The organism is Pseudomonas rhizosphaerae (genome assembly GCF_000761155.1).
Lineage (GTDB): Bacteria > Pseudomonadota > Gammaproteobacteria > Pseudomonadales > Pseudomonadaceae > Aquipseudomonas > Aquipseudomonas rhizosphaerae.
The window spans coordinates 57,672-169,036 of the sequence record NZ_CP009533.1; the positions used below are offsets into that span (position 1 = coordinate 57,672).

The following is a 111,365-nucleotide window of genomic DNA, read 5'->3' on the forward strand; positions in this document are numbered from 1 at the left end:
CTGCGCCGTAACGCGCAGTTGTGCGATCCGCTGAGCACCGCGTGGGATTTCGCCGCCAGTCTCGATGAACGGCACGTTCAAGGGTATGCCGATGCCATCGACGACCAGCGTGCAGCGCCGTGGAACGAGCCGGGACGTCCTGCCGATACGGTCTGGATGGCTGCAACCGATGCCCAGGGCCGGACGGCCTGCCTCATCCAGAGCCTGTTTCACGACTTCGGCTCGGGCTGTATTCTGGGCGACACCGGGGTGCTGTGGCAGAACCGTGCTGCGGGTTTCAACGCCAGCCCCGAACACGTCAATGGCTGGGCCCCCGGCAAGCGTCCCGCGCACACGCTCAACCCATCCTGTTACCTGGCCGACGATGGCCGCCGCTGGTTCTTCGGCACTCAGGGAGGCGATGGTCAACCGCAGACGCAGATGGTCCTGGCGACGCAGCTCATCGACTATCAGCAGCCTATCGATCAGGCCTTGGGCTTCCCCCGCTTTTTGCTGGGCCGCAGTTTTTTCGACAGCACCGACAACCTCAAACTCGAAGGCGACATGAGCGCCGCGAGCATCGAAGGCCTGGCGGCGCTGGGTCATGGGGTGGAAATCATACCGGCGCAGAGCCCGATGACGGGCCATGCCGGTATCATCGCCATTGATGCCCAGGGGCGGCGCAGTGCCATGCATGATCCGCGAGGCGAGGGTACGGCACTTGGTCAGGCAGACTAAAGGTTGAACGGGTATTTGCCGGATACTAGCCATCTCGTGTATAGGCATGAGGCTTTCTAGACAACAGAGGAAACGATGGGGTTGAGTACCGTCACTGCCAAACAGCTTGAGGTGCAGCGTATCGTCGATGCGCTGTTCAAGGCTATTGCCCACCATCGCCTGCCGCCCGGCACTCGGTTGGTCGAAGCCCACATCGTCGAAACCCTGCAGGCCAACCGCAACCATGTGCAAGTCGCCCTGCAGCGGTTGGCGATGCAGAAAGTAGTGACCATCGAAGCCAATCGGGGCGCCATGGTGGCCCAGCCCACAGCCAAGGAGGCGCGGGATATCTTCAGCGCCCGTCGCGCCATCGAACGGGCGATCGTCGAGGCCATTACCCCGGCCGTGATGCGTAAGCACCGCCAGCGCATTGCCAGCCATATGAACAACGAGCGCAAAGCCACCAGCGATACCGATCGACGCGCCATCGTTCGCGAGCTGAGCGAATTCCATCTCATGCTCGGCGAAATCAGTGGAAACGTCGTGCTCAGCGATATTCTGGGCAATCTGATGGTGCGCAGCTCATTGATCGTGGCGCTTTACCAGCGTAACGATGTGCCTTCATGCGCGTCGGACGAACATCAGCAGATCATCACCGCGCTAGAGCAGGGCGATAACGCAGGGGCCGTACGGGTCATGCTGGAACACCTGGACGAACTTGAAGGGCAGTTGGCCCTGGAAGAGCGAGCCTTGGAGGAGTTCAACCTCAAGCAGGCGCTGAATGGCTGACGAGCAGGCTTGCCCGTTCAATCATGGCCTCAGCAACGTGCCGACCGGTCGACTGAATGTTTGCCTGCCACCCTTGAAGCCCATCACCGGGGCGCTTATCTCGGCAATCACTGCTGCTGGCGACGGCGCGTCGAAGACGATGAAGTCGGCGCGGCAGCCCGGTAGCAGGCCGTAATCTTTCAGCCTGAGCAGGCGTGCCGATTCGCTGGATACCCAAGCCAGGCATTGCAGCAGCTGCGGCACCGTACCCATCTGGCTGACGTTGGCGAACAGATTGGCCTGACGCACCAGCGAGGCATCGCCATAGGGCGTAAAGGGGTTGCCGACATTGTTGGTGGACACCGAACACGTCACGCCGCAGGCGTGCAGATGCGCCAGCGGTGCCAGCCCCCGAGGTTTGTTGTGGAACACGTCGCGACCCATCAGGAACAGGTCGGTGCTGGGCAGGCAGGTCACCTGAACGCCCGCTTCGGCCAGCTCCAGTGCGAGCACCGTCAGTGATTCCTGGGGCAAGGCGGACAGCTTGGTCACATGGCCGATGGTCACACGTCCGCCCCACCCATGCAGCCGAGTGCAGCGCGCGACTTCCATGACGGTCAGGCCTTCGGGGTTCAAATCGAAATCCAGATGCAGGTCCAGGTCGCAGTCGTAGCGTGTGGCCAGTTCGAACAGCCGCTGGATCTGCCCCAGCGGGTCGCTGTCCATGTACGGACACCCACCCAGGACCGTTGCACCGCTTTCCAGCGCCTGGCACAACAGGGCCTCGGTCCCTGGGTTGTTGAGCATTCCTTCCTGCGGAAACACACACAGTTCCAAGGTTATTGCCCATGCATAGTCGGCCTGCAAACGGCGAATGGCATGGAAGCCGGTCAAGCCGATCTGTGGATCCAGCTCCACATGGGTGCGCATGTGCGTGGTGCCTTGCACGATGGCCTTGTCCAGCACCTGCGCGCCGCGCCGATACACATCATCTTCGGTAAATCCGGCCTTGGCCGCTCGGGTTTGGGCCACCGCTTCCGCCAACGTGCCTTCCTGTAGATGGCATCGCTGCATGATGCAGGCTTTGTCCAGGTGAATGTGGGTTTCGATCAGGCCGGGCATCACGAGCTGGCCCCGCAAATCGAGGGTTTCCCACGGGCCTGCGTCAGCGCTCAAGGCTTCGACGAAATAGCCGTTTTCGACCTGCAGTTCGGTCAGGTGGTTATCGGCGCCAAGCCGCACATTGATGATCTTCATCGCCTTCATGCACTGACACCTTCGCCCAGGTAGGCCGCAGCCAAGTCTTTGTCTTCGCGCAATTGAGCGGCGCTGCCGGTTTTCACGATGGTCCCGGTTTCCAGCACATACGCACGATCAGCCACCTGCAGCGCCAGGTTGGCCATCTGGTCCACCAGCAGAATGGTCACGCCCTCGTCACGCAGGGCAGCCAGCGCGTCGTAGAGCTCGCCGATCATGGCGGGCGACAGGCCCAGGGAGGGTTCGTCGAGCAACAGGATTTTCGGCTTCGCCATCAGGCCGCGACCCACGGCAACCATTTGCTGTTCACCACCGGACAGCAGGCCGGCCGGGTTGTCGATGCGATCGCGCAGGCGAGGGAAGCGCTTGAGGATGGCCTCGATTTCAGCCTCGGTATCGAAGGCTTCGCGGCGTGAGTAACCGCCCAGTAGCAAATTGTCGCGCACGCTCAGGTAAGGAAAGACCTGACGGCCTTCGGGCACCAGCGCCAGGCCCTGCGCGGCAATCAGGCTGGCGCTGGTCTGCTCGATATTTTCGTTGTCGAGCAGGATGCTGCCGCTGCTGGCGCGATGCAGGCCGGCCAGGCATTGCAGAATGCTCGATTTGCCAGCGCCGTTCGCGCCGAGAATGGCCACCAGCTCGCCGGGATTGACCAGCAGATTGACCTTGTTGACCACGGCGGACGCGCCGTAATCAATGACCAGATCCTTGACGTACAGGCGCGCATCGCGGCTACCGGCCCAGGGTTGGGCACGCGCGGTGGCCTGATAGTCGGTGCCGCCCAGATAGGCCGCGATCACTTGCGGATTCTGGCGGATTTCAGACGGCGGTCCCGAGGCGATCGGCTTGCCAGCGTCAAGCACCAGTAAATGCTCGGACACCGACATGACCAGCGTCATGTCGTGCTCGACCAGAATGACCGTGAGGCCGAAGTCCGCCAGCTTGCGCAGCAGTGTCGCCAGGTCGTCGGTGTCGCGACGACTGAGGCCCGCCGCAGGTTCATCCAGCAGCAATACCGCCGGTGCGGTCGCCAGCGCCCGGGCTATTTCCACCAGGCGACGGTCTACGTGAGGCAAATCTTCGGCGGGAATATTCACCTCGCCGCGGTAGCCCACCAATGCCAGCAGATCCAGCGCCAGGCTGCGTTGTGTTTCCAGGGCGCGGCTGAATGGCAGGCCCAGGCGTCCCTTCTGCATCGCCACCAACAGGTTGTCGAGTACGGACATTTCGCCGAACAGCAAGGTGGTCTGGTAAGTACGAGCGATGCCGGCCCTGGCGGTTTTCCAGGCCGGTAGGCCGGCCAGCGGTTGCTGCAATTCGATCTGGCCGCTGTCCGGTGCGTAGAATCCGCTGATCATATTCAGAACGGTGGTTTTGCCCGCGCCGTTGGGGCCGATGATGCTGGTGATACTGCCAGCGGGTGCCTGCAGGCTGACGTGTTGCGCGGCCTGCACACCACCGAAGCGAATGCCGATATCGGAAACCCGCAACCCTGAGGACGGGCCCCGGCTGCGCAGATGCGCGGCCATGCGTGCTTGATCGATGGACGTCGGCGGCAGCAAGCGCATCGGTTTGATCAGGCGTCGCGCAAGGGCACCCAGCAGTCCGTTGGGCGCGATCCACAATACGATGAGCAGGAGCAGGGAGAAGATCAGCAGCCGGTATTCGGCGAAATCCGAGAGCAGTTCCGGTACCAGCACGATCAACACTGCGCCGATCAGCGGCCCGAACAGCATGCCACTGCCGCCCACGATCACGGCCAGAACGAACAGGATGGATTGGGAGAAGGGAAAGGATTCCGGGTTGATGAACATCAGCAATGGCGCGAGCAAACCGCCTGCCAGCCCGGTCAGCGCTGCGGACAATGCGAACGCCAGGGTCTTGCTGATCACCGGATTGAAGCCCAGCGAGCGTGCCGCGATTTCCGAGGTTTTCACCGCACGCATGGCCTTGCCCCAGCCGCTCTGGCTCAGGCGCCGATAGAACAGCAGCGCGCCGATCATCAGCGCGCCGGCCAGCAGGGCGAGCAGGATCGCCGGATCCAGGCCGGCGAACTCCGGTAGCGGGATACCCATCAAGCCGTTGGAGCCTCCGGTCACGTCCCGCCATTCGATCAAGCCGTGATGCACCACGAACGCAAAGGCGATGGTGATCATCGCCAGGTAAGGGCCGCTGACCCGAAGCGCGGGAATCGCCAGCAGCGCGCCAATCAGACCCGCCACCGCACCGGCCATTGGCAGGGCCAGCCACAGCGTCCATCCGGCCATGCTCAAGAGTGCCGATACATAGGCGCCTATCGCGTAGAACGCGATATGCCCGAAGGAAATCTGTCCGCTCAGGCCGATCAGGATATTGAGGCCGACGCCGACCACCGCCGCCAGGGCGCAGAGGGTGAAAACCAGTAACGAATAGCTGTCGAGCGTGAACGCCATGACGCCGCAGACCACAGCGAGCAAGGCGATGAACGCTGGGGCGACCAGGGTTTTGAGGTTGTTCATACTTTCACCAATACCCGGCTGCCGAACAGGCCGTTAGGACGAATCGCCAGCGCCAGAATGACCAGCGCAAACGTGAATATCTGGGTGAATGCAGAGCCGAAGTACAGGGTGATCAACGCCTCAGCCAAGCCGAACAGCAATCCGGCGGCGAACACACCGCCCGCGCTGCCGATGCCTCCGAGAATCGCCACCGCAAAGGCTTTCAATCCGAACAACATGCCCATTTCCGCATTGACGCTGAACAGTGGCGCAATCAACAGGCCCGCCACCGCCGCGAAGACGGTCGACAACGCAAAGGCGATGGCGACCACACGATTGACGTTGATGCCCATCAGCATCGCGGCGCGCGGATTTTGCACGCAGGCTTCCAGTACCTTGCCCAGTCGGGTGTAACGCCGCACCAGATACAGCGCCAGGGCGACGGCCGCGCCTGCCAGTGGAATCAACAACTGCAGGGCGCTGATGTGGCTGCCGAACAGCTCGACATTCAGGTTCACCAAGTGGCTCTCGAACTGCCGAGGTTCCTTGCCGAAGGTAAACAGCGCAAGATTGTCCACCAGAATCCCGCCCGCCACCGTTGCCATCAGCCAGGCCTGCGAACCACGGCTGTGGAAGGGCCGCACCAGGTAGCGCTCGATCGCCAAGCCATACACGGCACAGAGGATCAGTGTCAGTGGCACGCCCAGCCACAGTGGCCAGCCCCAATTGATGCAAAACAGGTAGCCGAGCACCGCACCGACCATCATGGCGCTGCCCTGGGCAAAGTTGACGGTGCGCGATACGACGTAGGTGAGGTGAAAACCCAATGCCAGCAAGGCGTACATGCTGCCCAGGCCGAGCCCGGTGATAACGGCGGCGGTGAACATCGCTTACTCCTGAGGCTTGAGCGGCACGATCTGGTCGTTGACGAAATGGGTGAAGATATAGTCGTCAGGGCCCAGGGCATCATGCTTGGATGGGCTGAACGGCTGCTTGTAGTGCTTGATCAAGCCGTCATAGTCCGTGACCGCATAGAAACCGTCGCGCACGGCGGGGCCTTGCGTAGTGCCGGCCTTTTCGATGGCTTGAGCGGCGAGATGCAGCGCGTCGTACGCATTGGCGATGCCGACTGCCGGGGTGACGTCGGCCACGGTCTTGATCTGCGGGTAGGCCGTTTTCAATGCGGCCAGCAATGCATCGCCCTTGGCACCGTTGTGTTCCGTGAACACGTAGGTCTGAATGAAATGGACCTTGGACGCATTCGGCCCCGCCAGTTCGCCGAAACGACCACCCGCCGGCCCCCAGTGAGAAACCACAGGCACGTCCCAACCCATGCGGTCCAAGGATTTGACCACCTGAGCCGAAGGACCCACGTTGCCCACCATCAGCAGAGTGTCCGCACCGGCGTTTTTCAAGCGAGTCAGTTGCGGAACCACATCCAGATCGCTGTCCTGAATGCGCTCGACACCGGCATTGGCCAGGCTGCGTTTTTCCAAGGCGCGTTTGAAACCTGCCTCGTTGGATTCGCCCCAGGGATTATTGATGAGGATCATGCCCGGCTTTTTCATGCCGTTGTCGACCCCGTATTGCACCAGGGCCTCGTCCACCAGCTCATCGACGGCAGAGACCCGGAACACGTAGTTGTCTGTCGCACCGTTTTCGGTGATTTTCGTACCCGCGGCCCAGATGCCCATGAACGGTACTTTCAGCTGATTGGCCAGCGGAACGATAGCCAGGGAAACTGGCGTGTCCAGGCCGCCGAACAGCACGGTGACCTTCTCGCGCTGGACCAGCTCGCGCGCGGCGAGCATCCCCTTGGACGGGTTGCTTTCATCATCTCGACGCACCAGCTCCAACTGACGGCCAAGCACGCCGCCGCTGGCATTGACCTCATTGATGGCCATGGTCAGGCCGCGGGTCAAGGCTTCCCCGGATTTGGCCGATTGGCCCGAAAGGGCGGCTACCAAACCGACTTTGATCGGCGGTTCGACCGCTTGCGCGCCATGGATCATCGCCAGGTTGAGCGTGGCTGCCGCAGCCACGGGGAACAGCAGACGTTGCAGGTTTGGAAGCCAGGTGGCCATGGTTTACTCTCCTGATTGCTAGCATTTGCATATTTATTGCTAGCAAGTAGGATGCCAGTCGTTAGATCCACAAAAATGGCTGATATGTCCCTAAATACCGCAGTCTGCGCGCCAAAATAAAGCGTTTCGCACCAAGCGGATGCATCCGCCATCAGCGGGCTTCCCACGATTCAGGAGTTATGACGATGATCGACATGAACAAAGACGTACAGATTGTTAGCAGTTTCCTCGAAGCCTCGATGGCCCCGGATCCGGTCCGCGCCGCGACGTTCATGAGCGAGGATGTGCAGATCACCTTTACCGGCGGACGGGTGATGCCCGATCCCCAGGCAATCACTGCGTTCAACGGTTCACGTTATGCGTGGGTCAAGAAGGCCCTGGGTGATTTCGACTGGATGGATCGTGGCGATCACACCGTGGTGTATTCAAACGGAACGCTTTATGGCGAATGGGCTGATGGCCGCAGTTTCTCGGGCAACCGTTATCTGGATCGGTTCGAGGTGCGTAATGGCAAGATAGTCCGTATGGACGTCTGGAATGACAGTGCCGAATGGCTGCTGACGCCAGAAATTGCCAAGGCCTGAAAAACGACCTGGCAAACTTCCGGCCCGGGTTTCAGCCACCCGTACCTGCGTGCAAAGCGAGCCGTTGCGTTCCGGCTCGCTAACCCGTTCTTTTGCCAAAAAAACGCGCAGCAGAAACCCTGTAAGAAAAATCTGAAATTCCCTCCTTCACCTATCATCCCACCCCACCCCCTGCCAATCTCCCGTATCCCCCTTACCAAACCCCCAAGCCGGAGAGCCGCATGGACGTCGCCTTGTGCACCATCAACAACACCGTTTACGACATCGCCGGATTCGAGGCGCTGAGCCCCAAGTGCATTGGCGTCATGCGGCGCAATCTGTTGTGTCCGCGCTGCATGGGGCCGGGGTTCTATCGCAAGGCGGCGCGCAGTGGCCAGGCTTCGTGTTTCGGTGCGCGGCCCCATGCCGAATTCTGCGACATGGGCGGCCCGCAGAGTGCGACGAATCGAGGGGACACCCTGGATCAGGATGATGTGGTCAACCGGGGCGAGCGCATCGAGGTGGACTTCGCCTTTGGTGCGCCGCTGCATCATCACGCAGTGGAGGAGGGCGCAGGGGCTGCCTATGGCGTAGGTCGGCAGAGTGGCGGGCAAGCCGCACAAAGAACGCAGACCCGTCATCGTCGCCTTAGCACGTTGTTGAAGAACTTGATCCTGAGTGAGGACTTCCGCCGCTCCGAGCAACTGATCTCAGTGGAAAGCGGGCTGTTCAAGGTCCGCGATTTCTTCGTGCCGTTCGCCCAGGCCGAGGTCGATGAGCTGGAGCGCATGCGCGGTTATTGGGGCTTGATCTCCGATGCGGCGCAGTCGGGCGACCAGCCGCCGAGCCTGTGGCTCAACACCGGTGGGCGGCAGGACCTGAGCGTGGTGGTCGACAGTTCGCTGGTCGATGATTTTACCCAGCGCTTTCCCATCCATGAGCTCGAGGACCTGGCCGGCGCCTACGTTTTGGTGTTCGGATGCGTGCGTGTGTCGAAGAATGCCAAGAAGTACATCGCGGTCCACGATATCTCGCGTATAACGCTCAACAAGACGCCTTGATATCGCGCCGGGGCTTAACGCCCGGCGCAGTGGGTTCGATTGTGAAGGAGTGATGCATGTTGTTGGAGTACGGCGCTATCACCGTGATGTTTCCCATCGCGCTGGTGATTGCGGGTTGGTTGTGGCTGAGCGGCGCTCGCGCCGCGTGTGCGATGTGGTTGCTCACGGTGCTGTGCACTTACGCCCTGGTAGGCGCCAGCAAGATTCTGTTCAAGGGGTGGGGCATCGGCTTGCCGTCGTTGAACATTGCGGTGTTCAGTGGCCACGCGATGAATGCGTGTCTGATGGTGCCGGTGCTTGCCAGCGTGCTGGCGCGACAGATACATCCTTACCTGCGCTGGCCGGCGGCGTTGGCGGGCCTGGGCTTTGGCGTGTGGTTTGCGGCGACGCTGGTGGGCAACGTGATCCATCCGATGGCCGAGGCGGTCATGGGCGCGCTGATTGGCGGGAGTGCCTCGCTGGCTTTTCTTCTGGTGTTGGAGCGTTGGAACCTGCGGCGTCTCGGGCCGACTGCCCTGGTGTCGGGCCTGATGCTGATCACGCTCGCGGGGACTGCGCCTAAATTCACTGCCGAGCATTGGCTCGATCAAGTCGCCACGTCATTGTCCGGGGCGACCAAGCCGTTTCGCCATGCGGATTTGAAGCGCGAATCGTCGACGCTGTGAATCGCGTCGGGTAATGAGGCAGGAAGCGGCGCGCGTGCGCCGCTTGCCATGGTCAATCTAGCCCAACTGCTGGACGATCTTGTCCTTGATCAGCAGGCGTTTTTCCTTGAGTTTCTTGACCTCGTCGTCCGCCGCGGCGCGGTCTTCGGCCTTGACCACGTCGGCGTCGCTGACATGGTATTCAGTGAGTAGCTGGCTGAGTCGATCGTCGCTCTTGGCGCGGTTTTCGACCTCTTCCTTGCTCAGTTTCAGGTCAGCGAACAAATTGTGCTTTACCGGCATCTCGACACCTTTGGGTAGGGTGGACAGAATGGCGGGCCATCGAAAACGACCCCATGCCTAGGTTCGACCCACAGCAAGGGGCGGATCGTTCAATGCGTGTGCCTGCACTGGGTGCTCTCCGGATTAACGACCGCAGGCATGGATGGATGTCCCCGTGGAAGCAGGGCCGATATATACTGCGCGCCATTCTTCGTGGGAGAGCCTTGTGGCCATCGATATTCACTGGATTCGCGACGATGCCAGCCTAGCTGAGCATTGCGCCCACTGGCAGCGCCTGCCGTACGTCGCCCTCGACACCGAATTCATGCGGGTCGACACCTTCTACCCGATTGCCGGGCTGTTGCAGATCGGTGACGGCGCCAGCGCCTTTCTGATCGACCCTTTGTCGATCACCCAATGGCAACCGCTGACGCAGTTGCTGGAAAACCCTGCGGTGATCAAGGTGCTGCACGCCTGCAGCGAAGATCTGGAAGTGTTGCTCCGGCTGACCGGCAGCCTGCCGGCGCCGCTGTTCGACACTCAACTGGCGGCGGCGTACCTCAACCTGGGGTTCTCCATGGGTTACTCGCGTCTGGTGCAGGAAGTGCTGGGCATCGAGTTGCCCAAGGGCGAGACCCGTTCGGACTGGCTGCAGCGCCCGTTGTCCGAGACCCAGGTCAGCTATGCCGCCGAAGATGCCGTGCACCTGGCCGAAGTGTTCGAAAAGCTGCGCCCGCAGTTGTCGGAAGACAAGTATGCGTGGGTGCTGGAAGACGGCGCCGAATTGGTTGCCCAGCTGCGCCGAGAAGTGAACCCGGACGAGTTGTACCGCGACGCCAAGCTGGCCTGGAAGCTGTCCCGCGCGCAATTGGCGGTGATGCGCGAGTTGTGCGCCTGGCGCGAGCGAGAGGCGCGTGCGCGCGACCTGCCACGCAACCGCATCGTGCGTGAGCAGTCGCTGTGGCCGCTGGCCAAGCTGCAGCCGGACAACCTGCAGACCCTGGCCAAGATCGAAGACATGCATCCACGCACCGTTCGCCAGGATGGCGAGCAGATTCTGGAGTTGATCAAGACCGGCGCCAGCGTCCCGCCCGAGCAGTGGCCGGCGGCGCTGCCCGAGCCTCTGCCCATTGAAAGCTCGGCGGTGCTCAAGCAGTTGCGCGCCATCGGCCAGCGTGAGGCCGAGCGCCTGAACATGGCGCCTGAGCTGATGCTGCGCAAGAAAACCCTCGAAGCGTTGCTCAAGACCGGCTACCCCGATGGCCCCTATCAATTGCCCGATTCGCTGCGTGGATGGCGACGCGAGCGCATGGGGCAGGCCTTGCTCGACAGCCTGGCCACCGCTGGAGACCAGCCATGAAACGTATCTGCTCGATCTATCGCAGCCCGCGCAAGAGCGGGATGTACCTCTATGTGCTCAAGAGCGATGCGCTGGAACGCGTGCCCGAAGGCCTTCTGGGTGTGTTCGGCAAGCCTGTGCACGCTTTCGACCTGGTGCTCAGCCCGGAGCGCGCGCTGGCGCAGGAAGACATCCATCAGGTGCTGGAGCATCTGGATACCCAGGGCTACCATCTGCAGATGCCACCCGCCGAAGACGAGTACATCGAGCATCTTCCCGAAGAGCTGCTGCGCCGCAACGACCCCATCTGATCACCCGTATCCGCTGCCACCCTGCTGATACAGGGTCGGCCAGCTGTCTTGACCAAGGCCTCGCAATGACCCGCGTTCTGATCGCCGAACACGATTACGCCGTTTACGCCAAGTTGCTCGGCGCAGCTGCTCCTCATTTGAATGTACAGACCAGCGGCGATCCGGCCGAGCTGGCGCGGTTGGCGGCAGATTGCCCGGTGTGGCTCGGCCAGCCGGACCTTTTCGTCAACCTGTTGCGCACCGGCGCGACGCCGCAATGGGCACAGTCGACCTGGGCGGGCATAAAACCCCTGTTGAATGACAGTTTGCCTCAAAGCTATCGTCTGACCCGGGCCGTGGGCATCTTCGGTCAGGTCATGGCCGAGTACATGCTGACCTACATGCTGGGCCACGAGCGCGAAGTGCTGGCACGGCTGGTCAGCCAGGTCGAGCGCAAATGGGATCCGCGTCCCGGCTGTAGCCTCGCCGGGCGTAGCGTGCTGATTGTCGGCGTAGGCGAGATTGGCCAGGCGGTGGCGAAGTTCCTGCAACCCTTCGGTGTCACCCTCAATGGGGTGGCGAGCAGTGCAAGAACGCTGGCGCCTTTCACCGAAGTGGCACCGCTCGCTGAGCTCGGTCGCCTGGTGGAGCAGGCCGATTATGTCATCAACTTGCTGCCCGACACCCCACAGACCCACGATCTGTTCGACGCGGCGATGTTCAAGCGTTTCAAGCCCGAGGCGCTGTTCATCAACGCCGGACGCGGCGTGGCGGTGGTGGACGCCGATCTGGTGGAAGCGCTCAAGGAAGGGCACCTGGCCGGTGCGGTCATCGACGTCTGTCGGCAGGAGCCGCTGCCGGTCAGGCATCCCTTCTGGACCGCCTGGGGCTTGCTGCTCACCGGCCACAGCGCAGCGCCGACCTCGCCAGCGGCCATGGTCGAGCTGTTCGTCGAGAACCTGCAAGCGTGGCAGGACGGCACGCCACTGCGCGGTGAAGTGGATTTCGCTCGCGGCTATTGAGTGACGGTGATTGAGGCAAAGGTCGGCGGCGGATGGCGCGCCGACCCTTCGGCTTACAGCGTGAAATCGCCTTCGGCAACCAGCTGGCTCAGGGGCAGGCGCGGGCTGGGCAGCTCGCGGCCTTGCAGGTACTCGGCCAGGGTAGCCTTGTCGCCCAGCTTGCCGATGGCCACGGCCGCGTGCAGCGCGTATTCAGCCGGGACTTTCAGCTCTTCGCGGGTCTTGTCCTGGTCGAAGCCGGCCATGCCATGGGTGTGCCAGCCGCTGATGCTGGCTTGCAGCGCCAGGTGAGCCCAGGCCGAGCCGGTGTCGAAGGTGTGCCACAGTGCAGGCGACTCTTCAGTCGCGCCGGGCGCGGTGAAGGTGGTTTTCGAGGCGATGATCACGATCGCCGACGAATGCTGTGCCCAGGAGCGGTTGAATTCATTGAGCAGGCCCAGGTAACGCTCCCAGTTCGGCGTGCCACGACGCGCGTAGAGAAAGCGCCAAGGTTGCGAATTGTAGGCCGAGGCGGCCCAGCGTGCGGCTTCGAAGAAGCTGAGCAGGGTGTCCTGTTCGATCTCGACCGGTTCGAACGCGCGTGGCGACCAACGATTGATGAATTGCTCGTGGATGGCATAGTCGGCGATACGGGGATTGGCGCTCATGGCATTCCTGAATAAGAGAGTGATGGGTGACAGAGGCAAAACCTACTGCGAATCGATCGCGCCTGACAAGTGAAGCTTACCGGTAGTCGCCAAGGCTTGGCCCGTGGGTTACAGCGCACTAGACTGTCGGCCCTTTCAGGTACTGCCCCTACCTGAGCCGTCAATTTCGTACAGGACACTCGGTAACATGGCCGCCATCGTCGAACCCTTCTGGATGCGCAAGACGCTCGAGCAACTCGATCCGCTCGAGTGGGAGTCCTTGTGCGACGGGTGCGGCTTGTGCTGCCTGCAGAAGCTCGAGGACGAGGATGACGAGAGCGTCTACTACACCCGCGTGGCGTGCAAGATGCTGGACCTCAAGACCTGCCAGTGCAGTGATTACCCACGGCGCAAGCTCGAAGTGCCCGACTGCATCCAGCTGACGCCGGGCCAGGCTGACCAGTTCAAGTGGCTGCCGCCCACCTGCGGCTACCGCCTGGTCAGCCAGGGGCAGGACTTGCCGCTGTGGCATCATCTGGTCTGCGGTGATCGCGAACAGGTGCACAAACAGCGTATTTCGCAGTCTGGAAAAATGGTCAGCGAGAAGGATGTGAACGAAGACGACTGGGAAGACTATCTGATCTTTCGGGCGGGCTGATCGAGCGCAGGGCTCATTTTGCGAAGGTCGATTCACACGGGTGAAGCGCATCCCCGCAGCGTGCAGGGGTGCGCCTGATACCGGACGCTTAGACCTTGGGGGTCACAGCTGGATCTTCACCGGTCACGGTCGCAGTGTCAGTGGCCGAATCGGCATTCTTCTTCAGGTTCAGCAGATCTTCGCCGGCGCGTTCGATCTTGTTGCGGATCTCTTCCAGATCGCTGCGACCTTTTTCGGCCAGCGACTTGGCCGCGCAGTGACCGCTCCAACCGCGAGCCAGGGCAGCGCCGCCGATGGCGAACTGGATCAGGCCGAAAATACCGCCGCGGCGCAGACCCTTGCCGATGGTGACGACGCCTACCAGCAACGAGCCGGCGCGTTCCCAGCCCTTGACGTTATGGTAGTCGGGCTGGGTAACGGATTTGATGACGTCCACGGTTTTGCTGTCGCTCATGGTGAATCTCCTGATAGGGCAGTGATAACAAGCTGACTGCCAAATCGTCACGCTGTTCCATCGGCTTATTTGAATTTGGGCCCAGAACGTGTGTTGTTGCCCTTGGCAAGTCGATCGTAGAGCACGACGTTGACCGTGGCCGCCAGGTTCATGCAGCCGGTGGTGGGGATGTAGATGGTGTCTTCGCACCAGTCGCGCACGCTCTGGTCGAGGCTGCCGTCTTCGGGCCCGAAAATGTAGATGGCGCGGTCCGGGTGAGTGTACTCGGGCAGCGGGCGTGCGCCGTCGACCAGTTCCACGGCCACTGGCGTGCAGCCCAGGGGGATGATCTTCTGCAGGTCGTCGATGCCGATGAGCGGGATGTCGTAGTGAACCCGCTTGGTGTCGGTGACGAAATCACGCGCACGCTGGTAGCGCTTGCCGGTGTAGAACACCGAATTGACCCCGTAGCAACCGGCGGCGCGCATCACCGAGCCGACGTTTTCCGGGGATTTGGGGTTGAACAACCCGATGCAGCTGTACCGTTTGTTGGCCACGTGCTCGCTCAATCTTTTTTCATCAATCCGGCCAGGGCCGCGAAGGGGTTGTGGGTCGCCTTGGCGATGGTCGGGCTGCTGGTCGAACCTTCGGCGTAGTACTGCTGGTCGGTGTAGCGCGAATGTTCGTTGTCGTGGCAGTACAGGCACAGCAATTCCCAGTTGGAGCCGTCCTGGGGGTTGTTGTCGTGGTTGTGGTCGCGGTGGTGCACGGTCAGCTCGCTCAGGCGCTTGCCGGCGAACTCGCGGGCGCAGCGGCCGCACACGTGGGGGTACATGCGCAGGGCCTTGTCGCGGTAGCCGCTTTCGCGTTCGCGCTGGGCATCGGCCAGAATGCGATCGAGCTTGGCGGTATGGGGTGTGGACGAACTCATGGGGTTCACCTCGGATAATGACGGTCAGGCGCTATATTAACGGTTTCCCTCGTCCGTAGGAGCGGTCCGTGGCCGCGAAAAGCTCGGCGCATCCCATGACCGCCCCTGTATCAGGCTGTGATGTATACTGCGCGCCGGTTTTTTGAGGTGCCGCCCCATGAGTACAGAAGATCCCCGTTTCGCCGGTATCGCCCGCCTGTATGGCCTGCAGGGCATGCAGCGCCTGCGTGATGCGCACGTGGCCATCGTGGGTGTGGGCGGCGTCGGGTCCTGGGCGGCGGAAGCGATTGCCCGCACCGGGGTGGGGGAAATCTCGCTGTTCGACCTGGACGATGTCTGCGTCAGTAACGCCAACCGTCAGCTGCATGCACTGGACAGCACCGTGGGCAAGCCCAAGGTCGAGGTGATGGCCGAGCGGCTGCGCGGCATCAACCCGGACTGCACCGTGCACGCGGTGGCTGATTTTGTCACCCGCGACACCATGGCTGAATACATCACGCCGAACCTCGATTGCGTGATCGACTGCATCGACAGCGTGAATGCCAAGGCCGCGCTGATCGCCTGGTGCAAGCGGCGCAAGATCCAGATCATCACCACTGGCGGCGCCGGCGGACAGATCGATCCGACCCTGATTCAAGTGTGCGACCTGAACCGTACGTTCAACGACCCGCTGGCGTCCAAGGTGCGCTCGACACTGCGTCGCGACTATGGCTTTTCGCGCACGGTCACCCGTCACTACAGCGTGCCCTGCGTGTTCTCCACCGAGCAGCTGCGCTACCCCAAGCCCGATGGCAGCATTTGTCTGCAGAAGAGTTTTGTCGGTGACGGGGTGAAGCTGGACTGCGCGGGGGGCTTTGGCGCGGTGATGATGGTGACGGCGACTTTTGGCATGGTGGCGGCGACCAAGGCGGTCGACAAGATCGTCGCCGGGGTGCGGCGGCCGGCGGATCGGGTCAAGGCGGGCGCCTGAGGGGGTAGGGCAGGTGTAGCGCAGCGGTTTTTTCGCGGCCGCTGACCGCTCCTGCGTGGGAGCGGTCAGCGGCCGCGAAAAATCCTACCTGACCCTTAGGTTCACGCCAGCTCGCCCATCCGCTTCAACACTGCATTCAGCCCATTGCTGCGCGAGGGAGACAGCTGGCGGCCCAGGCCCAGTTGCTCGAACCAAGCGTTAAGATCCAGCTCCCGCAGCGCCTGCGACTCCAGCCCCTCGACCCGCACCAGCAGCAGCGCCAGCAAGCCGCGGATCATCCGCGCATCACTGGCTGCCTTGAAATGCCAGCGCTCGCCCTGCCGTTCGGCCACCAGCCACACCACACTTTCGCAACCGTGCACGCGATTGGCCTCCACTTTCTGCTCATCGGCAAGCGGCTCGAGGCGTTCGCCCCACTGCATCAGCAACCGCGCGCGCTGCTCCCAACCGGCAGCCTGGGTGAAAACTTCCAATGCTTCTTGAGCCTGTGGACTCAACGTCATACGAGTATCTCCAGCGCCTTGTCCAAGCCCTCGAAAAACCGCTGCAGATCGCCCGAATCGTTGTACAGGCCAAGGGACACACGGATGCAGCCGGACAAACCCAAGTGCTTCATCAGCGGCATGGCGCAATGATGACCAGCGCGCACGGCGATACCCTGATCGGTCAGCAGGTGCGCCAGGTCGGCGTTGTGCACGCCCTCCACGACAAAGCTGGCCAACGCGACCTGCGGTGCGCCGAGCAGCTGAACGCCACTGCGCGCCCGCAACCCTGCCAGCAGTTGTGCATGCAGGCCTGCCTCGTGTTCTGCGACTGCCTGCGTATCCAGGCCGCTCAGGTAATCCAGAGTCGCGCCCAGGCCGATGACGCTGGCAATAGGCGGGGTACCTGCCTCATGGCCCAAAGGCGCGGGATGGAAGCTGGCGCTCTGATAATCAGCCTGGTGCACCATCTCGCCGCCGAACTGCCAGTGCGCCAGCTTCAGCAACGCTTCGCGGCGCCCATACAACACGCCGACGCCGTCCGGGCCGTACAGCTTGTGGCTGGAAAACACATAGAAGTCGCACTGCATGTGTTCCACATCATGGCGTCCGTGCACCACACCCTGGGCGCCATCCACCACCGTGGTCGCACCCTGAGCCCGAGCCAGCGCCAGCAGGGGCGAGAGCGGTTGCCACGCACCGAACACATTGGACAACTGACTCACTGCCAATACCCGAGTACGCGGTCCGATGATCTGCGCGGCCGCTTGCAGATCGACCACGCCGCTGGCTTCCAGTGGCAGAACCCGCAACGACAGGCCGCGACGCTTGGCCAATTGTTGCCAGGGCAGCAGGTTGGCGTGGTGCTCGGCGGCGCTGATCACCAATTCATCGCCTGGCTGAAACTGCTCGGCCAGGCCATAGGCCAGCAGGTTCAGGGCACTGGTTGCACCGTGGGTGAAAACGATCTGCTCCGCACTGCTTGCATTGAGCCACTGCGCGACCTTCTCGCGGCTGGCTTCGAACGCACGCGTGGCCAAGGAGCCAGGCAGATGCTGCGCGCGATGCACGTTGGCCGCACCCTGGGCGTAGTACTGGCCGATGGCGTCGATCAGGGCGTGTGGTTTCTGCGTGGTGGCAGCGCTGTCCAGGTAGGTCTGCTGCTGGTGTTGCAAGGCGGCGATGGCTGGGAAGTCAGAGCGCCAGGGGGAGGCGTGGAACATGGTCGAAGACCCCGGGCAAGAGGCCCGGCAGAGATGCCGGGCCCGATATCGCCACTTAGTTGTGAGCGTGCAGCGCTTCGTTGAGTTCGATGGCCGACTTGTGGCTCTTGCACTCCACGGCGCCGGTGACCGAATTGCGACGGAACAGCAGGTCGGGCTGGCCCGCCAGGTCGCGCGCCTTCAAGGTCTTGACCAGTTGGTTCTGCTCGTCGAGCAGGGCCACCTTGGTGCCCGCCGTGATGTACAGGCCGGCTTCGACGGTGTTGCGGTCGCCCAACGGGATGCCGATACCGGCATTGGCGCCGATCAGGCAGCCTTCACCGACCTTGATCACGATGTTGCCACCACCGGACAGGGTGCCCATGGTCGAGCAGCCGCCGCCCAGGTCCGAGCCCTTGCCGACGAACACACCAGCCGAAACCCGGCCTTCGATCATGCCCGGGCCTTGGGTGCCGGCGTTGAAGTTGACGAAGCCCTCGTGCATGACGGTGGTGCCTTCGCCAATGTAGGCGCCTAGGCGGACACGGGCACTGTCGGCGATGCGCACACCGGCCGGTACGACGTAGTCGGTCATCTTCGGGAATTTGTCCACCGAGAACACTTCCAGCAACTCGCCCTTCAGGCGCGCTTCCAGCTGACGCTCACCCAGTTCGGCGAGGTCGACCGCGCCTTGGCTGGTCCAGGCGACGTTGGGCAGCAATGGGAAGATACCGGCCAGGTTCAGACCGTGCGGTTGGGCCAGACGGTGCGACAGCAGGTGCAGCTTCAGGTACGCCTCGGGCGTGGAGGTCAGCGCGGCGTCTTCGGCCAGCAGGGTTGCGACCAGTGGCTTGTGGCTTTCGGCCAGGCGAGTGAGCAGGGCAGCCTGCGCCGGATCGACGTGCTTGAGTGCTTCGGCCAGTTGCGAAGCCTGGGTGTTGCTGAAGGTGATGGCCTGGTTGCCGCCGGTGTAGCTCAGCAGCGGGGCAATGGCATCGACCAGCGCGGCGGACGGGTTGGTCAGGGGCTGGGCGTAGAACACTTCCAGCCAGGTGCCTTGACGGTTTTGCGTGCCGACGCCGAAGGCCAGGCTGAACAGAGAATTGGACATGGAATTACCTCGTGCAGAATGAGTGCGGGCCCGTGTCAGGCAAGGGCCGCTGCGTAGATGTCGGGCTTGAAGCCGATCACGGTCTTGTCGCCAAGCTGCAACACCGGGCGCTTGATCATCGAGGGCTGGGCGAGCATCAGCTCGATGGCCTTGGCCTGATCGATGTCGGCCTTCTGTTCGTCGGCAAGCTTGCGGAACGTGGTACCGGCCTTGTTCAGCACCACCTGCCAGCCGTGCTCGTCGCACCAGCGGGACAGGTGCTCGCGGTCGATGCCGACCGTCTTGTAGTCATGGAAGGCGTATTGCACCTGATGCTCGTCGAGCCAGGTGCGGGCCTTCTTCATCGTGTCGCAAGCCTTGATGCCATAAAGAATGTGCGTCATTGATCTAGGAGGGGCTACGAATGCGCCCCACTGCCTCCCGAAAACGAATCGGGGAATTATGCGGCATCGACTGTGACAGCGCCATGCTTGCGTGGCGGGGGGCTGGCGAGTGCTCGGTCGAGCGTTCGATAGGGTGCGACACTTCGGTTGCGCGCGAACATGTTGCAAACCGTTACCATGGCCACTGTCTGTCGATCCAAAGGAAGTCCTGCCCCATGCAAACCGCCTACACCGTGCTGATTCTGTTGATGCTGGTCGGCGTTTCGCGGTTGCTCGCCCGCGTCATTCCCCTGCCATTGCCCTTGCTGCAGATCGCGGCCGGGGCCATTCTCGCCTGGCCGACACTAGGTCTGCACGTGGCGCTCGAGCCTGAACTGTTCCTGTTTCTGTTCCTGCCGCCACTGCTGTTTTCCGATGGTTGGCGCATCCCCAAGCGTGACCTGTGGCATTACCGCGGCCCCGTATTGATGCTGGCGGTGGGCCTGGTGCTGTTCACGGTGCTGGGGGCGGGGTACTTCATTCACTGGTTGCTGCCCGACATCCCGCTGCCGGTGGCCTTTGCCCTGGCTGCCGTGCTGTCACCGACCGATGCGGTGGCGGTGTCGGCCATCGCCCAGGACCGCTTGCCAACGCCACTGATGCGTATCCTTCAGGGCGAAGCGCTGATGAACGATGCCTCGGGCCTGGTGACCTTCAAGTTTGCCCTGGCGGCAGCGATCACCGGCGTGTTCTCCCTGGCCGATGCCAGTGTCACGTTCGTCCTGGTGGCGGTCGGCGGCCTGGCATTGGGCGTGCTGCTGAGCTGGGTGGTGGGGCGCCTGCGTGTCTGGATGATCGCGCGCGGCTGGGACGATCCGGCCACCCATGTGGTGTTCATGCTGTTGCTGCCGTTTGCCGCCTATGTGCTGGCCGAGCGCCTGGGTGCCTCGGGCATCCTCAGCGCGGTGGCCGCCGGCATGATGCAGAGCTGGCTGGACCTGCTGCCCCGGCAGACCCGCACGCGCATTCTCAACCGCAGCGTCTGGGCGCTGCTGGAGTTCGCCTTCAACGGTTTGATCTTTCTGCTGCTCGGCTTGCAGTTGCCAGACATCGTCAAGGCGGTGCTCAGCCACGAACCGACGCTATGGCCGGCGCTGTCGTGGCGCTGCCTGGAGGTACTGGCGATCTTCGGGGTCTTGCTGGCGCTGCGCTTCGTCTGGGTCCAGAGCACCTGGCGGGCGATGACGTGGATACGCCGCCTGCGCGGCAAGGCCACCATCACCCGGCTGCCCGACGCCCGCTCGTGCGCCTTGCTGACCCTGGGGGGTGTGCGCGGCGCGGTGACCCTGGCCGGTGTCATGTCGGTGCCTCTGTTGATGGCACCCGGTCAGGACTTCCCCCAGCGTGACCTGCTCATCTTCATCGCCGCCGGCGTCATCCTGCTGTCGCTGGTAGTGGCCTGCATCGCCTTGCCTCTGTTGCTGCGTGGCATGGCCGCCAGCGATGACCAGGGCGCACGCCAGGAGGTGCGAGATGCCTGGCGCTACACCGCCGAATCGGCCATTCGCTCGCTGGAAGAGGAAGACCCGGCGCAGAAGGCCAACGAACAGGATGCCAGCCAGGCGGCACTGGCGACCGAGCTCAAGGCGCGGATCATGTCCGAGTACCGGCAGCAACTGGAGGTGTTCGAGGACTCCGCCGAAGCCCAGGCACTGGCCCGGCAGATGGATCAACTCGAACGCCACCTGCGGATCAAGGCGCTGCGCGCGCAACGCCTGGCGCTCTATGAAATGCGCCGCGAACGCCGGATCGGCGACGATGCCGTGCGCGAGGTGCTGGCCGAGCTGGACCTGAACGAAGCCAACCTCGGCCACGGACGCTGAGCGGTGGCAGACAATCTGTGGCTAGCGCAGCGAGCCTGGAAGGTTCTGGATATCACTGGCGCCGGTAGGAATCTCGATGGCAAACACGGTGCCCGCTTCCGCACTCGAAGTGACGTCTATGCGCCCCTGATGTGCGCTCACGATTTCGGAAGCGATGAACAACCCCAGACCCAGGCTGGCATGCGGCCCTTTTTCGGCCATTGCGTCGGGTGAGTACCTGCCCAGCGGATTGAAGATGGACTCAAGGACGTGTTCGGGGATGACAGCACCGGTGTTGTGAACCGTTAAGCGGAGTTTAGCGCCGCTGGAGTCCAGCGCCACATTAACGGGCGCGCTGGGATCTCCGTGTTGCAGAGCGTTGCCGATGAGGTTGGAAAACACCTGTTCCAGGCGCGCTGCGTCGTACAGGCCGACAGCACTGCTGGGGCTCTCCACGACTATTGTCGCGGTCGGGTTGACCATGCGCAGCTCTTCGACGACGCGGTCAAGCGCAGGCGCCGCATCGCTCATCGTCTTCGACACCGGCAGACCAGGGCCCAGTTGGGATCGAGTGAAATCCAGCAGGTCGCCGACAATGCGCGAGGCGCGCTTCACGCTGGTGTAGATCCGCGAGGTGATCTTGGTGGCGCGGGTACTCAGATCATCCGTTCGCAGCAGCGCGTCCGCGCCCAGCATGATCGCACCCAGCGGCGTACGCAGATCATGTCCCAATATGCCCAGAAAGACGTTTCGCGAGGCTTGTACGGCCTGAGTGTAGCTGGCCACGGATTCGGCCAGGGCCTGGTCGATCGCCTCGTTGAACCGAATCATGTCCTCGACATCGATTTCGGCGTTTTCGCTGGCGTTGCTCAACCACTGCTTGATGACGCTGGCGCGCAGTGCGCGAAATTCGGCGACGACCTGCTCGATGGTGAATCCGGAAAGCAGCCTGGCGATGGCATGTGTACGGGCGGCGGTGTCATCGTCCTGTTCGCCGTGTCCCTGGGACTTCTCGGTCTGCTCCTGGCTCGACTGCTGGGTGCGCAGATCCTCGGCAATGGTCTGCAGCATCAAGTACGCGTGATCCCTGAGGTCTTCACGATTGAGCGGCGTGCCTGGGGTTTCCAGGGTTCGGGCAAAATCTTCCCAGGTTTGCAGGATGGGTTCGATATTCTTGAGGATGAAGTCTGACAGGCGCATGAAGACGGATTCCTTGTCATGAAGCCCCAGATGGCACCTCGGTCCAAGGATTAAACCATCAAGGGCCGGCTCGCGCTCGGATAACCTAGGGATTGATCACACGCCTTTGCTTGGGTTACTGTATATGCATACAGTAACCCACGTGAGGTCTTGCCCCATGCTCAGATTATCCAAACTGTGGACGGCCATCGGTAGCGCCATACCCGTTACCGTTGGTTCTGCCCTCGGTGGGCTGGGATTGGTCGATTTCAACACGATGCTGGCGATTGCGCTCATGCCGCAGGTGGTTTTCCTGGTCATCGGGCAGTGGCCCGATTTCCAGCAGACCAGCGACGAGCAGGTGTGGGACGAATACGAATTCGAGCACCTGCCCCGATATGTAGTGCGCCCCGTGGTGCGCCGACAGCGCCGGATGGGCGGTCAGGCGATGAACGAAGCGCTGGCCGGCTTCGACATGAACGACGCCCACCTCGGTCACGGACGTTAGGCGATAACCTTGGGGTAGATGCGCCGGGCGAACGCGCGGTCGCGGCGACTCAAGGTGTGGTTGATGCCCACTTCCCAATCACCGACCGTCTGCTCCTGCAGCACCGCGTAATGCATGATCGAGGTCCGGTCGTAGGCCGTGCCCTTGGCCAGTGCCTTGTCGGTCTTGTCCAGCAGGTTGAGGTCGACGGTCTGTCGATCGATGCCCTTGGCTGCGAAGTAGGCATACAGTTCAGGGATGTCCCACGGGATGTTCGCCTTGGGGTGTTGGTGCTCGTGCAGCAACCCCAACACATGACCGAATTCGTGCAGCACCGTGCGCCCGAACAATGGATCGTCCGGTTTGGTGCTCAAGGCCATGGTTGCATCCATCGGACTGACCAGCAGCGCATCGGTGCCGACATGACTGTGGTTGTCATCGCCGCCGGTATAGATGCGGATGTCGGCAAAAGCGCCGTCGACGAAATCGAACTTCAGGTTGGCCGAGCGTAGCCACTGCCGGGCCACTTTCTCGATGGCGGCCTTGTGTTCGGTGGGCGTGTCGTTGAAAAAGCCGATGGTCAGCGTACGACCGGGTGCCCAGAACTTCGAGAACTGGCCCACGGCGCGTTTGGAGCGTCCGCCCGCGGAAACGTGCAGCGCATTGTCTGGGCGTTCGGCCAGCGCAATACGGTGTGACGCTTCGAAATCAATGGCAGGAAGGGGCTTGCAGAACAGTAGATCGCACATCATCGATGACTCCGTGAAAAGAGCCACCCATGATGTCGATCAAACGCCCGGCAAAGGCGTAGCTATGTGTTATCGACGCTCGAGAAAGCGGCGAATACGCTGGGCGGCTTCGACACACTCGCTCAACGGTGCGACCAGCGCCATGCGCACGCGGCCTGCCCCTGGGTTGAGCCCGTCGACATCGCGCGACAGATAAGAGCCAGGCACCACCGTGACGTGTTCCTGTTCGAACAGTTCGCGGCAGAACTGAGCATCGTCCATAGGCACCTTGGCCCACAGGTAAAAGCTGCCATCGGGGCGTTTGACGTCCAGCACCGGCGTCAGGATGTCCAGCACGGCATCGAATTTTTCCCGGTACAGGTCGCGGTTGGCCAGTACGTGGGCCTCGTCTTGCCAGGCAGCGATGCTGGCCAGTTGGGTTTGCACGGGCATCGCGCAGCCATGGTAGGTGCGGTATAGCAGGAACGCCTTGAGGATATCCGCATCGCCCGCCACGAATCCCGAGCGCAAACCTGGCAGGTTGGAACGCTTGGACAGGCTGTGGAACACCACGCAACGCTTGAAGTCACTGCGGCCCAACTCGGCACAGGCCGTCAGCAAACCGGGCGGTGGTGCGTCTTCGTCGAAGTACAGCTCGCTGTAGCACTCGTCGGCAGCGATCACGAAGTCGTATTCGTCGGCCAAGGCGATGAGTTTTTTCAGGGTCGGCATCGGCACCAGAGCGCCGGTCGGGTTGCCGGGCGAACACAGGAACAGGATCTGGCAGCGCTGCCAGACATCGGCCGAGACCGCGTCGAAATCCGGGTTGAAACCGTTCTGGTCCAGGCACGGCAGGTAGTGCGGCTTGGTGCCCGCCAGCAGCGCTGCGCCCTCGTAGATCTGATAGAACGGATTGGGGCTGACCACCAGCCCGTCGACGTCGCGCTGGGCAACGGTCTGGGTGAAGGCGAACAACGCCTCACGGGTGCCGTTGACCGGCAGTACGTGGCGTGCCGGATCGAGCCAACCCGCCGGAACCTGGAAGCGCCGCTCGCACCACTGCGCGATGGCTTCGCGCAGGGCCGGGATGCCCTGGGTCGTCGGGTACACGGCCATCTGGTCGAGGTTGTCGGCCAGTGCCTGTTTCACGAAGGCTGGCGAGCTGTGCTTGGGTTCGCCGATGGACAGGGCAATCGGACGCTTGTCGGCCGCGGCCGTGACGCCACTGAGCAAGGCGCGCAGTTTCTCGAAAGGGTAGGGCTGCAACTGGTTCAACGCATGGTTCATATCAAATGCTCAAACGGGACAGCTCGACGCCGGGCGCCTGGCTGACACTGAGTTGGTCGACGATGGTGGCCTGCAGCCGACTGCACAGTTGCGGGTCGGACAGTGGCAGATTGTGCGCATCGGTGATGAAGAACACGTCTTCCACGCGTTCGCCCAGGGTAGAGACCTTGGCGTTTTGCAACGACAGGTCGAACTCCAGGAAAATCTTGCCGATGCGTGCCAGCAGGCCAGGCCTGTCGGGCGCGCTCAGCTCCAGGATGGTGACTGGCCGCTGGGCGTCGTTCTGGATGGTGACCTGCGGCGGGAAGGCGAAATGCTTGAGCTGGCGCGGCACGCGGCGATGAATGATGTTGGGGTAGTCATCGGGGTTGCGCAGCGCATCGCTCAGACCCTGGCGAATCTGCGCGACCCGGCGCGGATCGTTGCCGATCGAGCCGCCGTCGTTGTCCAGCACGATGTAGGTATCGAGCGTGAACTGGCTGCTGGAGGTAATGATGCGCGCGTCATGGATGTTCAGGTTGAGCTGGTCCATCGCCGCGACCGTCACCGCGAAGAAGTCGTGCTGGTCGGGCGCATAGATGAAGATCTGCGTGCCGCCTTCGAATTCGCGCTGGGTGGTTTCCTTGATCAGCACCAACGGATCGCCATTGGCAGGCTGCTGGAGGATGGCGTCGGTGTGCCAGGCCACGTCGCCGGCGTTGTGGCGCAGGAAGTAGTCGTCGCCCAGCTGCGACCAGAGCTGCTCGATGTCGTCCTGATCGGTCCCGCCGCGTACCAGTATCTCTAGGGCGGCGCTCTGCGTGCGACGAATCTGCTCCTCACGGTCCAGCGGATTCTCCAGACCGCGACGCAGCGCGCGCTTGGTCTCGGTATACAGCTGGCGCAACAGGCTGGCGCGCCAGGAATTCCACAGGCTGGGGTTGGTCGCGTTGATGTCGGCCACGGTCAGCACGTAGAGATAGTCCAGGTGCACTTCGTCGCCGACCTGCTGGGCGAAGTCGTGGATCACCTGGGGGTCGGACAGGTCCTTGCGCTGCGCCGTGGTCGACATGACCAGATGGTTCTGCACCAGCCAGACGATCAGCCGGCTGTCCCAGGCGGGCAACTGGTGACGCTGGCAGAAGTGCTCGGCATCCACTGCGCCCAGTTCGGAATGGTCGCCGTTACGCCCCTTGCCGATGTCATGGTACAAGCCGGCCAGGTAGATGAGCTCAGGCTTGGGCAAGCGCTCCATGACCTTGCTGGCGAGCGGGAATTTCTCCGAAACCTGCGTGTATTGCAGCTTGCGCAGGTGTTTGATCAGGTTGAGCGTGTGCGCATCGACCGTATAGATGTGGAACAGGTCGTGTTGCATCTGGCCGATGATACGGCCGAACTCGGGCAGGTAGCGGCCCAGGATGCCGTAGCGGTTCATGCGGCGCAGGTTGCGGTGGATGCCCACCTCGCACTTGAACAGCTCGATGAACAGGCTGGTGTTGCGAATATCGGTGCGAAACGCGTCGTCGATCAGGTGGCGATGCTCGCGCAGCAGGCGAATCGTGTCGGCGCGCACACCTTTGATCTCAGGGTTCTGCGCCATCAGCACGAAGATTTCCAGCATCGCGAACGGCGTGCGCTTGAACACTTGGGTGTGGGTCGCCTCGATGTAGCCATCATGCAGCTGGAAGCGCGAATTGATCGGTACCGTCGAACCGGCATCGGGGTCGCCGAGAATCACTTCCTCGAAATGCTGGATGATCAGGTCGCTGAGCTCGGCGATGCTCATCACCACACGGTAGTATTTCTGCATGAACCGCTCGATCGCCAGTTTCGCGTCGCTGTCCTTGTAGCCCAGCAGGCCGGCGATGGAACGCTGGTGGTCGAACAGCAGGCGATCTTCCGAGCGCCCGGCCAGCATGTGCAGGGCGTAGCGCACCTTCCACAGAAACTCCTGGGAAGAGGCCAGCAGATTGTTCTCGCTTTCCACCAGGAAACCTTCCCCGGCCAGTGCGTGCAGGTTCAGCGTGCCGAACTGGCGGCGTGCCACCCACAGCAACGTCTGGATGTCGCGCAGGCCACCGGGCGAGCCCTTGACGTTGGGCTCCAGGTTGTACTCGGTGTCGTTGTACTTGTGATGACGGGCGTTCTGCTCGGCCCGCTTGGCCAGGAAGAACTCGCGGCTGGGCCACATCTTCTCGGTGCTGGTGACCTCGAGCATGCGCTTGCGCAGCCGTTCGGGCCCGGCGATGGTGCGGCTTTCCATCAGATTGGTGATGACAGTGACGTCGGCGCGCGCCTGCTCCGCGCATTCCTCCACCGAGCGCACGCTCTGGCCCACTTCCAGGCCGATGTCCCACAGCAGCGTGAGAAAACGCTCGATCGAATCGCGAAAGACTTCGTAGTCAGGGCTTTCGAGCAGGATCAACAGGTCGATGTCGGAGTAGGGATGCAGCTCGCCACGGCCATAGCCGCCCACGGCGACCAGGGCGATGTCGGCATCCTCGCTCCAGTCGAACTGGCTCCACGCCCGTTCCAGGATATTGTCGACGAACCAGGCGCGGTCTTCGATCAGCCTGCGAATGTCGCGGCCATTGCGAAAGCGCTCGTCGAGCACGTCGTGGGCCTGGCGAATCGCTTTCTTGAAGGCCGCGATGGGACTTGCCTTCAACGCCAGTTCGGCCTGGAACTGGCCGCGATCGAACAACTCCGGATCCACCTGCGGCATGTCGTATTCCTGAAGAGATGAGTGACCTGAACGGGTTGCCCGAGCGTGCAGCGTTACGCCGAGACGCGGGCGATGGTGTCGTCGCTGCGCAAGGTGAAGATCTCGTAGCCGGTGGCGGTCACCACCAGGGTGTGCTCCCACTGTGCGGACAGCTTGCGGTCCTTGGTGATGGCCGTCCAGCCATCGCCCAGCACCTTGGTGTCGGCCTTGCCCTGGTTGATCATCGGCTCGATGGTAAAGGTCATGCCTTCCTTGAGTTCCATGCCGGTACCGGCGCGACCGTAGTGCAGCACCTGGGGTTCTTCGTGGAACACCTTGCCGATGCCGTGGCCGCAGAATTCGCGGACCACGGAGAAACCGTTCTTCTCGGCGTGCTTCTGGATGACTTCGCCGATGTCGCCCAGGCGGCAGCCCGGCTTGACCAGCTCGATGGCCTTGTACAGGCACTCCTGGGTCACCTGCGACAGGCGCTCGGCCCACACCGGCACGGTGCCGACGTGGAACATGCGGCTGGTGTCGCCGTGGTAGCCATCCTTGATCACGGTGACGTCGATGTTCAGGACATCGCCGTCCTTGAGCGGCTTCTCATTGGGAATGCCGTGGCAGACCACGTGGTTGATCGAGGTGCAGATCGACTTGGGGTAGCCCTTGTAGTTGAGCGGGGCAGGGATGGCCTGCTGCTCGTTGACGATGTAGTCGTGGCACAGGCGATCGAGCGCTTCGGTGGTGACACCGGCCTTGACGTGAGGCGCGATCATCTCCAGCACCTCGGCGGCCAGGCGGCCGGCAATGCGCATCTTCTCGATGTCTTCGGGGGTCTTGATGGTAACGGTCATTCGGGGCTCTCTGAGCGCTCGCGCGCATTCGCAGGCTGGAAATCGAGGCGATTCTACCAGAGCCGCCGCGGACTGCCGTGCGGTGCTGGCGACGCCTCTATATAAGAGGTGATGGGCGGTATTGTCGCGCGAATCCGGCAGCGGCGCAAAAGCCGTCGTGCATCGACGCTATTTCAGGTTTCTATATCCGGACGGCTATGGTATAAAATGCGCCGCTTTCCGGGGATGCCCCGGGAGCAACCAAACCCACACACGTGTCGACACGATGACCTGGGTGCCGGTGGTTCTGCCACGGGTTGGTCATTGGGATACGTGGAGGCTTAACCCGACTTATCAAGGAACTATCATGTCCCAAGTCAACATGCGCGATATGCTGAAGGCCGGTGTGCACTTCGGTCACCAAACCCGTTACTGGAATCCGAAAATGGGTAAGTACATTTTCGGCGCGCGTAACAAGATCCACATCATCAACCTCGAAAAAACCCTGCCGATGTTCAACGAAGCGCTGACCTTCGTAGAGCGCCTGGCCCAGGGCAAGAACAAGATCCTGTTCGTCGGTACCAAGCGTTCCGCCGGCAAGATCGTCGCCGAGGAAGCAGCACGTTGCGGCTCGCCGTACGTCGACCATCGCTGGTTGGGCGGCATGCTGACCAACTTCAAGACCATCCGCGCTTCGATCAAGCGTCTGCGTGACCTGGAAACCCAGGCCGAAGATGGCACGTTCACCAAGCTGACCAAGAAAGAAGCTTTGATGCGCACCCGTGATCTGGAAAAACTGGATCGCAGCCTGGGTGGTATCAAGGACATGGGCGGCCTGCCTGACGCACTGTTCGTCATCGACGTCGACCACGAGCGCATCGCGATCACCGAAGCCAACAAGCTGGGCATCCCGGTCATCGGCATCGTCGACACCAACAGCAGCCCTGAAGGCGTTGACTACATCATCCCAGGCAACGATGACGCCATTCGCGCCATCCAGCTGTACATGGGTTCGATGGCCGACGCGGTCATCCGTGGTCGCAACCACGTGGCTGGCGGTACTGAAGAATACGTTCAGGACGCACCTGCCGCAGCGGTAGAAGGCTGAGTCTAGACGCCCAGCGTTTACTCGGTACGCAAAAAGGGGGCTAGGCCCCCTTTTTGCCACCTCGAGAACCATTGCCGGCATCGTCATCGCTCGAACTGTAAAGAGCCGCTGGCAAGGTCACGAATTGAACGCCCGTTAACGGGTGGAATGGTTAGACACCTATCCAAGAGGAATTTGAAATGGCAGAGATTACTGCAGCGTTGGTCAAAGAACTGCGCGAGCGTACCGGCGAAGGCATGATGGATTGCAAAAAGGCCTTGACCAAGGCCGGCGGCGACATCGAAAAAGCCATCGACGACATGCGTGCTTCGGGCGCCATCAAGGCCGCCAAGAAAGCAGGCAACATTGCTGCCGAAGGCGCCATCGCCGTCAAGGTTGCTGCCGACAACAAGTCCGCAGTCATCCTGGAAGTCAACTCGCAGACCGACTTCCTGGCTCTGCAGGACGACTTCAAGCACTTCGTCGCCGCCAGCGTGGAAAAGGCTTTCGCCGACCAGCTGACCGACGCTGCGCCACTGATCGCCGCTCAAGAGTCGGCCCGTGAAGCCCTGGTTGCCAAGGTTGGCGAAAACGTCAACATCCGCCGCCTGGTGCGTGTAGAAGGCGACGTTGTCGATGCCTACCTGCACGGCAACAAGATCGGCGTCATCGTCGCCCTGAACGGCGGCAACGCCGAACTGGCTCGCGACATCGCCATGCACGTGGCTGCCAGCAACCCGGAATTCCTGCTGCCATCGCAGGTTTCGGCCGAGGCCATCGAGCGTGAGAAGGGCGTCTTCATGAGCCTGAACGAAGACAAGATCAAGGGCAAGCCAGCCGAAATCGTCGAGAAAATGGTTGCTGGTCGTATCAGCAAGTTCCTCGCCGAAGCCAGCCTGGTCGAGCAGGCGTTCGTCAAGAACCCTGAAGTCAAGGTCGGCGACCTGGCCAAGAAAGCCGGTGCTGAAATCGTTTCGTTCACCTACTTCAAGGTAGGCGAAGGCATCGAGAAGCCTGTCGACAACTTCGCTGACGAAGTTGCCGCACAAGTGGCCGCTGCCAGCAAGCAATAAGACGGATTCGTTCTGTTGCCCCAAAGAGGCTGCCCGCTTACGCGCGCAGCCTCTTTTTCAAAGTTGGAACCCGGATTTAGCCGCTTACAAGGCGCAGGTCCGGTGGTACTGTCGCAGTGCCGCAAGCTAGAGTTAGGCGCGCCGTACACCGGCCCGTCCAGAATTTATTAAACGCCGCAGGAGAGACACGCAATGGCTCAGCAGGTGAGTGGTCGTCAACCTCGCTATAAACGCATTTTGCTCAAACTTAGCGGCGAGGCCCTGATGGGGTCCGAAGATTTCGGGATCGACCCGAAAGTGCTGGACCGCATGGCCCTCGAAGTGGGTCAGCTGGTAGGCATCGGCGTCCAGGTGGGCCTGGTCATCGGTGGCGGCAACCTGTTCCGCGGCGCAGCCTTGAGCGCCGCCGGCATGGACCGTGTCACCGGCGACCACATGGGCATGCTGGCCACGGTGATGAACGCCCTGGCGATGCGCGATGCGCTCGAGCGCTCCAACATTGCCGCCATCGTCATGTCGGCTATCTCCATGGTAGGCGTGACCGACCATTACGATCGTCGCAAGGGTATTCGTCACCTCAATTCCGGTGATGTGGTAATTTTCGCCGCCGGTACCGGCAACCCGTTCTTCACCACCGACTCCGCAGCGTGCCTGCGCGCCATCGAGATCGATGCCGACGTGGTGCTCAAGGCGACCAAGGTCGACGGTGTCTACACGGCCGATCCGTTCAAGGATCCGAATGCTGAGAAATTCGACCGCCTGACGTACGATGAAGTACTGGATCGCAAGCTGGGCGTGATGGACCTGACCGCCATCTGCCTGTGCCGTGATCACAAGATGCCGTTGCGGGTATTCAACATGAACAAGCCTGGCGCTCTGCTGAACATCGTAGTGGGCGGCGCCGAAGGAACTCTGATCGAGGAAGGCGAAGTATGATCAACGAAATCAAGAAGGATGCGCAGGCGCGCATGCAGAAATCCCTGGAGTCGCTGCAGCACGCGTTCGGTCGTATCCGTACCGGCAAGGCGCACCCAAGCATCCTGGAAGGCGTCCAGGTTCCCTACTACGGTGCCGACACCCCGATCAACCAGGTCGCCAGCATTACCGTGAAGGACTCGCGCACCCTGCAGGTCGTCGCGTTCGAGCGCAACATGCTCGCTGCGGTCGACAAGGCCATCGGTTCCGCCGGCCTGAACCTCAACCCGACCAACCTGGGCGAGTTGCTGCTGATCTCCATGCCTGCACTGACCGAAGAAACCCGCAAGGGCTTCACCAAGCAGGCGCGTGACGCTGCCGAAGATGCCCGCGTGGCCGTGCGCAACATCCGTCGTGATGCCTTGAGCCAGTACAAGGATCTGGTCAAGGAAAAGGAAATCAGCGAAGACGAAGAACGTCGTGCCGCCGATGATATCCAGAAGCTGACCGACAAGTTCGTCGCGGACATCGAAACGGCCGTGAAGCAGAAAGAAGCGGACCTGATGGCCGTTTAAGGAATTAGTCCGTCTCATGGAAAAGACCAAGTTGGCTGTACCTTCCACGGTACCGCGGCATGTTGCGATCATCATGGATGGCAACAATCGCTGGGCCAAGAAACGTTTGCTGCCCGGTGTCGCTGGGCACAAGGCCGGTGTGGATGCCGTACGCGCGGTCATCGAGGTGTGTGCCGAGGCCAAGGTCGAGGTACTGACCTTGTTCGCTTTTTCCAGCGAGAACTGGCAGCGTCCGGCCGACGAGGTCGGGGCGCTGATGGAGCTGTTCTTCAGTGCGCTGCGTCGCGAGGCGCGGCGCCTGAACGACAACCGGATCAGCCTGCGGATCATCGGTGACCGCTCGCGGTTCCACCCCGAGTTGCAGGCCGCCATGCGCGAAGCCGAAGCGGCCACCGCCGGCAACGACCGCTTCGTCCTGCAGATCGCCGCCAATTATGGCGGTCAGTGGGACATTGCCCAGGCGGCCCAGCGTCTTGCCCGGGAAGTCCAGGCTGGCCACCTCAAGCCCGAAGACATCACCCCCGATCTGCTGCAGACCTGTCTGGCCACGGGTGACTTGCCCTTGCCGGATCTGTGCATCCGTACCGGCGGCGAGCATCGCATCAGCAACTTCCTGCTGTGGCAGCTGGCCTACGCCGAGCTGTACTTTTCCGACCTGTTCTGGCCGGATTTCAAACACGAGGCCATGCGCACGGCGCTGGCCGATTTCGCTTCGCGCCAGCGGCGGTTCGGTAAAACGAGCGAGCAGGTCGAAGCCGGAGCCCGTGCTTAATGCTTAAACAACGCATCATCACTGCGCTGATCCTGTTGCCGATTGCCCTGTGCGGTTTCTTCCTGCTCGAAGGGGCGGGTTTCGCCCTGTTCATCGGCCTGGTGGTGACCTTGGGCGCCTGGGAATGGGCGCGCCTGGCCGGTTTCGAAAAACAACCGGCGCGCATTGCCTTCGCGGCCGTGGTAGCGGGCCTGTTGTTCTTCCTCTACCTCACGCCCGGGCTGGCGCCGTTCGTGCTCGGTGCTGCAGTGCTGTGGTGGTGCCTGGCCACGTTCCTGGTGCTGACGTATCCGCGCACCAGTGAGCATTGGGCCAGCCTTGCCTGCAAGTTGCTGATCGGCCTGCTGATCCTGCTGCCGGCCTGGCAAGGCCTGGTGCTGCTCAAGGGTTGGCCGCTGGGTAACTGGCTGATCATGACCGTTATGGTGCTGGTGTGGGGTGCCGACATCGGCGCCTACTTCACCGGCAAAGCCTTGGGCAAGCGCAAGCTGGCGCCGCAGGTCAGCCCCGGCAAAAGCTGGGAAGGTTTCTACGGCGGGCTGGTGACCAGCCTGTTGATCACCCTGGCCATCGGCCTGGTGCGTGACTGGGGCGTCGGCCAGATGCTCGCGGGCCTGGTCGGCGCTGCGATCGTGGTGGCCATTTCGGTCGTGGGCGATCTGACCGAAAGCATGTTCAAGCGTCGTTCGGGCATCAAGGACAGCAGCAACCTGCTGCCCGGCCATGGCGGTGTACTGGATCGCATCGACAGCCTGACCGCAGCCGTACCGGTGTTCGCCGTACTGCTGTGGGCCGCTGGCTGGGGCGTGATGTGAGCCGCGTGCAGCGTATTACCGTACTGGGCGCGACCGGCTCCATTGGCCTGAGCACGCTCGACGTGATTGCTCGCCATCCGGATCGCTACGCCGCGTTCGCCCTGACCGGCTTTTCGCGCATGGACGAGCTCTTGGCGCTGTGCCTGGTGCATCGCCCGGTGTTTGCCGTGGTGCCCAGTCAGGAATGCGCCAGCGCCCTGCAGCAGGCATTGCTTCAAGCCGGATCGCGCACCGAGGTACTGATCGGTGAAGAGGGCCTGTGCCAGGTTTCGGCGGCGCCGGAAGTGGATGCCGTGATGGCGGCCATCGTCGGCGCGGCGGGTTTGCGCCCGACGCTGGCAGCGGTGCGTGCAGGCAAGAAAGTGCTGCTGGCCAACAAGGAAGCGCTGGTCATGTCGGGCGCCTTGTTCATGCAGGCCGTGCGCGACAGCGGCGCCGTCGTGTTGCCGATCGACAGCGAACACAACGCCATTTTCCAGTGCATGCCCCGTGATTTCGAGCGTGGCCTGAGTCAGGTCGGTGTGCGCCGGATTCTGCTGACCGCATCAGGCGGACCGTTTCGGCAGACTCCGCTGCAGCAGCTGGAACAGGTCACCCCTGAGCAGGCCTGCGCCCACCCCAATTGGTCGATGGGGCGCAAGATTTCCGTCGATTCGGCGAGCATGATGAACAAGGGCCTGGAGCTGATCGAGGCGTGCTGGCTGTTCGATGCGCGTCCCGAGCAGATCGAAGTGGTCGTGCATCCGCAAAGCGTGATCCATTCCCTGGTCGACTATGTCGACGGCTCGGTGCTGGCTCAGTTGGGCAACCCCGACATGCGCACGCCGATCGCCCATGCCATGGCCTGGCCTCAACGTGTGGACTCCGGCGTGGCACCTCTGGACCTGTTCGCCATCGCCCGGCTGGATTTCGAGGCGCCGGACGAGCAGCGGTTTCCCTGCCTGCGCCTGGCGCGGCAGGCAGCCGAGGCGGGCGACAGTGCCCCGGCCATGCTCAACGCGGCGAACGAAATCGCAGTGGCGGCGTTCCTCGAGCGTCGCATACGCTACCCGCAGATCCCGCGTATGATCGAAGACGTCTTGAACCAGGAGCCGGTCGTTGCGCTGGACACGCTCGATACGGTCTTCGCCGCGGATGCGCGCGCGCGCGATCTGGCCCAGCAATGGTTGAACCAGCACGGGAACTGACACCCGTATGGCCGTAGTTCGGAGAGAGTTATGAGTGCGCTCTACATGATTATCGGCACCTTGGTGGCATTGGGTGTGCTGGTTACCTTTCACGAGTTTGGCCATTTCTGGGTCGCACGGCGCTGTGGCGTCAAGGTGCTGCGTTTTTCGGTGGGTTTCGGCACGCCGCTGCTGCGCTGGCACGACCGCCAGGGCACCGAGTTCGTCGTTGCGGCGATTCCCTTGGGCGGCTACGTCAAGATGCTCGACGAGCGTGAAGGCGAAGTGCCGGCCGACCAGGCGGAGCAGTCTTTTAACCGCAAGAGCGTGCGTCAGCGCATTGCCATCGTCGCCGCCGGTCCGGTGGCCAACTTTCTGCTGGCGCTGGTTTTCTTCTGGCTGCTCGCAATGCTGGGCACTCAGCAACTCAAGCCGGTAGTCGGCTCGGTCGAGCCGGGCAGTATTGCGGCAACCGCCGGTCTGATGGCGGGCGAGGAAATCGTTGCCGTTGATGGCGAAAGCACGGCGGGTTGGGCTGCGGTGAACCTGCAGATGGTCCGTCGCCTGGGCGAAACCGGAGCCTTGCAACTGACCGTGCGCGAGCCGGGCGCAACCGCGGAAACCACGCGTTCGCTGGCCTTGAATCAATGGCTGCAAGGCTCCGATGAGCCCGATCCGATTCGCTCGCTGGGCATTCGTCCCTGGCGTCCGGCGCTGGCACCGATCCTTGCCGAACTCGATCCGAACGGCCCCGCTCAGGCCGCCGGCCTGCGCACCGGAGACCGCCTGCTGGCGCTGGACGGCCAGCCACTGGGCGATTGGCAGCAGGTCGTGGACCTGGTGCGCGAACGTCCGGACAGTCGCATCGTACTGCGCGTGGAACGCGACAATGCCCCGTTGGACGTGCCGGTCAACCTCGTTTCCAAGGGCGAGGGCAAAGCCGCAGGGTACTTGGGCGCCGGGGTGAAACCGGTCGAATGGCCCCCGCAAATGCTGCGTGAAGTCAGCTACGGGCCACTGGATGCAGTGGTCGAAGGCGCCAGGCGCACCTGGACCATGAGCGTGCTGACCCTTGATTCCCTGAAGAAAATGCTGTTCGGCGAGCTCTCGGTAAAAAACTTGAGTGGACCGATAACCATTGCTAAAGTGGCGGGCGCTTCGGCCCAGTCGGGTTTTGGGGATTTCCTGAATTTCCTCGCCTACCTGAGCATAAGCCTCGGAGTTCTCAATTTGCTGCCCATTCCGGTACTGGATGGGGGGCATCTGTTGTTCTACCTGATTGAGTGGGTGCGTGGTCGCCCCGTCTCTGATCGGGTACAGGGTTGGGGAATCCAGATCGGCATCAGTCTGGTGGTTGGGGTCATGCTGCTCGCCCTGATAAACGATCTGGGTCGTCTGTAACGCTTCGCTCGTTTGCGAACCTGCCGCTTCTGCGGCAGTTTGTTTATTGCCAGTTGGAATAAGAAAGGACTTCATGAAACGTCTGCTGCTAACTGCGGTTCTTGCCGTACTGATGATCGCTGAAGTTCACGCCGCGTCCTTCACCATCTCCGATATTCGTGTCAACGGTCTGCAGCGGGTTTCCGCCGGCAGCGTGTTTGGCGCGTTGCCGTTGAACGTAGGTGATCAGGCCGACGACGGTCGCCTGGTGGAATCGACCCGTGCACTCTTCAAAACCGGGTTCTTCCAGGATATCCAGCTGGGCCGGGACGGTAACGTCCTGGTGATCACCGTGGTCGAACGACCTTCGGTGGCCAGTATCGACATCGAAGGTAACAAGGCGATCTCCACCGAAGACCTGATGAAGGGCCTCAAGCAGTCCGGCCTGGCCGAAGGCGAGATCTTCCAGCGCGCGACCCTCGAAGGCGTGCGCAACGAGTTGCAGCGTCAGTACGTGGCCCAGGGCCGCTACTCGGCATCGGTCGACACCGAAGTGGTCACCCAGCCGCGCAACCGTGTGGCCCTGAAGATCAACATCAACGAAGGCACGGTCGCGGCCATCCAGCACATCAACGTGGTGGGCAACTCGGTGTTCCCCGAGGAAGACCTGACCGACCTGTTCGAGCTCAAGACGTCCAACTGGCTGTCGTTCTTCCGCAACGACGACAAGTACGCACGCGAAAAGCTGTCCGGTGACCTGGAGCGTCTGCGCTCCTACTACCTGGACCGCGGTTACATCAACATGGACATCGCGTCCACGCAGGTGTCGATCACCCCGGACAAGAAACACGTCTACATCACCGTCAACGTCAACGAAGGTGAAAAGTACACCGTTCGCGACGTCAAGCTCAGCGGCGACTTGAAGGTGCCCGAAGACCAGGTCCAGCAGTTGATGCTGGTGAAGAAGGGCCAGGTGTTCTCGCGCAAGGTCATGACGTCGACCTCCGAGCTGATCACCCGCCGCCTGGGTAACGACGGCTACACCTTTGCCAACGTCAACGGCGTGCCTCAGCCGCACGATGAAGACCACACCGTCGACATCACCTTCGTGGTCGATCCGGGCAAGCGTGCCTACGTCAACCGCATCAACTTCCGTGGCAACACCAAGTCGGAAGACGAAGTGCTGCGTCGCGAAATGCGCCAGATGGAAGGCGGCTGGGCTTCGACCTACTTGATCGACCAATCCAAGACCCGCCTCGAGCGCCTTGGCTTCTTCAAGGAAGTGAACGTCGAGACGCCGGCCGTGCCCGGTACCGACGACCAGGTCGACGTCAACTATGCCGTGGAAGAGCAGGCGTCGGGTTCGATCACCGCCAGCGTCGGCTTCGCCCAGAGCGCCGGTTTGATTTTGGGTGGTTCGATCAGCCAGAACAACTTCCTGGGTACCGGTAACCGCGTGTCGATCGGCCTGACCCGCAGCGAGTACCAGAGCCGCTACAACTTCAGCTACACCGACCCGTACTACACGCCGGACGGCGTCAGCCTGGGCTATAACGCTTTCTACCGCACCACCGACTACGACGACCTCGACGTCGACGTGGCCAGCTATGCCGTGGACAGTCTGGGCGCCGGCATGAACTTCGGCTACCCGATCAGCGAAACCTCGCGCTTGACCTTCGGCTTGAGCGTGCAGCAGGACGAGATCAAGACCGGTAAGTACACCGTCAACGAAATCTTCGATTTCACCGAGAAGGAAGGTGAGAAGTTCACCAACTTCAAGGCGTCCGCCGGTTGGTCTTCGTCGACGCTGAACAAAGGCGTGCTGCCGACCCGCGGTGCTTCGCAAAGCTTGACGGGTGAAATCACCATTCCAGGCAGCGACTTGTCGTTCTTCAAGATCGACTACCGCAACCAGGCGTTTGTGCCGGTGACCGAAAACTACACGATGCGCTTCCACACCGAGCTGGGTTACGGTGACGGCTATGGCTCGACCGACGGCTTGCCGTTCTATGAGAACTACTACGCCGGTGGTTTCAACTCTGTACGTGGCTTCAAGGACAGCACGCTGGGTCCGCGCAGCACGCCGAGCAAGGAAAACCCTCGTCGCGGTACGTTGGACGACCCTGACACAGACCCGCTGGCCTTCGGTGGTAACGTCCAGATCACCGGTGGCGCAGAAGTACTGTTTCCTTTGCCATTCGTAAAAGACCAACGCTCGCTGCGTACGTCCCTGTTCGTTGACGTCGGTAACGTCTTCGACACCAACTGCAGTGACTCGGTTACAGCAGACAAAAAGGTTGTCCGCTGCAACGACATCGACATCGCCAACATGGCCGTCTCCGCCGGCTTGGGCGTGACCTGGATCACCGCCCTGGGCCCACTGAGCTTCAGCCTGGCGATGCCGGTCAAGAAGCCTGACAATGCCGAAACCCAGGTCTTCCAATTCTCTCTGGGCCAGACCTTCTAAGGTCTGCTCCTTGGCAACAACAACGGATTTTGTAGGAGTTTATTGTGCGCAAGTTGACTCAAATGGTTGTTCTGGCCGCGACCCTCGCCGCCTCGTTGGGTGCCGCTCCGGCCTTCGCCGACATGAAAATCGCTGTTCTGAACTATCAGATGGCGCTGCTCGAGTCTGACGCTGCCAAGAAATACGCGGTCGATGCCGAGAAGAAATTCGGCCCGCAACTGAGCAAGCTCAAGACCCTGGAAAGCAGCGCCAAGAGCATCCAGGACCGCCTGGTTGCCGGTGGCGACAAGATGGCCCAGCCCGAGCGTGAGCGCCTGGAGCTCGAATTCAAGCAGAAAGCCCGCGACTTCCAGTTCCAGTCCAAGGAGCTGAACGAAGCCAAGGCCGTTGCCGACCGCGAAATGCTCAAGCAGCTCAAGCCCAAGCTCGACGGTGCCGTTGAGGAAGTCATCAAGAAAGGTGCCTTCGACCTGGTGCTGGAGCGCGGTGCGGTGATTGATGTCAAACCTCAGTTCGACATCACTCGCCAGGTCATCGAGCGCATGAATCAGTCGCGCTGATATGACAGCGACCATGAAGCTCGGCCAGCTGGCCGAGTTCCTGGGGGCCACGGTCAGTGGCGACCCGGAGAAGATCATCACTGGGCTGGCCACCTTGCAGGAGGCCGGCCCAGCTCAGCTGAGCTTTCTGGCCAATCCGCAGTACCGCAAGTTCCTGCCCGATAGCCATGCCGGTGCCGTGCTGCTCAAGGCAGCCGATGCCGAAGGTTTCCAGGGTGACGCACTGATCGTCCCCGATCCCTATCTTGCCTATGCACGCATCTCCCATCTGTTCGATCCCAAGCCCCGTGCCAGTGCTGGCGTGCATCCCTCGGCCGTCATTGCCGCCGATGCCCAGGTCGACGCGGCTGCCAGCGTCGGGCCGTTTGCCGTCGTGGAAAGCGGTGCCAGGATCGCCGCCGGTGTGACCATCGGCGCGCACTGCTTCATCGGTGCACGTTGCGAGATCGGCGAAGGCGGCTGGTTGGCGCCTCGTGTGACTCTGTATCACGATGTGCGCATCGGCAAGCGCGTGGTTATCCAGTCGGGCGCCGTGCTGGGAGGTGAGGGCTTCGGCTTCGCCAACGAGAAGGGCGTGTGGCAGAAAATCGCCCAGATCGGCGGCGTCAGCATCGGCGACGACGTCGAGATCGGTGTGAACACCGCCGTCGATCGCGGGGCTTTGGCCGATACCGTGATTGGCAACGGCGTGAAGCTCGACAACCAGATCCAGATTGCCCACAACGTACAGATTGGCGATAACACCGCCATGGCGGCGTGTGTCGGTATTTCGGGAAGCAGTAAGATCGGCAAGAATTGCATGCTCGCAGGCGGCGTAGGCCTGGTCGGGCACATCGAGATCTGCGATGGCGTATTCATCACTGGCATGACCATGGTGACCCATTCGATCACCGAACCTGGGGCCTATTCCTCGGGTACGGCGATGCAGCCAGCGGCCGAGTGGCGCAAGAGCGCCGCGCGATTGCGGCAGTTGGATGACATGGCTCGGCGCCTCAAGCAGGTGGAAAAGCATGTCGAGGCAGTGACCCAAGGCGGTAAAGCGTCATCTGATGGCTGATACCTTTTCCATATCAAGTGTGCCCAGCCGCTAGACTGCCCCTTGATTTGCAATAGGAGTGTCGCGCGTCAGCCGCGCGCTCCCTATCTTTACTACAGGCTTCCCCCCGAAATGATGGACATCAACGAGATTCGCGAATACCTGCCGCACCGCTATCCCTTTCTGTTGGTGGATCGCGTAGTGGAGCTGGACGTCGAAAGCCAGAGCATTCGCGCCTACAAGAATGTCAGCATCAACGAGCCGTTCTTCAATGGTCACTTCCCTGCGCACCCGATCATGCCAGGCGTGTTGATCATCGAGGCCATGGCCCAGGCCGCCGGCATTCTTGGTTTCAAGATGCTCGACGTCAAACCGGCCGACGGTACGCTCTACTACTTCGTGGGTTCGGACAAGCTGCGTTTCCGCCAGCCTGTGCTGCCCGGCGACCAGTTGATCCTGGAAGCCAAGTTCATCAGCTGCAAGCGCCAGATCTGGAAGTTCGACTGCAAGGCGTCGGTGGACGGCAAGCCGGTCTGCTCGGCCGAGATCATCTGTGCGGAACGCAAGCTATGAGTTTGATTGACCCTCGCGCCATCATCGACCCGTCCGCCGTTCTGGCAGATGGCGTCGAAGTCGGCCCTTGGTCGATCGTTGGTGCGGGCGTAGAAATCGGCGAGGGCACAGTGATCGGTCCCCATGTCATCCTCAAGGGGCCGACCCGCATCGGCAGGCACAACCGTATCTACCAGTTTTCCTCCATCGGGGAAGACACGCCGGACCTCAAGTACAAGGGCGAGGAAACCCGCTTGGTCATCGGTGACCACAACGTCATCCGCGAAGGCGTGACCATTCACCGCGGCACCGTGCAGGACCGCGCCGAAACCACGCTGGGCGACCACAACCTGATCATGGCCTATGCCCATATCGGGCACGACAGCGTCATAGGCAATCATTGCATCCTGGTCAACAACACGGCCTTGGCCGGTCACGTGCATGTGCATGACTGGGCGATTCTGTCCGGCTTCACCCTGGTGCACCAGTATTGCCACATCGGTGCCCACAGTTTTTCCGGTATGGGTACGGCCATCGGCAAGGATGTACCGGCCTATGTCACGGTATTCGGCAACCCGGCCGAAGCCCGCAGCATGAATTTCGAAGGCATGCGCCGCCGCGGTTTCAGCGATGAAGCGATCCACGCGCTGCGCCGTGCCTACAAGACGGTCTACCGCCGTGGCTTGACCGTCGAGCAGGCCCTGCTCGATCTGGAAGAACCTGCGCGGCTGCACCCCGAAGTCGACGTGTTCCTAAAGTCGATCCAGTCCTCGACCCGCGGCATCACCCGCTGATGTCTCACCCCGCACCGCTGACCGTAGCACTGGTGGCAGGCGAAGCCAGTGGCGACATCCTGGGTTCAGGGCTGATGCGCGCGCTCAAGGCACGCCATCCGCACATCCAGTTCATCGGCGTCGGCGGTCCGCTGATGGAAGCCGAGGGGATGGTCAGCCGCTTCCCGATGGAGCGCCTGGCAGTGATGGGCCTGGTCGAAGTGCTGGGCCGCCTGCGTGAACTGCTGGCGCGGCGCAAGCAGCTGATTGCCGAGCTGATCGCGTGCAAGCCGGATGTGTTCATCGGCATCGACGCCCCCGATTTCACCCTGAACATGGAACTTAAGCTGCGCCAGGCCGGGATCAAGACGGTGCACTACGTGAGCCCCTCGGTCTGGGCCTGGCGGCAGAAGCGGGTGTTGAAGATTCGCAAGGGTTGCGACCTGATGCTGACGCTGCTGCCCTTCGAGGCCAGGTTCTACGAAGAGCAGGGCGTCCCGGTGCGCTTCGTCGGTCATCCGCTGGCCGACACCATTGCGCTGCAAGCTGACCGTGAACAGGCCCGCTTGCAGTTGGGCCTGCCCAGCGATCATCCAGTCGTGGCGTTGATGCCCGGCAGCCGGGGCGGCGAAGTCGGCCGTCTGGGCGAGCTGTTCCTCGACAGTGCCCAGTTGCTCCTGCAATCGCAACCACACACACGCTTCGTAATCCCCTGCGCCAACCCGCAGCGGCGTGCGCAACTGGAGCAAATGCTCGCCGGGCGCACGATGCCGGTGACCTTGCTCGACGGTGGCTCGCACACCGCGCTGGCCGCTTGTGACGCGGTGCTGATCGCTTCCGGCACGGCTACCCTGGAGGCCCTGCTGTACAAGCGCCCCATGGTAGTGGCCTACCGGCTGGCGCCCGTGACGTACTGGATTCTCAAGCGCATGGTCAAAAGCCCCTACGTGTCGTTGCCCAACCTGCTGGCCCAGCGCATGCTGGTGCCCGAGTTGTTGCAGGATGACGCTACGCCTCAGGCGTTGGTAGCGCAGTTGCTACCCCTGCTGGCAGGTGGCGAGGAGCAGACCAGCGCTTTTGACGCGATTCACCGCACGCTGCGTCGCGACGCCTCCAACCAGGCGGCCGACGCCGTGCTGAAACTGATAGGCAGGAATGATGGCTAAGTCACTACAGACAAGCAGGCAACTGCAGATGGGTCTGGATTTCGATCTGGTCGAGGAACTGGTCGCCGGCGTCGACGAAGTCGGCCGCGGCCCATTGTGCGGCGCGGTGGTGACGGCAGCGGTGATTCTCGATCCGCGCCGGCCGATCCTGGGTCTCAACGACTCCAAGAAGCTGACCGAAGCGCGTCGTGAAATGCTCTACGAAGAAATCTGCGAGAAGGCCCTGGCCTGGTGCATTGCCCGCGCCGAAGTGGAAGAGATCGACCGGCTGAACATTCTCCATGCGACCATGCTGGCCATGCAGCGGGCGGTGCAGGGCTTGAGCATTACGCCGAAACTGGCGTTGATCGACGGCAATCGCTGCCCGCAGCTGGATGTGCCCAGTGCCCCGGTGATCCAGGGCGACGCGAAGGTCCCGGCCATCGCCGCCGCTTCGATCCTGGCCAAGGTCAGTCGCGACCGGGAAATGTCCGCTTTCGAATTGATCTACCCAGGCTATGGCATGGGCGGGCACAAGGGCTACCCTACGCCAGTGCATCTGGAAGCTTTGGCTCGCCTGGGCCCCACGCCCATTCATCGGCGATCGTTCGCGCCGGTCCGCGCTGCGTGGCAGGCTCGCGAAAGCATCGATCAAGCACCCGCCTGGGTCTAGCAGGCTGATGTTTTGATCAAGGCCCGGTACAATCCGGGCCTTGTCGTTCTACCCGTCACCATAGGATCAACATGTCGGTTTCCTTCGTTCATCTTCGCTTGCACACCGAATACTCGCTGGTCGACGGCCTGGTGCGGATCAAGCCGCTGGTCAAGGCGCTGGCCGGTATGAACATGCCTGCGGTGGCGGTGACCGATCAGAACAACATGTGTTCGCTGGTGAAGTTCTACAAGGCCGCGATGGGCGCCGGCATCAAGCCGATCTGCGGCGCCGACCTGTGGTTGGCCAATCGCGACCCCGATGGCCCTCTGAGTCGCATCAGCCTGCTGGCGATGAACGCCGTGGGTTATCGCAACATAACCGAACTGATTTCCCGCGGCTTCATCGAAGGCCAGCGCAACGGCCAGGTGATCGTCGAGCGGCAGTGGGTGGCCGAAGCTAGCGAAGGCGTGATCTGCCTGTCGGCGGCCAAGGAGGGCGAGATCGGCATGGCCCTGCTGGGCGGCTATCCGGGCGACGCCGACAACCTGTTGCGCGAGTGGATGGCGATATTTCCCGAGCGTTTCTACGTCGAGGTGCAGCGGACCAATCGCACCAACGACGAAGAGTACCTGCATGCGGCCGTCGCCCTGGCCGACCGCCTGGGTGCGCCTCTGGTGGCGACCAACGATGTGCGCTTCATCAAGCAGGAAGATTTCGAGGCCCACGAGACCCGCGTGTGCATCGGTGAAGGCCGCGCGCTGGACGACCCGCGCCGCAACAAAAACTACAGCGACCAGCAGTACCTCAAAAGCGCGGAAGAGATGGCCGAGTTGTTCAGCGATCTGCCCGAGGCGCTGGAAAACACCGTCGAGATCGCCAGGCGCTGCAACATCGACGTCAAGCTGGGCAAGCACTTCCTGCCCGACTACCCGATTCCCGATGGCATGACCATCGATGAGTACTTCCGCAAGGTCTCGTTCGACGGCCTGGAAGAACGCCTTGCCGTGCTCTTGCCCAAGGACACCACCGAGAACTACGAAGAGCGGCGGCAGGTGTATGTCGACCGACTGAATTTCGAGCTCGACATCATCATCCAGATGGGCTTTCCAGGTTACTTCCTGATCGTGATGGACTTCATCCAGTGGGCCAAGAGCAATGGCGTGCCGGTGGGTCCGGGCCGGGGGTCGGGCGCTGGCTCCCTGGTAGCCTATGTCCAGAAGATTACCGACCTCGACCCGCTGGAATACGACCTGCTGTTCGAACGCTTTCTCAACCCCGAGCGGGTTTCCATGCCCGACTTCGACGTCGACTTCTGCATGGATGGCCGCGACCGGGTCATCGACTACGTGGCGGACAAGTATGGCCGCAACGCCGTGAGCCAGATCATCACCTTCGGCTCCATGGCGGCCAAGGCGGTGGTGCGCGACGTGGCACGGGTGCAGGGCAAGTCCTACGGCCTGGCCGACCGCCTGTCCAAGATGATCCCGTTCGAAGTCGGCATGACCCTGGAAAAGGCCTTCGAGCAGGAAGAGATCCTGCGCGACTTCATCAAGGTCGATGAGGAAGCGGCGGAAATCTGGGACATGGCGCGCAAGCTCGAAGGTGTGGTGCGTAACGTCGGCAAGCACGCCGGTGGTGTGGTGATCGCGCCGACCAAACTCACCGACTTCGCGCCGATCTACTGCGACGAGGCCGGCGACGGCCTGGTGACCCAGTTCGACAAGGATGACGTGGAGGCCGCCGGCCTGGTCAAGTTCGACTTCCTCGGCCTGCGGACCCTGACCATCATCGACTGGGCGTTGAAGACCATCAACCGCGACCGCGCCAAGGTCAACGAAGCGCCGCTGGACATCGCCTTCATTCCGCTCGACGACAAACCGACCTACCAGTTGCTGCAGAAGGCCGAGACCACCGCGGTGTTCCAGCTCGAGTCGCGCGGCATGAAAGAGCTGATCAAGAAGCTCAAGCCCGACTGCCTGGAAGACCTTATCGCCCTGGTGGCGCTGTTCCGCCCAGGCCCGCTGCAGTCGGGCATGGTGGATGACTTCATCAACCGCAAGCACGGCCGCGCCGAGCTGGCCTATCCGCACTCGGACTACCAGTACGAAGGGCTGAAACCAGTCCTGGCTCCTACCTACGGCATCATTCTGTATCAGGAACAGGTGATGCAGATCGCCCAGGTGATGGCGGGCTACACCCTCGGTGGTGCCGACATGCTGCGCCGCGCCATGGGCAAGAAGAAGCCCGAGGAGATGGCCAAGCAGCGCGGCGGCTTCATCGATGGGTGCGCGACCAACAACATCGACCCGGACCTGGCAGGCAACATCTTCGACCTGGTGGAAAAGTTCGCCGGGTACGGTTTCAACAAGTCCCACTCCGCCGCCTATGGCCTGGTGTCGTACCAGACCGCCTGGCTCAAGACCCACTACCCGGCGCCGTTCATGGCTGCGGTGCTGTCGGCGGACATGCACAACACCGACAAGGTCGTGACCCTCATCGAAGAGTTGCGCAGCATGAAACTGCGCCTGGATGCACCTGACGTGAACAACTCCGAGTTCAAGTTCACGGTCAACGACGACGGTCGCATCGTCTACGGGCTGGGCGCGATCAAGGGCGTGGGCGAAGGCCCGGTGGAGGCGATCATCGAGGCGCGCCAGGCCGGTCCGTTCAAGGACCTGTTCGACTTCTGCGAGCGCGTCGACCTCAAGCGCATCAACAAGCGCACCCTCGACGGTCTGATCCGCAGCGGCGCGATCGACCGCCTGGGTCCGCATTTCCACGAAGAAACCAAAGCCTACCAGGCCAACATCGACCGCAACCGCGCGGTGCTGCTGTCGGCCATGGAAGGCGCGATCAAGGCGGCGGAGCAGACGGCACGCACCCATGACAGCGGCCACAACGACCTGTTCGGCGGCGTGTTCGTGGAGGCCGATGCGGATGTCTATGCCAGCCATCGCAAGGCCAAGGAGCTGACCCTCAAGGAGCGGCTGCGCGGCGAGAAGGAAACCCTTGGGTTGTACCTCACCGGGCACCCGATCGACGAATACGAAGGCGAGATCCGCCGCTTCGCGCGGCAACGCATCATCGACCTCAAACCATCGCGCGAAACCCAGACGGTGGCCGGCATGGTCATCGCCCTGCGGGTGATGAAGAACAAGAAAGGCGACAAGATGGGCTTCATCACCCTCGACGACCGCTCGGCGCGCATCGAGGCCTCGCTGTTCGCCGATGCCTTCATGTCGGCGCAATCGCTGCTGCAGACCGATGCCATGGTGGTGGTGGAAGGGGAGGTCAGCAACGACGACTTCTCTGGTGGCCTGCGCCTGCGCGTCAAGCGCGTGATGAGCATGGAAGATGCGCGCACCAACCTGGCCGAAAGCTTGCGCCTCAAGGTGCATGCCGACGGGCTGGGTGGCGATCGTCTCGGCTGGCTGGGCGAATTGTGCCGTCAGCACCGTGGCGCTTGCCCGATTACCATGGAATACACCAGCAGCGATGCCAAGGCGACGCTGCAGTTCGGCGAAGGATGGCGTATCGACCCGGGCGACAGCTTGATTCAAGCGCTGCGTGACCAGTTCGGCCGTGAGAACGTCTTTCTGCAATATCGTTGAACTGGCCCCGAGGGGCGGGTTCGACCACAATTAATAAACTCGACCTGAACGCGCCGTTTCCTTTAAGGTATGGCGCCAAACGGATCAACCGGCCGGCCGCTTGGCCGTCGACCCAAGACGGATGCCTATGAACCCGAATTTTCTTGATTTCGAACAGCCGATCGCTGACCTGCAAGCCAAGATCGAAGAGCTGCGCCTGGTGGGCAACGACAACTCGTTGAACATCGGCGACGAAATCTCTCGCCTGCAGGACAAGAGCAGCACGCTGACCGAAAGCATCTTCGGCAACCTGACCAGCTGGCAGATTGCCCGGCTGGCACGTCACCCGCGTCGCCCCTACACCCTGGACTACATCCAGCACATTTTCACCGAGTTCGATGAGCTGCACGGCGACCGCCACTTCTCCGACGATGCCGCCATCGTTGGCGGTGTCGCCCGTCTTGACGAGCAACCGGTGATGATCATCGGCCACCAGAAAGGCCGCGAAGTGCGCGAGAAGGTCCGTCGCAACTTCGGCATGCCCCGTCCTGAAGGCTACCGCAAGGCCTGCCGCCTGATGGAAATGGCCGAGCGCTTCAAGATGCCGATCCTCACGTTCATCGACACCCCGGGCGCGTATCCGGGTATCGATGCCGAAGAGCGCAACCAGAGCGAAGCGATCGCCTGGAACCTGCGCGTGATGGCACGCCTGAAAACGCCGATCATCGCCACCGTTATCGGTGAAGGTGGTTCCGGTGGTGCGCTGGCGATCGGTGTCTGCGATCAGCTGAACATGCTGCAGTATTCGACCTATGCGGTGATTTCGCCGGAAGGTTGCGCCTCGATTCTGTGGAAGACCGCCGAAAAGGCGCCGGACGCGGCCGAAGCCATGGGCATCACCGCCGAGCGCTTGAATCACCTGGGCATCGTCGACAAGGTAATCGACGAGCCGCTGGGTGGTGCTCATCGCGATCCGGTCGCCGCCTCGGCCCTGATCCGCGCCGAGCTGACCAGCCAGTTGGACATGCTCAAGGGTTTCGACACAGAGACTTTGCTCAGCCGCCGGTATGACCGGTTGATGAGCTACGGGTTGTAAGGTTCGAGATTGCGGCGCGCCTTTCGCGGGTAGAAGGCTCAGCCGCCCGCCCCGCTCCCACATTGTACGGAGTGAACCCCATACTTGTGGGAGCGGGCCTTGCCCGCGAAGGGCGCACCGCTGATCCCGAGCCATGCACCGAAAAGGGATCGCCCCCATGCGTGAACCCTCCACCCTGTCCCAGCGCCTGAGCAACAGGCTGCACAGGCTGCAGCCTCATCTGAACGCCCCCGCCTGGTACGTCGCCTTCTCCGGTGGCCTCGACTCCACCGTCCTGCTGCACCTGTTGGCCGGCCTGCCCCAGCGTCCGCCGCTGACTGCTCTTCATATCCATCACGGTCTGCAATCGGTCGCCGATACCTGGCCCGCACACTGCCAATCCCTGTGCGATCAGCTCGGTGTGCCGTTGCGCATCATCCGGGTGCATGTCGAGAACGGCCCGAGCCTGGAACAAGCCGCGCGCCAGGCACGCTATCGAGCCTTCGATGGGGTACTGGGGAGTGGCGATGTCCTGTTCGCGGCCCAGCACCAGGACGACCAGGCCGAGACCGTGCTGTTTCGCCTGCTGCGCGGCGCTGGCGTGCGGGGGTTGGCGGCGATGCCGCAGCAGCGGCGGCAAGGGCAGGGGGTGTTGGCCAGGCCGTTGCTCGATGAGCCGCGTAGCGAATTGCTCGCCTATGCCCGCAGTCAAGGCTTGCACTGGATCGAAGACCCTTCGAATACCGACACCCGTTTCGCTCGCAATTATCTGCGTCGCGAGGTCTTGCCCGTGATCGCCGCGCGCTGGCCCCAGGCGGCCGGCAGTATTGCCAGGGCTGCCGCCCATCTGGGTGAAGCGGCGCAGCTGCTCGACGAACTGGCCGAAGAGGACCTGGCGCCTGCGCGTGGGTCGCTCGAGCATTCCTGGCTGTCCGTACCGAGCCTGGCGCTGGCGCCGCTGCAAGCCCTGTCCGACAGCCGCCAGCGTAACGCCCTGCAGTGCTGGCTCGCGCCGTTGACGCGCCTGCCCGACACCCAGCACTGGGTCGGATGGACCTCCCTGCGCGATGCCGATGCCGCAGCGACGCCCGTCTGGCGCCTGGCCGACGGTGAGTTGCACCGGGCACATGGGCGGATCTGGTGGGTCAGTGGCCAATGGTCGCAGGCCCAGCCAGCGAGCCAGGATTGGCCAGCCACGGGCGAAGCCTTGCCGCTGCTCGGAAACGGCGAGGTGCGTTGGCAGGGTCGCCCACTGCTGGGCCGGGCGCAGATCCGCTACCGCCAGGGCGGCGAACGCCTGCGTTTGCCCATCCGCGGCCAGCGCGACCTCAAGCGTCTGCTCAATGAAAGTCGGCTGCCGGGCTTCGTGCGCGATCGTCTGCCCCTGTTGTTCGTCGACGACCGCCTGGTTGCCGTGGCCAACCTGCCGCTGGCCAGCGTCGACGGCCAACTGCTCTGGTCGCCGTGAACCGGTGAGCAGAGTTTGAGAAGAAGGGGGGAATCCGGTAGACTACGCTCCCTTCTTGATACAACTTCTGTGAACCCACCGGATTCACGGACGTTGCCGATTGCCAAACCGTTTTTGGTCGTCGGGGGCTTCGGCCTTCCTTCGCTTTCCCCGGCGGCTTCTGCCGCTTTAACGCAGACTTCTAGGGTTTTTCATGACGCGCTACATCTTCGTCACGGGCGGTGTTGTTTCTTCATTGGGGAAAGGCATTGCCTCGGCTTCATTGGCGGCCATCCTGGAGGCGCGGGGGCTCAAAGTCACCATGCTCAAGCTGGACCCGTACATCAACGTCGACCCGGGCACCATGAGCCCGTTCCAGCACGGTGAAGTGTTCGTCACCCACGACGGCGCCGAGACCGACCTGGATCTGGGCCATTACGAGCGGTTCATCCGCACGACCATGACCCAGAACAACAATTTCACCACCGGCCGCGTCTACGAGCACGTGCTGCGCAAGGAACGCCGGGGTGATTATCTGGGCGCGACCATCCAGGTCATCCCGCACATCACCGACGAGATCAAGCGGCGCATCATCAAGGGCGCCGGTGATGCCGACGTGGCCATGGTCGAGATCGGCGGTACCGTGGGCGACATCGAATCCCAGCCGTTCCTGGAAGCGATCCGCCAGCTGCGTTTCGAGGTCGGCGCCAAACGCGCCATGCTCATGCACCTGACGCTGGTGCCGTACATCGCCACTGCGGGCGAGACCAAGACCAAGCCGACCCAACACTCGGTCAAGGAGCTGCGCTCCATCGGCTTGCAGCCCGACATTCTGGTGTGCCGCTCCGATCACCCGATCGACATGTCGTCGCGTCGCAAGATCGCCCAGTTCACCAACGTCGAAGAGCGCGCGGTCATCGCTCTGGAAGACGCCGACACCATCTACAAGATCCCGGGCATCCTGCACTCCCAGGGCCTGGATGATTTCGTCGTCGAGCGCTTCGGCCTGCAATGTGGCGGCGCCGACTTGTCCGAATGGGACGCGGTCGTCGATGCCAAGCTGAACCCGGAACACGAAGTGACCATCGCCATGGTCGGCAAGTACATGGAACTGCTCGATGCCTACAAGTCGCTGATCGAAGCGATGAGCCATGCCGGCATCAGCAATCGCACCAAGGTCAACCTGCGCTACATCGATTCCGAAGACATCGAGAACCAGGGCACAGCCCTGCTCGAAGGCGTGGACGCCATCCTGGTGCCCGGCGGTTTCGGCCTGCGTGGCGTGGAAGGCAAGATCACCGCCGTGCAGTACGCCCGCGAGAACAAGGTGCCGTACCTGGGCATCTGCCTGGGCATGCAGGTGGCCGTCATCGAATTCGCCCGTAACGTAATGGGCTGGAAAGACGCCAACTCCACCGAATTCGACCGCGCCAGCGGCCACCCGGTGGTGGGCTTGATCACCGAATGGGAAGACGCCACCGGCGCCGTGGAAACCCGTACCGAAGCGTCCGATCTGGGTGGCACCATGCGTCTGGGGGCACAGGACTGCCAGCTGATCAGCGGTTCCAAGGTGCACGATTGCTATGCCAAGGATGTGATCGTCGAGCGTCATCGCCATCGCTACGAAGTGAACAACAACCTGCTGCCGCAACTGGTCGACGCCGGCCTGGTGGTTTCCGGTCGCTCGGGCGATGGCGCGCTGGTGGAAGTGGTCGAGTCCAAGGACCACCCATGGTTCGTGGCCTGCCAGTTCCACCCCGAGTTCACTTCCACGCCGCGTGACGGTCACCCGTTGTTCAGTGGCTTCGTCAAGGCAGCATTGGCTCAACATCAGAAGAAGGCCTGACCCCATGACGCAGAAGATCATCCGCGTAGGCGACATCGAGATCGCCAACGACAAGCCATTCGTGTTGTTCGGCGGCATGAACGTGCTGGAATCGCGCGACATGGCCCTCAAGGTCTGTGAAGAATACGTGCGGGTGACCGACAAGCTCGGCATTCCCTACGTGTTCAAGGCCAGCTTCGATAAGGCTAACCGCTCTTCGGTGACCTCCTACCGTGGCCCCGGCCTGGAGGAGGGCATGCGCATCTTCGAAGAGATCAAGAAGACCTTCAACGTGCCGCTGATCACCGACGTTCACGAGCCTGCGCAGGCCGCCGTGGTCGCCGAGGTATGCGACATCATTCAGCTGCCGGCCTTCCTGTCGCGCCAGACCGATCTGGTGGTCGCCATGGCCAAGACCGGCGCGGTGATCAACATCAAGAAAGCCCAGTTCCTTGCACCCCAGGAAATGAAACACATCCTGACCAAGTGCGAAGAAGCCGGTAACGACCAGTTGATCCTCTGCGAGCGTGGTTCGAGCTTCGGCTACAACAACCTGGTGGTGGACATGCTCGGCTTCGGCATCATGAAGTCGTTCGAATACCCGGTGTTCTTCGACGTCACCCACGCCCTGCAGATGCCTGGCGGCCGCAGCGATTCCGCCGGTGGCCGCCGCGCCCAGGTCACCGACCTGGCCAAGGCGGGCCTGAGCCAGGGCCTGGCAGGCCTGTTCCTGGAAGCCCACCCGGACCCGGACAACGCCAAGTGCGACGGCCCGTGCGCGCTGCGCCTGGACAAGCTGGAACCGTTTCTTGCCCAGCTCAAGTCGCTCGATGAACTGGTCAAGGGTTTCCCGGCGATCGAAACGGCCTGATTGCGGTAAAGTAGTGCCCGATTTGTTGTGGTGAAGCTTCGCGAGCCCTCTGCCCGCGAATGGGCCACCAATACCCCCGCTGCGTCGTTCTCGTCTACTTTGGAGTGTTCATAACAATGGCAAAAATCGTCGACATCAAAGGTCGTGAAGTTCTCGACTCCCGTGGCAACCCTACCGTGGAAGCCGACGTGCTTCTGGAAAACGGCATCATCGGCACTGCCTGTGCACCGTCGGGCGCTTCCACCGGCTCGCGTGAAGCGCTGGAGCTGCGCGATGGCGACAAGAGCCGCTACCTGGGCAAGGGTGTTCTGAAAGCCGTGGCCAACATCAATGGCCCGATTCGCGATGCGCTGCTGGGCAAGGACCCCGTCGATCAGAAAGGTCTGGACCACGCGATGATTGCTTTGGACGGCACCGAGAACAAGGCTTCGCTGGGCGCCAACGCGATCCTCGCCGTGTCCCTGGCTGCCGCCAAGGCCGCCGCACAGGACCAGGACCTGCCTCTCTACGCACACATTGCCAACCTCAACGGCACGCCGGGTGTCTACTCCATGCCCGTACCGATGATGAACATCATCAACGGCGGCGAGCACGCCGACAACAACGTCGACATCCAGGAATTCATGGTCCAGCCGGTAGGCGCCAAGACTTTTTCCGACGCGCTGCGCATGGGCACCGAGATCTTCCACCACCTCAAGGCGGTACTGAAGGCTCGCGGCCTGAACACTGCCGTGGGTGACGAAGGTGGCTTCGCCCCGGACCTGGCCTCCAACGAAGACGCCCTGAGCGCCATTGCCGAAGCCGTGGAGAAGGCCGGCTACAAGCTGGGCACCGACGTGACCCTGGCACTGGACTGCGCTGCCAGCGAATTCTACGAGAACGGCACCTACGACCTGGCCGGTGAAGGCCACAAGTTCGACGCCGAAGGTTTCGCCGAATACCTCAAGGGCCTGACCGAGCGCTACCCGATCATTTCCATCGAAGACGGCCTGGACGAGTCCGACTGGGCTGGCTGGAAAATCCTTACCGACAAGATCGGCGAAAAGGTCCAGCTGGTGGGTGACGACCTGTTCGTGACCAACACCAAGATCCTCAAGGAAGGCATCGACAAGAAGATCGCCAACTCGATCCTGATCAAGTTCAACCAGATCGGCACCCTGACCGAAACCCTCGAAGCCATCCAGATGGCCAAGGCCGCGGGCTACACCGCAGTGATTTCGCACCGTTCCGGCGAAACCGAGGATTCGACCATTGCCGACCTGGCCGTGGGGACCGCTGCCGGCCAGATCAAGACCGGCTCGCTGTGCCGCTCCGACCGCGTTTCCAAGTACAACCAACTGCTGCGTATCGAAGAGCAATTGGGCGCCAAGGCGGTCTACCGTGGTCGCGACGAGTTTCGCGGCTAAGCAATAAATGGTAGAAAGGCGACATGCGGAGCCTGGCTGATGCCAGGCTTCGTGCTATCTGGTCGCAGAGTTGAAGTTTTTTACCACTGGGTAATGTGATGCGCAGTCCTTATTGGTTGTTTCTCGTCTTGCTTCTGCTCCTGGGTGGTTTGCAGTACCGCCTGTGGGTCGGAAACGGAAGTCTCAAGCAGGTAGCCGAGCTGAAACAGCAGATCGCCGAACAGCACGCCGAGAACGAACGGCTGCTGGAACGCAATCGCGTGATGGACGCTGAAGTACTCGAATTGAAAAAGGGCATGGAGACCGTCGAAGAGCGCGCTCGCCATGAACTGGGCATGGTCAAGGAGGGTGAAACCCTCTACCAGCTGGCCCAATGAACACCTCGCTGCCAGCCTTCTGGGCAGTGATTCCCGCCGCGGGCGTAGGCGCCCGCATGGCGGCGGACCGTCCCAAGCAATACCTGAACCTGGGCGGTCGTACTATTCTGGAACACAGCATCGACTGTTTCCTTGGGCATCCGCAGCTCAAGGGCGTGATCGTCAGCCTCGCTGCGGACGATCCGTTCTGGCCCGAACTGCCCAGCGCCCGCAATGAGTTGATCCAACGTGTGGCCGGTGGCCGCGAGCGAGCCGATTCGGTGCTCAATGCCTTGCTGCATTTGCATGCCCAAGGCGCCGACGAAAGTGACTGGGTACTGGTGCACGATGCGGCGCGGCCCAACCTTTCTCGCGCCGACCTGGACAAACTGCTCGCCGAACTCGCTGACGACAGTGTGGGTGGCCTGTTGGCCGTGCCAGCGCGGGACACGCTCAAGCGTGCCGATGCGGCTGGTCGGGTTCAGCACACGGTGGATCGCAGCACGATCTGGCAGGCGTTCACGCCGCAGATGTTTCGCCTGGGCGCCCTGCATCGAGCCTTGGCCGACAGCCTGGTGGCTGGCGTGGCCATCACCGACGAAGCCTCGGCCATCGAGTGGGCCGGGTTTGCGCCAAAGTTGGTCGAAGGGCGGGCGGACAATCTCAAGGTGACTCGGCCGGAAGACCTGGAGTGGCTGCGTCAGCGGTGGGCCATGCGCGGCTGACGGCGCGCGCTGGCTTCGTTCGCGGCCGATGACCGCTCCTACAGATACTCTGGTCTCTCGGCCAACCCTACCCGCAGATAGTCCACCAGCTTTCTGACTTTCGGCGACAAGTGACGCTGCTGCGGATACAGCCCCCACACCGCCGTGTTGGGCGGTTGATGCGCGTCCAGCAGCGACACCAACGCGCCACTGCGCAGGTGCTCGAGCACGTAGTAATCGGGTAGCTGGCAAAGCCCAACGCCTTGCAACGCCGCCTCCAGTACCGCTTGGCCACTGTTGCAGCGCCAGTTGCCCTGCACTCGCTGCGCCTGCTCCTTGCCATCGACCTGCAATGCCCAGACGTCGGAACTGCCCACCAGGCAATTGTGCCGCACCAGCTCCGACACGCTGTGGGGTCGTCCGTAGCGCGCCAGGTAGAGCGGCGAAGCGCAGAGAAACATCTGCCGCGGTGCCAATTTGGTCGCCACCAGTCGCGAGTCGTGCAGGCGCCCGAGGCGAATGGCCAGGTCCATGCCTTCATGAAGCAGATCCAGGGTTCGGTTGCTCAACTCGATGTCCACACGCAACTGCGGGTAAAGGCCCATGAAGCGGGTGACCAAGGGCACGATGAAGCGCTCGCCGTAGGCCACGGCGCACGTCAGGCGCAGCAGGCCCTTGGGTTCCCCGGTGAGATCGCTCATGGCGCGCCAGGCTTCGTCGCGGCTATCCTGCAGGCGTTGGCAATGCTGCAGGAACGTCTGGCCCGCCTCGGTCAGCGCCACGCGTCGCGTGCTGCGATAGAGCAGGCGCGTTTGCAGGCGTTCTTCCAGTCGAGCGATCTGGCGGCTGACATGGGAAGACGACACACCCAGGCGCTGGGCCGCGGCGGTGAAGTGGGCGCATTCGGCCACCGCGACGAATTCGTCGATACCCTCCCAGCGGTTATCAGTCATCGGATTGTCCCTGTACGGCATCAATGTTTTGCTGAAGGGGCGATTATTCCGTATCCATCGATGAATTACACTGTGGGCAGTCCCGTTCATTTCAGGAGCAACATTGATGATCAAGTCCCGCGCCGCCGTCGCATTCGAAGCCAACAAGCCATTGGAAATCGTCGAGATCGACGTGGCCATGCCCAAGGCAGGCGAAGTCCTGCTGCGCGTAGTCGCGTCCGGCGTCTGCCACACCGACGCGTACACCCTGTCGGGCGCGGACCCGGAAGGCATCTTCCCGTCGGTACTGGGCCATGAAGGCGGCGCCATCGTCGAGGCGGTGGGCGAGGGGGTTACCTCGGTTGCGGTGGGCGATCACGTCATTCCGCTGTACACACCCGAATGCCGTCAGTGCAAGTTCTGCAAGTCGGGCAAGACCAACCTGTGCCAGGCCATTCGCGCCACCCAGGGCAAGGGCCTGATGCCCGACGGCACCACGCGTTTCTCGTACAACGGCAAGGAACTGTTCCATTACATGGGCACCTCGACGTTCTCCGAGTACACCGTGTTGCCCGAAATCTCGGTGGCCAAGATCGACAAGCAGGCGCCCCTGGAAAAAGTCTGCCTGCTGGGCTGCGGCGTCACCACCGGTATTGGCGCCGTGCTCAACACGGCGAAGGTCAAGCCGGGCGATACGGTGGCCGTGTTCGGCCTTGGCGGCATCGGTCTGTCCGCCATCATCGGTGCGGTCAAGGCCAAGGCCGGGCGGATCATTGCCATCGATATCAACCCGAGCAAGTTCGAGATCGCCCGTCAGCTGGGTGCCACTGATTGCATCAATCCCAAGGAATACGACCGTCCGATCCAGGAAGTCATCGTCGACCTCACCGACGGCGGCGTGGATTTCTCCTTCGAATGCATCGGCAATGTGCAACTGATGCGTGCGGCCCTCGAATGCTGCCACAAGGGCTGGGGTGAATCGGTGATCATCGGTGTAGCCGGCGCGGGTCAGGAAATCGCCACGCGGCCATTCCAGTTGGTCACCGGTCGCGTCTGGCGCGGTTCGGCGTTCGGTGGCGTGCGCGGGCGCACCGAGCTGCCCAGCTACGTTGAAATGGCCGAAACCGGCGAGATCCCGCTGGACACCTTCATCACCCACACCATGGGCCTTGAAGACATCAACAAGGCGTTCGACCTGATGCACGAAGGCAAGAGCATCCGTTCGGTCATCCACTTCTGAGGTCTGCCATGAGCCTGGAAAACCTGTCCTGCCAGAAAAGCTTCGGTGGCTGGCACAAGCGCTACAAGCACCGCTCCAAAGAGCTGGGCTGCGACATGACCTTTGCCGTGTACCTGCCGCCCCAGGCGGAGCAGGGCGGCAAATTGCCCGTGCTGTACTGGCTGTCGGGGCTGACCTGCACCGACGAAAACTTCATGCAGAAGGCGGGTGGTCTCAAGTTGGCCGCCGAACTGGGCTTGATCATCGTCGCGCCCGATACCAGCCCACGGGGTGCAGACGTGCCGGATGATCCGAACCAGGCGTGGGATTTCGGTCTGGGCGCCGGTTTCTACCTGAACGCTACCGAGCAGCCGTGGGCGCAGCACTACCGCATGCACGACTATGTGGTGCATGAGTTACCCGCCCTTGTGGAAGCGCATTTTCCGGCATCGGACAAACGCTCCATCAGTGGCCACTCCATGGGCGGCCACGGCGCGCTGGTCTGCGCACTGCGCAATCCGGGGCGCTACCGGTCGATCTCGGCGTTCTCACCCATCAGCAACCCCATGGATTGCCCGTGGGGACAGAAAGCCTTTGCCCATTACCTGGGCGAGGAGCGCTCGCGCTGGCGCGAATGGGATGCCAGCGTACTGATCGCCGAGGCCGCCGAGCATCTGCCCTTGCTGGTGGATCAAGGGGATCGCGACGACTTTCTCGAGAACCAGCTCAAGCCCCAGGCCTTGAGCCAGGCAGCGAAGGCGGCAGGCTATGCACTGACGTTGCGCATGCAGCCGGGCTATGACCACAGCTACTACTTCATCGCCAGCTTTATCGATGACCATTTGCGGCATCATGCCAAGGCCTTGGGTTGAAAGGGCCAGCACCGTCACCTGCAAATGTTTTGATCCGCCCAACCTGAGCCAAAGCAGGTAGAATCACGCCCTGACTCAATCGGGGCGTTTTTTTCTATGCGTATTGGCCACGGCTACGACGTGCACCGTTTTGCCGAGGGTGACTTCATTACCCTGGGCGGCGTGCGAATCCCACACAAGTTCGGCCTGCTGGCTCATTCAGACGGCGATGTCGTACTGCATGCCGTGAGCGACGCCTTGCTCGGCGCCGCTGCGCTGGGCGACATCGGCAAGCACTTTCCGGATACCGATCCGCAGTTCAAGGGCGCCGACAGCCGTGTGCTGCTGCGTCATGTGGTGTCGGTAGTGGCCCAGAAAGGCTGGAAAGTCGGCAACGTCGACGCAACCATCGTGGCCCAGGCACCCAAGATGGCGCCGCACATCGACACCATGCGTGAACGAATCGCCGCCGATCTAGGCGTCGAGCTGGACCAGGTCAACGTCAAGGCTACCACTACCGAAAAGCTGGGTTTTGCCGGACGCGAGGAAGGTATCGCCGTGCATGCGGTCGCCTTGTTGCTGCGCGCATGACCGAACTTGAATTGCTGGGTCCACGGGCTTCAGGCGACAGCCTGGGCAGCGCCGTACTCAAGGCCAGCGCCGAAGACTTCCAGGTCGACGAGGTGCTGGATATTCCGTTGTCCGGCCAGGGCGAGCACCTTTGGCTGTGGGTCGAAAAACGCAACCTCAATACCGAAGAAGCCGCCCGGCGCTTGGCCAAGGCCGCTGGCGTACCACTGCGCACCGTCAGCTATGCGGGCCTCAAGGATCGCCAGGCACTGACCCGACAATGGTTCAGCCTGCACTTGCCCGGCAAGGCCGATCCGGACCTGAGCGCGGCGCAGAACGACACCCTGGTCATCCTCAAGCACGCCCGGCATTCGCGCAAATTGCAACGCGGCGCTCACTCGGCCAATGGCTTCACGGTGCGCCTGACCGCGCTCGAGGCCGATCGCGCAGCACTCGATGCGCGCCTTGAGAAACTCAAGCAGGCCGGCGTGCCGAATTATTTCGGCACCCAGCGCTTCGGTTTCCAAGGCGGCAACCTGTTCGACGCCCGGCAGTATGCCGAACGCCAGGCGCTGCCCGAGCAGCGCAACGTACGGTCGCGCCTGCTGTCCACCGCGCGCAGTTTTCTCTTCAACCAGATACTCGCCGCGCGTGTCGCCGACGGTACCTGGAACCGTGCTCAGGTCGGCGATCTGCTGGCGTTCACCGACAGCCGCAGCTTCTTTCCGGCCGGTGAGGCCGAATGCAGCGATCCACGCCTGGATATCCTCGATCTGCACCCGACCGGGGCGCTGTGGGGCGAGGGCAGCTCGGCCGCCGCCGGTAGATGTGCCGACCTGGAGAACACCGTGGCCGGCCAGCACGCGGCGCTTTGCGCCTGGCTCGCCAGGGCCGGCCTGACGCAGGAACGACGTATCCTGCGGCTGCCCATCGGCGAGCTGACGTGGCATTATCCCGAGCCTGACATCCTGCAGTTGCACTTCGTCCTGCCGGCCGGTTGCTTCGCCACCGTCGTGGTGCGCGAACTCGTCGATCTGGTGCCGACAGGGCAGACGGAAAGTCCATGCGTATTCTGATTTCCAATGATGATGGGGTCACCGCCCCCGGTCTGGCCGCGCTTCACGACGTGTTGCAGGACTATGCCCAGTGCACGGTGATCGCCCCCGACCAGGACCGCAGCGGCGCCAGCAGTTCGCTGACGCTGGATCGGCCACTGCACCCGCAGACCCTGCCCAACGGTTTCATGAGCGTCAACGGCACGCCTACCGATTGCGTGCACCTGGGCCTCAACGGTCTGTTGCCCTTCGAGCCGGATCTGGTGGTTTCAGGCATCAACCTGGGTGCCAACCTGGGTGACGACGTGTTGTATTCGGGCACCGTAGCTGCAGCTCTGGAAGGACGATTCCTGGGGCATACCTCGTTTGCCTTCTCGTTGCTGTCGCGCCAGCCCGAGCACCTGCCGACGGCGGCGTACTACGCACGCAAGCTCATCGAGGCCCGTGACCAGTTGAATCTGCCGCCGCGCACCGTGCTCAACGTGAACATTCCCAACCTGCCGATCGAGCGTATTCGTGGCATGGTCCTGACACGCCTGGGCCATCGCGCCCGAGCCGCCGCGCCGATTCGCATGGTCGATCCGCGCGGCAAGCCCGGCTACTGGATCGCCGTGGCCGGCGACGCCGAGGACGGCGGTCCCGGCACCGATTTTCATGCGGTCATGCAGGGCTACGTGTCGGTTACGCCATTGCAGCTGGATCGCACCTTCAATCAGGCCTTCGAACAGGTCCAAGGCTGGCTCGAGGGGCTCGACTGATGCGCCACAGAGACAATCAGCACCATGGCATCGGCATGACCTCGCAACGCACCCGCGAGCGCCTGATCCAGCGGTTGTGCGACGAAGGCCTGGCCAATGCCCAGGTGCTCGAGGTGTTGCGTCGCACACCACGCCACCTGTTCGTGGACGAAGCACTCGCCCATCGCGCCTATGAAGACACGGCGCTGCCCATCGGCCACAACCAGACCATCTCCCAGCCCTACATGGTCGCGCGCATGAGCGAGCTGTTGCTCGCGGCAGGGCCTTTGGACAAGGTCATGGAGATCGGCACCGGTTCGGGCTACCAAACCGCCGTGCTCGCGCAGCTGGTAGAGCGGGTGTTTTCGGTTGAGCGGATCAAGGTGCTGCAGGATCGCGCCAAGGAGCGCCTGCAGGCGCTCGATCAACGCAATGTGGTCTTTCGCTGGGGCGATGGCTGGGAAGGCTGGCCAGCGCTGGCGCCGTACAACGGCATCATCGTGACCGCCGTGGCTACCGATGTTCCGCAAGCTTTGCTCGATCAGCTCGCGCCCGGTGGCCGGCTGGTGATTCCGGTAGGCTCCGGCGATGTCCAGCAGCTGATGCTGATCGTGCGCGAAGAACAGGGTTTCTCCCGGCATATTCTGGAGTCCGTACGTTTCGTGCCGTTGCTCAATGGTCCACTGGCTTGACGGGTATTGCCCACCGAGTGAATTCTGCCCGGTGCCGCCTGTCTGACAGCGGGTCGTGGCGCAGGACGGCCAGAGCCTGCACCCAGGCGCCTTGAAATCGAGTAGTGAAGTTGGATATTTTCTTGTCACCACAACAAAGGAGCGGCGGGTGAGCCTCACAATCATTGGGCAGCGTGCAGGTAGTTCGAGCTTCAAGCTCCTGATGCTCGGGGCTGCGGTCGCAGCCTTCCTGTCCGGCTGCTCCAGTACCTCCAGCCAAGTCAGCGTGGTCGATCGCAACAATGCAGCCAAGGCTGCGCAGCGTCAGCCCGTGACCACCGGCCAATACGCAGTCAAGCGCGGCGACACACTGTTTTCCATCGCCTTCCGCTACGGCTGGGACTACAAGGCCCTGGCCGCGCGCAACAACATCCCCATGCCTTACACCATTCGCCCTGGTCAGGTGATCCGCTTCGACGGCAGTTCGGGCACGCCCGCAACTACCGTGGTAACCACCCAGAGCGGAACCTCGGCGTCCTCTTCGAGCCGTACCACCGTCACTCGCCGCCCCCTGACCACGGCACCGGTCGCCACCAGCAGCGTCGCAATCCCCGTGCCTTCGCCCACCCCGGTACCCGCCGGCGAGCGCACGCAAGGCGGTTGGGCGTGGCCGGCAAATGGCGTTTTGATCGGCAAATTCGCTTCAAACGGCAGTTTGAATAAAGGAATTGATATCGCCGGTGATTTGGGACAGCCTGTTTTTGCTGCGTCTGATGGTGCGGTGGTCTACGCCGGCAGTGGATTGAGGGGCTACGGCGAATTGGTCATCATCAAACACAGCGATACCTACGTCAGTGCCTACGGTCATAACCGCAGGTTGTTGGTTCGGGAGGGTCAGCAGGTCAAGGTCGGTCAGACAATTGCCGAAATGGGTTCAACGGGGACGGACCGGGTGAAGCTGCATTTTGAGATTCGCCGCCAGGGCAAGCCCGTAGATCCGCTGCAGTTCCTGCCACGTCGTTGATGTGCACTACCAGCCTGTTCCTCCACGTAGTGGGGACGGGCTCACGCGCTGCCATGGAGATTGGCGCCGCTGGAGCTTGAGGTCGAACTCAGCAAAGGACTATAACAATGGCTCTCAGCAAAGAAGCGCCGGGGTTTGACATCGACGATGAGGTGCTCCTTATGGAACCCGGCATCGTATTGGATGTGATGTCGAACCAAGAACCTGCTGCACCTGCGGTTCGTACCAAGGCTCGCAGTTCCACATCGCTCAAACAGCATAAATACATCGACTACACCCGGGCGCTCGATGCGACCCAGCTGTACTTGAATGAAATCGGTTTCTCGCCTCTGCTTTCACCCGAAGAAGAGGTGCACTTCGCACGGCTTTCCCAGAGCGGCTGCCCAGCCGGTCGCAAGCGCATGATCGAAAGCAATCTGCGTTTGGTGGTGAAGATCGCCCGCCGTTACGTCAATCGCGGCCTGTCCCTGCTGGACCTCATCGAAGAAGGCAACCTGGGGCTGATCCGCGCGGTGGAGAAATTCGACCCAGAGCGCGGCTTTCGTTTCTCGACCTATGCCACCTGGTGGATCCGGCAAACCATCGAACGGGCGATCATGAATCAGACCCGGACCATCCGTCTGCCGATCCATGTAGTCAAGGAGCTCAACGTGTACCTGCGCGCGGCGCGCGAGCTCACGCAGAAGCTCGACCATGAGCCGTCTCCCGAAGAAATCGCCAACCTGCTGGAAAAGCCCGTAGGCGAGGTCAAGCGCATGCTCGGGCTCAACGAGCGTGTGTCCTCGGTGGACGTATCGCTGGGGCCGGACTCGGACAAGACCTTGCTCGACACTCTGACCGATGACCGGCCGACCGACCCCTGCGAACTGCTGCAGGACGACGACCTGTCACAGAGCATCGACCAGTGGCTGTCCGAGCTGACCGAAAAGCAACGCGAGGTGGTCGTACGTCGTTTCGGCCTGCGCGGGCACGAGAGCAGCACGCTGGAGGATGTCGGGCTGGAAATAGGCCTGACCCGCGAGCGCGTGCGGCAGATCCAGGTGGAAGGCCTTAAACGGCTGCGCGAGATCCTCGAGAAAAATGGGCTGTCCAGCGAATCGCTGTTTCAATAAGCTCGCAGACATGGCCAATAAACACGCCCCTTTTATAGGGGCGTTTTTATTGGCGACGCGCCGACTGCATGTACTTGTCAGTATTCCCGGTGATGTCATGTAAGCCTTTGGCTATAAACATAGCCAAAGTTTTGTAACTTGAAAATGTAGGCGACGCAACTGACTGTTCCAGCGTGATTTATACAATTAGCTGACAAGCAAGTCAGGTTATGACGAGATTTTTTCTCAGTTGTCATTCCGTTTGGATACGTTAATATCAAAACGTGTTCAGGGACGACACAGGTGCTCAGGAACGAGCGCCCAAAATGGATATCGCAGTGACGCGATTCATCAGGACGATGACAGGGATAAAAGGGACAGGGAAAGGTGGGCGGCTCATTACCGCCCCTTTTTTTGACTTTTTTTTGGGGATAAAGCGCGCGGCCAGCGGCTTGAACAGGCGTCACCTAGGTAGTAGGCGTCGCGTCCAAACACAGCTGGCGCGGGTGGGCAGGTGCGCCTTAGCGCTCCAGATCCTTGATCTTGCCTTTGACGCCGTCGAACTCCTCGGCCTCAGGCAGTGCATCCTTCTTCTCGGTGATGTTTGGCCACACTTCCGCCAATTCCACGTTCAGCTGGATAAACTCCTGCATGTCTTCAGGCACTTCATCCTCGGAGAAGATGGCTTGGGCCGGGCATTCTGGCTCGCACAGTGCGCAGTCGATGCACTCATCCGGGTGAATCACCAGGAAGTTCGGGCCTTCGTAGAAGCAGTCCACCGGACAGACTTCTACGCAGTCGGTGTATTTGCACTTGATGCAGTTGTCGGTGACGACGAAGGTCATTTCTATTTCTCTCCTCAGGCGGCGGCAGCGAAGCCCTTCACAGGGCCGCTTGGTTTGGGACAGGCAGCCGCAGGCCAGGCTAAGAGCCCTTGGCATTCCCAGACCGCGCGGGATTCTATCAGCTTGTAGGAATAAGCGTTAGACCCGGTTCTTCAGTGCATAGAGCAATTCCAGCGCTTGGCGCGGGGTCAGTCCATCGATATCGGTCTTGGCGAGCTGCTCGAGCACCGGGTGCGGCAGGCTGGCGAACAGGTCGGCCTGATGGGGCGTTGCCTTCTTGCCGGGCATAGCCGCCGGGGCTTCGTGGGGCAGGCTGGTGGTTTCCAGTCGGCTCAGATGCTCCTTGGCGCGCTGGATAACCGTGCCCGGCACCCCGGCCAGTTGCGCCACTGCCAGTCCGTAGCTCTGGCTGGCAGGGCCGGCCAGTACGTGGTGCAGGAAGACGATGCGCTCGTTGTGTTCGGTGGCACTCAGGTGCACGTTCGCCACCAGCGGCTGGCTCTCTGGCAGCACGGTCAGCTCGAAGTAATGGGTGGCGAACAGCGTGTAGGCGCGCAGTCCGGCCAGGCATTCGGCAGCAGCCCAGGCCAGCGAAAGACCATCGAACGTGCTGGTGCCACGGCCCACTTCATCCATCAGCACCAGGCTGCGCTCGGTGGCATTGTGCAGGATGTTCGCGGTCTCGCTCATTTCCACCATGAAGGTCGACCGACCACCGGCCAGGTCGTCACTGGAACCGATGCGGGTGAAGATACGATCCACCAGTGACAGTTCGCAGCCGGCCGCCGGTACGAAGCTGCCGATGTGTGCCAGCAACACGATCAATGCCGTCTGGCGCATGTAGGTGGATTTACCGCCCATGTTCGGGCCGGTGATCACCAGCATGCGGGTGCTGTCGTCCAGGCTCAGGTCATTGGCCACGAACGGTGTGGTCAGTACCTGCTCGACGACCGGATGACGACCCTGATCGATGCGCAGGCACGGCTCGTCCACGAAGCGCGGACGATTCAGGTCCAGGTTCAACGCGCGCTCGGCGAGGTTGCTCAGCACGTCCAGCTCGGCCAGCGCTGCAGCTGTGTCCTGCAAGGGCGGCAAATGGCTGATGAGGTTTTCCAGCAGGGCTTCGTACAGTGATTTCTCGCGTGCCAGCGCCCGGCTTTTGGCGGACAGCGCCTTGTCTTCGAACTCCTTGAGCTCGGGGGTAATGAAGCGCTCGGCGCCCTTGAGCGTTTGTCGCCGGATGTAATCAGCCGGTGCCTGCTCGGCCTGCTTGCTGGGCAGCTCGATGAAGTAGCCATGCACGCGGTTGTAGCCCACTTTCAAGTGGGACAGGCCGGTACGGGCTTTTTCGCGCGCTTCCAGGTCGATCAGGAACTGCCCGGCGTTTTCGCTCAGCGACAGCAGTTCGTCCAACTCGCTGTCGTAACCGGTCTTGAGTACACCGCCGTCGCGGATGACTGCGGGTGGGTTGTCGACGATGGCCTTGGCCAACAGATCGGCCAGCTCCGGATAGGTCCCGGCGATGGCCGCCAGCTGCGCCAGGTGCGGCGCTTCGAGTTCGGCCATCGCGACCTGCAGCTCGGGCAGAGCAGCCAGGGCGTCACGCAGGCGCGCCAGGTCCCGCGGTCGCGCGTTGCGCAGGCCGATGCGAGCGAGGATGCGCTCGATGTCGCCGATTTCCTTGAGTTGCGGCTGCAGACTTTCGAAGCGGTAGCCTTCGAGCAGGCAACTGATCGAGCCCTGACGGGCCTGCAGCACCTTGAGGTCACGCAGCGGGCGATTGAGCCAGCGCGTCAGCAAGCGGCTGCCCATGGCGGTCTGGCAGCGGTCGATGACCGACTGCAGGGTGTTGTCGCGCCCGCCAGCCAGGTTGGTGTCCAGCTCGAGGTTGCGACGGCTGGCGCCGTCCAGCACCACTGTGTCGTCCAGGCGTTCGTGGCGCAGGCTGCGCAGATGGGGCAGGGCGGTACGCTGGGTTTCCTTGGCATAGCCGAGCAGGCACCCGGCGGCGCCGATGGCCAGGGTCAGCTTCTCGCAGCCGAAGCCCTTGAGGTCCTGGGTCGCGAACTGCTGACACAGGCTCTTGTGCGCGGTGTCGCGTTCGAAGTCCCACGGCGCTCTTCGGCGTGAACCCTTGCGCTTTTCCGCCGGCAACCCTTGCGGCCAGTCATCGGGAATCAGCAGCTCGACCGGATTGATCCGCTCAAGCTCCGCCAGCAGGTTCTCCCAGCCCGCCAGTTCCATGACCATGAAGCTGCCGCTGGTGATGTCCAGGACTGCCAGGCCGAACAGGCGCTCGTCGCCCAGCACGGCTGCGATGAGGTTGTCGCGACGCTCGTCGAGCAGCGCTTCGTCGCTGACCGTGCCCGGCGTGATGATGCGCACCACTTGCCGATCGACTGGCCCCTTGCTGGTGGCCGGGTCGCCGATCTGCTCGCAGATCACCACCGACTCGCCCAGCTTGACCAGCTTGGCCAGGTAACCCTCGGCCGCATGGTAGGGAATGCCACACATGGGGATCGACTGCCCCGCCGACTGTCCACGGGCGGTCAGGGTGATATCGAGCAACTTGGCCGCTTTTTTCGCGTCCTCGTAGAAGATCTCGTAGAAGTCGCCCATGCGGTAGAACATCAGCTGGTCGGGATGCTGGTTTTTCAGCTTCCAGTACTGTTGCATCATCGGGGTGTGGTTAGAAAAATCGGACATTCAAGGACTTAGCTCGCGGGTGTCTTGGGGGACGTAAGGCAGGTCGCCAATAGTACAGGGATTTTTTTCGCGATGTAGGACGTTGGCAGCGGATACGCAGTCGCACGATTGCCGGTTGGACCGGTCGTATTCAGGCGGCCCACGGTGACTTTGACCAGCATGGCGCGAGGGCGTAGCCTCTTCGGCCGTCTTATATAGGAGCTGCTATGGACGCCTCGACCTCACTCTCTGCCGACCTCGGCGAGCGCCTGCTCGGCCTGGGCGCCCAGGTCACTACGGCGGAATCTTGCACAGGTGGTGGTATTGCCGAGGCGATCACGCGAATCGCCGGCAGCTCGGCCTGGTTCGAAGCCGGCTATGTCACCTATTCCAATGCGCAGAAAACCGCTCAGCTGCAGGTCTCGCCCGAGTTGTTCGAGCAAGTCGGCGCGGTCAGTCGCGAGGTGGTCGAGGCCATGGCTCGCGGTGCGCAGTGGCACAGCAGGGCGCGCTTTGCCGTGGCGGTCAGTGGCGTCGCCGGCCCTGGTGGTGGCTCCGTCGACAAGCCGGTGGGCACGGTGTGGCTGGCGTGGGCCGATGGTACTCAGGTATTCAGCCGGCGCGAGCAGTTTGCCGGTGACCGCGACGCCGTGCGCCGGCAAACCGTGGTCTGCGCGCTTCAGGGTTTGTTACACCTTGCCACTGGAGAAAAACCATTTCCGGGGTAGGCGAGGGGCATGGTATGTGGAATAATACTGGCTACTTATACAGGTGTTCCGGCCGTCAGGCCTTATTGATTACGTGAGGACTTCAATGGACGACAACAAGAAGCGTGCCTTGGCTGCGGCCCTGGGTCAGATCGAACGTCAATTCGGTAAAGGCGCCGTCATGCGCATGGGTGACCACGATCGCCAAGCGATCCCGGCCATCTCTACCGGTTCGCTCGGTCTGGATATCGCGCTGGGTATCGGCGGTCTGCCAAAAGGCCGGATCGTCGAAATCTACGGCCCGGAATCGTCGGGTAAAACCACGCTGACGCTTTCGGTCATCGCTCAGGCTCAAAAGGCAGGGGCAACCTGCGCTTTCGTCGACGCCGAGCACGCGTTGGATCCCGAATACGCCGGTAAGCTGGGTGTCAATGTCGATGACCTGCTGGTGTCCCAGCCGGACACCGGTGAGCAGGCGCTGGAAATCACCGACATGCTGGTGCGTTCCAACGCAGTGGACGTGATCATCGTCGACTCCGTCGCCGCGCTGGTGCCCAAGGCTGAAATCGAAGGCGAGATGGGCGACATGCACGTGGGTCTGCAGGCACGCCTGATGTCGCAGGCGCTGCGCAAGATCACCGGTAACATCAAGAACGCCAACTGCCTGGTCATCTTCATCAACCAGATCCGCATGAAGATCGGCGTGATGTTCGGCAGCCCGGAAACCACCACCGGTGGTAACGCGCTGAAGTTCTACGCTTCGGTTCGCCTGGACATCCGTCGTACCGGCGCGGTCAAGGAAGGCGACGAAGTAGTTGGCAGCGAAACTCGCGTCAAAGTCGTCAAGAACAAGGTGGCACCACCGTTCCGTCAGGCCGAGTTCCAGATCCTGTACGGCAAGGGCATCTACCTGAACGGCGAAATCGTCGATCTGGGTGTGGCCAACGGCCTGCTGGAGAAGTCGGGTGCCTGGTATAGCTACCAGGGCAGCAAGATCGGTCAGGGCAAGGCCAACTCGGCCAAGTTCCTGCAAGACAACCCAGAGATCAAAGCCACTCTGGAGAAGCAGATCCGCGACAAACTGCTGACCGGCGGTACCGACAAGGCTGCAGCGGACAAGGCCTCGGCGGCTACCGCGCCGGCTGCCGACACGGCTGAAGCTGAAGCTGATTTCTGATCAGTCGATGCCACCTGTCGTATTGGATACACCCGTCGCAGTGCGACGGTCTGCCATGGACCTGCTCGCGCGACGTGAGCACGGTCGAGTCGAGCTGACGCGCAAACTGCGTCAGCGCGGCGCTTGCCCTGAAATGATCGACACCGAGCTCGATCGTCTCACCGACGAAGGCTTGCTGTCAGAAGCGCGCTATCTGGAAAGCTTCATTCGTTATCGAGCCAACTCTGGGTATGGGCCTGCGCGAATACGCGAAGACCTGACCCAGCGCGGCTTGCTGCGCGGCGAGGTCGAGCAGGCACTTCGCGATAGCGGATTCGACTGGGGAGTGCAGTTGCGCGATGTCTGGGAACGCAAGTTCGCTGGCAGGCTGCCTGTGGAAATCAAGGAACGCGCCCAGCAAACACGCTTCCTGGCTTATCGGGGCTACCCGATGGAGCTGATTTCCCGTCTGCTCAACGGCAAGGATCTGGACTGAGCTCAAGCACTGCCACCGCGGCGACGCAGGTTTGCAGTCACCGCAGCTAAGGCGAGTGATTACTTACCGCAATCCTTGGCGGTGTAGCTCTGAGTGCCAATGGTGCGATTTGTCTTGTATTCGGTAAAGTCGTAGCGCATCACTGCGCCCTGTGCCATCAGGTTGCGAAATCCTTTGTTGCGACACACGCTGGCACCTAGTTGCATGTACACCACTTTGGGGTCGCGACGCATTTGTTCAGCCTGGCTTTCGCGAACGCTCAGATGGTTGATCAGCTGCTTGCCTTCAACGGTGAAACCCTGATCGAGGATGTCTTCATTAATTGCGCGCGGTGTGCCCACGCTGCTTTGCTGAGCCACTTTCTGCAGGTTTTTCGACAGCTCCATCTCCTTCAACGATGCAGCGTGGGCAGCCAGCGGCAGGGCGAGCAGCAAGGCGAGGGACGGGGCGATAAAGCGCAGCATGAAACACTCCTGGGCAAAAAGCCGGGCAAGACAAGTGGGCGTAAGACCTGTCGATGGTACAGGCGTTCACCCACCTCTGAGGGTAACCAGATTATACGGTGCGGCACGTCGGCTCACCATCGGCATCGCTCCCATGGTCAGCTCTGCTAGAATCCGCGCCCCAGTCCCCAGCGTGATCCGCGATGAGCCATGCCGTTTTCCGTCTGCGCAGCGAGCGTTTGGCGCGCAGTACCCAGCCATTTACCGCAAGGGGTTCGCGCGCGCCTCGCTGTCCGCGCTGTCGGGTCATTCCCCAGTACTGCCTATGTGCCTGGCGGCCCCATGTAGCGGCACGTTCGGCCATGTGCCTGCTGATGCACGACGTCGAACCCATGAAGCCCAGCAACACAGGTTGGCTGATTGCCGACGTGATCGCCGACACCCATGCCTTCATGTGGTCGCGAGTTGCGGTGGACCCGCAGTTGCTGGCGCTGCTGGCCGACCCCCAGTGGCAGCCCTACCTGGTCTTTCCCGGCGAGTTCGTCGAACCGCAGCGTGTGACAAGCAGCGTGCCACGCGAACCTGGCCGGCGTCCCTTGTTCATACTGCTGGACGCCACCTGGACCGAAGCACGCAAGATGTTCCGCAAGAGCCCTTACCTGGCCTCGTTGCCGGTATTGAGCCTGGCGCCGGAACAGCTGTCGCGCTACACCCTGCGCCGCTCCAAGCGCGACGATCACTTCTGCACCGCCGAAGTGGCAGCACTGTGTCTGGAACTGGCCGGGGACGAGGCAGCGGCGCGGGTGCTGGATGCCTATCTGGACGTGTTCAGTGCGCACTACCTGGCGGCGAAATTTCAGGAACCTGTGGACGAGAGCGATGCAGCGCATCGGTTTTTGGCCGATTATCTATAATCCTGTTCACGACGCAGGCTCAGGTCATGGAGTCGCTTGACCACCATGGCCGCGGTCGGCATTCTTGGCGCCGAATCGGGCGGTACTGTCCGAGCGGCTTCATTTCCTGGAATCCTGTGATCGATGGCCACTTACCAAATCCTGATCGCCGATGACCATCCGCTGTTTCGCAGTGCGTTGCACCAGGCCTTGACCCTGGGGCTGGGCGCGGACGTGCGTCTGGTCGAAGTGGCAAGTATTGCCGAGCTCGAGGGGCGTCTCGACGAAAAAGCCGACTGGGACCTGGTCCTGCTGGATCTCAACATGCCGGGCGCCTATGGCTTTTCAGGGTTGGTCTTGCTGCGCGGTCAGTATCCGCAGATCCCGGTGGTGATGGTTTCAGCCCAGGAAGACGCATGGGTGATGGTTCGCTCGCGCGAATTCGGTGCCAGTGGGTTCATTCCCAAGTCGAGCTCGCTGGAAAACATTCAGGCCGCCGTGCGTGATGTGCTGGACGGAGAGGTCTGGTGGCCGCCGCAGGCATTCGAGGCGGTCAGCGTATCGGCGGAAGCCAAAGCCGCCAGCGATGGGCTGGCCAGCTTGACGCCCCAGCAGTTCAGGGTGCTAACCATGGTGTGCGAGGGCCTGTTGAACAAGCAGATCGCCTATGAGCTCAGTGTGTCGGAAGCCACCATCAAGGCGCATGTGACGGCAATCTTTCGCAAGCTTGGTGTACGCACCCGTACCCAGGCGGCACTGCTGTTGCAACAATTGGAGTCCACCTCCGCAAACTGAGCTGTACCGTCACCTCTTTCAATGCCGAACGTTTCAGTGTCGGCCGTTTTCCCTTTCCGGATCGTCGCGCATGTCACCTTTCAAGGGCCAGACCGGCCTCAAACGTATTCTCAACGCCACTGGCTACTCCTTTGACGGCCTGCGTGCCGCTTTCACCGGCGAAGCGGCGTTCCGCCAGTTGGTGCTGCTCAATGTCGTGCTGGTGCCATTGAGCTTTCTGTTGCACGTCAGTCGCGTGGAGCGGGCCGTGCTCATTGCCGTGTGCCTGCTGGCACTGATCGTGGAGCTGCTGAACTCGGCGATCGAAGCGGCCATCGACCGTATTTCCCTGGATCGCCACCCCCTGTCGAAGAATGCCAAGGACATGGGCAGTGCGGCGCAGTTCGTTGCGCTGACCATGATCGTGCTGGTGTGGGCAGTGATTCTGCTGTGACCGGCGCCTGAGGTCAGGCGATGTCGGGCAGCACGATCTCGTCGCTGCGCTGGGCGCCGGCGGTGAAGGCGCGGCACAGTTCGAGAAACTCGCGCATGGCCGAGGTCTGGTATTTGCGTTTGTGCCAGATGAAATAGAACTGCCGCGCCAGATCCAGTTCGGGCGTGTGCACCGGCACCAGGCTGCCGCGGCGAAAGGCGTCGCGCAGGGCCAGTCGGGAAATGCAGCCGATGCCCAACCCGGACTCCACGGCACGCTTGATCGCCTCGGTGTGTTCCAGTTCGAGACGGATGTTGAGCGCAAGGCGATGGTGACGCATGGCCTGGTCGAAGGTCAGGCGCGTGCCCGAGCCTTGTTCGCGCAGAATCCACGCTTCTTGCGTCAGCAAGGCCAGGCTGGCGCTGGGCACGGAGGCCAGTGGGTGGCGTGGTGCGCAGAACACCACCAGTTCGTCCTCGACCCAGGGCTGCACTTCGATGTCGGGGTGGCTGCAGTCACCCTCGATCAAACCCAGGTCGATTTCGTAATGGGCGACCTGCTGGACGATGTTCGCCGTGTTCTGGACGTGCAGCTTGACCTGGCTTTCCGGGTGCACCTGCATGAAACGGCCGATCAGCAGGGTGGCCAGGTAGTTGCCGATGGTCAGGGTCGCGCCTACGGCCAGCGAGCCGAATCCGGACTTGCCGTTGAGCAGGTCTTCGATTTCCTTGGCCTGGTCGAGCAGGGCCACGGCCTGGGGCAGCAGTTGATGGCCCAGGGCGTTGAGGCTCAGACGCTTACCGGCGCGGTCGAACAGCTGGCAGCTGGATTGCCGCTCAAGCTCGGTGATGGAGGTGCTGGCTGCTGACTGCGACAGCGAAAGCAGGTTGGCAGCGCGCGACACGCTTTCCTGCTGGGCCACGGTGACGAAGACTTGCAGTTGACGAAGTGTGAATCGCATATCTATATAACCGATTACCCATATCTTAATAATCCATTTAACAGATATTGTTGATCCCCGTAAACTACTGCGCACTCGCGCCCCTGTCAGGCGTACGCTTTTTCTAGGAGCCCCGTACATGAGCAACATGAACCACGAACGTGTACTCAGTGTTCATCACTGGAATGACACCCTGTTTAGCTTCAAGTGCACCCGCGATCCGGGCCTGCGCTTCGAGAACGGGCAGTTCGTGATGATCGGCCTGCAACAGCCCAACGGCCGCCCGCTTATGCGCGCCTACTCGATCGCCAGCCCGAACTGGGAAGAGCATCTGGAATTCTTCAGCATCAAGGTGCCCGATGGCCCGCTGACTTCGCAGCTGCAGCACCTCAAGGAAGGCGACGAGATCATCATCAGCAAGAAGCCTACCGGCACGCTGGTGCTCGACGACCTCAAGCCGGGCAAGCACCTGTACCTGCTGAGCACCGGCACGGGCCTGGCACCGTTCATGAGCGTCATCCAGGACCCGGAAACCTACGAACGTTTCGAGAAGGTCATTCTCTGCCACGGCGTGCGTTACGTGAACGAGGTCGCCTACCGCGAGTTCATCACCGAGCATCTGCCGCAGAACGAGTTCTTCGGCGAAGCGCTGCGCGACAAGCTGATCTACTACCCCACCGTGACGCGCGAGCCGTTCGAGAACGAAGGTCGCCTGACCGACCTGATGCGCAGTGGCAAGCTGTTCAGCGACATCGGCCTGCCGCCGATCAACCCTCAGGACGATCGCGCCATGCTGTGCGGCAGCCCGAGCATGCTCGACGAGACCAGCGAAGTGCTCAACAGCTTCGGCCTGACCGTTTCGCCGCGCATGCGTGAGCCGGGTGACTACCTGATCGAGCGCGCCTTCGTCGAGAAGTAAGCAGCTGACCAGCGTTCTGAAAAAACCGCCCTCGGGCGGTTTTTTTGTGGCCGGTGAAAAGGGTTAGGGCAGCACCACTTCCAACACGCGAATCAGGCCGGGTCGCGGGTAGTGCCAGCGCACATCTACATCCCAGAATCGGGCGCCATATTCACGTTCGGGCGAGGGCTTTTGATAGGCCGGACGCGGGTCCTGGGCCAGGCACTGTTCGATCAGTTCGACCAAGGGCTGTCCCAGGCGTGCGGCGTGCGTTCGGGCCTGCATCAGTCCGCTGTCCTGCCACTGCACGGCGATGGGCTCGGGCGCGGCGCTGGCGATCGCGTTGACGGCGCCAGGCACGTTGTCCGCGTAAGGCACGTAGGGCTTGATATCCAGCACGGGGGTGCCGTCCAGCAAGTCGATGCCCGAAAGGTGCAGGCGTGCATTTTCGACCTTGTCCAGCCGAACGACCGACTGGCCGATGCCATTGGGCCGATGGGTAGCCCGAGTGGCGAAGACACCCATCGACGTATTGCCCCCCAGGCGCGGTGGACGAACCTTCAAGCGGGGCTTGTCTTCCAGGACCTCATGGAACAGGAACAGCAGCCACACATGGCTGACCTGCTCCAGGCCCTGTATGGCCTCACCTTGATCGAACGGTGGCAGCAGTTCCAGCACGCCGCGCGCAGCCGGCGCCAGCTGGGGCTGACGCGGAATGGCGAATTTTTCCTTGAAGCAGGAGCGGACAAAACCAATGGGCTCGACGCTGTAGGCCATGGGGCTTAACCGCGGACCCGCAAGGTCAGGCCCTTGAGGAAGTTGCGCAGCAACTGGTCGCCGCAGGGGCGGTAGTTGTTATGGCCAAACTTGCGGAACAGGGCGCTCAGCTCGGGCTTGGACACCGGGAAGTCGACCGACTTGAGCACGGCGTGCATGTCGTCTTCCTTGAGTTCGAAGGCAACGCGCAGTTTCTTCAGCACGATGTTGTTGGTGACCGGCAGCTCGACCGGCTGGGCGGGACGGCTCTCGTCACGGCCACGACGATAGATCACCAGGCCATCGAGAAAGTGCGCCAGAACGGCGTCCGGGCAATGCTCGAAACCTTCTTCCTCATCCTTCTTGGTGTAGCTGATGACGTCGGCCTTGCTGATCTCCAGCCCGCCCAGTGCCGTGATGTCGGCCACTTTGCCATCGCTGATGTCGAGCATGTAGCGCACGCTGCGCAGTACATCGTTGTGAATCATGAGGTATGTCCTGGTTGAACGACACTGCCCAGGCAGCGCCGGAAAAAGAGAGGGTTCAGAATTTTTCCTTGGTCGAAAGGTAGCGCCACTGATCCAGCGGCAGCTTGCCCATCGATACCCCGCCCACGCGAATGCGGCGGATCGAGACGATCGTCAGGCCGACACTGGCGCACAGTTGCTGCAGCACGCCGGGGGCTGGATTTTTCAGGGCGAAGCGCAGGCGTGTCTCGTTCTGCCAACTGGCCTTGACCGCCGGCAGCGTCTTGCCCTTGTACATCGCGCCGTGGTTGAGGCGATTGAGGCCGTGGGGGCTCATCTCGCCGGTGATTTCCACCACGTATTCCTGTTCGATCTTGGCCGCGTCGGCGGTCAGCTTGCGCAGGGTCTTCCAATCCTGGGTGAAGATCTGCAGGCCGCTGGCATTGGCCGGCAGCTCGGCCGCGCAGCTCAGGCGCAGGAAGTGGCCTTTGAGAGGGCGCTTGCCGAAGCCGTGCTCGCTGGACAAGGTTTGCGCGGTAAGGGTGGCCAGCGCCTCTTCGGCGCTCTGGCCCGGTGCCTGGTGCAGCAACAGGGTCACCGGCTCCGGTGCTTCGGCCTTAGCCTGGGGATCGAGCTCGACCTTTTGCGCGTCCACCTTGAACTGCGGCTCGTCGACCACCACGCCATCCACGGACACCCAGCCGCCTTCGATGAAGAGTTCAGCCTCGCGGCGGGAACACCCGACCAGTTCGATGAGGCGTTTGGAGAGACGAATGGGTTCAGACATGACTGCGGCCGTAGCAAGGAAAGGGCGCTAGTGTAACTGCCTGGAGGCGGTTAAGCCCGCGCAGATTGCCCGGCCTTGGGCGACGGCGGTGGGCGCGACGGCGAACCGGGAGGTTCGCCGCTGCCCCGTCTGTTGCCTTACAGGGATGCGAATCAGGCCAGTTCGGCCCACAAATCGTATTCGTCGGCGTCGACGATGGTGCACCAGACCTTGTCGCCCGGCTTGAGGTGGGTGGCATCGTCGATGAACACGTTGCCGTCGATTTCCGGAGCATCGAAGAAGCAGCGGCCAACCGCGCCTTGTTCTTCCACTTCATCGATCAACACTTCCACACGCTTGCCGATGCGCATCTGCAGACGTGCGGCGCTGATTGCCTGCTGGTGCGCCATGAAGCGATCCCAGCGGTCCTGCTTCACGTCATCCGGAACGATGGCGGCGTCCAGCAGGTTGGCCGGTGCGCCCTCGACCGGCGAATACTGGAAGCAGCCGACGCGGTCCAGCTGCGCTTCGCTCAGCCAGTCCAGCAGGTACTGGAAGTCTTCTTCGGTTTCGCCGGGGAAGCCGACGATGAAGGTCGAGCGGATGATCAGGTCCGGGCACTGCTCGCGCCACTTCTTGATGCGCGCCAGGGTCTTGTCTTCGAAGGCCGGGCGCTTCATCGCCTTGAGCACTTTCGGGCTAGCGTGCTGGAATGGAATGTCCAAGTACGGCAGGATCTTGCCGGCGGCCATCAGTGGAATGATGTCGTCGACGTTGGGGTAGGGGTACACGTAGTGCAGGCGGACCCAGACACCCAGGCTGCTCAGGGCTTCGCACAGTTCGAGCATGCGCGTCTTGACCGGGCGACCGTTCCAGAAATCAGTCTTGTACTTGACGTCTACGCCATAGGCGCTGGTGTCCTGGGAAATCACCAGCACTTCCTTTACCCCGGCCTTGACCAGGCGCTCGGCCTCGCTCAGCACATCGCCCACCGGGCGGCTGACCAGCTTGCCGCGCATCGAGGGGATGATGCAGAAGCTGCAACTGTGGTTGCAGCCTTCGGAAATCTTCAGGTAGGCGTAATGGCGCGGCGTCAGCTTGATGCCCTGGGGCGGCACCAGGTCGATCAGCGGGTTGTGATCGTGTCGAGGTGGCACCACCTGGTGCACCGCGTTGACCACCTGCTCGTATTGCTGGGGGCCGGTGACCGACAGCACGCTGGGGTGCACCTTGCGAATGGCATTTTCTTCGACGCCCATGCAACCGGTGACGATGACCTTGCCGTTCTCCTTGAGCGCTTCGCCGATCACTTCCAGCGACTCCGCCTTGGCGGTGTCGATGAAGCCACAGGTGTTGACCACCACGACGTCGGCGTCTTCGTAGGTCGGTACCACTTGGTAACCTTCCATGCGCAACTGAGTCAGGATGCGCTCGGAGTCGACCAGGGCCTTGGGGCAACCCAGCGAGACGAAGCCGACCTTTGGAGCGGCCGACGAAGGAGTGGTGGACATGGCTAACCTCGGTATCGATGGGGCCTCGTGGGCCGCACAGGCGGGCGCTGGGTACGCCTCTGATCAAAAAGTGCGCAATTCTAGCGATGGCGAGGTCGCTTGACCAGCATTATGCGAGGAATTGCGACGAGTGCTGCGCTATGCTTCGCCGCGTCTCGCCACATGGCGTTACAAATCACGGGTGCGGGAGTGGTCGATGGTTCAGGCAAGTAGTGACGGCAGCAGCGGGCATTCGACGGCCCGACCGATCGGCATGCTGGTGGCAGCGGTCGGTGTCGTGTATGGCGACATTGGTACCAGCCCGTTGTACACGCTTAAGGAAGTCTTTTCCGGCGGCTATGGCGTACCCATTTCCCACGATGGTGTGCTGGGTATCCTTTCATTGATCTTCTGGTCGCTGATCTGGGTCGTTTCGATCAAGTACATGCTGTTCGTGCTGCGCGCCGACAACCAGGGCGAAGGCGGCATCATGGCCTTGACTGCACTGGCAACCCGCGCCACTGCCGCATTGCCCCGACTGCGTGCCCTGATGGTGGTGTGCGGACTGGCCGGCGCTGCGCTGTTCTACGGCGACAGCATGATCACGCCCGCGGTCTCGGTGCTTTCAGCCATCGAGGGCATGGAGCTGGCCTTCGATGGCCTGGAGCGTTGGGTGGTGCCCATGGCGTTAGTCGTGCTGGTCGCGCTGTTCCTGATTCAGAAACACGGCACGCAACGGATCGGCAAGTTGTTCGGGCCGGTGATGGTCGTATGGTTCCTGGTGCTGGGGCTGCTCGGCGCCTACGGCGTGTATCAGCACCCCGAGGTGCTCAAGGCGTTCAATCCGATGTGGGCGGTGCGCTTTTTCATCGTCCACCCCGGCATGGGCGTGGCGATCCTCGGTGCCGTGGTGCTGGCGCTGACCGGCGCCGAGGCGCTGTATGCCGACATGGGCCATTTTGGCCGCAAGCCGATTGCCCGGGCCTGGTTCATTCTGGTGCTGCCCGCTCTGGTGCTCAACTACTTCGGCCAAGGCGGCCTGCTGCTGGAAAACCCCGAGGCGGCGCGTAACCCGTTCTTTCTGCTGGCGCCGGGCTGGGCTTTGGTGCCGCTGGTGGCATTGTCGACCCTGGCCACCGTGATCGCTTCGCAGGCGGTAATTTCCGGGGCCTTTTCCCTGACCCAGCAGGCCATCCAGCTGGGTTACATTCCGCGCATGCACATCCAGCACACGTCGAGCAGCGAACAGGGGCAGATCTACATCGGCGCGGTTAACTGGGCGTTGATGGTCGGTGTGGTATTGCTGGTCATCGGCTTCGAATCCTCCGGCGCCCTGGCATCGGCCTACGGTGTGGCGGTCACGGGCACGATGCTGATGACCACGATACTGGTCTCGGCCGTGATGCTGCTGCTGTGGAAATGGCCACCGGTGCTGGCGGTGCCGGTCCTGCTTGGCTGCCTCCTGGTCGATGGTCTGTTCTTCGCCGCCAACGTGCCGAAGATTATCCAGGGCGGCGCGTTTCCGGTGCTGGCGGGGACCGTTCTGTTCATTCTCATGACCACCTGGAAGCGCGGCAAGCAACTGCTGGTGGAGCGGATCGACGAGGGCGGGCTGCCGTTGCCGATCTTCATCGGCAGCATCAGTGTGCAGCCGCCGCATCGCGTCCAGGGCACGGCAGTGTTCCTGACCGCGCGCTCTGACGCCGTGCCCCACGCGCTTTTGCACAATATGCTGCACAACCAGGTGCTGCATGAACAAGTGGTGCTGTTGACGGTGGTCAACGAAGACACGCCGCGGGTACCCCTGGCTCGACGCTTCGAGGTGCAGAGCTATGGCGAAGGGTTCTTCCGGGTCATTCTGCATTACGGTTTCATGGATGAACCGGACGTGCCGGCTGCCTTGGCCCTCTGCGATCTGCCAGACCTGGACTTCAGCCCGATGCGCACCACCTATTTCCTCAGTCGCGAGACGGTGATCGCTTCCAAGCTGGCCGGCATGGCGCGCTGGCGCGAGCAGTTGTTCGCCTTCATGCTGAAGAACGCCAATGGCAACCTGCGCTTCTTCAAGCTGCCGGTGAACCGAGTGATCGAACTGGGTACGCAGGTGGAGATGTAAGTGTGCGGCGGCAGGGCATGCCCGTTGCTGACACAACTCCCCCGTAGGAGCGGGCGGTGCCCGCGAAGAGGCCCTACCTGACACCCCACAAGAAAAAGCCCCGGCACCTACACAGGTCCGGGGCTTTGCTTTACGGCCGGGTCACTTGGAACCCGTACGCTTGTCGATCTGCTGCACCAACCGCTTGGCCAGCGCCGGGTAGTCCTCGTCGAAATGGTGCCCGCCCGGCAGTTTGACCTTCTCGCCTACTGCAGTGCTCTGGGTGCAGCCGCTTTCGTCGGTTTCTTCCTCGCCATACACGCACACCACCTTGGCGGCCGGCAGCTTGGCCATCTCCGGTCCGGTGGGCGCTTCTTTGCCAGCATTGCCCAGCCATCCTTCGACTTCGATCTCGAAGCTGCCGCTGCGGGCGAAAGCCAGCAGGATGATCGCGCTGACGCTGTCCTGTTCCTCGGCAGGCAGGCGGTTGTAGATCGCCGGAAGCACGTCGGCACCGAACGAATAGCCGGTCAGCACGAACCGCTTGGCACCCCATTTCTGCCGGTAGTAATGCATCAGCTCGACCAGGTCGTCGGCGCTTTGCTCCGGTGTCTTGTGCTCCCAGTAATAGCGCAGGGTGTCGATACCCACTGTCGGGTACCCCATTGTCGCCATATCACCGGCCACTGCCTTGTCGAGGTCGCGCCAGCCACCGTCGCCGGAAAGAAACAGGCTGACGGTGTCGTTGCTCTGCACGGCGGGCACTTCGACCACAGGAATGGCCAGGTGGGTGCCGTCACTGCCGACCAGAATCCCGGTGATCTGGTTTTTCAGGACTTGCGGCAGCTTCACGTCGTAATCGCTGATGACGGTCTGGGCATTGGGTTGATCGCGGACGAACGCGGCACTGGCGTCGTCGGGGTTGTCGTTCCAGGCGACCATCCACTGGCCGTGCTCGGCCTTCTTCGGCAATTCAGGCAGGCAACCGTCCGGTTTCTCCATGCTCAGGTCCACCGACACCGCCTGGGCCTTGTCGTTGTTCTGCGTGGCCAGCCAGCGCCAGGCCAGTGAAGCACCCGGGCCAATGCCAGCCACCAGGTCCGGCGCTCCATCGAGCCGCCCGATGGCAGCATTCAGTGCGGTTTGCTGCAAGCTGCAATCGGTTTCCGGGAGGATCACCTGGACGATGTGCGCCGAGGCATCACGGCTCAGGTCCAGCAACTGCTTGTCGGTCAAGGCTTCGGCGGCGGGCACCGCAATGGCCACCTGGGACTTGCTCCGGATGCCGGGGACCACCTCGCGGGCCTCGCTGCCATTGCTCAGGCGCTGTGCGTTGAGCTGCGCGGCCGGGGCAGGGCGGGTCGCCCACCAGTAGTAGCCGGCAACCGCCAGCAGCAGAACCACGATCAAGGCAAGCGCCTTGCGCCAGTAACGTCGAATCATCAGCGTTTCACCAATCCTGTCAGGCCACCTGCAATGAGGGCGGCGGTATCGGCCAATGCCACCAGCGGATCAAGGCCCGCCGGCACGGCCATGTAGCGAGGCTCCCAAGTGGGCTGGAACTTGTCCTTGAAACGGCGCAAGCCCTGAAAATTGTACAGCTGCTCGCCACGGTTGAAGACCATCGAGCCCAGGCGCTGGGTCAAAGGTGCGCCGCGCCGCGGTTGCAGGCCGGAAAGCGGCACCATGCCCAGGCTGAAGCGCGCATAGCCATGCTTTTTGTAGTGCTGGATCAAGCCTACCATCATGAATTCCATGGTCAGCTTGGGCGCCTGGGGATGGGCACGCATCAGGTCCAGGCTGGCCAGTTCCGTGCTTTGGGTCTCCAGCAGGTTGGCGAACGCCACCGGCTTGCCCTCGAAATGGACGATCGCGATGCGGAAATGGTTCAGGTATTCGGGGCTGAAGCGGCCCAGGGAAAAACCCTTCTCGCGCACGTTCTTGCCACTGAGCCAGGCATCGGAAATCACCTTGAGCTCTTCCAGCGGCGCGTGTCCGGGCTCGTAGATCTCCAGTGACAGGCCGTCGCGGGTGCCGCGGTTCCAGGTGTAGCGCAGATCCTTCATTTCCTTGCCCTTGGCTTCCAGATCGAACGCGTGCAGGTCGACCCGGGCTTCTTCGCCGAGCTTGATCGCCGTCAGGCCAATGTCCATGTAGAACGGCAGGTTCTCAGCCCTGACCTGATAGAACACCGGGCGCGCATGGTGAAAGTCGCAGAGGTCGCGGAACTGCCAGATCATTTCAGCGCGCGGCTGGGTCGGGCCGATAGGGTCGTACAGGGCCACCAGGCTGCGTCCGCGACGAGCGTACATCAGAAAGGCTTCATCCTTGGGGTGGAACAGCAGCGCCTTGTCGCCGGTCAGTGCCAGGCCGCCATCGGGTTGGTGCGAGGCCTTGAGAATGGTCGCGGCGCGTTCCAGCTCGTCAGGTGTAGGCAGGTGAATCACCGGGCGTGCGGTGCGCAGCAGCCAGGTCAGTGCAACCACGATCAGCAGCACGGCGCTGCCCAGGGCCGAGCGCAGGCCACGGGGCGCATCAGCGTCCAGCGCAAACTGCCACCACAGCTTGGTGCTGTAGGGCACGTCTTGGTAGGCAAAGAACAGCAACCAGATCGATGCACCCACCACGCACACGCTGGCGATCAGGTACAGCGGTGAGAACGGCAACTCCAGCAGGCGGCTGGGCCGGTAGAACGAACGCTTGAAGACGGCGAGCAGCAGTGCGGTCATGCACAGCAGCGAGGCCTCTTCCCAGTCGAAACCCTTGAGCAGCGACAGCACGGCGCCCGCCAGCAGCAGCACCATGGTCAATACCCAGGCCGCCGACAGGCGACGGCGCAGGCCTTGGGCCAATAACAGACAGAGCACACCTACCAGGCTGGCGCCCAGGTGCGAGGCATCGATAAGTCGATGGGGGATCAGAAAACCGAGGTCTTGCAGGCGAGTGTCGATCTCCGGGGTGGCACCGGAAAACAGCAGCACCACGCCCGACAGGAACACCAGCACCGCCAGAATGGGTGCGGCCAGCCCGGAAGCCACACGAATGGCCTGTTGAGCGAAGAACAGTCGGCGCGCCTCGTTGCCCAGCAGCACCACGCAGGCCACCAGCATCGGCAGCACGACATAGATCAAGCGATAAAGCAGCAGGGCAGCTGCCAGGGGCGCGGCCCCCAGGGTATCGGCGAACGCCGCCAACAGGATGGCCTCGAAGACGCCGACGCCACCGGGCACATGGCTGAGTACGCCTGCGGCAAGTGCCAGCAGATAGATCAGGACGAAAGCGCCAAATGGCGGCGCTTCAGGCAGCAACAGATAGAGCACGGTTGCCGCGGCTACCACGTCCAGTGCGGTAATCACCAATTGCAGCAGGGTCAGGCGCGCCCCGGGCAGGCGTAGGGTGCGACGTCCCGCCCGCACCAGCAGGTTGTGCGGCAATGGCTGCTCGGGCAGGCGGCGTCGATATACGCCCAGCACCAGCAGCGCGGTCAGGACTAGCACGACCGCGGCAACCGTGCCCAGCAGCCCCTGCGAAACTCCCAAGGCCTGCGAGGCAGCCGGCAGGCTGCTGAGCGTGGCCACTGCGGCCAGCGGCGGCAGGGCGCAGCCCAATGACAGGCTGGCGAACAGGGTCATGCGCGCCACTTCGCCCGCGCCTACGCCCAGCCGTGAATACAGCCGATAACGTACCGAACCGCCGGACAGCATCGACAAGCCAATGGCATTACCAATGGCGAAGGAGGTGAAACCGCCCAGAGCCAGGGTGCGTGCCGGCAGGGTCACGTTGGCATAGCGGCTGGCCGACCATTCATAGCCCAGCAGGATGATGAACCCGCAGACCATGGCCAGTAGGGCGCCACCCAAGGCGGCCGGCGGGGTAGCCAGCACCGAGTCATGCAGTGCGTAGATGTCCAGTTCGCTGAGCAGATGCCGACAGGCGAGCAGCGCGATGGCAAACAGCAATAGGGTAACGGCCAGCCCCACTGGCTGCCGGTAGCGGCTCAGCAGATCGAGCCAGCGAGCGCGTGCGGGTTTGATCGGACCGGCAGCGGCAGCGGCGGGGGGAAGTTCCACAGCGGTTGAATCGGGCAAGTCAGAGCGCATCAATCACCTCTTGGATTGTGCGCAACAGGATGCCGGGATCCCGTCAAAGTACCAATCCCTGTGGAAAAAATAATTCGCGCCATTCTAACGCCTGTGCGCCAGCGATGACCGACGCCTGGCGAACTGTAAAGCAACTTTCACATTACCCGTGCGCAGCCTGGGTTGCCGCGGCTCCAGGCTTTTTCGAGCGCATACGAAAAAGGCCACCCGTTTATAGAGTGGCCCTTCCGATGTTTGGTTGCGGGAGCCGGATTTGAACCGACGACCTTCGGGTTATGAGCCCGACGAGCTACCAGACTGCTCCATCCCGCGTCTGTGGAGGCGCATTCTACAGATAGCTGGCAGGCTGTCAACGCCTAAAATGCATTAAGCTTCAAAACAAGCCCGTTATCTGCTCGGATGCCAAGAAAAAGCCCCCGGCGCTTGCGCGGCGGGGGCTGATTCACACAGGGCGATTACGCCTGAGGCTTGGGCTCGTCGTGAGCATCTTGCGCGTCAGCGGCGCTCGATACTTCAGCTTCGGGCTTGAATGCAGCGTTTTTCGCTGCTTCCTCGGCTTCACGCTTGCGGCGACGCACTTCACGTGGGTCGTTGGGCGCGCGGCCATTGCTTGGCACGGCTGGCGCCGGTTCAGCTTCCTGGATCGGCTCGGGTTCAGCGACCACGACAGGCTCGCTTGCCGGAACGGGTTCGGCAACCGGCTGGGAAGTAGCCGGTTCAAACCTGACTGGCTCGACCAAAGCAGGCTCGACCACGACGGCATCGACAAACACAGGCTCGATGCTCAGCGGCTCAGCGGCAGCGGGTTCGCTGATCTGGTGCAAGGCAGGTTCGACCGGCAGCGAAGGTGCTTCTTCGCTGGCTTGAGCGACGGGAGGCTGGAACGCAGACTCGCTGACTTGTGCAGGATCGACCACTACCGGTGCGTCCACTTCGACGTCGGCGCCGGGTGGGCTGATCGGCGTTGGCGTGGTGTCGAACGGAGGCGTCAGTTCTACCGGCTCGGCGGCGTCCTGTTGCACAGGCTCAGTGGTCTCGGCAGGCTTGGCTGCCTCGACGACAGGCTGTTGCTCGATCACCGGTGCGGCGCTTTCGTTGACAGGCGCGGCCCAGGTGTCGGGCGCCGAGACCGTCGCAGGGCGCTCGATTTCAGCAGGGCTGTCCGACTGGGCGGGCGCAGCTGCTGGTGTATCGACAGCGGCTTCGGCGGTCGGCGCGGTGGCGACGATCTCCGGCGCAGCCAGGCTTTCGCTTTCAGCGGTGCTTTCGGCAGCGGCAGGTTGCACGCTTCGATTGGCTTGCTCGGCCTGTTCATGGGCCTGGGCTTCGGCAGAAGCACTGATGGCGCTTTGCGCAACCACTGCGGTGACGGCAACGCCGGCTGCCACGGCTGCACCGTTCGACTCGCCTTCGGTGGCCGACTCGTTCGATTCTTCCGAGCCTTCGATCACGTCCCCGTTGGCGTCGCGCTGACGCTCGCGGCGGTTGCTGCGGCGACGCTGACCACGGGAGCGACGACGCGGGCGGTCGCCGTCGTTGCCTTCCGGGTTGTCGTCCTGCAGCAGTTCGTCGTTGGTCAGTGCTTCTTCGGTCGCGCCGACTTCGGATTCGGCAGCGTTTTGCTGTGCGACACGTTCTTCGCGCGCAGGGCGTGGCTGACGTTCTTCGCGAGCCGGACGCTCTTCGCCTGGGGTACGTTCTTCACGGGCAGGGCGCTCTTCGCGCGGCGCACGTTCTTCACGAGGGGCACGCTCTTCGCGTACTACACGCTCTTCACGAGGAGCGCGCTCTTCGCGGGCCGGGCGTTCTTCACGCGCGGTCGGCGCATCGAGCGGTTCACGCAGTTCGCGTACCCGTGGTGCGTCGTCGCCACCATTGCGTGGACGGCGATCCTCACGCGGGGCGCGCGGCTGGCGCTCTTCACGCGGTGCGCGGGCAGGGCGTTCTTCGCGGGCAGCGGGTGCATCCTCGCGGGCGGAACGGTCTTCGCGCGGTGCACGATCTTCACGCGGCTTGCGCTCTTCGTCGCGACGGCTGTTGCTGCGGTTGCGGCTCTGCTGGCGACCGTTGCGACGCTCTTCGCGCGCCGGGCGCTCGGTGGTAGTCGCGGCAGGCTTTTCGACGACCACTGGAGCGGCAGGCGCTTCCTTGGTGGCGAAGAGGCTTACCAGCGACTTGACCAGGCCCTTGAACAGGCTCGGTTCGGCGATCTGGGGAGCAGGCGCCGGCGTCGGTGCTGCAGCAGCCACCGGGGCAGCTTCTTCCGCGGAAACGGGGGCAGCGGTGCGGGTCGGTGCAGTTTTCACCGCCGCTTCCTGGCGAACCAGGGTGCGAGTGGCAGCGGCTGGCTGGACTTCTTCGACTTCAGCGGCAGCAGCGGCGATTTCGTAGCTGGACTGGCCGCTGTGGGCTTCCGGGCTGTCATCACGCAGGCGTTGCACTTCGAAATGCGGGGTTTCGAGGTGATCGTTCGGCAGGATGACGATGCGAGCGCGAGTGCGCAGTTCGATCTTGGTGATCGAGTTGCGTTTTTCATTGAGCAGGAAGGCCGCGACGGGGATCGGCACTTGCGCGCGAACTTCGGCGGTGCGGTCCTTCAGGGCTTCTTCTTCGATCAGGCGCAGGATGGCCAGCGACAGCGATTCGACGTCACGGATGATGCCGGTGCCGCTGCAACGCGGGCAGACGATGCCGCTGCTCTCGCCGAGCGAAGGACGCAGGCGCTGACGGGACATTTCCAGCAGACCGAAGCGGGAAATACGACCCACCTGGACACGGGCGCGGTCGGCTTCCAGCGATTCACGGACCTTGTCTTCCACGGCGCGCTGGTTCTTGGCCGGAGTCATGTCGATGAAGTCGATGACGATCAGGCCGCCGATGTCGCGCAGGCGCAACTGGCGAGCGATTTCCTCGGCCGCTTCGAGGTTGGTCTGCAGGGCGGTTTCTTCGATGTCGCTGCCCTTGGTGGCGCGCGCCGAGTTGATGTCGATGGACACCAATGCTTCAGTCGGGTCGATGACGATCGAGCCACCGGAAGGCAGTTCGACCACGCGCTGGAAAGCGGTCTCGATCTGGCTTTCGATCTGGAAGCGGTTGAACAGGGGAACGCTGTCTTCGTACAGCTTGATCTTGCTGGCGTACTGCGGCATCACCTGGCGGATGAAGGTCAGGGCTTCGTCTTGGGCTTCGACGCTGTCGATCAGCACTTCGCCGATGTCCTGGCGCAGGTAGTCGCGGATCGCGCGGATGATGACGTTGCTTTCCTGGTAGATCAGGAAAGGCGCGGAGCGGTCCAGGGAAGCTTCCTTGATCGCGGTCCACAGTTGCAGCAGGTAGTCCAGGTCCCACTGCATCTCTTCGCTGCTGCGGCCAAGGCCGGCAGTGCGCACGATCAGGCCCATGTCGGCTGGGGCGACCAGACCGTTCAGCGCTTCACGCAGTTCGTTGCGCTCTTCGCCTTCGATACGGCGCGAGATGCCACCGGCCCGCGGGTTGTTGGGCATCAGCACCAGGTAGCGACCAGCCAGGCTGATGAACGTGGTCAGGGCAGCGCCCTTGTTGCCGCGTTCTTCCTTCTCGACCTGGACGATGACTTCCTGGCCTTCGCTCAGGACTTCCTTGATGTTGACGCGGCCTTCGGGGTTCTTCTTGAAGTATTCGCGGGAGATTTCCTTGAGGGGCAGGAAGCCGTGGCGTTCCGAGCCGAAGTCGACGAAGGCGGCCTCAAGGCTGGGTTCGATGCGAGTGATGCGGCCTTTATAGATGTTGGCCTTTTTCTGCTCGCGGGCGCCTGACTCGATGTCCAGGTCGTAGAGGCGCTGGCCGTCTACCAGGGCAACACGCAACTCTTCGGGTTGAGTTGCGTTAATCAGCATTCTTTTCATGTAGTACCGTCGGTTTCCGGGCTGCCGGAAACGGCGTTCGGCACACACGACTTCTCACGGTCGGTGTCAGGTGCGTCAACAGGGCCTAGGCCACTGCAGTGTCCAGCGATATCTGCCCAACAGGGGCGGAACCGCGACGACGCGTCCTGCTTGCTGTGGTGTCAAAAGCACTCAGTCAGGAGGAGGAATCAATCGTCTGGCGTGGACGCCCTTGAGCGTCTTGTTCAAGACCGGCATGGCAGAAGTGCCTGAGGCTGCTTGCTGCCGCGACGCGGTACTACACGGTCCGACGGTTGTGCATCTCCACCCTACACGTATCCCTGATAATTCGGGTGCTGCCGCGCGCTGAATCCGCAACGGGTTGGCAATATCGCGAACTTCAATTCGTAAAGTTCGCCCTGTATGACTAAGGCATTGGGTTTCCGAAGCGCTTACCTGAACTGGGTGAGGGCGACTGCGAAGCGAAAGTGGCGTCGAACAAAGGCAGGAAGGTGTCCGGTATGCCGGGGTTCCTGGGCTTTTATCGGTCTTCTCGCACCTGCGCGGGCGTTGCCCTCAAACACTCCGTAACTGGCAAAAGCCCCGTAGGACGGCCTCGCGTCCTCGAGAATTGCGCTGGTCAGGGCCGGTTCATAACCGTTTGTCCGCTGGCCAACCGCTTATGGCGGCGTTCGCGACTATAGCAGCAATCATTAAGTGCTTCAAATCCATAAAAAATTGTTATGATCGCGGCCATGACGACTACTACTCCCCCAACCTCCGGCGTTCAGCTGATCGAGGTTGCGCCGGAACTTGCCGGCCAACGCATAGACAACTTCCTCATTACGGCGCTCAAGGGCGTGCCTAAAACCTTGATCTATCGCATCCTGCGCAAGGGCGAAGTACGGGTGAACAAAGGGCGCATCAAGCCTGAATACAAGTTGCAGGCCGGCGACATCGTACGCGTGCCGCCCGTGCGCCTGCCCGAGCGCGATGCGCCGGTGCCGGTGGCGCAAGGGTTGCTGCAGCGCCTCGAGGACGCCATCGTCTACGAAGACAAGGCATTGATCGTGCTGAACAAGCCGGCAGGCATCGCCGTGCACGGCGGCAGTGGCCTGAGCTTCGGCGTCATCGAAGCCTTTCGCCAGCTGCGTCCCGACACCAAGGAGCTCGAGCTGGTGCATCGCCTGGATCGCGACACCTCGGGCCTGCTGATGATCGCCAAGAAGCGCAGCATGCTGCGCCACCTGCACGCCGCGCTGCGTGGCGACGGTGTCGACAAGCGTTACATGGCCTTGGTGCGCGGGCACTGGGCGACTGCCAAGAAGCAGGTCAATGCGCCTTTGCTCAAGAGCAACCTGCGCTCGGGCGAGCGCATGGTCGAGATCAACGAAGAGGGCAAGGAAGCGCTGACCCTGTTCAAGGTCCTGCGCCGTTTCGGCGACTTCGCAACCATCGTCGAGGCCCGTCCGATTACCGGGCGTACCCATCAGATCCGCGTGCACGCGCTGCATGCCGGGCATGAAATCGCTGGCGACACCAAGTACGGTGACGAGAACTTCTCCAAGGAAATTCGCGACCTGGGTGGCAAGCGCCTGTTTCTGCATGCCTACGCGCTGACCGTGCCGCTGCCCGATGGCGGCGAACTCAAGGTCGAGGCACCGGTCGACGATGTCTGGGCCAAGACCGTGGAGCGACTGAGTGCAAGCTGATTACAAACTGCTGATTTTCGACTGGGATGGCACGCTGTGTGATTCCATCGGCCGAATCGTCGAGGCCATGCACGCTGCGGCGACGCTTTCAGGGTATCTGCCGTGCAGCGACGAGGCGGTCAAGGGCATTATCGGCCTGGCGTTGTCGGAGGCCATTGGCGTGCTGTATCCCCAGCTCGACGAAGGGCAGGTAACAGCCATGCGCAATCACTATGCGGATGCCTACATGGCCCTCGATGCCACCCCCTCGTCGCTGTTCCCCGGCGTCCGCGAGGCCTTGCTGGGGTTTCGCGAACAGGGTTACCGCATCGCCGTGGCAACCGGCAAGGCCAGGCGGGGGCTGGATCGTGTACTCAAGGCGCAGGGCTGGGAAGACTTCTTCGACATTACCCGCGCAGCCGATGAAACCCGCGGCAAGCCCCATCCTCTGATGCTTGAGCAGATCATGAGCCATTGCGGGGTCGCGCCGCAGCATTCGCTGATGGTGGGCGATGCTTCGTTCGATCTGCTGATGGCGCGCAATGCTGGCATGCACAGCGTAGCCGTGGGCTATGGAGCACTGCCACTGCATGTGCTGCAGCAATATGAGCCGCAGTTGTGCATCGAATCGTTCGATCAGTTGCCGCCGTGGCTGGACAGTCGTCGCGCCGGCGCGCATGGCCTTGAGCAAGGAGTAGAGAATGTCTGACCAATGGAAAGCGCCGCGCAGCGAAGACGAGAGCGCCCCCATCGGCGATGAGAAAAGCTGGCGACTGCTGGAAAAGACGCTGCTGGCCAGCGTCCAGGAACAGCGGCGAGCGCGCCGCTGGGGCATCTTCTTCAAGTTGCTGACCTTTATCTACCTGTTCGGCGCGATCTTTCTGTTTTCGCCGCTGCTGGACATGGAAAAGGCAACGACCGGCAGTGACTCCGGGTACACCGCGGTGATCGACGTGCGCGGCGTGATTGCCGACAAGGAAGCGGCAAGTGCGGACAATATCGTCGGTAGCCTGCGCAACGCCTTTGAAGACGCCAAGGTAAAAGGCGTGATCCTGCGCATCAACAGTCCAGGCGGCAGTCCGGTGCAATCGGGCTATGTGTTCGACGAAATTCGTCGCCTGCGCGGCGAGCACCCGGACATCAAGGTTTACGCGGTAATCGCCGACCTTGGTGCATCCGGCGCCTATTACATCGCCAGCGCGGCGGACCAGATCTATGCGGACAAATCCAGTCTGGTGGGCTCCATCGGCGTGACTGCAGCCGGCTATGGCTTCGTCGGCACCATGGAAAAGCTGGGCGTGGAGCGACGTGCCTATACCTCGGGTGAGCACAAGGCATTCCTCGATCCGTTCCAGCCGCAGCGCGCGGACGAAACCGAATTCTGGAAGGGTGTGCTGGCCACGACTCATCGGCAGTTCATCGACAGCGTGAAGGCTGGGCGTGGCGACCGACTCAAGGACAAGGAGCATCCCGAGCTGTTTTCCGGGTTGATCTGGTCGGGCGAGCAGGCATTGCAGTTGGGTCTGGTCGACGCCTTGGGCAGCAGCAGCATGGTTGCGCGCGACGTGATCGGCGCCAAGGAGATGGTCGACTTCACCGTGAAGGAATCGCCATTGGACCGCTTCTCTAAAAAATTCGGTGCCAGCGTTGCCGATCGCATTGCCCTGTGGATGGGGTTCCAGGGGCCTAGCCTGCGCTGAGGTTATGCGGTGCGGTCAAGAGTCCTCTGCCCGCGAAGGCGACGGTGATCGCTGCGCAGGGCTCAAGGGATTTGCACACCCTCTTTGAGCAACATGTCCACCAGACGAATCAGCGGCAGGCCGACCAGGCTGGTGGCATCTGGACCTTCGGTGCTCTGGAATAAGCTCACACCCAACCCTTCGGCCTTGAAGCTGCCGGCGCAGTCGTAGGGTTGCTCTGCCAATAGGTAGCGCTCAATGGTGGCGGCCGACAGTGGGCGCATGTTCACTGTGAACGGCACCACATCGACCTGGCATTCGCCACTGTCCACATTCAATAGCGCCAGCCCGGTCAGGAACGTGACGGACTGCCCGCTGGCCGCCATTAATTGCTCGTACGCGTGCTCGAAGTCCAAAGGTTTACCCAGGATCCTGTCGCCCAGTACGGCGACCTGGTCCGAACCGATGATCAGGTGTCCGGGGTGGCGGGCGGACAACGCCCTGGCTTTCTGCTCGGCCAGGCGCTTGACCAGTGCGCATGCAGGCTCGTCGGGCAGATGGCTTTCGTCGATATCGGGCGACGCACACGTGAACGGCAGCCGCAGCCGGGACAGCAGTTCGCGGCGGTAGGGGGAGCTGGAAGCGAGTAGCAGGGCTGGCATGGCAGGCTCCTGTGGATGAACGGCCACTCTATCACGCACCAGGGCCTGAATTTCCTTTGACAGGTGCGGGGGTCGTCCCTAGAATGCTGCGCCTATGTTGAATGACCCGATTCCACCTCACGTTGACCCGCGCAAATTGGCAGATCGTGGCGTAACCCTTGAAGGTTCGCTGCAGTTGGCCGATTTGGAGAGACTCTGCGACCCGCTTTCCGACAACGTCGGTACGGTGCAGGCCAAATTCATTTTCGAGCGAGACGAACGCAAAGCCGTGGTTATCCACAGCTGCCTGGACGTCGAAGTCAAGATGGTTTGCCAGCGTTGTCTTGAGCTGGTAACCCTGCCGATCCACAGCGAATGCAGTTACGCCGTGGTGAAGGAGGGTGCGAACACCCAGTCGTTACCGAAAGGTTATGACGTGCTGGAACTGGGCGAAGATCCATTGGATCTGCAGGCGCTGGTCGAGGAGGAGCTATTGCTCGCCTTGCCTATCGTGCCTGCTCATCATCCGGAAGAATGCCAGCAGCCGGCGGGAGCAGATGATCCCGATCCGAGCGAGGACGAGGTAACGCGGTCCAACCCGTTCAGTGTATTGGCGCAGTTAAAGCGTGACCCAAACGTTTAGGAGTTAATCAATTATGGCTGTTCAGCAGAACAAAAAATCCCGCTCTGCCCGTGACATGCGCCGTTCGCACGACGCACTCGAGGCAAGCACCCTGTCGGTCGAAAAGACCACCGGTGAAGTGCACCTGCGTCACCACGTATCGCCAGAAGGCGTATACCGTGGCCGTAAAGTGATCGACAAGGGCGCTGACGAGTAAATCTTGTCCGCTCAGTCCGTCGCGATTGATGCAATGGGCGGGGACTTCGGTCCCCGCAGCATTGTTCAGGCCAGCCTTGCCTGCCTGTCCGCTACGCCCTCGCTGCACCTGACCCTCGTCGGTCATCCCCAACTCCTCGAAGAACTGATTGCCAGCCAGCCGGCGGTGGATCGCTCACGCCTGCACGTCGCTGCCGCCAGCGAAGTCGTCGGCATGGACGAGCGCCCGTCACAGGCGTTGCGCGGCAAGCCCGATTCCTCGATGCGAGTGGCGCTGCAGTTGCTGCGCGACGAGCAGGTCCAGGCTGTGGTCAGCGCGGGTAACACCGGGGCCTTGATGGCGCTGTCCAGGTATTTGCTCAAGACGCTGCCTGGCATCGACCGCCCGGCCATGATGGCCGCCATCCCCACGCGGGGAGGCTACTGCCAGCTGCTGGACCTGGGCGCCAACGTCGATTGCAGCGCCGAGCATCTGTATCAGTTCGCCGTGATGGGCTCGGTGGCGGCTCAGGCCCTGGGTGTCGAACGGCCCCGGGTAGCGCTGCTCAACGTCGGTACTGAGGACATCAAGGGCAACCAGCAGGTCAAGCTGGCAGCGAGCCTGTTGCGCAAGGCGCAGGGCCTGAACTACACCGGCTTCATTGAAGGAGATGGTGTGTTCCGAGGTGAGGCCGATGTGGTGGTGTGCGACGGCTTCGTCGGCAATATTCTGCTCAAGTCCAACGAGGGTTTGGCCGGCATGTTCGCCGAGCGCGTTCAGGCGTTGTTTCAAAGCAGTCTGATGGCGCGGGCCGTGGGCGCCTTGGCCATGCCGCTGCTCAAGCGCTTGCAGGCTGACCTGGCGCCGGCGCGCTACAACGGCGCCAGTTTTCTCGGCTTGCAAGGCATCGTGGTCAAGAGCCACGGCGCCGCTGGCGTGGAGGGACTGCAGTGCGCCATAGACCGGGCACGGGACGAGATTCGTGAAAACCTGCCGCAGCGCCTGCATGGGCGGCTGGCGCAGATGCTGCTTTAGGCGTGCCCGGCCGGAGGTGCTTGAATGTGACCACTGGCAGGCATACGTTATCCAACTGTCAGTTCAGCGCGCCGGGTACGCTCCCGGCGTCGAATTTTCCGGCAACAAGATCATACAAGGGCTTGTTCAATGTCTGCATCCCTCGCATTCGTTTTCCCGGGGCAAGGTTCCCAGTCGCTCGGCATGCTGGCCGAACTGGGCGCGCAGTACCCCTTGGTCATGGAGACCTTCAAGGAGGCTTCCGACGCCTTGGGCTATGACCTCTGGACGCTGGTCCAGCAAGGTCCGGTCGAAAGGCTCAATCAGACCGACAAGACGCAGCCCGCCATTCTTGCCGCTTCCATCGCCTTGTGGCGCCTGTGGTTGGCCGAGGGTGGCGAGCGTCCGGCCTATGTTGCCGGCCATAGCCTGGGCGAATACAGCGCGCTGGTGGCTGCGGGCTGCCTGTCGCTGGCCGATGCGGTCAAGCTGGTGGAGCGTCGCGGCCAGCTGATGCAGGAAGCGGTACCGGCCGGGCAGGGCGCGATGGCGGCCATTCTCGGCCTGGAAGATGCCGATGTGCTGGCCGCTTGTGCGGAAGCTGCGCAAGGCGAAGTGGTCAGCGCGGTCAACTTCAATTCCCCCGGCCAGGTGGTGATTGCCGGCGCTGCGCAAGCCGTCGCCCGTGCCATCGAGCTGTGCAAGGCCCGTGGCGCCAAGCGGGCAATGCCATTGCCGGTTAGCGTCCCGTCGCACTGCGCATTGATGAAGCCGGCCGCCGAGCGCTTCGCCGAATCGGTCAATGCCATCGACTGGCAGGCCCCGCAGATTCCGGTCGTGCAGAACGTCAGTGCCGGCGTACCGGCCGATCTTGAAACCCTCAAGCGCGATCTGCTCGAACAGTTGTACAAGCCAGTGCGCTGGGTTGAAACCGTGCAGTACCTGGCCGCTCAAGGCGCGCCGCGCCTGGTGGAATGCGGTCCGGGCAAGGTCCTGGCGGGCCTCAACAAGCGCTGCGCCGATGGCGTGAGCACCGAAAACCTGAACACCCCCGAAGCCTTCGCTGCCGCTCGCGCGGCGCAGGCCTGATCAAGGAGAACTTGCATGAGCCTGCAAGGTAAAGTTGCACTGGTCACTGGCGCAAGCCGTGGCATTGGCCAGGCGATCGCCCTGGAACTGGGTCGCATGGGCGCTACCGTCATCGGTACCGCCACTTCCGAGAGCGGCGCTGCGCGCATTGCCGCCACGCTCAAGGAGCACGGTATCGAAGGTACGGGCCTGGAGCTCAACGTGTGCAGCGACGAGTCGGTAGCCGCCACCCTGGCCAAGATCCAGGAGCAGTTCGGCGCGCCGGCGATTCTGGTCAACAATGCTGGTATCACCCGCGACAACCTGATGCTGCGCATGAAAGACGACGAATGGCATGACGTGGTCGATACCAACCTCAATAGCCTGTTTCGCCTGTCCAAGGCCGTATTGCGCGGCATGACCAAGGCGCGCTGGGGCCGGATCATCAGTATCGGCTCGGTAGTGGGTGCAATGGGCAACGCCGGCCAAGTAAACTATGCTGCAGCCAAGGCCGGTCTCGAAGGCTTCAGCCGTGCGCTGGCCCGTGAAGTCGGCTCCCGCGCGATCACCGTGAACTCGGTGGCGCCCGGTTTCATCGACACCGACATGACCCGTGAACTGCCTGAAGCACAGCGTGAATCCCTGCAGGTGCAGATTCCGCTGGGCCGACTGGGTCAGGCCGACGAAATCGCCAAAGTGGTGGGTTTCCTGGCTTCCGACGGAGCAGCCTACGTGACAGGGGCTACAATCCCGGTGAACGGCGGCATGTACATGTAAGGGGAAATGTGACGGATTGCTTCAAAAAAATGTCTTACCCGGCATCCAAAATCCGTTATAAAGCTGCATCCGAATTCTAGGTGGCAGGCTTGCGTAGGGTCGCAGTGACGCTTTCAGTTTGAAAAGCCGAGCTTCTTCTATAAACTTACGTACCGGCCAGCCGCCTGACATATGTCCATTAGGAGTGAAAACAAGGTATGAGCACCATCGAAGAACGCGTCAAGAAGATCGTCGCCGAGCAACTGGGCGTCAAAGCGGAGGAGGTCAACAACACTTCTTCCTTCGTTGAAGATCTGGGTGCCGATTCCCTGGACACCGTTGAGCTGGTGATGGCTCTGGAAGAGGAATTCGAAACCGAGATTCCTGACGAAGAAGCCGAGAAGATCACCACTGTTCAAGCTGCCATCGATTACGTCACTGCCCACCAGGCGTAACGTTTTGTAATCGCCGTTGCTTGTCATGGAAAACCGCACTGCCTTCGTTGGCGTGCGGTTTTTTCTTTAGACGGCCGCACGGTGATGTTCCCAGAATAAGGAGAGTGCTGTGTCGCGTAGACGCGTCGTGGTCACAGGTATGGGCATGCTGTCACCGCTGGGCACCGACGTGCCGAGTAGCTGGCAGGGCATCCTGGCCGGCCGCAGTGGCATAGGTCCCATCGAGCATACGGATCTTTCGGCCTATTCGACCCGTTTCGGCGGCTCGGTGAAAGGGTTCGATGTCGAGCAATACCTCTCGGTCAAGGAGGCACGCAAGCTCGACTTGTTCATTCAATACGGTCTGGCAGCGGGTTTCCAGGCAGTACGCAACGCCGGTCTCGAAGTCACCGACGCCAATCGCGAGCGTATCGGCGTGGCCATGGGCTCGGGCATCGGTGGCCTGACCAATATCGAAGAAACCTGCCGCATCATGCACGACAGCGGACCGCGTCGGATTTCGCCGTTCTTCGTACCGGGTTCCATCATCAACATGATCTCCGGTTTCCTGTCGATTCACCTCGGTGCTCAGGGGCCCAACTACGCGATCGCTACGGCCTGCACCACGGGCACCCATTGCATCGGCATGGCGGCGCGCAACATTGCCTATGGCGAAGCTGACGTGATGATCGCCGGCGGCGCGGAAATGGCCGCGTGCGGTCTGGGCATGGGCGGTTTCGGCGCGGCACGTGCCTTGTCCACGCGCAACGACGAGCCGACCCGTGCCAGCCGTCCGTGGGACAAGGGCCGCGATGGCTTTGTCCTGTCCGATGGTGCGGGTGCGCTGGTACTCGAAGAACTCGAGCATGCCCAGGCACGCGGCGCGACCATCTATGCCGAGCTGATCGGTTTCGGCACCAGCGGCGATGCGTTCCACATGACTTCGCCGCCCGAAGACGGCGCCGGCGCCGCGCGCTGCATGGCCAATGCCCTGCGCGATGCTGGCGTCACGCCTGACCAGGTGCAGTACATCAATGCCCATGGCACCTCGACCTCGGCGGGCGACCTGGCCGAGGTCAGCGCCATCAAGACGGTGTTCGGCGAGCATGCCTACAAGCTGGCGGTGAGCTCCACCAAGTCGATGACCGGGCACCTGCTCGGCGCCGCCGGTGCGGTCGAGGCCATTTTCAGCGTGCTGGCCATCAACAGCCAGATGGCGCCGCCGACCATCAACCTGGACGAGCCTGACGAAGGCTGCGACCTGGACTTCGTGCCCCACACCGCCCGTAGCATGCCGATCGACGTGGTGTTGAGCAATTCGTTCGGCTTCGGTGGCACCAACGGTTCCCTGGTGTTCCGGCGCTTCGCCGGTTGATGCAGGCCTGGCTCGACGGGCAGCCATGTGAAGCGCTTGGCCTGAAGAGCCGCGGCCTGGCCTACGGTGATGGGGTGTTCGAAACCGTCGCCGTACGCGGTGGCCAGGCGGTGCTCCTCGAGCGCCACCTGGCGCGCGTTGCGCTGGGCTGCAAGCGTCTGGCCATCGTGGTCGACCTGGCAGTGCTGCGTGATGAAGTTGTCCGCTATGCGGCGGCGCTGGGGGAGGGCGTGCTCAAGCTGATCGTCACCCGTGGCGACAGCGCGCGAGGCTATGCACCCGACCCTCAGGCCAGCGCGCGACGTATTCTGCAAGGCGGGCCAAGCCCCGCCTATCCGCCGACCCATCGCGAGCAGGGTGTGCAACTCTACCCCTGCACCACGCGCCTTGCCGAGCAGCCCTTGCTGGCCGGGCTCAAGCACCTCAATCGTCTGGAACAGGTACTGGCACGCGCCGAATGGACCGACCCCAGCTTCGCCGAAGGCTTGATGCTGGACCTGTCCGGGCGCCTTGTCGAAGGGGTCTACAGCAATCTCTTTCTGGTGATCGACGGAGCGTTGCATACGCCGTCGGTGCAGCGTTGCGGCGTGGCCGGGGTGATGCGCGCCGAGCTGCTGGAACAGGCCGCGGGCTTGGGTCTGCAGGTGATCGTGGACGACCTGTGGCCAGCCGATCTGGCACGGGCCGATGAAGTCTTCGTATGCAACAGTGTCTATGGCGTGTGGCCCGTGCAGGCTTTCACTTCACTGAGGTGGTCGCCGGGACCGCTCACCCGTAAACTGCAAGGCATTGCCCACGCGCTATTGGATGCCTGATTTGTGAAGCGTAAATTTCTGCTGTTGCTGGAGACGCTCATCGTGGTTGCCGCACTGGCAACGGGCGTGGCGGCCTGGAAAGTCGACAGTGCCCTGAACCAGCCTCTGGCGCTTGCTCAAGAACAGCTGCTCGACGTGCCCAACCGCGCCACGCCCGGCGGCACGATCCTGCGCATGGAGGCTGCCGGTACCCTGCGCGATGCGTTCTGGTTGCGCCTGTACTGGCGCTTCAATCGCGCCGGGCAGCCCTTGCATACCGGCGAATACCGAATGACCCCTGGCATGACCGTCAACGATCTGTTCAATGTCTGGCAGCGTGGCGAAGTCGTGCAGTACAGCCTGACCCTGGTCGAAGGCTGGAATTTTCGCCAGGTGCGTACAGCGTTGGCGCGGCAGGAAAAGCTCGAGCAGACCCTGGGCGGCCTCAGCGACAGTGAGGTCATGGTGCGCATCGGTCACCCCAAGGTGTTTCCCGAGGGCCGGTTTTTCCCTGACACCTACAAGTACGTCCGCGGCATGAGTGACGTCGAGTTGCTGCAACAGGCCTACGCGCGACTGGAAGAGGTGCTGGCCAGCGAGTGGGCCGAGCGCGCCGCCAGTGCGCCGTACAGCGAGCCTTACCAGGCGCTGATCATGGCTTCCCTGGTGGAGAAGGAAACCGGTGTGCCCCAGGAGCGCGGCGAGATCGCCGGGGTCTTCGTGCGTCGTCTCAGGACCGGCATGTTGCTGCAGACCGACCCGACCGTGATCTACGGCATGGGCGAGCGCTACAACGGCAAGCTGACCCGCGCCGACCTTCGTGAGCCAACGGCCTACAACACCTATGTGATCGCCGGCATGCCGCCCACGCCGATCGCCATGGTCGGCCGCGAAGCCATTCATGCCGCGCTCAACCCCGTGCCGGGCAGCAGCCTGTATTTCGTTGCACGCGGCGACGGCAGCCATGTCTTTTCCGACGATCTGGACGCGCACAACAACGCCGTGCGCGAGTACCAACTCAAACGTCGCGCCGATTATCGCTCGAGCCCCGCGCCCGTGGCGCCGCCGACCGATAGCGCTACGCGCGAACTACAAGACAGGCCGGACGCCGCCGAGGCGCCTGCCCAATGACTTTGCAAGGACACCCTGTGAGCGGTTTATTCATCACCCTGGAAGGGCCGGAAGGCGCGGGTAAAAGTACCAATCGCGAATACCTGGCCGAGCGTCTGCGCGCCAGCGGGTTGGACGTCGTACTGACCCGCGAGCCCGGCGGCACGCCGCTGGCCGAACGTATCCGCGAGCTGCTGCTGGCACCCAGCGATGAAGCCATGTGCGTGGATACCGAGCTGCTGCTGATGTTCGCCGCACGGGCACAGCACCTGGCCCAGGTGATTCGCCCGGCGCTGGCGCGTGGTGCGGTGGTGTTGTGCGACCGGTTTACCGATGCCACCTACGCCTATCAAGGCGGCGGTCGCGGACTTTCCCAGGAGCGCATCGCGCAGCTGGAAACCTTCGTCCAGGGCACGCTGCGTCCGGACCTTACGCTGGTGTTCGACCTGCCCGTGGAAATCGGCCTGGCCCGTGCCAGCGCCCGCGGTCGCCTGGACCGCTTCGAGCAGGAGGGGCGGGCGTTCTTCGAGGCCGTGCGCGGCGCCTACCTGGCCCGCGCCGCCGCGGCGCCGTCGCGCTACCGGGTGATCGATGCCGCACAGAGCCTGGCCCAGGTGCAACAGGCGCTGGATGCGCTGCTGCCCGAACTGCGAGGCCTGCCGCGTGGCTGAGGCCTACCCCTGGCAGGACGAGCTGTGGCACAGGCTGGCCGGGCGTACCCAGCACGCCCACGCCTATCTGCTGCACGGGCCGCAGGGCATCGGCAAGCGTGCTCTTGCCGAGCGGTTGATGGCGTTGCTGCTGTGCCAGCGCCCCGCCGCGCAGCAGGCGTGTGGTGCGTGCAAGTCCTGCTTGCTGCTGCAGGCCGGTAGCCATCCGGATAATTTCATCCTGGAACCTGAAGAAGCGGACAAGGCGATCAAGGTCGACCAGGTCCGCGACCTGGTGGGGTTCATCGTGCAGACAGCGCAGATGGGTGGGCGCAAGGTGGTGCTGGTCGAGCCTGCCGAGGCCATGAACATCAATGCAGCCAACGCCTTGCTCAAAAGCCTGGAAGAGCCTTCGGGCAATACCGTGCTGCTGTTGGTCAGCCATCAACCCAGTCGCTTGCTGCCCACGGTCAAGAGCCGCTGCGTGCAGCAGGCCTGCCCGCTGCCCAGCCAAGCGGTCAGCCTGCAGTGGCTGGCCACGGCGTTGCCGGAAGTGGACGAGGCTGCGCGCATCGATCTCCTGGCCCTGGCCGCAGGCTCGCCGTTGGCGGTCGTCAGGTTGCAGGCCGCCGGCATCGTCGAGCAGCGGGCGCTGGTGGTCGACGGCGTGAAGAAACTGCTCAAAGGGCAGCAGACGCCGAGCCAGTTGGCCGATGCCTGGAGCGGGGTGCCGCTGCTGCTGCTGTTCGACTGGTTCTGCGACTGGTCGAATCTGCTGTTGCGTTATCGCCTGACGGCGGACGAGCAGGGCCTGGGCTTGAGCGACATGCGCAAGGTGCTGCAATATCTGGCGGACAAGAGCACCCAGAATAAGGTGCTGGACATTCAGGACTGGGTGCTAATGCAGCGCCAGAAGGTCCTGGCCAAGGCCAACCTGAATCGGGTACTGCTGATCGAAGCGCTGCTGGTTTCCTGGATGGCCTTGCCGGGGCAGAGGTGATGGGTGCATTGTGATCGGACGCTGGTCGTAGTTGGTCTGATATACCGCAGCGATACCTGACGCGGCTCGCGCCGCTGCTACAGGGGCGGGCAAATGCGGCTTGCGCCAACCCCTGTAGCAGCGGCGCAAGCCGCGTCAGGGCGCACGGGATTTTTCCGATGCAACGCGGCAATGCCAAACGTGGCCATAGAAATCGACAATCATAAGGGAGCACGAATGAATCAACCCGTCAGTCCCGGACCGCGCAACGGTATTCTGTCCCTGACCATAAAGGACAAGGCCGTCCTGTACGCTGCCTACATGCCGTTCATCAAGAACGGAGGCTTGTTCATTCCCACCAGCAAGAGCTACAAGCTGGGCGATGAGTTGTTCATGCTGCTCAACCTGATGGATGAGCCGGAAAAGATTCCCGTCGCCGGCCGCGTCGCCTGGATCACCCCCAAAGGGGCACAGGGCAACCGTGCCGCAGGCGTGGGCGTGCAGTTCAACGATGGCGACAACACCGCGCGCAACAAGATCGAAACCTACCTGGCCGGCGCCCTGAAGTCCGACCGTCCCACTCACACGATGTAGTTTGCCTATCCCCATGCTTGTAGATTCCCACTGTCACCTGGATCGCCTCGACCTCGCCGAGCACAACGGCTGCCTGGACACCGCGCTCGATGCCGCGCGCGCCTGCGGTGTCGGCCACTTCCTGTGCATCGGTGTCAGCGCCGACAACGCCGCCGCAGTCAAGGCCCTGGCTGCTCGCTACGACGATGTCGACTGCTCGGTCGGCATTCATCCCCTGGACCTTGCTCCCGGCCAACCCCCTGCACTGGACTGGCTCATGGGCGAGCTCGACGACCCGCGCGTAGTGGCGATCGGCGAGACCGGCCTGGATTACCACTACGAACCCGAGGCTGCGGAGTTGCAGCAGGCGTCGTTCCGGCTGCACCTGCAGGCGGCCAACCTGACCGGCAAACCGGTCATCGTGCATACCCGTGGCGCCCAAGCCGACACCCTGGCCTTGTTGCGCGAGGCACAATTGCCCCAGGCCGGCGTGCTGCATTGCTTTACCGAGGACTGGGAGATGGCCAAGGCGGCCCTGGACGTGGGTTTCTACATTTCATTGTCCGGCATTGTGACGTTTCGCAACGCCGATGCCCTGCGCGAAGTCGCCCGGCAAGTGCCCGCCGATCGCCTGCTGGTGGAAACCGACTCGCCGTACCTTGCGCCCATCCCCTACCGCGGCAAGTCCAATCTGCCACAGTACGTGCGTGAAGTGGCACAGTGCATCGCCACGGTCCGTGGCGAGACGTTCGAAAGCCTGGCCGAGCGTACCACCGACAATTTCTGCCGGCTGTTCCCCCTGGCGCGGGTTCGTCGCCAGGCTTGAGTCGGCGCGGGCAAAAAAGAACCCGGGTTCTTGGGGAGAGAATTCCGGGTCAAGACCATCAGGAGTCACAACAGGCGTATGGTCTATCAACGCCTTGCCGACGCGTCACTTGGGGGGGTATGACGCGACGACAGTTCAAGTATCGTCGAGCGCGTGCGGGGCGCCAGTGCGTGCAGGCGGTTTCTTAAACGGATTTGGAATACGTCCGGGATTGCTCAGCACCGATTTCAGGGTTGCGTGGCATATCCGCCATAACGCCAGAGATTTTGGATGATCCGTGCATTTTGACCTCATACAGGCATAATGACGGCCTTCGCTTTCGATCCAGTCCTTCCTATGCAAAAAGAACCTCGTAAGGTCCGTGAGTTTCGCCGCCGCGAGCAGGAAATCCTCGACACCGCGCTTGCGCTCTTTCTCGAGCAGGGCGAAGACAGCGTCACGGTCGAGTTGATCGCCGACACTGTGGGTATCGGCAAAGGCACCATCTACAAGCACTTCAAGTCCAAGGCCGAGATCTACCTGCGGCTGATGCTCGACTACGAGCGCGATTTGAACGCACTGCTGCATTCCGCCGACATCGATCGCGACAAGGAAGCCTTGTCCCGTGCCTACTTCGAATTTCGCATGCGCGATCCCCAGCGCTACCGACTGTTCGACAGGCTCGAAGAAAAGGTGGTCAAGGGCAATCAGGTGCCCGAGCTCGTCGAGCAGCTGCACACGATTCGCGCGTCCAATTTCGAGCGACTCACGTTCCTCATCGAAGGACGGATCAGCGAAGGCAAGCTGGAGGATGTACCGCCGTACTTCCACTACTGCGCGGCCTGGGCACTGGTACACGGCGCCGTGGCGTTGTATCACTCGCCGTTCTGGAGCAACGTGCTGGAAGATCAGGAAGGCTTCTTCCAGTTCCTGATGGACATCGGCGTGCGCATGGGCAACAAGCGCAAGCGCGATCCTGAACTGCCAAGCCCGAAAGAATCCTGAGCCCCAGGCATCCCGAGCCCCGGAAACTGGCGCAGAAGCTGCATCACGTAGCTGATCGCCGGGATCTTGTCGCCGGCTCTGGAGGATGCATGCGTAACCTGGTCGTGCTGCTGGCGCTGTTGGCGTTGAGCGGTTGCATGAAGGTCAGTGATCTGGGCGAGGGCGCTCGTTATCATCTGAGCGATGCGGGCGTGCTGAACCACAGCGAAACGCGCCGGTTCAACAACCTGCGCGTGCAGCCTGACTCGTTCATCTACATCGGCCAGGGCTCGTTCGTGCCTGCGGGCGGGGCCTACCCTCGGCCCAATGTGGTCGCCGAAGAAGCCTTCCAGGCTTTTGTCGAATATTTCCCCCTGGTGCGCCGTGCTCCTGCACCGCTCGGCTTGGAACAGGCCCTGGGTGAAGCACGCAATGCCGGCGCGCATTATCTGCTCTATGCTCGTTTCGCACGGGCCGATGACCGTATCGGCAATGCGGACGAGTGGGCCGATCAGGAAGCGCTGGATCGGCTCGGCGTCGACAGCAGCGTGATCCAGATCATGCTCATCGAAACCAGCACCCGCTACCTCATCGACACCGCAACCATTCGTAGCCGCGGCGGGCTGCTGACCATGCGTGACAACAAACCGGAAGATTTGCTTGGCCCACCCCTGGAGGACTACGCTCGTAGCCTGTTGGGCGTAAGCCGCTAAGGAGACAGGCATGACGGGCAAGGCCGACGATTTGCTGGCGCACATTCCCACCGCGCAAAAGGGCCTACCACCCGTGCATTTGTGGAACCCCGAGTTCTGCGGGCACATCGACATGCGCATCGCCCGTGATGGCACCTGGTTCTACCAGGGCACGCCGATTGCTCGGCCGGCGATGGTCAAGTTGTTCGCCGGGATTCTGCGCCGTGATGGCGACGAATACGTGCTGGTCACTCCGGTGGAAAAGGTCGGCATCGTCGTCGACGACGCGCCGTTCGTGGCCATCGACATGCAGGTGCTGGGTGAGGGCGAGCAGCAGTCGCTGCGTTTCACCAGCAATGTCGAAGACACCTTCGAGGCCTGCGCGGAGCACCCGCTGCGGGTGGAGATCGATTCGGGTACCCAGGAGCCTTCGCCCTACGTGCGCGTGCGCACCAACCTGGAGGCACGTATTCACCGCAACGTGTTCTACCGTCTCGTCGAGCTGGCCGTTGTGCGTGACGGCTGGCTGGGGGTGTGGAGCGGTGGTGTGTTCTTTCCCATCGCCCAGGATCCAGAGCAATAACGGCAACCGCCGCCCTGCCAGCAATGGCAGGGCGGCAGCCGCTGGGTTCAGGCGATCATTTCTGTGGCGTCAGGGTCAGCCGCTTGATGCCGTAGGCTTTCTCGAAGTTCTGCGGCTGCATCGGGAAGCTGACGTATTGCCCCTTGAGCCAGGCATCGATGCCGTCAGCGTAGTTGGTACTGGCCGGATTGCTCGATTGCCCGCCGCTGTTCAAGCCGATCATCGGCTCGGCCTGGGCGAAGTCGACGACGATGCGCAGAGAGGGTATCGATGCGGTATCGAAGTTATCGCCCCAACGGTAGGGCGCGGCATTCAACGTCGTGTGATCGCCACCGCTGGCGACCGGGCCACGGACCGCCCGCCCACTGGCGTCGGTCCAGGTGGTGCGGTGCAAGCGACCCCACTGCCATGTGCCTTGATCGTTGCCCAACTGCGCTTCGCCGGCGCTGACCGCCGCAGCCAGGCTGCGGGCCAGGATGGCGGGCTTGTCTTCCTTCTGCGGGGTGCTCACGTCGTCCCAGAACGGGCTGTCGTCGCGCCCTAGCAGGTGGTCGGCCTGGGCCGAGTAGGAAGCCATGCCCTGAGCGACGAAGGCCTTCCAGGCGGCGCTGTCGACCGGCCCCAGTTCGTCGAGGAAGGTGCGCTGCATGCTTTGTTGCAGAAACAGCTCGTACAACGCGGCGTCGGCGGACTGTGCGCTCAGGCGACCATCGAAAGCCATCAGGCGGGTGTAGGCTTCCCGGGCCTTGGTGCGATCGGCATCGGGCAAGGCATCGATGGCGCTTTTCAGCGGCTGGGCCATGCCGGGCGCAAGAAACATCTTCTTCAGCTTGGCAGCAAACAGAGTGGTCTGGTCGGACTGCATGGCGATCATGCTGCGGGTATCGTGCTTGCCAGCGCCGGCCAGCTCGGCCAGGCGTTCGCTGCGTTCGGGGTAGTACCAGGCGTTGGACAGCTGGATACCGTAGCCGGGCGGTACGATGCGCTGGTTGGCGGTACCCAGCCAGCCCTGCGGCGGATCCTGGTCGTAGGGGTGCAGCATGGGGTCGGCCAGGCCATCCCAGTCATACCGGCCATCCCAGCCGGGCGAGGGCAGCATGCCTTTGCCTTCGAGGCGGTTGGGGAAACGACCGGTGACCTGCCAGCCGATGCTGTTGGCGTCGGCGAACAGCAGGTTGGTAGCCACCGCGCGGATCTGCCGGCTGGCATCCGAGGCCTTCTCGACATTGCTGGCGCGCGACAGGTCGAACAGGGCGTCCAGGCTCTTGTCTTCGGCCAGGTCCGGCAGTTGCACGGCCACGCCATAGCCGCCGGAGGCCGGAAGCCCGGCGATGTCGTTGAGCAGCGGGCCATGGTTGGTTTCGTAGACGGCTTCGCGCAAGGGTCGCTGCCCCTTGGCCAGGTAGTTTTCCTGACGCACCCGTGCCGGCTGCCATTTGCCGTTGGCTTGATACAGCACGCGACCGCCTTCGCTTTTGACCTTTTCCAGGAACAGATCCTGGTTGTCACCCATCACCGCCGACATGCCCCAGGCCACTTGACCATTGAAACCGGCCAGCACCCCCGGCAGACCGGCCAGGGCGACACCTGCGGCCTGATAGCGAGGCGCACGCAGTTGCACGAAGCTCCAGGCAGACTGAACGCCAATGACCGCGTGGGTGTCGTTGGCAAACAGGCTTTTACCGGCGCGTGCGCGTTGCGGGGCGATGGCCCAGTTGCTGGAGCTTGGCGCGCCCAGCTGCTCGAGTTCGCGACTCATCGTGCCCAGGCCGGACAGGTTGGCCAGCGCGCCGCCCAGGGATACGCCCTTGAGTTTTTCGGCTTCGGCAAAGGGCAGGCTTTCGTCTGGATAGACCGGCAGCAGCCAGGCCAGTTTGTCCGTGCCCACTTTCTGCGCCAGCACCAGCGAGCCCAGTTCCTCCTGCAGATTCAGTGATTGGCTGAACGACCACAGGGCGAACATCAACGCCGAGTCTTCGGCCTTCCAGTATTCAGGGGTGTAGTTGCCCAGCGGCGCTGGCAGTTTGCCGCGATAGCGGAACAGGTAGGCATTCACGCCTCGTGCATAGACATCGAAGAAACGCTTGAGCCGGGGCGAGGCGGCGGCGTAGAGCTGATCGGCATTTTTCTTGAGATTGATTTTGCGCAGCAGGCGGTCGCCGTCCAGTGCTTCAACCCCGTCCAGCTCGGCCAGCCGTCCCTGGGCCAGCAGGCGCATGCGCACCATCTGGGTGATACGGTCGCTGGCGGCGACGTAGCCCTGAGCAAACAGGGCATCGTGAAACGTGTTGCTTTCGATCAGCGGCATGCCCAGGCCGTTGCGCCGCACCGAGACATTCTGCGCCAGGCCCTTGAGCGGCTGCACGCCCACGCTGGGCGGCAGACCTTGTTCGGCGGAGCCGCCCAGCCATTGTTGACAGCCAGTGAGGCTGAGCATGCCCGTCACCACGGCAGCGCAGCCGAACTTGGGCATGAAGAAAGAACGGGCGGGCGAGGCCATGGCGAAGCTCCTGCGGGGGCTGGCGTAAAAGGCGCTACGTTAGAGAGGGCGACGGCGACGCGCAAGCGTCAGGCGGGGGTTATTTTCGCTGCGCCCGAGCCGTTTGCAGGCCGACCGCAGTGTGCCGAGCCTGGGCCTGGCGCAGGGGCTGCACGGAGGCAGCCCCTCGAGTGCTGGCTCGGCTCAGGCGCCGTGGCACTTCTTGAACTTCTTGTCGCTGCCGCACGGGCAGGGATCGTTGCGGCCGACGTCCTTGAGGGCATTGCGCACCGGTTCCTGCGGGGCATGATTGCAGTGCGGACCGTGTACGTGACCGTGGTCGTGGTCGTGATGGTGGTCATGCGCGTGGTCGTGATCGTGGTTGCAGTCAGGACCGTGCACGTGGGGCTGTTGGGACATCGAGAACACTCCGGAATTGAGATTGGCCGGAATTATCTCACTTGGGCTTCGGAAAAGAAGGTCTGCAGGAAGAATCTTTGCACAGGCTCAGCGACCGGACAGGCCACGGGCGTCGAGTTCACCCGTGTGATTCAACACCACGTCGTGACCGAACAGCACCCCGGTACGCAATTCACCGCGCAGTTGGTAGCGGATCGGTCGATCCGGATGCTTGAGCAGCTTCGACAACTCGCGGGCGTGTTGCCAGAGATTGGTGCGCACCGGCACCTCGTAATATTCGCCGCTTCTGCCGGTCACGCTGAACCAGTCGCTGGTATCGCCTTCGGTCAGCAACATGTCTTCCAGGCGCACGCTGTAGCTCATGCCGCGCACGGGCAGGCTGCGAGCATTGGGGTTGTCGATACGAAACCGCAGGATGAAGCGTTGCTGCAGCATATTGGCCTTGACCACTTCGACCTTGACCAGATGCACCTGGGGATCCTGGTAATTACCGGTGAACCAGGTGGCGCACCCCGTCAGTCCCAGCACTGAAAGCAGGCCGATGCTGCGCAGAACGAGAGTGCAGGCGGACATGGCGCGGACCTCTGGATTTGCCCCTGAGTCTAACAAGGCCCGCGCGCATGACAAGGGTGAGCTTGTTGCGCCGAAACATCGTGGTCCATAATCACCGCTACGGTGCTGGCCCTTCGGCATCTTTCTGCACGTCCCCCCACTGGCAGCGACGTCATGCCTGGAGAGTTGCCATGAGCTTCTACGAGATCGCTTTCAGTGGCGAATGCCTGCCTGGCGCGTCGCTGGATCAAGTCAAGAGCAACCTGGCGACCTTGTTCAAGGCCGACGCCCCACGCATCGAGTTGCTGTTCTCCGGGCGCCGCCTGGTCCTCAAGAACAACCTGGATGTCCAGGCGGCAGAAAAGTACCGTGCCGCCCTGGCCCGCGCCGGGGCGGTGGCACGCATCGAGGAGATGGCTCAGGAGATCGAAGAAATCATCATGACCGCGCCCGCCGCGGCAGGTGATTTCGGCCAGAAACCCATGGCCGTGGCACGCCGCGCCGAAGTCGTGCCGCGCGATGCCTACATGGCGGCGTTCGTGGCCGTCGACGCCCCTGATTTCGCCATCGCCGAAGTGGGCGCCGACCTGCAGGACGAAAAACCCGCTGCACGTTCGCCGAACCTCGACCTGCAGCAATTCAGCCTGGCACCGACGGGCAGCGACATGGGGCAGTTGCGCCACGAGCAAAGCGTTCAGGTGCCGGACATCTCCCATCTCAAGGTCATTGGATGATGTAGCTGGCGCAGCACTTCTTGAACTTTTGCCCGCTGGCGCAGGGGCAACTGTCGTTGCGGCTGGCCTTGAGCGGGACCGTTGGGTCGATGAAGTACCAGCGGCCGTCGTGCTGCACGAAGGCGGAGCGTTCGCGGTGGCAGTGTTCGCCGGCGCTGTCGTGCCAGCGGGCGCTGAAGGTCACGAAGGCATGTTCGGGTTGGCCGCCGAAGACTTCCGCCGCAACGACCTCCAGGCCCAGCCAGGTGCTCTGCGAACTCCATTGGGCAATGGCCGTGCGGTCCAGGCCGGCCTGCTGGACGTGCAGGGTGGTGGCCACCAGGTAGTCGACCAGCCCCAGTACGTAAGCGCTGTAGCGTGAGCGCATCAGGCTCTGCGCATCGGGGGCCGGCTGGCCTTCGTGATAGCGGCCGCAACAGGCTGACAGCAGGTTGCCACTTGCGCACGGACAGATCGAAACACTCATGTCACCACCAATACTTGCCAAAGTTTTCCGGGTTGGCCCAGAACTTGGCGTTGAGCCAGTCCGGGACTTGTTTGTATTCGCGCACATCGTAGGTGTACAGCTTGAGCACCTGCTGGTCGCGGGCGAAGCGTTCGCTGGCCTGCAGGGCCAGGGCATAGAAGTCGGTATCGCTCCAGCCACTGGCGAGCGGATCGGCCAGCACGGCGATGCAGCTCGCATTGAGGTTGCGGATGCCGGCCAGCAGGCGTGTGCCCTCGGGCTTGCTCAGGTGCTCCAGGCAGTCCACTGCCAGTGCCAGGTCAAAGCGTTGCCCGGCCAGGTGCGCGGGCAGGGGGCCTGGTGCGGCTCTGGATACCTGGGTTTCGGGGTGCGCCGCTTCGAATGCCGCCAGGGCGGGAAAGGCACTGGCGCCAATCAGCAACAGGCGTCGTGGTGCATGCCGTTCGAGCAGGGCCGCGAGGGCCTGTTGCGGGGTGCGGGCAGAAAATGCTTCGGTCATTGCAGCTCCTCGGTCTTCGCCGTCACATTATAGGGCCTCGACCCGATGGCCCAGCACTGATTGAGCGACCCCGGCCTGACGTGCCGCTGACGCGCTCTTGCATGGCTTATTGCTGGCGCATATGGCAACGGCAGTCTTTACTCCCTGAACGTCGGCCCCTGTCGCCGATTTCCCTGAGGAGCAACCTAGATGAGCATAGTTCGGACGGCGTTACCCTTGATACTGGTCAGCAGCGTGTTGACCGGTTGCGCAGGTTTGCAGAAAACCGATTGGCCGATGTGTGCGGCCGTGGGCGGCGTGACCGGCGCGGCGCTGGGCGCCATCGAAAGCGGCTCGCTGGCCGCAGGCGTAGGTGCTGCGGCAGCCGGTGTCGGCGCGGCCTATTGCTGGGTGCATGGCGATGGCGACGAAGACGGTGATGGCGTACCGGACAGCCGCGACAAATGCCCCGGCACGCCCAAAGGCACACCGGTAGACGCCAACGGTTGCCCACCGCCGGTTCCAGCACCGATGCCGGTGGCTGCCGAGCCTGCACCGCTGCCCAAGGAAGAGACGATCGTCATCCGCAACGTGCATTTCGAATTCGACAAGGCCACCTTGACCGCTGCCGACAGGTCCCAACTCGATACCGTAGCCACTCGCCTGAAGACCGAAGCCACGACTGCACGCCTGAGCGTCAGCGGTCATACCGACAGCGTCGGCAGCGACGCCTATAACCAACGGTTGTCCGAACAGCGTGCCAAAGCGGTGACCGATTACCTGGTGAGCAACGGCGTACCGCGGGCCAGCGTGGTATCGGTCAAGGGCGTGGGCGAAGCCCAGCCGGTGGCCGACAACAACACTGTGGACGGGCGAGCCATGAACCGTCGCACCGAGATTCTCATCCAGCGTTGAACCTTTGTCGGTAACTGCCGGTCGCCTTGTACAACGACCGGCAGCACGCTTTACTTCTCAGTTGCCGGCAACCGCCGGCGACTCAGGAGCCTTGAATGATGCTGAAAGATCTATCGCGGGCCGTACTTCCCGCTCTGCTGGTCGCTGGTGTACTGGGCGGTTGTAGCACCACCCGTGATGGCGCATCTCCACTCAACTCGCGTACCTGGCCGGTCTGCAGTGTGCTGGGTGGCCTGGCCGGTGGCGGACTGGGTGCCATCGAAAGTGGCGCCTGGGCAGCCGGTGGCGGTCTGGCGGGTGCCGTGGCAGCCGGCCTGGTCTGCTACGCCCAGGATGGCGACAAGGATGAAGACGGCGTGTTCGACCGCCGCGACCGTTGCCCCGATACCCCTGCCAATACGCCGGTCAAACACAACGGCTGCCCATTGCCGGTGTATCCCGCTGTCACCAAGGCGCCTGAGCCGCCAGTGGCCGACATCCCCGAAGTTGTGACTTTGAGCGATGCGGGTGACGTGCCGTTCGAATTCGGCAGCGCCGAGCTCACTGCCAGTGCGCGTACCGAGCTGACTTCCCTGGCCTCGCGCATGAAGACCTCCCAGGTGGCTACGGTCAAGATCGTCGGCCACACCGACAGCGTCGGCAGCGATGCCTTCAACCAGAAACTGTCCGAGCAGCGGGCCACCAGCGTGGTCTCCTTTCTGCTGTCGCAAGGCGTTGCGGCCGAGAAGCTGAGCAGTGAAGGTCGTGGCGAAAGCGAACCGGTCGACAGTAACGACACCGACGCCGGACGCGCCAAGAACCGTCGCGTGGAACTTCATCTAGGGCATTGATGCACACAGGCCGGCAGAGGTTTTTCCTGCCGGCCTCTGGTCACCGCTACCCCCAGCCGTTAATGTGCGCCTAGCCGATGCCGTGGGGGGCACATGAAAGGATTTCTGATTCTGGGTAAATGCCTGACGCTGCTGTTCTGGTGGGTGGTGTTGCTCAACCTGTTCGTACCGATGGTCAACCCGTTCCAGGCGTTGATCAACCTGGCCGGGGGCACGTTGCTGTTGCTGCACGTGATCGAAGCCCTTGCCTTCAACAAGCGCTTGCGCGGCCGCAGCCATCCCTGGCTCGACCGAGTCCAGATCCTGCTTGCCGGGATCTTCCATATCCAGTCCATTCCTGCACCGTCCGATACCGAGGCTAGCCATGCGTAAGCTGGGTCTGTTGGCAGTACTGTTTGCGCCCCTGGCATTGGCCGAGTCGGTCACCGTCGAACCTCACTCATTGCTGCGCCTGCCGGCCAGCTCCAGTGTCCTGCAGTTGCAACGCCTGGACGTGGCCGATTATGGCACCTTGTTGATTCCGGCCAACCTGACCGAACTCAGCGTCGAGCAGTTGCGCCTGGGCCATGAGGCCCGCATTGCAGTGGTTCCGGGCGATCAGGAGCTTCGCCTGCGGGCGTTGCACGCCGAGTTGGGCAGCGGTAGCCAGATTCTCGCTCGTGGCGCGCCGGGCACCCACCGGAAGGCGGCTCGCCCGGGGCGCAATCTCGACGTGCAGTTGCAATCGCTTGACGCTCAGGAACTGAACATCGACGCACGCGGTGGCGCGGGCGCCGATGGCTATGCAGGGCTGGACGGCGGTAATGGCCAGGCGCCCGGCTGCACCTGGGGTTCGGCGGGGCGCGGTGGCAATGGCGACAATGGTGGTGATGGCTTGCCTGGGGCGTCCGGCGCCAACGTACGCCTGCGCGTGCCGGCGACCTTTGCCAGCGACGCGATCAAGGTGCGCACCGATGGCGGCCAGGGCGGTGCAGCCGGTGTTCCAGGACGTGCAGGGGACGGTGGCAAATCCAAAGGCTGCGTGGTGTACCGCGCCGAGGGCGGCAAGTCAGGCCGCGAGGGCTTGCCAGGACGTGTTGGCGAGGCGGGCGCCGAAGGTGCCTTGAGCATCCAGCGCTTTTAAACGTCGTTGAGCTGTCTGGCCACGGCCAGCACCACGACGGCCAGGCCCAGCAGCAGACCAACGATGGCTAGGCGTCGCAGCTTTTTAGTGGCAGCCAGGCCGTCTGCCCACTCCTGAGCCGCGACGGCTTTGTGCAACGCGGGCAGTTGCAGCCCCTGCATACGCAGGAACAGCGCCACCATGATCACGTACAGGCCCAT

Annotated in this window: 112 protein-coding genes and 1 tRNA gene (2 of these 113 cut by a window edge); 75 read left to right on the plus strand and 38 right to left on the minus strand. The window is 62.5% G+C overall.

All coding sequences use genetic code 11. The features are described from left to right. On the plus strand, window positions 1-717 hold the final stretch of the coding sequence (locus LT40_RS00260) for a gamma-glutamyltransferase family protein (RefSeq protein ID WP_043185029.1). Its footprint begins 855 nt before the window's first position; 717 of the gene's 1,572 nt are visible here — the last part of the coding sequence; the start codon falls outside the window, past its left edge; its stop codon occupies window positions 715-717. Window positions 718-792: 75 nt separating this feature from the next. Beyond that, window positions 793-1,485, plus strand: coding sequence for a GntR family transcriptional regulator (locus tag LT40_RS00265; protein ID WP_043185031.1), 693 nt, complete (start codon window positions 793-795; stop codon window positions 1,483-1,485). 21 nt (window positions 1,486-1,506) lie between these two features. On the opposite strand, the gene LT40_RS00270 is transcribed toward LT40_RS00265, so the two are convergent. Genes LT40_RS00270 through LT40_RS00285 form a run of 4 tightly spaced genes read right to left on the minus strand, consistent with a single transcriptional unit; the run spans window position 1,507 to window position 7,282 of the window. Beyond that, window positions 1,507-2,730, minus strand: a complete 1,224-nt coding sequence (locus LT40_RS00270) for an amidohydrolase family protein (RefSeq protein ID WP_043185033.1) — start codon at window positions 2,728-2,730, stop codon at window positions 1,507-1,509. Continuing rightward, entirely contained in the window at window positions 2,727-5,219 is a 2,493-nt protein-coding gene (locus LT40_RS00275) for a branched-chain amino acid ABC transporter ATP-binding protein/permease (protein WP_043185035.1), read from the minus strand. Before LT40_RS00275 ends, LT40_RS00270 begins: the two co-directional genes overlap by 4 nt. After that, the gene (locus LT40_RS00280; protein WP_043185038.1) at window positions 5,216-6,085 is read right to left on the minus strand and encodes a branched-chain amino acid ABC transporter permease; all 870 of its coding nucleotides are present in this window, start codon (window positions 6,083-6,085) and stop codon (window positions 5,216-5,218) included. The genes LT40_RS00275 and LT40_RS00280 overlap by 4 nt, the downstream gene beginning before the upstream one ends. 3 nt (window positions 6,086-6,088) lie before the next feature. Next, complete coding sequence (locus LT40_RS00285; RefSeq protein WP_043185041.1) at window positions 6,089-7,282, minus strand: ABC transporter substrate-binding protein; 1,194 nt, start codon at window positions 7,280-7,282, stop codon at window positions 6,089-6,091. A 185-nt stretch (window positions 7,283-7,467) separates the two neighbouring features. Between LT40_RS00285 and LT40_RS00290 the strand changes: the two genes are divergently transcribed. From LT40_RS00290 to LT40_RS00300, 3 genes are all read left to right on the plus strand, one after another. Then, window positions 7,468-7,866, plus strand: a complete 399-nt coding sequence (locus tag LT40_RS00290) for a nuclear transport factor 2 family protein (protein WP_043185044.1) — start codon at window positions 7,468-7,470, stop codon at window positions 7,864-7,866. A 221-nt stretch (window positions 7,867-8,087) separates the two neighbouring features. After that, window positions 8,088-8,906, plus strand: a complete 819-nt coding sequence (locus tag LT40_RS00295; protein ID WP_043185046.1) for a hypothetical protein — start codon at window positions 8,088-8,090, stop codon at window positions 8,904-8,906. Window positions 8,907-8,962: 56 nt separating this feature from the next. Further along, complete coding sequence (locus LT40_RS00300) at window positions 8,963-9,571, plus strand: hypothetical protein (RefSeq protein ID WP_043185048.1); 609 nt, start codon at window positions 8,963-8,965, stop codon at window positions 9,569-9,571. Window positions 9,572-9,628: 57 nt separating this feature from the next. Here the strand turns inward: LT40_RS00300 and LT40_RS00305 are convergent, their stop codons facing one another. After that, window positions 9,629-9,853, minus strand: coding sequence for a DUF465 domain-containing protein (locus LT40_RS00305; protein ID WP_043185049.1), 225 nt, complete (start codon window positions 9,851-9,853; stop codon window positions 9,629-9,631). 205 nt (window positions 9,854-10,058) lie between these two features. Here LT40_RS00305 and rnd point away from each other — a divergent pair, with 205 nt between their 5' ends. From rnd to LT40_RS00320, 3 genes are all read left to right on the plus strand, one after another. Continuing rightward, window positions 10,059-11,192 (plus strand): ribonuclease D, encoded by a 1,134-nt coding sequence (rnd, locus tag LT40_RS00310; RefSeq protein ID WP_043185051.1) that lies wholly within the window; start codon window positions 10,059-10,061, stop codon window positions 11,190-11,192. Continuing rightward, on the plus strand, window positions 11,189-11,482 hold the full coding sequence (locus tag LT40_RS00315) for a YcgL domain-containing protein (protein ID WP_043185053.1): 294 nt from the start codon (window positions 11,189-11,191) through the stop codon (window positions 11,480-11,482). The genes rnd and LT40_RS00315 overlap by 4 nt, the downstream gene beginning before the upstream one ends. A gap of 65 nt (window positions 11,483-11,547) precedes the next feature. Beyond that, window positions 11,548-12,483: a D-2-hydroxyacid dehydrogenase gene (locus LT40_RS00320; protein ID WP_043185054.1), complete on the plus strand. Its 936-nt coding sequence runs from the start codon at window positions 11,548-11,550 to the stop codon at window positions 12,481-12,483. A gap of 53 nt (window positions 12,484-12,536) precedes the next feature. On the opposite strand, the gene LT40_RS00325 is transcribed toward LT40_RS00320, so the two are convergent. Next, window positions 12,537-13,130 carry a nitroreductase family protein gene (locus tag LT40_RS00325; RefSeq protein WP_043185056.1) on the minus strand — a complete coding sequence of 198 codons (594 nt, stop codon included), beginning with the start codon at window positions 13,128-13,130 and terminating at the stop codon, window positions 12,537-12,539. A gap of 187 nt (window positions 13,131-13,317) precedes the next feature. Between LT40_RS00325 and LT40_RS00330 the strand changes: the two genes are divergently transcribed. Next, entirely contained in the window at window positions 13,318-13,767 is a 450-nt protein-coding gene (locus LT40_RS00330; RefSeq protein ID WP_043185058.1) for a YcgN family cysteine cluster protein, read from the plus strand. Window positions 13,768-13,855: 88 nt separating this feature from the next. Here the strand turns inward: LT40_RS00330 and LT40_RS00335 are convergent, their stop codons facing one another. The 3 genes from LT40_RS00335 to LT40_RS00345 form a co-directional block, all read right to left on the minus strand. After that, entirely contained in the window at window positions 13,856-14,221 is a 366-nt protein-coding gene (locus tag LT40_RS00335; protein ID WP_043185059.1) for a YgaP family membrane protein, read from the minus strand. Between the two features lie 65 nt (window positions 14,222-14,286). Next, window positions 14,287-14,757 (minus strand): RNA methyltransferase, encoded by a 471-nt coding sequence (locus tag LT40_RS00340; protein WP_043193186.1) that lies wholly within the window; start codon window positions 14,755-14,757, stop codon window positions 14,287-14,289. A gap of 8 nt (window positions 14,758-14,765) precedes the next feature. Further along, entirely contained in the window at window positions 14,766-15,131 is a 366-nt protein-coding gene (locus tag LT40_RS00345) for a YajD family HNH nuclease (protein ID WP_043185061.1), read from the minus strand. 157 nt (window positions 15,132-15,288) lie between these two features. Here LT40_RS00345 and tcdA point away from each other — a divergent pair, with 157 nt between their 5' ends. Continuing rightward, window positions 15,289-16,101, plus strand: coding sequence for a tRNA cyclic N6-threonylcarbamoyladenosine(37) synthase TcdA (tcdA, locus tag LT40_RS00350; protein ID WP_043185062.1), 813 nt, complete (start codon window positions 15,289-15,291; stop codon window positions 16,099-16,101). A 101-nt stretch (window positions 16,102-16,202) separates the two neighbouring features. Here tcdA and LT40_RS00355 read toward each other — a convergent pair whose 3' ends face one another. Genes LT40_RS00355 through LT40_RS00370 form a run of 4 tightly spaced genes read right to left on the minus strand, consistent with a single transcriptional unit; the run spans window position 16,203 to window position 19,279 of the window. Next, entirely contained in the window at window positions 16,203-16,604 is a 402-nt protein-coding gene (locus LT40_RS00355) for a SufE family protein (protein ID WP_043185064.1), read from the minus strand. Then, entirely contained in the window at window positions 16,601-17,806 is a 1,206-nt protein-coding gene (locus tag LT40_RS00360; protein WP_043185066.1) for an aminotransferase class V-fold PLP-dependent enzyme, read from the minus strand. The genes LT40_RS00355 and LT40_RS00360 overlap by 4 nt, the downstream gene beginning before the upstream one ends. A gap of 55 nt (window positions 17,807-17,861) precedes the next feature. After that, window positions 17,862-18,896 carry a 2,3,4,5-tetrahydropyridine-2,6-dicarboxylate N-succinyltransferase gene (dapD, locus tag LT40_RS00365; protein ID WP_043185068.1) on the minus strand — a complete coding sequence of 345 codons (1,035 nt, stop codon included), beginning with the start codon at window positions 18,894-18,896 and terminating at the stop codon, window positions 17,862-17,864. A gap of 35 nt (window positions 18,897-18,931) precedes the next feature. Further along, window positions 18,932-19,279, minus strand: coding sequence for an ArsC family reductase (locus LT40_RS00370; RefSeq protein ID WP_043185069.1), 348 nt, complete (start codon window positions 19,277-19,279; stop codon window positions 18,932-18,934). Window positions 19,280-19,494: 215 nt separating this feature from the next. Between LT40_RS00370 and LT40_RS00375 the strand changes: the two genes are divergently transcribed. Further along, window positions 19,495-21,141: a Na+/H+ antiporter gene (locus tag LT40_RS00375; protein ID WP_043185071.1), complete on the plus strand. Its 1,647-nt coding sequence runs from the start codon at window positions 19,495-19,497 to the stop codon at window positions 21,139-21,141. A 21-nt stretch (window positions 21,142-21,162) separates the two neighbouring features. Here LT40_RS00375 and LT40_RS00380 read toward each other — a convergent pair whose 3' ends face one another. Next, window positions 21,163-22,320 carry a sensor histidine kinase gene (locus tag LT40_RS00380; RefSeq protein WP_052393158.1) on the minus strand — a complete coding sequence of 386 codons (1,158 nt, stop codon included), beginning with the start codon at window positions 22,318-22,320 and terminating at the stop codon, window positions 21,163-21,165. 157 nt (window positions 22,321-22,477) lie between these two features. On the opposite strand from LT40_RS00380, the gene LT40_RS00385 reads away from it, so the two are divergent. Further along, on the plus strand, window positions 22,478-22,807 hold the full coding sequence (locus LT40_RS00385; RefSeq protein ID WP_148308493.1) for a hypothetical protein: 330 nt from the start codon (window positions 22,478-22,480) through the stop codon (window positions 22,805-22,807). On the opposite strand, the gene LT40_RS00390 is transcribed toward LT40_RS00385, so the two are convergent. The 4 genes from LT40_RS00390 to map form a co-directional block, all read right to left on the minus strand. Further along, entirely contained in the window at window positions 22,804-23,538 is a 735-nt protein-coding gene (locus LT40_RS00390; protein WP_052393160.1) for a M12 family metallopeptidase, read from the minus strand. The genes LT40_RS00385 and LT40_RS00390 overlap by 4 nt on opposite strands. Before the next feature lie 66 nt (window positions 23,539-23,604). Next, entirely contained in the window at window positions 23,605-24,801 is a 1,197-nt protein-coding gene (gene dapC / locus LT40_RS00395; protein WP_043185075.1) for a succinyldiaminopimelate transaminase, read from the minus strand. 1 nt (window position 24,802) lies between these two features. Next, window positions 24,803-27,505 (minus strand): [protein-PII] uridylyltransferase, encoded by a 2,703-nt coding sequence (locus tag LT40_RS00400; RefSeq protein ID WP_043185077.1) that lies wholly within the window; start codon window positions 27,503-27,505, stop codon window positions 24,803-24,805. Between the two features lie 53 nt (window positions 27,506-27,558). After that, window positions 27,559-28,341 (minus strand): type I methionyl aminopeptidase, encoded by a 783-nt coding sequence (map, locus tag LT40_RS00405; RefSeq protein WP_043185079.1) that lies wholly within the window; start codon window positions 28,339-28,341, stop codon window positions 27,559-27,561. A gap of 346 nt (window positions 28,342-28,687) precedes the next feature. Here map and rpsB point away from each other — a divergent pair, with 346 nt between their 5' ends. From rpsB to ispD, 23 genes are all read left to right on the plus strand, one after another. Continuing rightward, a complete protein-coding gene (gene rpsB / locus LT40_RS00410; protein WP_043185081.1) occupies window positions 28,688-29,428 on the plus strand; it encodes a 30S ribosomal protein S2 in 741 nt (246 codons plus the stop codon). 179 nt (window positions 29,429-29,607) lie between these two features. After that, complete coding sequence (tsf, locus tag LT40_RS00415) at window positions 29,608-30,480, plus strand: translation elongation factor Ts (RefSeq protein WP_043185083.1); 873 nt, start codon at window positions 29,608-29,610, stop codon at window positions 30,478-30,480. A 192-nt stretch (window positions 30,481-30,672) separates the two neighbouring features. Further along, on the plus strand, window positions 30,673-31,416 hold the full coding sequence (gene pyrH, locus LT40_RS00420; RefSeq protein WP_043185086.1) for a UMP kinase: 744 nt from the start codon (window positions 30,673-30,675) through the stop codon (window positions 31,414-31,416). Further along, entirely contained in the window at window positions 31,413-31,970 is a 558-nt protein-coding gene (gene frr / locus LT40_RS00425; protein WP_043185087.1) for a ribosome recycling factor, read from the plus strand. Before pyrH ends, frr begins: the two co-directional genes overlap by 4 nt. Window positions 31,971-31,986: 16 nt before the next feature. Continuing rightward, window positions 31,987-32,742 (plus strand): polyprenyl diphosphate synthase, encoded by a 756-nt coding sequence (gene uppS, locus LT40_RS00430; RefSeq protein ID WP_043185089.1) that lies wholly within the window; start codon window positions 31,987-31,989, stop codon window positions 32,740-32,742. Beyond that, window positions 32,742-33,557, plus strand: a complete 816-nt coding sequence (locus tag LT40_RS00435) for a phosphatidate cytidylyltransferase (protein ID WP_043185091.1) — start codon at window positions 32,742-32,744, stop codon at window positions 33,555-33,557. Before uppS ends, LT40_RS00435 begins: the two co-directional genes overlap by 1 nt. After that, window positions 33,554-34,744 carry a 1-deoxy-D-xylulose-5-phosphate reductoisomerase gene (ispC, locus tag LT40_RS00440; RefSeq protein ID WP_043193190.1) on the plus strand — a complete coding sequence of 397 codons (1,191 nt, stop codon included), beginning with the start codon at window positions 33,554-33,556 and terminating at the stop codon, window positions 34,742-34,744. The genes LT40_RS00435 and ispC overlap by 4 nt, the downstream gene beginning before the upstream one ends. Window positions 34,745-34,774: 30 nt before the next feature. Further along, window positions 34,775-36,124, plus strand: a complete 1,350-nt coding sequence (rseP, locus tag LT40_RS00445; protein WP_043185093.1) for a sigma E protease regulator RseP — start codon at window positions 34,775-34,777, stop codon at window positions 36,122-36,124. Window positions 36,125-36,197: 73 nt separating this feature from the next. Continuing rightward, window positions 36,198-38,570, plus strand: a complete 2,373-nt coding sequence (bamA, locus tag LT40_RS00450) for an outer membrane protein assembly factor BamA (protein ID WP_043185096.1) — start codon at window positions 36,198-36,200, stop codon at window positions 38,568-38,570. Between the two features lie 44 nt (window positions 38,571-38,614). Then, window positions 38,615-39,130: an OmpH/Skp family outer membrane protein gene (locus tag LT40_RS00455; protein WP_043185097.1), complete on the plus strand. Its 516-nt coding sequence runs from the start codon at window positions 38,615-38,617 to the stop codon at window positions 39,128-39,130. 1 nt (window position 39,131) lies between these two features. After that, window positions 39,132-40,187 carry a UDP-3-O-(3-hydroxymyristoyl)glucosamine N-acyltransferase gene (gene lpxD / locus LT40_RS00460; protein WP_043185099.1) on the plus strand — a complete coding sequence of 352 codons (1,056 nt, stop codon included), beginning with the start codon at window positions 39,132-39,134 and terminating at the stop codon, window positions 40,185-40,187. 111 nt (window positions 40,188-40,298) lie between these two features. After that, window positions 40,299-40,739 carry a 3-hydroxyacyl-ACP dehydratase FabZ gene (gene fabZ, locus LT40_RS00465; RefSeq protein ID WP_043185101.1) on the plus strand — a complete coding sequence of 147 codons (441 nt, stop codon included), beginning with the start codon at window positions 40,299-40,301 and terminating at the stop codon, window positions 40,737-40,739. Next, window positions 40,736-41,512: an acyl-ACP--UDP-N-acetylglucosamine O-acyltransferase gene (gene lpxA, locus LT40_RS00470; RefSeq protein ID WP_043185103.1), complete on the plus strand. Its 777-nt coding sequence runs from the start codon at window positions 40,736-40,738 to the stop codon at window positions 41,510-41,512. The genes fabZ and lpxA overlap by 4 nt, the downstream gene beginning before the upstream one ends. After that, the gene (gene lpxB / locus LT40_RS00475; protein WP_043185105.1) at window positions 41,512-42,657 is read left to right on the plus strand and encodes a lipid-A-disaccharide synthase; all 1,146 of its coding nucleotides are present in this window, start codon (window positions 41,512-41,514) and stop codon (window positions 42,655-42,657) included. Before lpxA ends, lpxB begins: the two co-directional genes overlap by 1 nt. Window positions 42,658-42,679: 22 nt before the next feature. Continuing rightward, a complete protein-coding gene (gene rnhB, locus LT40_RS00480; RefSeq protein ID WP_043193191.1) occupies window positions 42,680-43,309 on the plus strand; it encodes a ribonuclease HII in 630 nt (209 codons plus the stop codon). Window positions 43,310-43,380: 71 nt separating this feature from the next. Further along, complete coding sequence (dnaE, locus tag LT40_RS00485) at window positions 43,381-46,902, plus strand: DNA polymerase III subunit alpha (protein WP_043185107.1); 3,522 nt, start codon at window positions 43,381-43,383, stop codon at window positions 46,900-46,902. Window positions 46,903-47,029: 127 nt separating this feature from the next. Continuing rightward, window positions 47,030-47,977 carry an acetyl-CoA carboxylase carboxyltransferase subunit alpha gene (locus LT40_RS00490; RefSeq protein ID WP_043185110.1) on the plus strand — a complete coding sequence of 316 codons (948 nt, stop codon included), beginning with the start codon at window positions 47,030-47,032 and terminating at the stop codon, window positions 47,975-47,977. Window positions 47,978-48,134: 157 nt separating this feature from the next. Continuing rightward, window positions 48,135-49,424 (plus strand): tRNA lysidine(34) synthetase TilS, encoded by a 1,290-nt coding sequence (gene tilS, locus LT40_RS00495; RefSeq protein ID WP_052393162.1) that lies wholly within the window; start codon window positions 48,135-48,137, stop codon window positions 49,422-49,424. A gap of 193 nt (window positions 49,425-49,617) precedes the next feature. Then, the gene (locus LT40_RS00500; protein WP_043185113.1) at window positions 49,618-51,249 is read left to right on the plus strand and encodes a CTP synthase; all 1,632 of its coding nucleotides are present in this window, start codon (window positions 49,618-49,620) and stop codon (window positions 51,247-51,249) included. 4 nt (window positions 51,250-51,253) lie between these two features. Then, complete coding sequence (gene kdsA / locus LT40_RS00505) at window positions 51,254-52,099, plus strand: 3-deoxy-8-phosphooctulonate synthase (RefSeq protein WP_043185115.1); 846 nt, start codon at window positions 51,254-51,256, stop codon at window positions 52,097-52,099. 116 nt (window positions 52,100-52,215) lie between these two features. Continuing rightward, on the plus strand, window positions 52,216-53,505 hold the full coding sequence (eno, locus tag LT40_RS00510) for a phosphopyruvate hydratase (RefSeq protein ID WP_043185117.1): 1,290 nt from the start codon (window positions 52,216-52,218) through the stop codon (window positions 53,503-53,505). 98 nt (window positions 53,506-53,603) lie between these two features. Next, entirely contained in the window at window positions 53,604-53,882 is a 279-nt protein-coding gene (gene ftsB / locus LT40_RS00515; RefSeq protein ID WP_043185120.1) for a cell division protein FtsB, read from the plus strand. Next, window positions 53,879-54,586 carry a 2-C-methyl-D-erythritol 4-phosphate cytidylyltransferase gene (ispD, locus tag LT40_RS00520; protein ID WP_043185123.1) on the plus strand — a complete coding sequence of 236 codons (708 nt, stop codon included), beginning with the start codon at window positions 53,879-53,881 and terminating at the stop codon, window positions 54,584-54,586. Before ftsB ends, ispD begins: the two co-directional genes overlap by 4 nt. A 38-nt stretch (window positions 54,587-54,624) precedes the next feature. Here ispD and LT40_RS00525 read toward each other — a convergent pair whose 3' ends face one another. Beyond that, entirely contained in the window at window positions 54,625-55,518 is an 894-nt protein-coding gene (locus LT40_RS00525) for a LysR family transcriptional regulator (RefSeq protein ID WP_043185126.1), read from the minus strand. Between the two features lie 106 nt (window positions 55,519-55,624). On the opposite strand from LT40_RS00525, the gene LT40_RS00530 reads away from it, so the two are divergent. The 8 genes from LT40_RS00530 to rpoS all read left to right on the plus strand — a co-directional run bounded on the left by LT40_RS00530 (window position 55,625) and on the right by rpoS (window position 62,736). Then, window positions 55,625-56,737, plus strand: a complete 1,113-nt coding sequence (locus LT40_RS00530; protein ID WP_043185129.1) for an S-(hydroxymethyl)glutathione dehydrogenase/class III alcohol dehydrogenase — start codon at window positions 55,625-55,627, stop codon at window positions 56,735-56,737. 8 nt (window positions 56,738-56,745) lie between these two features. Further along, entirely contained in the window at window positions 56,746-57,588 is an 843-nt protein-coding gene (fghA, locus tag LT40_RS00535; RefSeq protein WP_043185132.1) for an S-formylglutathione hydrolase, read from the plus strand. 96 nt (window positions 57,589-57,684) lie between these two features. Then, window positions 57,685-58,158: a 2-C-methyl-D-erythritol 2,4-cyclodiphosphate synthase gene (gene ispF / locus LT40_RS00540; RefSeq protein ID WP_043185135.1), complete on the plus strand. Its 474-nt coding sequence runs from the start codon at window positions 57,685-57,687 to the stop codon at window positions 58,156-58,158. Further along, the gene (truD, locus tag LT40_RS00545; protein WP_043185137.1) at window positions 58,155-59,213 is read left to right on the plus strand and encodes a tRNA pseudouridine(13) synthase TruD; all 1,059 of its coding nucleotides are present in this window, start codon (window positions 58,155-58,157) and stop codon (window positions 59,211-59,213) included. Before ispF ends, truD begins: the two co-directional genes overlap by 4 nt. Then, the gene (gene surE / locus LT40_RS00550; protein ID WP_043185140.1) at window positions 59,201-59,950 is read left to right on the plus strand and encodes a 5'/3'-nucleotidase SurE; all 750 of its coding nucleotides are present in this window, start codon (window positions 59,201-59,203) and stop codon (window positions 59,948-59,950) included. The genes truD and surE overlap by 13 nt, the downstream gene beginning before the upstream one ends. A 35-nt stretch (window positions 59,951-59,985) precedes the next feature. Further along, window positions 59,986-60,621 carry a protein-L-isoaspartate(D-aspartate) O-methyltransferase gene (locus LT40_RS00555; protein ID WP_162473361.1) on the plus strand — a complete coding sequence of 212 codons (636 nt, stop codon included), beginning with the start codon at window positions 59,986-59,988 and terminating at the stop codon, window positions 60,619-60,621. A gap of 148 nt (window positions 60,622-60,769) precedes the next feature. After that, window positions 60,770-61,624 carry a peptidoglycan DD-metalloendopeptidase family protein gene (locus LT40_RS00560; RefSeq protein WP_043185144.1) on the plus strand — a complete coding sequence of 285 codons (855 nt, stop codon included), beginning with the start codon at window positions 60,770-60,772 and terminating at the stop codon, window positions 61,622-61,624. 107 nt (window positions 61,625-61,731) lie between these two features. Continuing rightward, window positions 61,732-62,736: an RNA polymerase sigma factor RpoS gene (rpoS, locus tag LT40_RS00565; protein ID WP_043185147.1), complete on the plus strand. Its 1,005-nt coding sequence runs from the start codon at window positions 61,732-61,734 to the stop codon at window positions 62,734-62,736. 500 nt (window positions 62,737-63,236) lie between these two features. On the opposite strand, the gene fdxA is transcribed toward rpoS, so the two are convergent. Beyond that, a complete protein-coding gene (gene fdxA / locus LT40_RS00570) occupies window positions 63,237-63,560 on the minus strand; it encodes a ferredoxin FdxA (protein WP_043185148.1) in 324 nt (107 codons plus the stop codon). Window positions 63,561-63,698: 138 nt separating this feature from the next. After that, window positions 63,699-66,266, minus strand: a complete 2,568-nt coding sequence (gene mutS, locus LT40_RS00575) for a DNA mismatch repair protein MutS (protein ID WP_043185150.1) — start codon at window positions 66,264-66,266, stop codon at window positions 63,699-63,701. A gap of 206 nt (window positions 66,267-66,472) precedes the next feature. Here mutS and LT40_RS00580 point away from each other — a divergent pair, with 206 nt between their 5' ends. The 3 genes from LT40_RS00580 to recX all read left to right on the plus strand — a co-directional run bounded on the left by LT40_RS00580 (window position 66,473) and on the right by recX (window position 68,604). Next, window positions 66,473-66,973 (plus strand): CinA family protein, encoded by a 501-nt coding sequence (locus tag LT40_RS00580; RefSeq protein ID WP_043185153.1) that lies wholly within the window; start codon window positions 66,473-66,475, stop codon window positions 66,971-66,973. A gap of 85 nt (window positions 66,974-67,058) precedes the next feature. After that, a complete protein-coding gene (gene recA / locus LT40_RS00585) occupies window positions 67,059-68,129 on the plus strand; it encodes a recombinase RecA (protein ID WP_043185156.1) in 1,071 nt (356 codons plus the stop codon). A 7-nt stretch (window positions 68,130-68,136) separates the two neighbouring features. Next, window positions 68,137-68,604, plus strand: a complete 468-nt coding sequence (gene recX, locus LT40_RS00590; protein ID WP_043185159.1) for a recombination regulator RecX — start codon at window positions 68,137-68,139, stop codon at window positions 68,602-68,604. 59 nt (window positions 68,605-68,663) lie between these two features. Here recX and LT40_RS00595 read toward each other — a convergent pair whose 3' ends face one another. Continuing rightward, window positions 68,664-69,068: a PA3611 family quorum-sensing-regulated virulence factor gene (locus LT40_RS00595; RefSeq protein WP_043185161.1), complete on the minus strand. Its 405-nt coding sequence runs from the start codon at window positions 69,066-69,068 to the stop codon at window positions 68,664-68,666. 182 nt (window positions 69,069-69,250) lie between these two features. On the opposite strand from LT40_RS00595, the gene LT40_RS00600 reads away from it, so the two are divergent. From LT40_RS00600 to LT40_RS00610, 3 genes are all read left to right on the plus strand, one after another. Continuing rightward, window positions 69,251-69,961: a tRNA-uridine aminocarboxypropyltransferase gene (locus LT40_RS00600; protein WP_043185163.1), complete on the plus strand. Its 711-nt coding sequence runs from the start codon at window positions 69,251-69,253 to the stop codon at window positions 69,959-69,961. A 123-nt stretch (window positions 69,962-70,084) separates the two neighbouring features. Next, window positions 70,085-70,735, plus strand: a complete 651-nt coding sequence (gene erdR / locus LT40_RS00605; protein WP_043185164.1) for a response regulator transcription factor ErdR — start codon at window positions 70,085-70,087, stop codon at window positions 70,733-70,735. A 70-nt stretch (window positions 70,736-70,805) separates the two neighbouring features. Continuing rightward, window positions 70,806-71,168 (plus strand): diacylglycerol kinase, encoded by a 363-nt coding sequence (locus tag LT40_RS00610; protein WP_043185166.1) that lies wholly within the window; start codon window positions 70,806-70,808, stop codon window positions 71,166-71,168. Window positions 71,169-71,181: 13 nt separating this feature from the next. Here the strand turns inward: LT40_RS00610 and LT40_RS00615 are convergent, their stop codons facing one another. Beyond that, complete coding sequence (locus LT40_RS00615; RefSeq protein ID WP_043185169.1) at window positions 71,182-72,108, minus strand: LysR family transcriptional regulator; 927 nt, start codon at window positions 72,106-72,108, stop codon at window positions 71,182-71,184. A 118-nt stretch (window positions 72,109-72,226) separates the two neighbouring features. Between LT40_RS00615 and fpr the strand changes: the two genes are divergently transcribed. After that, window positions 72,227-73,006 carry a ferredoxin-NADP reductase gene (gene fpr / locus LT40_RS00620; RefSeq protein ID WP_002554680.1) on the plus strand — a complete coding sequence of 260 codons (780 nt, stop codon included), beginning with the start codon at window positions 72,227-72,229 and terminating at the stop codon, window positions 73,004-73,006. A 63-nt stretch (window positions 73,007-73,069) separates the two neighbouring features. Here fpr and tsaA read toward each other — a convergent pair whose 3' ends face one another. From tsaA to rimO, 4 genes are all read right to left on the minus strand, one after another. After that, entirely contained in the window at window positions 73,070-73,762 is a 693-nt protein-coding gene (gene tsaA, locus LT40_RS00625; RefSeq protein WP_043185173.1) for a tRNA (N6-threonylcarbamoyladenosine(37)-N6)-methyltransferase TrmO, read from the minus strand. A 5-nt stretch (window positions 73,763-73,767) separates the two neighbouring features. Further along, window positions 73,768-74,229 (minus strand): YehS family protein, encoded by a 462-nt coding sequence (locus LT40_RS00630; protein WP_043185176.1) that lies wholly within the window; start codon window positions 74,227-74,229, stop codon window positions 73,768-73,770. A 55-nt stretch (window positions 74,230-74,284) separates the two neighbouring features. Next, complete coding sequence (locus LT40_RS00635; protein WP_043185180.1) at window positions 74,285-74,995, minus strand: rRNA pseudouridine synthase; 711 nt, start codon at window positions 74,993-74,995, stop codon at window positions 74,285-74,287. A gap of 152 nt (window positions 74,996-75,147) precedes the next feature. Next, entirely contained in the window at window positions 75,148-76,485 is a 1,338-nt protein-coding gene (gene rimO / locus LT40_RS00640) for a 30S ribosomal protein S12 methylthiotransferase RimO (protein ID WP_043185185.1), read from the minus strand. 196 nt (window positions 76,486-76,681) lie between these two features. Here rimO and LT40_RS00645 point away from each other — a divergent pair, with 196 nt between their 5' ends. Further along, complete coding sequence (locus LT40_RS00645) at window positions 76,682-78,580, plus strand: potassium transporter Kup (protein WP_043185186.1); 1,899 nt, start codon at window positions 76,682-76,684, stop codon at window positions 78,578-78,580. Between the two features lie 141 nt (window positions 78,581-78,721). Here the strand turns inward: LT40_RS00645 and LT40_RS00650 are convergent, their stop codons facing one another. From LT40_RS00650 to rne, 4 genes are all read right to left on the minus strand, one after another. After that, entirely contained in the window at window positions 78,722-80,002 is a 1,281-nt protein-coding gene (locus LT40_RS00650; protein ID WP_043185189.1) for a virulence factor family protein, read from the minus strand. Beyond that, window positions 80,002-82,659 (minus strand): bifunctional lysylphosphatidylglycerol flippase/synthetase MprF, encoded by a 2,658-nt coding sequence (gene mprF, locus LT40_RS00655; RefSeq protein WP_043185192.1) that lies wholly within the window; start codon window positions 82,657-82,659, stop codon window positions 80,002-80,004. Before mprF ends, LT40_RS00650 begins: the two co-directional genes overlap by 1 nt. A gap of 235 nt (window positions 82,660-82,894) precedes the next feature. Further along, window positions 82,895-82,971: transfer RNA gene (locus LT40_RS00660), tRNA-Met, on the minus strand. A 143-nt stretch (window positions 82,972-83,114) separates the two neighbouring features. Beyond that, window positions 83,115-86,543, minus strand: a complete 3,429-nt coding sequence (gene rne / locus LT40_RS00665; RefSeq protein WP_475276224.1) for a ribonuclease E — start codon at window positions 86,541-86,543, stop codon at window positions 83,115-83,117. A gap of 734 nt (window positions 86,544-87,277) precedes the next feature. On the opposite strand from rne, the gene rluC reads away from it, so the two are divergent. Genes rluC through LT40_RS00680 form a run of 3 tightly spaced genes read left to right on the plus strand, consistent with a single transcriptional unit; the run spans window position 87,278 to window position 89,913 of the window. Next, a complete protein-coding gene (gene rluC, locus LT40_RS00670; protein WP_043185198.1) occupies window positions 87,278-88,234 on the plus strand; it encodes a 23S rRNA pseudouridine(955/2504/2580) synthase RluC in 957 nt (318 codons plus the stop codon). Next, complete coding sequence (locus LT40_RS00675) at window positions 88,224-88,922, plus strand: HAD-IIIA family hydrolase (protein ID WP_052393163.1); 699 nt, start codon at window positions 88,224-88,226, stop codon at window positions 88,920-88,922. Before rluC ends, LT40_RS00675 begins: the two co-directional genes overlap by 11 nt. Then, on the plus strand, window positions 88,915-89,913 hold the full coding sequence (locus tag LT40_RS00680; protein WP_043185202.1) for a S49 family peptidase: 999 nt from the start codon (window positions 88,915-88,917) through the stop codon (window positions 89,911-89,913). Before LT40_RS00675 ends, LT40_RS00680 begins: the two co-directional genes overlap by 8 nt. 62 nt (window positions 89,914-89,975) lie before the next feature. Here LT40_RS00680 and LT40_RS00685 read toward each other — a convergent pair whose 3' ends face one another. Continuing rightward, on the minus strand, window positions 89,976-90,554 hold the full coding sequence (locus LT40_RS00685; RefSeq protein WP_043185205.1) for a Maf family protein: 579 nt from the start codon (window positions 90,552-90,554) through the stop codon (window positions 89,976-89,978). A gap of 94 nt (window positions 90,555-90,648) precedes the next feature. On the opposite strand from LT40_RS00685, the gene LT40_RS00690 reads away from it, so the two are divergent. From LT40_RS00690 to LT40_RS00765, 16 genes are all read left to right on the plus strand, one after another. Further along, window positions 90,649-91,176, plus strand: a complete 528-nt coding sequence (locus LT40_RS00690; protein ID WP_043185209.1) for a YceD family protein — start codon at window positions 90,649-90,651, stop codon at window positions 91,174-91,176. A 13-nt stretch (window positions 91,177-91,189) separates the two neighbouring features. Next, the gene (gene rpmF, locus LT40_RS00695; RefSeq protein WP_003179396.1) at window positions 91,190-91,372 is read left to right on the plus strand and encodes a 50S ribosomal protein L32; all 183 of its coding nucleotides are present in this window, start codon (window positions 91,190-91,192) and stop codon (window positions 91,370-91,372) included. A gap of 3 nt (window positions 91,373-91,375) precedes the next feature. Next, entirely contained in the window at window positions 91,376-92,386 is a 1,011-nt protein-coding gene (gene plsX, locus LT40_RS00700) for a phosphate acyltransferase PlsX (RefSeq protein WP_084139694.1), read from the plus strand. A gap of 129 nt (window positions 92,387-92,515) precedes the next feature. Further along, a complete protein-coding gene (gene fabD, locus LT40_RS00705; RefSeq protein ID WP_052393165.1) occupies window positions 92,516-93,454 on the plus strand; it encodes an ACP S-malonyltransferase in 939 nt (312 codons plus the stop codon). A gap of 15 nt (window positions 93,455-93,469) precedes the next feature. Continuing rightward, window positions 93,470-94,210 (plus strand): 3-oxoacyl-ACP reductase FabG, encoded by a 741-nt coding sequence (fabG, locus tag LT40_RS00710; RefSeq protein WP_043185220.1) that lies wholly within the window; start codon window positions 93,470-93,472, stop codon window positions 94,208-94,210. Window positions 94,211-94,407: 197 nt separating this feature from the next. Then, window positions 94,408-94,644 (plus strand): acyl carrier protein, encoded by a 237-nt coding sequence (gene acpP, locus LT40_RS00715; RefSeq protein ID WP_043185221.1) that lies wholly within the window; start codon window positions 94,408-94,410, stop codon window positions 94,642-94,644. 109 nt (window positions 94,645-94,753) lie between these two features. Further along, complete coding sequence (gene fabF / locus LT40_RS00720; RefSeq protein WP_043185223.1) at window positions 94,754-95,998, plus strand: beta-ketoacyl-ACP synthase II; 1,245 nt, start codon at window positions 94,754-94,756, stop codon at window positions 95,996-95,998. After that, window positions 95,998-96,813, plus strand: a complete 816-nt coding sequence (pabC, locus tag LT40_RS00725) for an aminodeoxychorismate lyase (protein WP_043185224.1) — start codon at window positions 95,998-96,000, stop codon at window positions 96,811-96,813. The genes fabF and pabC overlap by 1 nt, the downstream gene beginning before the upstream one ends. Window positions 96,814-96,816: 3 nt before the next feature. Further along, window positions 96,817-97,923 carry an endolytic transglycosylase MltG gene (mltG, locus tag LT40_RS00730; protein ID WP_052393167.1) on the plus strand — a complete coding sequence of 369 codons (1,107 nt, stop codon included), beginning with the start codon at window positions 96,817-96,819 and terminating at the stop codon, window positions 97,921-97,923. A 17-nt stretch (window positions 97,924-97,940) separates the two neighbouring features. Further along, on the plus strand, window positions 97,941-98,573 hold the full coding sequence (gene tmk, locus LT40_RS00735; protein ID WP_043185225.1) for a dTMP kinase: 633 nt from the start codon (window positions 97,941-97,943) through the stop codon (window positions 98,571-98,573). Beyond that, on the plus strand, window positions 98,566-99,552 hold the full coding sequence (locus LT40_RS00740) for a DNA polymerase III subunit delta' (protein ID WP_043193195.1): 987 nt from the start codon (window positions 98,566-98,568) through the stop codon (window positions 99,550-99,552). The genes tmk and LT40_RS00740 overlap by 8 nt, the downstream gene beginning before the upstream one ends. Window positions 99,553-99,768: 216 nt before the next feature. Next, complete coding sequence (locus LT40_RS00745) at window positions 99,769-100,125, plus strand: PilZ domain-containing protein (protein WP_043185228.1); 357 nt, start codon at window positions 99,769-99,771, stop codon at window positions 100,123-100,125. 13 nt (window positions 100,126-100,138) lie between these two features. Continuing rightward, the gene (locus tag LT40_RS00750; RefSeq protein ID WP_043185229.1) at window positions 100,139-100,930 is read left to right on the plus strand and encodes a TatD family hydrolase; all 792 of its coding nucleotides are present in this window, start codon (window positions 100,139-100,141) and stop codon (window positions 100,928-100,930) included. A 336-nt stretch (window positions 100,931-101,266) separates the two neighbouring features. Next, window positions 101,267-101,914 carry a TetR/AcrR family transcriptional regulator gene (locus LT40_RS00755; protein WP_043185232.1) on the plus strand — a complete coding sequence of 216 codons (648 nt, stop codon included), beginning with the start codon at window positions 101,267-101,269 and terminating at the stop codon, window positions 101,912-101,914. An 89-nt stretch (window positions 101,915-102,003) separates the two neighbouring features. Beyond that, window positions 102,004-102,606, plus strand: coding sequence for a DUF4823 domain-containing protein (locus LT40_RS00760; protein ID WP_043185234.1), 603 nt, complete (start codon window positions 102,004-102,006; stop codon window positions 102,604-102,606). 10 nt (window positions 102,607-102,616) lie between these two features. Next, the gene (locus tag LT40_RS00765) at window positions 102,617-103,168 is read left to right on the plus strand and encodes a DUF1285 domain-containing protein (RefSeq protein ID WP_043185236.1); all 552 of its coding nucleotides are present in this window, start codon (window positions 102,617-102,619) and stop codon (window positions 103,166-103,168) included. A 55-nt stretch (window positions 103,169-103,223) separates the two neighbouring features. Here the strand turns inward: LT40_RS00765 and LT40_RS00770 are convergent, their stop codons facing one another. The 3 genes from LT40_RS00770 to LT40_RS00780 form a co-directional block, all read right to left on the minus strand. Beyond that, window positions 103,224-105,668 (minus strand): penicillin acylase family protein, encoded by a 2,445-nt coding sequence (locus LT40_RS00770; protein ID WP_043185238.1) that lies wholly within the window; start codon window positions 105,666-105,668, stop codon window positions 103,224-103,226. Between the two features lie 183 nt (window positions 105,669-105,851). After that, complete coding sequence (locus tag LT40_RS00775; RefSeq protein WP_043185240.1) at window positions 105,852-106,067, minus strand: SEC-C metal-binding domain-containing protein; 216 nt, start codon at window positions 106,065-106,067, stop codon at window positions 105,852-105,854. Window positions 106,068-106,154: 87 nt separating this feature from the next. Beyond that, window positions 106,155-106,640, minus strand: coding sequence for an LEA/WHy family protein (locus tag LT40_RS00780; protein ID WP_043185242.1), 486 nt, complete (start codon window positions 106,638-106,640; stop codon window positions 106,155-106,157). A 170-nt stretch (window positions 106,641-106,810) separates the two neighbouring features. Here LT40_RS00780 and LT40_RS00785 point away from each other — a divergent pair, with 170 nt between their 5' ends. After that, entirely contained in the window at window positions 106,811-107,353 is a 543-nt protein-coding gene (locus LT40_RS00785) for a hypothetical protein (RefSeq protein WP_043185245.1), read from the plus strand. On the opposite strand, the gene LT40_RS00790 is transcribed toward LT40_RS00785, so the two are convergent. Together LT40_RS00790 and LT40_RS00795 are read right to left on the minus strand one after the other, a co-directional pair. Further along, window positions 107,343-107,819, minus strand: coding sequence for a YchJ family protein (locus tag LT40_RS00790; RefSeq protein WP_043185247.1), 477 nt, complete (start codon window positions 107,817-107,819; stop codon window positions 107,343-107,345). The genes LT40_RS00785 and LT40_RS00790 overlap by 11 nt on opposite strands. Window position 107,820: 1 nt before the next feature. Further along, window positions 107,821-108,318, minus strand: a complete 498-nt coding sequence (locus tag LT40_RS00795; RefSeq protein WP_043185250.1) for a DUF6231 family protein — start codon at window positions 108,316-108,318, stop codon at window positions 107,821-107,823. A gap of 189 nt (window positions 108,319-108,507) precedes the next feature. Between LT40_RS00795 and LT40_RS00800 the strand changes: the two genes are divergently transcribed. The 4 genes from LT40_RS00800 to LT40_RS00815 all read left to right on the plus strand — a co-directional run bounded on the left by LT40_RS00800 (window position 108,508) and on the right by LT40_RS00815 (window position 111,165). Further along, the gene (locus tag LT40_RS00800) at window positions 108,508-109,212 is read left to right on the plus strand and encodes a PA1041 family peptidoglycan-binding anchor lipoprotein (protein WP_043185253.1); all 705 of its coding nucleotides are present in this window, start codon (window positions 108,508-108,510) and stop codon (window positions 109,210-109,212) included. 101 nt (window positions 109,213-109,313) lie between these two features. Then, window positions 109,314-110,042, plus strand: coding sequence for a PA1041 family peptidoglycan-binding anchor lipoprotein (locus tag LT40_RS00805; RefSeq protein WP_148308595.1), 729 nt, complete (start codon window positions 109,314-109,316; stop codon window positions 110,040-110,042). A gap of 93 nt (window positions 110,043-110,135) precedes the next feature. Next, window positions 110,136-110,414, plus strand: a complete 279-nt coding sequence (locus LT40_RS00810; RefSeq protein WP_043185254.1) for a DUF1145 domain-containing protein — start codon at window positions 110,136-110,138, stop codon at window positions 110,412-110,414. Next, entirely contained in the window at window positions 110,407-111,165 is a 759-nt protein-coding gene (locus tag LT40_RS00815; protein ID WP_043185255.1) for a hypothetical protein, read from the plus strand. Before LT40_RS00810 ends, LT40_RS00815 begins: the two co-directional genes overlap by 8 nt. Here LT40_RS00815 and LT40_RS00820 read toward each other — a convergent pair. Continuing rightward, on the minus strand, window positions 111,162-111,365 hold the final stretch of the coding sequence (locus LT40_RS00820) for a DUF2269 family protein (protein ID WP_043185256.1). Its footprint extends 267 nt past the window's final position; the window shows 204 of its 471 coding nt (coding positions 268-471); its start codon lies off the right edge, out of view; its stop codon occupies window positions 111,162-111,164. The two genes, LT40_RS00815 and LT40_RS00820, sit on opposite strands and share 4 nt — an antisense overlap.

What these genes read in the sequence shown, in the direction of transcription:
- LT40_RS00265 (WP_043185031.1), top strand. Translation starts at nt 793, where the DNA reads ATGGGGTTGAGTACCGTCACTGCCAAACAGCTTGAGGTGCAGCGTATC.
- LT40_RS00270 (WP_043185033.1), bottom strand. Translation starts at nt 2,730, where the DNA reads ATGAAGGCGATGAAGATCATCAATGTGCGGCTTGGCGCCGATAACCAC.
- LT40_RS00275 (WP_043185035.1), bottom strand. Translation starts at nt 5,219, where the DNA reads ATGAACAACCTCAAAACCCTGGTCGCCCCAGCGTTCATCGCCTTGCTC.
- LT40_RS00280 (WP_043185038.1), bottom strand. Translation starts at nt 6,085, where the DNA reads ATGTTCACCGCCGCCGTTATCACCGGGCTCGGCCTGGGCAGCATGTAC.
- LT40_RS00285 (WP_043185041.1), bottom strand. Translation starts at nt 7,282, where the DNA reads ATGGCCACCTGGCTTCCAAACCTGCAACGTCTGCTGTTCCCCGTGGCT.
- LT40_RS00290 (WP_043185044.1), top strand. Translation starts at nt 7,468, where the DNA reads ATGATCGACATGAACAAAGACGTACAGATTGTTAGCAGTTTCCTCGAA.
- LT40_RS00295 (WP_043185046.1), top strand. Translation starts at nt 8,088, where the DNA reads ATGGACGTCGCCTTGTGCACCATCAACAACACCGTTTACGACATCGCC.
- LT40_RS00300 (WP_043185048.1), top strand. Translation starts at nt 8,963, where the DNA reads ATGTTGTTGGAGTACGGCGCTATCACCGTGATGTTTCCCATCGCGCTG.
- LT40_RS00305 (WP_043185049.1), bottom strand. Translation starts at nt 9,853, where the DNA reads ATGCCGGTAAAGCACAATTTGTTCGCTGACCTGAAACTGAGCAAGGAA.
- LT40_RS00315 (WP_043185053.1), top strand. Translation starts at nt 11,189, where the DNA reads ATGAAACGTATCTGCTCGATCTATCGCAGCCCGCGCAAGAGCGGGATG.
- LT40_RS00320 (WP_043185054.1), top strand. Translation starts at nt 11,548, where the DNA reads ATGACCCGCGTTCTGATCGCCGAACACGATTACGCCGTTTACGCCAAG.
- LT40_RS00325 (WP_043185056.1), bottom strand. Translation starts at nt 13,130, where the DNA reads ATGAGCGCCAATCCCCGTATCGCCGACTATGCCATCCACGAGCAATTC.
- LT40_RS00330 (WP_043185058.1), top strand. Translation starts at nt 13,318, where the DNA reads ATGGCCGCCATCGTCGAACCCTTCTGGATGCGCAAGACGCTCGAGCAA.
- LT40_RS00335 (WP_043185059.1), bottom strand. Translation starts at nt 14,221, where the DNA reads ATGAGCGACAGCAAAACCGTGGACGTCATCAAATCCGTTACCCAGCCC.
- LT40_RS00345 (WP_043185061.1), bottom strand. Translation starts at nt 15,131, where the DNA reads ATGAGTTCGTCCACACCCCATACCGCCAAGCTCGATCGCATTCTGGCC.
- tcdA (WP_043185062.1), top strand. Translation starts at nt 15,289, where the DNA reads ATGAGTACAGAAGATCCCCGTTTCGCCGGTATCGCCCGCCTGTATGGC.
- LT40_RS00355 (WP_043185064.1), bottom strand. Translation starts at nt 16,604, where the DNA reads ATGACGTTGAGTCCACAGGCTCAAGAAGCATTGGAAGTTTTCACCCAG.
- LT40_RS00360 (WP_043185066.1), bottom strand. Translation starts at nt 17,806, where the DNA reads ATGTTCCACGCCTCCCCCTGGCGCTCTGACTTCCCAGCCATCGCCGCC.
- dapD (WP_043185068.1), bottom strand. Translation starts at nt 18,896, where the DNA reads ATGTCCAATTCTCTGTTCAGCCTGGCCTTCGGCGTCGGCACGCAAAAC.
- LT40_RS00370 (WP_043185069.1), bottom strand. Translation starts at nt 19,279, where the DNA reads ATGACGCACATTCTTTATGGCATCAAGGCTTGCGACACGATGAAGAAG.
- LT40_RS00375 (WP_043185071.1), top strand. Translation starts at nt 19,495, where the DNA reads ATGCAAACCGCCTACACCGTGCTGATTCTGTTGATGCTGGTCGGCGTT.
- LT40_RS00380 (WP_052393158.1), bottom strand. Translation starts at nt 22,320, where the DNA reads ATGCGCCTGTCAGACTTCATCCTCAAGAATATCGAACCCATCCTGCAA.
- LT40_RS00385 (WP_148308493.1), top strand. Translation starts at nt 22,478, where the DNA reads ATGCTCAGATTATCCAAACTGTGGACGGCCATCGGTAGCGCCATACCC.
- LT40_RS00390 (WP_052393160.1), bottom strand. Translation starts at nt 23,538, where the DNA reads ATGATGTGCGATCTACTGTTCTGCAAGCCCCTTCCTGCCATTGATTTC.
- dapC (WP_043185075.1), bottom strand. Translation starts at nt 24,801, where the DNA reads ATGAACCATGCGTTGAACCAGTTGCAGCCCTACCCTTTCGAGAAACTG.
- LT40_RS00400 (WP_043185077.1), bottom strand. Translation starts at nt 27,505, where the DNA reads ATGCCGCAGGTGGATCCGGAGTTGTTCGATCGCGGCCAGTTCCAGGCC.
- map (WP_043185079.1), bottom strand. Translation starts at nt 28,341, where the DNA reads ATGACCGTTACCATCAAGACCCCCGAAGACATCGAGAAGATGCGCATT.
- rpsB (WP_043185081.1), top strand. Translation starts at nt 28,688, where the DNA reads ATGTCCCAAGTCAACATGCGCGATATGCTGAAGGCCGGTGTGCACTTC.
- tsf (WP_043185083.1), top strand. Translation starts at nt 29,608, where the DNA reads ATGGCAGAGATTACTGCAGCGTTGGTCAAAGAACTGCGCGAGCGTACC.
- pyrH (WP_043185086.1), top strand. Translation starts at nt 30,673, where the DNA reads ATGGCTCAGCAGGTGAGTGGTCGTCAACCTCGCTATAAACGCATTTTG.
- frr (WP_043185087.1), top strand. Translation starts at nt 31,413, where the DNA reads ATGATCAACGAAATCAAGAAGGATGCGCAGGCGCGCATGCAGAAATCC.
- uppS (WP_043185089.1), top strand. Translation starts at nt 31,987, where the DNA reads ATGGAAAAGACCAAGTTGGCTGTACCTTCCACGGTACCGCGGCATGTT.
- LT40_RS00435 (WP_043185091.1), top strand. Translation starts at nt 32,742, where the DNA reads ATGCTTAAACAACGCATCATCACTGCGCTGATCCTGTTGCCGATTGCC.
- rseP (WP_043185093.1), top strand. Translation starts at nt 34,775, where the DNA reads ATGAGTGCGCTCTACATGATTATCGGCACCTTGGTGGCATTGGGTGTG.
- bamA (WP_043185096.1), top strand. Translation starts at nt 36,198, where the DNA reads ATGAAACGTCTGCTGCTAACTGCGGTTCTTGCCGTACTGATGATCGCT.
- lpxD (WP_043185099.1), top strand. Translation starts at nt 39,132, where the DNA reads ATGACAGCGACCATGAAGCTCGGCCAGCTGGCCGAGTTCCTGGGGGCC.
- fabZ (WP_043185101.1), top strand. Translation starts at nt 40,299, where the DNA reads ATGATGGACATCAACGAGATTCGCGAATACCTGCCGCACCGCTATCCC.
- lpxA (WP_043185103.1), top strand. Translation starts at nt 40,736, where the DNA reads ATGAGTTTGATTGACCCTCGCGCCATCATCGACCCGTCCGCCGTTCTG.
- lpxB (WP_043185105.1), top strand. Translation starts at nt 41,512, where the DNA reads ATGTCTCACCCCGCACCGCTGACCGTAGCACTGGTGGCAGGCGAAGCC.
- dnaE (WP_043185107.1), top strand. Translation starts at nt 43,381, where the DNA reads ATGTCGGTTTCCTTCGTTCATCTTCGCTTGCACACCGAATACTCGCTG.
- LT40_RS00490 (WP_043185110.1), top strand. Translation starts at nt 47,030, where the DNA reads ATGAACCCGAATTTTCTTGATTTCGAACAGCCGATCGCTGACCTGCAA.
- tilS (WP_052393162.1), top strand. Translation starts at nt 48,135, where the DNA reads ATGCGTGAACCCTCCACCCTGTCCCAGCGCCTGAGCAACAGGCTGCAC.
- LT40_RS00500 (WP_043185113.1), top strand. Translation starts at nt 49,618, where the DNA reads ATGACGCGCTACATCTTCGTCACGGGCGGTGTTGTTTCTTCATTGGGG.
- kdsA (WP_043185115.1), top strand. Translation starts at nt 51,254, where the DNA reads ATGACGCAGAAGATCATCCGCGTAGGCGACATCGAGATCGCCAACGAC.
- eno (WP_043185117.1), top strand. Translation starts at nt 52,216, where the DNA reads ATGGCAAAAATCGTCGACATCAAAGGTCGTGAAGTTCTCGACTCCCGT.
- ftsB (WP_043185120.1), top strand. Translation starts at nt 53,604, where the DNA reads ATGCGCAGTCCTTATTGGTTGTTTCTCGTCTTGCTTCTGCTCCTGGGT.
- ispD (WP_043185123.1), top strand. Translation starts at nt 53,879, where the DNA reads ATGAACACCTCGCTGCCAGCCTTCTGGGCAGTGATTCCCGCCGCGGGC.
- LT40_RS00525 (WP_043185126.1), bottom strand. Translation starts at nt 55,518, where the DNA reads ATGACTGATAACCGCTGGGAGGGTATCGACGAATTCGTCGCGGTGGCC.
- LT40_RS00530 (WP_043185129.1), top strand. Translation starts at nt 55,625, where the DNA reads ATGATCAAGTCCCGCGCCGCCGTCGCATTCGAAGCCAACAAGCCATTG.
- fghA (WP_043185132.1), top strand. Translation starts at nt 56,746, where the DNA reads ATGAGCCTGGAAAACCTGTCCTGCCAGAAAAGCTTCGGTGGCTGGCAC.
- ispF (WP_043185135.1), top strand. Translation starts at nt 57,685, where the DNA reads ATGCGTATTGGCCACGGCTACGACGTGCACCGTTTTGCCGAGGGTGAC.
- truD (WP_043185137.1), top strand. Translation starts at nt 58,155, where the DNA reads ATGACCGAACTTGAATTGCTGGGTCCACGGGCTTCAGGCGACAGCCTG.
- surE (WP_043185140.1), top strand. Translation starts at nt 59,201, where the DNA reads ATGCGTATTCTGATTTCCAATGATGATGGGGTCACCGCCCCCGGTCTG.
- LT40_RS00555 (WP_162473361.1), top strand. Translation starts at nt 59,986, where the DNA reads ATGACCTCGCAACGCACCCGCGAGCGCCTGATCCAGCGGTTGTGCGAC.
- rpoS (WP_043185147.1), top strand. Translation starts at nt 61,732, where the DNA reads ATGGCTCTCAGCAAAGAAGCGCCGGGGTTTGACATCGACGATGAGGTG.
- fdxA (WP_043185148.1), bottom strand. Translation starts at nt 63,560, where the DNA reads ATGACCTTCGTCGTCACCGACAACTGCATCAAGTGCAAATACACCGAC.
- mutS (WP_043185150.1), bottom strand. Translation starts at nt 66,266, where the DNA reads ATGTCCGATTTTTCTAACCACACCCCGATGATGCAACAGTACTGGAAG.
- LT40_RS00580 (WP_043185153.1), top strand. Translation starts at nt 66,473, where the DNA reads ATGGACGCCTCGACCTCACTCTCTGCCGACCTCGGCGAGCGCCTGCTC.
- recA (WP_043185156.1), top strand. Translation starts at nt 67,059, where the DNA reads ATGGACGACAACAAGAAGCGTGCCTTGGCTGCGGCCCTGGGTCAGATC.
- recX (WP_043185159.1), top strand. Translation starts at nt 68,137, where the DNA reads ATGCCACCTGTCGTATTGGATACACCCGTCGCAGTGCGACGGTCTGCC.
- LT40_RS00595 (WP_043185161.1), bottom strand. Translation starts at nt 69,068, where the DNA reads ATGCTGCGCTTTATCGCCCCGTCCCTCGCCTTGCTGCTCGCCCTGCCG.
- LT40_RS00600 (WP_043185163.1), top strand. Translation starts at nt 69,251, where the DNA reads ATGAGCCATGCCGTTTTCCGTCTGCGCAGCGAGCGTTTGGCGCGCAGT.
- erdR (WP_043185164.1), top strand. Translation starts at nt 70,085, where the DNA reads ATGGCCACTTACCAAATCCTGATCGCCGATGACCATCCGCTGTTTCGC.
- LT40_RS00610 (WP_043185166.1), top strand. Translation starts at nt 70,806, where the DNA reads ATGTCACCTTTCAAGGGCCAGACCGGCCTCAAACGTATTCTCAACGCC.
- LT40_RS00615 (WP_043185169.1), bottom strand. Translation starts at nt 72,108, where the DNA reads ATGCGATTCACACTTCGTCAACTGCAAGTCTTCGTCACCGTGGCCCAG.
- fpr (WP_002554680.1), top strand. Translation starts at nt 72,227, where the DNA reads ATGAGCAACATGAACCACGAACGTGTACTCAGTGTTCATCACTGGAAT.
- tsaA (WP_043185173.1), bottom strand. Translation starts at nt 73,762, where the DNA reads ATGGCCTACAGCGTCGAGCCCATTGGTTTTGTCCGCTCCTGCTTCAAG.
- LT40_RS00630 (WP_043185176.1), bottom strand. Translation starts at nt 74,229, where the DNA reads ATGATTCACAACGATGTACTGCGCAGCGTGCGCTACATGCTCGACATC.
- LT40_RS00635 (WP_043185180.1), bottom strand. Translation starts at nt 74,995, where the DNA reads ATGTCTGAACCCATTCGTCTCTCCAAACGCCTCATCGAACTGGTCGGG.
- rimO (WP_043185185.1), bottom strand. Translation starts at nt 76,485, where the DNA reads ATGTCCACCACTCCTTCGTCGGCCGCTCCAAAGGTCGGCTTCGTCTCG.
- LT40_RS00645 (WP_043185186.1), top strand. Translation starts at nt 76,682, where the DNA reads ATGGTTCAGGCAAGTAGTGACGGCAGCAGCGGGCATTCGACGGCCCGA.
- LT40_RS00650 (WP_043185189.1), bottom strand. Translation starts at nt 80,002, where the DNA reads ATGATTCGACGTTACTGGCGCAAGGCGCTTGCCTTGATCGTGGTTCTG.
- mprF (WP_043185192.1), bottom strand. Translation starts at nt 82,659, where the DNA reads ATGCGCTCTGACTTGCCCGATTCAACCGCTGTGGAACTTCCCCCCGCC.
- rne (WP_475276224.1), bottom strand. Translation starts at nt 86,543, where the DNA reads ATGAAAAGAATGCTGATTAACGCAACTCAACCCGAAGAGTTGCGTGTT.
- rluC (WP_043185198.1), top strand. Translation starts at nt 87,278, where the DNA reads ATGACGACTACTACTCCCCCAACCTCCGGCGTTCAGCTGATCGAGGTT.
- LT40_RS00680 (WP_043185202.1), top strand. Translation starts at nt 88,915, where the DNA reads ATGTCTGACCAATGGAAAGCGCCGCGCAGCGAAGACGAGAGCGCCCCC.
- LT40_RS00685 (WP_043185205.1), bottom strand. Translation starts at nt 90,554, where the DNA reads ATGCCAGCCCTGCTACTCGCTTCCAGCTCCCCCTACCGCCGCGAACTG.
- LT40_RS00690 (WP_043185209.1), top strand. Translation starts at nt 90,649, where the DNA reads ATGTTGAATGACCCGATTCCACCTCACGTTGACCCGCGCAAATTGGCA.
- rpmF (WP_003179396.1), top strand. Translation starts at nt 91,190, where the DNA reads ATGGCTGTTCAGCAGAACAAAAAATCCCGCTCTGCCCGTGACATGCGC.
- fabD (WP_052393165.1), top strand. Translation starts at nt 92,516, where the DNA reads ATGTCTGCATCCCTCGCATTCGTTTTCCCGGGGCAAGGTTCCCAGTCG.
- fabG (WP_043185220.1), top strand. Translation starts at nt 93,470, where the DNA reads ATGAGCCTGCAAGGTAAAGTTGCACTGGTCACTGGCGCAAGCCGTGGC.
- acpP (WP_043185221.1), top strand. Translation starts at nt 94,408, where the DNA reads ATGAGCACCATCGAAGAACGCGTCAAGAAGATCGTCGCCGAGCAACTG.
- pabC (WP_043185224.1), top strand. Translation starts at nt 95,998, where the DNA reads ATGCAGGCCTGGCTCGACGGGCAGCCATGTGAAGCGCTTGGCCTGAAG.
- LT40_RS00745 (WP_043185228.1), top strand. Translation starts at nt 99,769, where the DNA reads ATGAATCAACCCGTCAGTCCCGGACCGCGCAACGGTATTCTGTCCCTG.
- LT40_RS00750 (WP_043185229.1), top strand. Translation starts at nt 100,139, where the DNA reads ATGCTTGTAGATTCCCACTGTCACCTGGATCGCCTCGACCTCGCCGAG.
- LT40_RS00755 (WP_043185232.1), top strand. Translation starts at nt 101,267, where the DNA reads ATGCAAAAAGAACCTCGTAAGGTCCGTGAGTTTCGCCGCCGCGAGCAG.
- LT40_RS00760 (WP_043185234.1), top strand. Translation starts at nt 102,004, where the DNA reads ATGCGTAACCTGGTCGTGCTGCTGGCGCTGTTGGCGTTGAGCGGTTGC.
- LT40_RS00765 (WP_043185236.1), top strand. Translation starts at nt 102,617, where the DNA reads ATGACGGGCAAGGCCGACGATTTGCTGGCGCACATTCCCACCGCGCAA.
- LT40_RS00770 (WP_043185238.1), bottom strand. Translation starts at nt 105,668, where the DNA reads ATGGCCTCGCCCGCCCGTTCTTTCTTCATGCCCAAGTTCGGCTGCGCT.
- LT40_RS00775 (WP_043185240.1), bottom strand. Translation starts at nt 106,067, where the DNA reads ATGTCCCAACAGCCCCACGTGCACGGTCCTGACTGCAACCACGATCAC.
- LT40_RS00780 (WP_043185242.1), bottom strand. Translation starts at nt 106,640, where the DNA reads ATGTCCGCCTGCACTCTCGTTCTGCGCAGCATCGGCCTGCTTTCAGTG.
- LT40_RS00785 (WP_043185245.1), top strand. Translation starts at nt 106,811, where the DNA reads ATGAGCTTCTACGAGATCGCTTTCAGTGGCGAATGCCTGCCTGGCGCG.
- LT40_RS00790 (WP_043185247.1), bottom strand. Translation starts at nt 107,819, where the DNA reads ATGAGTGTTTCGATCTGTCCGTGCGCAAGTGGCAACCTGCTGTCAGCC.
- LT40_RS00795 (WP_043185250.1), bottom strand. Translation starts at nt 108,318, where the DNA reads ATGACCGAAGCATTTTCTGCCCGCACCCCGCAACAGGCCCTCGCGGCC.
- LT40_RS00800 (WP_043185253.1), top strand. Translation starts at nt 108,508, where the DNA reads ATGAGCATAGTTCGGACGGCGTTACCCTTGATACTGGTCAGCAGCGTG.
- LT40_RS00810 (WP_043185254.1), top strand. Translation starts at nt 110,136, where the DNA reads ATGAAAGGATTTCTGATTCTGGGTAAATGCCTGACGCTGCTGTTCTGG.
- LT40_RS00815 (WP_043185255.1), top strand. Translation starts at nt 110,407, where the DNA reads ATGCGTAAGCTGGGTCTGTTGGCAGTACTGTTTGCGCCCCTGGCATTG.